The 112,557-nt window shown below is 72.4% G+C and carries 103 protein-coding genes, 2 pseudogenes and 1 riboswitch (1 of these 106 only partly in view); of the genes and pseudogenes, 48 read left to right on the top strand and 57 right to left on the bottom strand.

The window, feature by feature from the left end:
• Window positions 1-100: pseudogene (locus tag ABZ887_RS13430) on the bottom strand (ABC transporter permease); the annotation flags it as partial.
• A 156-nt stretch (window positions 101-256) separates the two neighbouring features.
• Between ABZ887_RS13430 and ABZ887_RS13435 the strand changes: the two are divergent.
• From ABZ887_RS13435 to ABZ887_RS13445, 3 genes are all read left to right on the top strand, one after another.
• Window positions 257-1,573 carry a lipase family protein gene (locus ABZ887_RS13435; protein WP_361287392.1) on the top strand — a complete coding sequence of 439 codons (1,317 nt, stop codon included), beginning with the start codon at window positions 257-259 and terminating at the stop codon, window positions 1,571-1,573.
• Between the two features lie 634 nt (window positions 1,574-2,207).
• Window positions 2,208-4,340: a hypothetical protein gene (locus ABZ887_RS13440; RefSeq protein WP_361287395.1), complete on the top strand. Its 2,133-nt coding sequence runs from the start codon at window positions 2,208-2,210 to the stop codon at window positions 4,338-4,340.
• A 27-nt stretch (window positions 4,341-4,367) separates the two neighbouring features.
• Complete coding sequence (locus ABZ887_RS13445; RefSeq protein ID WP_361287398.1) at window positions 4,368-4,619, top strand: hypothetical protein; 252 nt, start codon at window positions 4,368-4,370, stop codon at window positions 4,617-4,619.
• A 209-nt stretch (window positions 4,620-4,828) separates the two neighbouring features.
• On the opposite strand, the gene ABZ887_RS13450 is transcribed toward ABZ887_RS13445, so the two are convergent.
• The gene (locus ABZ887_RS13450; protein ID WP_361287401.1) at window positions 4,829-5,506 is read right to left on the bottom strand and encodes an ATP-binding protein; all 678 of its coding nucleotides are present in this window, start codon (window positions 5,504-5,506) and stop codon (window positions 4,829-4,831) included.
• Window positions 5,507-5,834: 328 nt separating this feature from the next.
• Here ABZ887_RS13450 and ABZ887_RS13455 point away from each other — a divergent pair, with 328 nt between their 5' ends.
• From ABZ887_RS13455 to ABZ887_RS13465, 3 genes are all read left to right on the top strand, one after another.
• Complete coding sequence (locus ABZ887_RS13455; RefSeq protein WP_361287404.1) at window positions 5,835-6,710, top strand: helix-turn-helix transcriptional regulator; 876 nt, start codon at window positions 5,835-5,837, stop codon at window positions 6,708-6,710.
• Between the two features lies 1 nt (window position 6,711).
• Window positions 6,712-6,948 carry a DUF397 domain-containing protein gene (locus ABZ887_RS13460; RefSeq protein ID WP_174856016.1) on the top strand — a complete coding sequence of 79 codons (237 nt, stop codon included), beginning with the start codon at window positions 6,712-6,714 and terminating at the stop codon, window positions 6,946-6,948.
• Between the two features lie 119 nt (window positions 6,949-7,067).
• Window positions 7,068-7,883, top strand: a complete 816-nt coding sequence (locus tag ABZ887_RS13465) for an SAM-dependent methyltransferase (RefSeq protein WP_361287407.1) — start codon at window positions 7,068-7,070, stop codon at window positions 7,881-7,883.
• A gap of 65 nt (window positions 7,884-7,948) precedes the next feature.
• Here ABZ887_RS13465 and ABZ887_RS13470 read toward each other — a convergent pair whose 3' ends face one another.
• Window positions 7,949-8,734 (bottom strand): NPP1 family protein, encoded by a 786-nt coding sequence (locus tag ABZ887_RS13470; RefSeq protein ID WP_361287410.1) that lies wholly within the window; start codon window positions 8,732-8,734, stop codon window positions 7,949-7,951.
• Between the two features lie 232 nt (window positions 8,735-8,966).
• Between ABZ887_RS13470 and ABZ887_RS13475 the strand changes: the two genes are divergently transcribed.
• The gene (locus ABZ887_RS13475; protein ID WP_361287413.1) at window positions 8,967-10,616 is read left to right on the top strand and encodes a carboxylesterase family protein; all 1,650 of its coding nucleotides are present in this window, start codon (window positions 8,967-8,969) and stop codon (window positions 10,614-10,616) included.
• Window positions 10,617-10,642: 26 nt separating this feature from the next.
• Here the strand turns inward: ABZ887_RS13475 and ABZ887_RS13480 are convergent, their stop codons facing one another.
• Together ABZ887_RS13480 and ABZ887_RS13485 are read right to left on the bottom strand one after the other, a co-directional pair.
• The gene (locus ABZ887_RS13480; protein WP_361287416.1) at window positions 10,643-11,815 is read right to left on the bottom strand and encodes a PP2C family protein-serine/threonine phosphatase; all 1,173 of its coding nucleotides are present in this window, start codon (window positions 11,813-11,815) and stop codon (window positions 10,643-10,645) included.
• 54 nt (window positions 11,816-11,869) lie between these two features.
• Window positions 11,870-12,859 carry an aldo/keto reductase gene (locus ABZ887_RS13485; RefSeq protein ID WP_361287419.1) on the bottom strand — a complete coding sequence of 330 codons (990 nt, stop codon included), beginning with the start codon at window positions 12,857-12,859 and terminating at the stop codon, window positions 11,870-11,872.
• 148 nt (window positions 12,860-13,007) lie between these two features.
• On the opposite strand from ABZ887_RS13485, the gene ABZ887_RS13490 reads away from it, so the two are divergent.
• Together ABZ887_RS13490 and ABZ887_RS13495 are read left to right on the top strand one after the other, a co-directional pair.
• Window positions 13,008-13,943: a LysR substrate-binding domain-containing protein gene (locus tag ABZ887_RS13490; RefSeq protein ID WP_361287422.1), complete on the top strand. Its 936-nt coding sequence runs from the start codon at window positions 13,008-13,010 to the stop codon at window positions 13,941-13,943.
• 105 nt (window positions 13,944-14,048) lie between these two features.
• Entirely contained in the window at window positions 14,049-15,212 is a 1,164-nt protein-coding gene (locus ABZ887_RS13495) for an NAD-dependent formate dehydrogenase (RefSeq protein WP_361287426.1), read from the top strand.
• A 111-nt stretch (window positions 15,213-15,323) separates the two neighbouring features.
• On the opposite strand, the gene ABZ887_RS13500 is transcribed toward ABZ887_RS13495, so the two are convergent.
• From ABZ887_RS13500 to ABZ887_RS13530, 7 genes are all read right to left on the bottom strand, one after another.
• Window positions 15,324-16,550 (bottom strand): cytochrome P450, encoded by a 1,227-nt coding sequence (locus ABZ887_RS13500; RefSeq protein WP_361287429.1) that lies wholly within the window; start codon window positions 16,548-16,550, stop codon window positions 15,324-15,326.
• A 79-nt stretch (window positions 16,551-16,629) separates the two neighbouring features.
• Window positions 16,630-17,838 (bottom strand): cytochrome P450, encoded by a 1,209-nt coding sequence (locus tag ABZ887_RS13505; RefSeq protein WP_361287432.1) that lies wholly within the window; start codon window positions 17,836-17,838, stop codon window positions 16,630-16,632.
• Window positions 17,835-18,428, bottom strand: coding sequence for an ATP/GTP-binding protein (locus ABZ887_RS13510; protein ID WP_361288016.1), 594 nt, complete (start codon window positions 18,426-18,428; stop codon window positions 17,835-17,837). The genes ABZ887_RS13505 and ABZ887_RS13510 overlap by 4 nt, the downstream gene beginning before the upstream one ends.
• Before the next feature lie 13 nt (window positions 18,429-18,441).
• On the bottom strand, window positions 18,442-18,789 hold the full coding sequence (locus ABZ887_RS13515) for a DUF742 domain-containing protein (RefSeq protein WP_361287435.1): 348 nt from the start codon (window positions 18,787-18,789) through the stop codon (window positions 18,442-18,444).
• A complete protein-coding gene (locus ABZ887_RS13520; RefSeq protein WP_089103557.1) occupies window positions 18,786-19,193 on the bottom strand; it encodes a roadblock/LC7 domain-containing protein in 408 nt (135 codons plus the stop codon). Before ABZ887_RS13520 ends, ABZ887_RS13515 begins: the two co-directional genes overlap by 4 nt.
• Entirely contained in the window at window positions 19,190-20,800 is a 1,611-nt protein-coding gene (locus ABZ887_RS13525; protein WP_361287439.1) for an ATP-binding protein, read from the bottom strand. The genes ABZ887_RS13520 and ABZ887_RS13525 overlap by 4 nt, the downstream gene beginning before the upstream one ends.
• Window positions 20,801-20,939: 139 nt before the next feature.
• Window positions 20,940-21,212, bottom strand: coding sequence for a hypothetical protein (locus ABZ887_RS13530; protein WP_361287442.1), 273 nt, complete (start codon window positions 21,210-21,212; stop codon window positions 20,940-20,942).
• A gap of 290 nt (window positions 21,213-21,502) precedes the next feature.
• On the opposite strand from ABZ887_RS13530, the gene ABZ887_RS13535 reads away from it, so the two are divergent.
• Window positions 21,503-22,312 carry a hypothetical protein gene (locus ABZ887_RS13535; protein WP_361287445.1) on the top strand — a complete coding sequence of 270 codons (810 nt, stop codon included), beginning with the start codon at window positions 21,503-21,505 and terminating at the stop codon, window positions 22,310-22,312.
• 193 nt (window positions 22,313-22,505) lie between these two features.
• Complete coding sequence (locus ABZ887_RS13540; RefSeq protein ID WP_361287448.1) at window positions 22,506-25,880, top strand: pyruvate carboxylase; 3,375 nt, start codon at window positions 22,506-22,508, stop codon at window positions 25,878-25,880.
• 55 nt (window positions 25,881-25,935) lie between these two features.
• On the opposite strand, the gene ABZ887_RS13545 is transcribed toward ABZ887_RS13540, so the two are convergent.
• The 7 genes from ABZ887_RS13545 to ABZ887_RS13575 form a co-directional block, all read right to left on the bottom strand.
• Window positions 25,936-26,910 (bottom strand): hypothetical protein, encoded by a 975-nt coding sequence (locus tag ABZ887_RS13545; RefSeq protein ID WP_361287451.1) that lies wholly within the window; start codon window positions 26,908-26,910, stop codon window positions 25,936-25,938.
• A 154-nt stretch (window positions 26,911-27,064) separates the two neighbouring features.
• Window positions 27,065-27,520: a hypothetical protein gene (locus ABZ887_RS13550; protein WP_361287454.1), complete on the bottom strand. Its 456-nt coding sequence runs from the start codon at window positions 27,518-27,520 to the stop codon at window positions 27,065-27,067.
• Window positions 27,521-27,561: 41 nt separating this feature from the next.
• Window positions 27,562-28,359 (bottom strand): DUF4389 domain-containing protein, encoded by a 798-nt coding sequence (locus ABZ887_RS13555; RefSeq protein ID WP_361287457.1) that lies wholly within the window; start codon window positions 28,357-28,359, stop codon window positions 27,562-27,564.
• Between the two features lie 87 nt (window positions 28,360-28,446).
• The gene (locus tag ABZ887_RS13560; RefSeq protein WP_361287460.1) at window positions 28,447-29,223 is read right to left on the bottom strand and encodes a polysaccharide lyase family 7 protein; all 777 of its coding nucleotides are present in this window, start codon (window positions 29,221-29,223) and stop codon (window positions 28,447-28,449) included.
• A 141-nt stretch (window positions 29,224-29,364) separates the two neighbouring features.
• A complete protein-coding gene (locus ABZ887_RS13565) occupies window positions 29,365-30,579 on the bottom strand; it encodes a carbohydrate-binding protein (RefSeq protein WP_361287463.1) in 1,215 nt (404 codons plus the stop codon).
• A gap of 115 nt (window positions 30,580-30,694) precedes the next feature.
• Window positions 30,695-31,447 carry a DUF2071 domain-containing protein gene (locus ABZ887_RS13570; RefSeq protein WP_361287466.1) on the bottom strand — a complete coding sequence of 251 codons (753 nt, stop codon included), beginning with the start codon at window positions 31,445-31,447 and terminating at the stop codon, window positions 30,695-30,697.
• A 146-nt stretch (window positions 31,448-31,593) separates the two neighbouring features.
• Window positions 31,594-31,953, bottom strand: a complete 360-nt coding sequence (locus tag ABZ887_RS13575) for a hypothetical protein (RefSeq protein ID WP_361287469.1) — start codon at window positions 31,951-31,953, stop codon at window positions 31,594-31,596.
• A gap of 174 nt (window positions 31,954-32,127) precedes the next feature.
• On the opposite strand from ABZ887_RS13575, the gene ABZ887_RS13580 reads away from it, so the two are divergent.
• The 6 genes from ABZ887_RS13580 (at window position 32,128) to ABZ887_RS13605 (ending at window position 37,620) form a co-directional block, all read left to right on the top strand.
• The gene (locus ABZ887_RS13580; RefSeq protein WP_361287472.1) at window positions 32,128-32,805 is read left to right on the top strand and encodes a response regulator transcription factor; all 678 of its coding nucleotides are present in this window, start codon (window positions 32,128-32,130) and stop codon (window positions 32,803-32,805) included.
• Window positions 32,806-32,848: 43 nt separating this feature from the next.
• Window positions 32,849-34,132, top strand: a complete 1,284-nt coding sequence (locus tag ABZ887_RS13585; protein WP_361287475.1) for a HAMP domain-containing sensor histidine kinase — start codon at window positions 32,849-32,851, stop codon at window positions 34,130-34,132.
• 72 nt (window positions 34,133-34,204) lie between these two features.
• Window positions 34,205-35,074, top strand: coding sequence for an alpha/beta hydrolase (locus tag ABZ887_RS13590; RefSeq protein WP_361287478.1), 870 nt, complete (start codon window positions 34,205-34,207; stop codon window positions 35,072-35,074).
• A complete protein-coding gene (locus ABZ887_RS13595; RefSeq protein WP_361287481.1) occupies window positions 35,071-35,790 on the top strand; it encodes a hypothetical protein in 720 nt (239 codons plus the stop codon). Before ABZ887_RS13590 ends, ABZ887_RS13595 begins: the two co-directional genes overlap by 4 nt.
• A 46-nt stretch (window positions 35,791-35,836) precedes the next feature.
• Complete coding sequence (locus tag ABZ887_RS13600; protein ID WP_361287484.1) at window positions 35,837-36,814, top strand: MBL fold metallo-hydrolase; 978 nt, start codon at window positions 35,837-35,839, stop codon at window positions 36,812-36,814.
• A gap of 74 nt (window positions 36,815-36,888) precedes the next feature.
• Entirely contained in the window at window positions 36,889-37,620 is a 732-nt protein-coding gene (locus ABZ887_RS13605) for a GntR family transcriptional regulator (protein ID WP_361287487.1), read from the top strand.
• A gap of 106 nt (window positions 37,621-37,726) precedes the next feature.
• On the opposite strand, the gene ABZ887_RS13610 is transcribed toward ABZ887_RS13605, so the two are convergent.
• Genes ABZ887_RS13610 through ABZ887_RS13620 form a run of 3 tightly spaced genes read right to left on the bottom strand, consistent with a single transcriptional unit; the run spans window position 37,727 to window position 39,846 of the window.
• Window positions 37,727-38,020: a DUF1330 domain-containing protein gene (locus tag ABZ887_RS13610; protein ID WP_361287490.1), complete on the bottom strand. Its 294-nt coding sequence runs from the start codon at window positions 38,018-38,020 to the stop codon at window positions 37,727-37,729.
• 33 nt (window positions 38,021-38,053) lie between these two features.
• Window positions 38,054-39,487, bottom strand: a complete 1,434-nt coding sequence (locus tag ABZ887_RS13615) for an MFS transporter (RefSeq protein ID WP_361287493.1) — start codon at window positions 39,485-39,487, stop codon at window positions 38,054-38,056.
• Complete coding sequence (locus tag ABZ887_RS13620; protein WP_361288019.1) at window positions 39,484-39,846, bottom strand: MarR family transcriptional regulator; 363 nt, start codon at window positions 39,844-39,846, stop codon at window positions 39,484-39,486. Before ABZ887_RS13620 ends, ABZ887_RS13615 begins: the two co-directional genes overlap by 4 nt.
• Before the next feature lie 229 nt (window positions 39,847-40,075).
• Between ABZ887_RS13620 and ABZ887_RS13625 the strand changes: the two genes are divergently transcribed.
• On the top strand, window positions 40,076-40,828 hold the full coding sequence (locus tag ABZ887_RS13625) for a dienelactone hydrolase family protein (protein ID WP_361287496.1): 753 nt from the start codon (window positions 40,076-40,078) through the stop codon (window positions 40,826-40,828).
• Between the two features lie 103 nt (window positions 40,829-40,931).
• Here the strand turns inward: ABZ887_RS13625 and ABZ887_RS13630 are convergent, their stop codons facing one another.
• From ABZ887_RS13630 to ABZ887_RS13650, 5 genes are read right to left on the bottom strand one after another with little or no spacing between them, the layout of a single operon-like run.
• Entirely contained in the window at window positions 40,932-42,455 is a 1,524-nt protein-coding gene (locus tag ABZ887_RS13630; RefSeq protein ID WP_361287499.1) for a sugar ABC transporter ATP-binding protein, read from the bottom strand.
• Entirely contained in the window at window positions 42,452-43,489 is a 1,038-nt protein-coding gene (locus tag ABZ887_RS13635) for an ABC transporter permease (protein ID WP_361288022.1), read from the bottom strand. Before ABZ887_RS13635 ends, ABZ887_RS13630 begins: the two co-directional genes overlap by 4 nt.
• A 5-nt stretch (window positions 43,490-43,494) precedes the next feature.
• Window positions 43,495-44,559, bottom strand: a complete 1,065-nt coding sequence (locus ABZ887_RS13640) for an ABC transporter permease (protein WP_361287502.1) — start codon at window positions 44,557-44,559, stop codon at window positions 43,495-43,497.
• The gene (locus ABZ887_RS13645) at window positions 44,556-45,644 is read right to left on the bottom strand and encodes a mandelate racemase/muconate lactonizing enzyme family protein (RefSeq protein WP_361287505.1); all 1,089 of its coding nucleotides are present in this window, start codon (window positions 45,642-45,644) and stop codon (window positions 44,556-44,558) included. Before ABZ887_RS13645 ends, ABZ887_RS13640 begins: the two co-directional genes overlap by 4 nt.
• 53 nt (window positions 45,645-45,697) lie before the next feature.
• On the bottom strand, window positions 45,698-46,789 hold the full coding sequence (locus ABZ887_RS13650; RefSeq protein WP_361287508.1) for a substrate-binding domain-containing protein: 1,092 nt from the start codon (window positions 46,787-46,789) through the stop codon (window positions 45,698-45,700).
• 328 nt (window positions 46,790-47,117) lie between these two features.
• On the opposite strand from ABZ887_RS13650, the gene ABZ887_RS13655 reads away from it, so the two are divergent.
• From ABZ887_RS13655 to ABZ887_RS13670, 4 genes are all read left to right on the top strand, one after another.
• Window positions 47,118-48,929 (top strand): FAD-binding dehydrogenase, encoded by a 1,812-nt coding sequence (locus tag ABZ887_RS13655; RefSeq protein ID WP_361287511.1) that lies wholly within the window; start codon window positions 47,118-47,120, stop codon window positions 48,927-48,929.
• Window positions 48,930-49,245: 316 nt separating this feature from the next.
• Complete coding sequence (locus ABZ887_RS13660; protein ID WP_361287514.1) at window positions 49,246-50,349, top strand: GNAT family N-acetyltransferase; 1,104 nt, start codon at window positions 49,246-49,248, stop codon at window positions 50,347-50,349.
• Between the two features lie 155 nt (window positions 50,350-50,504).
• Window positions 50,505-51,332, top strand: coding sequence for a PP2C family protein-serine/threonine phosphatase (locus ABZ887_RS13665; RefSeq protein ID WP_361287517.1), 828 nt, complete (start codon window positions 50,505-50,507; stop codon window positions 51,330-51,332).
• Between the two features lie 79 nt (window positions 51,333-51,411).
• Window positions 51,412-52,425: an MASE1 domain-containing protein gene (locus ABZ887_RS13670; RefSeq protein WP_361287520.1), complete on the top strand. Its 1,014-nt coding sequence runs from the start codon at window positions 51,412-51,414 to the stop codon at window positions 52,423-52,425.
• 61 nt (window positions 52,426-52,486) lie between these two features.
• Here the strand turns inward: ABZ887_RS13670 and ABZ887_RS13675 are convergent, their stop codons facing one another.
• Together ABZ887_RS13675 and ABZ887_RS13680 are read right to left on the bottom strand one after the other, a co-directional pair.
• Window positions 52,487-52,978 (bottom strand): peptidylprolyl isomerase, encoded by a 492-nt coding sequence (locus ABZ887_RS13675; RefSeq protein WP_361287523.1) that lies wholly within the window; start codon window positions 52,976-52,978, stop codon window positions 52,487-52,489.
• Window positions 52,979-53,046: 68 nt separating this feature from the next.
• Window positions 53,047-53,616 (bottom strand): alpha/beta hydrolase, encoded by a 570-nt coding sequence (locus ABZ887_RS13680; RefSeq protein ID WP_361287526.1) that lies wholly within the window; start codon window positions 53,614-53,616, stop codon window positions 53,047-53,049.
• A gap of 123 nt (window positions 53,617-53,739) precedes the next feature.
• Between ABZ887_RS13680 and ABZ887_RS13685 the strand changes: the two genes are divergently transcribed.
• Window positions 53,740-54,183, top strand: coding sequence for an Lrp/AsnC family transcriptional regulator (locus ABZ887_RS13685; protein ID WP_361287529.1), 444 nt, complete (start codon window positions 53,740-53,742; stop codon window positions 54,181-54,183).
• On the opposite strand, the gene ABZ887_RS13690 is transcribed toward ABZ887_RS13685, so the two are convergent.
• A complete protein-coding gene (locus ABZ887_RS13690; protein ID WP_361287532.1) occupies window positions 54,180-55,100 on the bottom strand; it encodes an SGNH/GDSL hydrolase family protein in 921 nt (306 codons plus the stop codon). The genes ABZ887_RS13685 and ABZ887_RS13690 overlap by 4 nt on opposite strands.
• A 295-nt stretch (window positions 55,101-55,395) precedes the next feature.
• On the opposite strand from ABZ887_RS13690, the gene ABZ887_RS13695 reads away from it, so the two are divergent.
• A complete protein-coding gene (locus tag ABZ887_RS13695; RefSeq protein ID WP_361287535.1) occupies window positions 55,396-56,097 on the top strand; it encodes an SDR family oxidoreductase in 702 nt (233 codons plus the stop codon).
• Window positions 56,098-56,304: 207 nt separating this feature from the next.
• Complete coding sequence (locus ABZ887_RS13700; RefSeq protein ID WP_361287538.1) at window positions 56,305-58,437, top strand: discoidin domain-containing protein; 2,133 nt, start codon at window positions 56,305-56,307, stop codon at window positions 58,435-58,437.
• A gap of 19 nt (window positions 58,438-58,456) precedes the next feature.
• Here ABZ887_RS13700 and ABZ887_RS13705 read toward each other — a convergent pair whose 3' ends face one another.
• The 5 genes from ABZ887_RS13705 to ABZ887_RS13725 all read right to left on the bottom strand — a co-directional run bounded on the left by ABZ887_RS13705 (window position 58,457) and on the right by ABZ887_RS13725 (window position 61,899).
• Window positions 58,457-59,581: an acyltransferase gene (locus tag ABZ887_RS13705; RefSeq protein WP_361287541.1), complete on the bottom strand. Its 1,125-nt coding sequence runs from the start codon at window positions 59,579-59,581 to the stop codon at window positions 58,457-58,459.
• A 278-nt stretch (window positions 59,582-59,859) separates the two neighbouring features.
• Entirely contained in the window at window positions 59,860-60,330 is a 471-nt protein-coding gene (locus ABZ887_RS13710) for a hypothetical protein (protein WP_361287544.1), read from the bottom strand.
• Window positions 60,314-60,805, bottom strand: a complete 492-nt coding sequence (locus ABZ887_RS13715; protein WP_361287547.1) for an RNA polymerase sigma factor — start codon at window positions 60,803-60,805, stop codon at window positions 60,314-60,316. The genes ABZ887_RS13710 and ABZ887_RS13715 overlap by 17 nt, the downstream gene beginning before the upstream one ends.
• A 102-nt stretch (window positions 60,806-60,907) precedes the next feature.
• Entirely contained in the window at window positions 60,908-61,528 is a 621-nt protein-coding gene (locus ABZ887_RS13720; RefSeq protein ID WP_361287550.1) for a class F sortase, read from the bottom strand.
• Window positions 61,525-61,899, bottom strand: coding sequence for an LPXTG cell wall anchor domain-containing protein (locus ABZ887_RS13725; protein ID WP_361287553.1), 375 nt, complete (start codon window positions 61,897-61,899; stop codon window positions 61,525-61,527). Before ABZ887_RS13725 ends, ABZ887_RS13720 begins: the two co-directional genes overlap by 4 nt.
• 208 nt (window positions 61,900-62,107) lie before the next feature.
• On the opposite strand from ABZ887_RS13725, the gene ABZ887_RS13730 reads away from it, so the two are divergent.
• The 6 genes from ABZ887_RS13730 to ABZ887_RS13755 all read left to right on the top strand — a co-directional run bounded on the left by ABZ887_RS13730 (window position 62,108) and on the right by ABZ887_RS13755 (window position 70,225).
• Window positions 62,108-62,545, top strand: coding sequence for a Fur family transcriptional regulator (locus ABZ887_RS13730; RefSeq protein WP_089103592.1), 438 nt, complete (start codon window positions 62,108-62,110; stop codon window positions 62,543-62,545).
• Window positions 62,546-62,621: 76 nt separating this feature from the next.
• A complete protein-coding gene (katG, locus tag ABZ887_RS13735; RefSeq protein WP_361287556.1) occupies window positions 62,622-64,811 on the top strand; it encodes a catalase/peroxidase HPI in 2,190 nt (729 codons plus the stop codon).
• A 224-nt stretch (window positions 64,812-65,035) separates the two neighbouring features.
• A complete protein-coding gene (locus ABZ887_RS13740; RefSeq protein WP_361287559.1) occupies window positions 65,036-66,745 on the top strand; it encodes a PHP domain-containing protein in 1,710 nt (569 codons plus the stop codon).
• On the top strand, window positions 66,742-67,353 hold the full coding sequence (locus ABZ887_RS13745) for a hypothetical protein (RefSeq protein WP_361287562.1): 612 nt from the start codon (window positions 66,742-66,744) through the stop codon (window positions 67,351-67,353). The genes ABZ887_RS13740 and ABZ887_RS13745 overlap by 4 nt, the downstream gene beginning before the upstream one ends.
• 159 nt (window positions 67,354-67,512) lie before the next feature.
• Entirely contained in the window at window positions 67,513-69,351 is a 1,839-nt protein-coding gene (locus tag ABZ887_RS13750; protein ID WP_361287565.1) for a M1 family aminopeptidase, read from the top strand.
• 202 nt (window positions 69,352-69,553) lie between these two features.
• Window positions 69,554-70,225, top strand: coding sequence for a TMEM175 family protein (locus ABZ887_RS13755; protein ID WP_361287568.1), 672 nt, complete (start codon window positions 69,554-69,556; stop codon window positions 70,223-70,225).
• Window positions 70,226-70,258: 33 nt separating this feature from the next.
• Here ABZ887_RS13755 and ABZ887_RS13760 read toward each other — a convergent pair whose 3' ends face one another.
• From ABZ887_RS13760 to ABZ887_RS13785, 6 genes are all read right to left on the bottom strand, one after another.
• Complete coding sequence (locus ABZ887_RS13760) at window positions 70,259-71,830, bottom strand: helix-turn-helix transcriptional regulator (RefSeq protein WP_361287571.1); 1,572 nt, start codon at window positions 71,828-71,830, stop codon at window positions 70,259-70,261.
• A gap of 83 nt (window positions 71,831-71,913) precedes the next feature.
• Window positions 71,914-72,750, bottom strand: a complete 837-nt coding sequence (locus ABZ887_RS13765; RefSeq protein ID WP_361287574.1) for a thioesterase family protein — start codon at window positions 72,748-72,750, stop codon at window positions 71,914-71,916.
• 117 nt (window positions 72,751-72,867) lie between these two features.
• Window positions 72,868-75,240 carry a SpoIIE family protein phosphatase gene (locus tag ABZ887_RS13770; RefSeq protein WP_361287578.1) on the bottom strand — a complete coding sequence of 791 codons (2,373 nt, stop codon included), beginning with the start codon at window positions 75,238-75,240 and terminating at the stop codon, window positions 72,868-72,870.
• Window positions 75,241-75,764: 524 nt separating this feature from the next.
• A complete protein-coding gene (locus ABZ887_RS13775; RefSeq protein WP_361287581.1) occupies window positions 75,765-76,601 on the bottom strand; it encodes an ABC transporter permease in 837 nt (278 codons plus the stop codon).
• A complete protein-coding gene (locus tag ABZ887_RS13780) occupies window positions 76,598-78,160 on the bottom strand; it encodes a hypothetical protein (RefSeq protein WP_361287583.1) in 1,563 nt (520 codons plus the stop codon). The genes ABZ887_RS13775 and ABZ887_RS13780 overlap by 4 nt, the downstream gene beginning before the upstream one ends.
• Window positions 78,157-79,104 (bottom strand): ATP-binding cassette domain-containing protein, encoded by a 948-nt coding sequence (locus ABZ887_RS13785; protein WP_361287586.1) that lies wholly within the window; start codon window positions 79,102-79,104, stop codon window positions 78,157-78,159. Before ABZ887_RS13785 ends, ABZ887_RS13780 begins: the two co-directional genes overlap by 4 nt.
• Window positions 79,105-79,222: 118 nt before the next feature.
• Between ABZ887_RS13785 and ABZ887_RS13790 the strand changes: the two genes are divergently transcribed.
• Window positions 79,223-80,482, top strand: coding sequence for a HAMP domain-containing sensor histidine kinase (locus ABZ887_RS13790; RefSeq protein ID WP_361287589.1), 1,260 nt, complete (start codon window positions 79,223-79,225; stop codon window positions 80,480-80,482).
• Complete coding sequence (locus ABZ887_RS13795; RefSeq protein ID WP_361287592.1) at window positions 80,479-81,156, top strand: response regulator transcription factor; 678 nt, start codon at window positions 80,479-80,481, stop codon at window positions 81,154-81,156. Before ABZ887_RS13790 ends, ABZ887_RS13795 begins: the two co-directional genes overlap by 4 nt.
• A gap of 97 nt (window positions 81,157-81,253) precedes the next feature.
• On the opposite strand, the gene ABZ887_RS13800 is transcribed toward ABZ887_RS13795, so the two are convergent.
• The 5 genes from ABZ887_RS13800 to ABZ887_RS13820 form a co-directional block, all read right to left on the bottom strand.
• Entirely contained in the window at window positions 81,254-83,086 is a 1,833-nt protein-coding gene (locus ABZ887_RS13800) for an alkaline phosphatase family protein (protein ID WP_361287594.1), read from the bottom strand.
• Window positions 83,087-83,272: 186 nt separating this feature from the next.
• The gene (gene efeB, locus ABZ887_RS13805; RefSeq protein WP_361287597.1) at window positions 83,273-84,520 is read right to left on the bottom strand and encodes an iron uptake transporter deferrochelatase/peroxidase subunit; all 1,248 of its coding nucleotides are present in this window, start codon (window positions 84,518-84,520) and stop codon (window positions 83,273-83,275) included.
• Window positions 84,517-85,713, bottom strand: coding sequence for an EfeM/EfeO family lipoprotein (locus ABZ887_RS13810; protein WP_361287600.1), 1,197 nt, complete (start codon window positions 85,711-85,713; stop codon window positions 84,517-84,519). The genes efeB and ABZ887_RS13810 overlap by 4 nt, the downstream gene beginning before the upstream one ends.
• Window positions 85,714-85,844: 131 nt before the next feature.
• Entirely contained in the window at window positions 85,845-86,894 is a 1,050-nt protein-coding gene (locus ABZ887_RS13815) for an amidohydrolase family protein (protein WP_361287603.1), read from the bottom strand.
• A 298-nt stretch (window positions 86,895-87,192) separates the two neighbouring features.
• The gene (locus ABZ887_RS13820; RefSeq protein ID WP_361287606.1) at window positions 87,193-87,672 is read right to left on the bottom strand and encodes a MarR family transcriptional regulator; all 480 of its coding nucleotides are present in this window, start codon (window positions 87,670-87,672) and stop codon (window positions 87,193-87,195) included.
• A gap of 272 nt (window positions 87,673-87,944) precedes the next feature.
• Here ABZ887_RS13820 and ABZ887_RS13825 point away from each other — a divergent pair.
• The 6 genes and pseudogenes from ABZ887_RS13825 to pgm form a co-directional block, all read left to right on the top strand.
• A pseudogene (locus ABZ887_RS13825) lies at window positions 87,945-88,052 on the top strand (acyl-CoA dehydrogenase family protein); the annotation flags it as partial.
• Window positions 88,049-89,104 carry an enoyl-CoA hydratase/isomerase family protein gene (locus tag ABZ887_RS13830; protein ID WP_361287609.1) on the top strand — a complete coding sequence of 352 codons (1,056 nt, stop codon included), beginning with the start codon at window positions 88,049-88,051 and terminating at the stop codon, window positions 89,102-89,104. The pseudogene ABZ887_RS13825 and the gene ABZ887_RS13830, both read left to right, overlap by 4 nt.
• A 67-nt stretch (window positions 89,105-89,171) precedes the next feature.
• Window positions 89,172-89,313, top strand: a riboswitch (cobalamin riboswitch).
• Window positions 89,314-89,349: 36 nt separating this feature from the next.
• On the top strand, window positions 89,350-89,571 hold the full coding sequence (locus tag ABZ887_RS13835; RefSeq protein WP_351960613.1) for a CbtB-domain containing protein: 222 nt from the start codon (window positions 89,350-89,352) through the stop codon (window positions 89,569-89,571).
• A gap of 22 nt (window positions 89,572-89,593) precedes the next feature.
• Window positions 89,594-90,349, top strand: coding sequence for a CbtA family protein (locus ABZ887_RS13840; protein WP_361287612.1), 756 nt, complete (start codon window positions 89,594-89,596; stop codon window positions 90,347-90,349).
• Window positions 90,350-90,508: 159 nt separating this feature from the next.
• A complete protein-coding gene (locus ABZ887_RS13845) occupies window positions 90,509-90,895 on the top strand; it encodes a barstar family protein (protein WP_361287615.1) in 387 nt (128 codons plus the stop codon).
• A gap of 120 nt (window positions 90,896-91,015) precedes the next feature.
• Window positions 91,016-92,656 (top strand): phosphoglucomutase (alpha-D-glucose-1,6-bisphosphate-dependent), encoded by a 1,641-nt coding sequence (pgm, locus tag ABZ887_RS13850; RefSeq protein WP_361287618.1) that lies wholly within the window; start codon window positions 91,016-91,018, stop codon window positions 92,654-92,656.
• Window positions 92,657-92,673: 17 nt separating this feature from the next.
• Here pgm and ABZ887_RS13855 read toward each other — a convergent pair whose 3' ends face one another.
• Window positions 92,674-95,997, bottom strand: coding sequence for a BTAD domain-containing putative transcriptional regulator (locus ABZ887_RS13855; protein ID WP_361287621.1), 3,324 nt, complete (start codon window positions 95,995-95,997; stop codon window positions 92,674-92,676).
• A gap of 240 nt (window positions 95,998-96,237) precedes the next feature.
• Between ABZ887_RS13855 and ABZ887_RS13860 the strand changes: the two genes are divergently transcribed.
• The gene (locus ABZ887_RS13860; protein WP_361288025.1) at window positions 96,238-96,870 is read left to right on the top strand and encodes a hemerythrin domain-containing protein; all 633 of its coding nucleotides are present in this window, start codon (window positions 96,238-96,240) and stop codon (window positions 96,868-96,870) included.
• Between the two features lie 3 nt (window positions 96,871-96,873).
• Complete coding sequence (locus tag ABZ887_RS13865; protein ID WP_361287624.1) at window positions 96,874-97,797, top strand: pyridoxamine 5'-phosphate oxidase family protein; 924 nt, start codon at window positions 96,874-96,876, stop codon at window positions 97,795-97,797.
• A 67-nt stretch (window positions 97,798-97,864) separates the two neighbouring features.
• Here ABZ887_RS13865 and ABZ887_RS13870 read toward each other — a convergent pair whose 3' ends face one another.
• The 4 genes from ABZ887_RS13870 to ABZ887_RS13885 form a co-directional block, all read right to left on the bottom strand.
• On the bottom strand, window positions 97,865-99,124 hold the full coding sequence (locus ABZ887_RS13870) for an RNA polymerase sigma factor (protein WP_361287627.1): 1,260 nt from the start codon (window positions 99,122-99,124) through the stop codon (window positions 97,865-97,867).
• A 5-nt stretch (window positions 99,125-99,129) separates the two neighbouring features.
• Entirely contained in the window at window positions 99,130-99,474 is a 345-nt protein-coding gene (locus ABZ887_RS13875; protein ID WP_361287630.1) for a YciI family protein, read from the bottom strand.
• Entirely contained in the window at window positions 99,471-100,205 is a 735-nt protein-coding gene (locus ABZ887_RS13880) for a nuclear transport factor 2 family protein (protein ID WP_361287633.1), read from the bottom strand. Before ABZ887_RS13880 ends, ABZ887_RS13875 begins: the two co-directional genes overlap by 4 nt.
• Before the next feature lie 107 nt (window positions 100,206-100,312).
• Window positions 100,313-100,486, bottom strand: coding sequence for a hypothetical protein (locus tag ABZ887_RS13885; protein ID WP_361287636.1), 174 nt, complete (start codon window positions 100,484-100,486; stop codon window positions 100,313-100,315).
• A 196-nt stretch (window positions 100,487-100,682) separates the two neighbouring features.
• Between ABZ887_RS13885 and ABZ887_RS13890 the strand changes: the two genes are divergently transcribed.
• The 7 genes from ABZ887_RS13890 to hypE all read left to right on the top strand — a co-directional run bounded on the left by ABZ887_RS13890 (window position 100,683) and on the right by hypE (window position 108,783).
• Window positions 100,683-102,353 carry an enoyl-CoA hydratase-related protein gene (locus ABZ887_RS13890; protein ID WP_361287639.1) on the top strand — a complete coding sequence of 557 codons (1,671 nt, stop codon included), beginning with the start codon at window positions 100,683-100,685 and terminating at the stop codon, window positions 102,351-102,353.
• Between the two features lie 47 nt (window positions 102,354-102,400).
• Window positions 102,401-102,994, top strand: a complete 594-nt coding sequence (locus tag ABZ887_RS13895; protein WP_361288028.1) for a hydrogenase maturation protease — start codon at window positions 102,401-102,403, stop codon at window positions 102,992-102,994.
• A 186-nt stretch (window positions 102,995-103,180) separates the two neighbouring features.
• Window positions 103,181-103,903: a hydrogenase nickel incorporation protein HypB gene (gene hypB, locus ABZ887_RS13900; protein ID WP_361287642.1), complete on the top strand. Its 723-nt coding sequence runs from the start codon at window positions 103,181-103,183 to the stop codon at window positions 103,901-103,903.
• Window positions 103,900-106,296 carry a carbamoyltransferase HypF gene (hypF, locus tag ABZ887_RS13905; RefSeq protein WP_361287646.1) on the top strand — a complete coding sequence of 799 codons (2,397 nt, stop codon included), beginning with the start codon at window positions 103,900-103,902 and terminating at the stop codon, window positions 106,294-106,296. Before hypB ends, hypF begins: the two co-directional genes overlap by 4 nt.
• A gap of 3 nt (window positions 106,297-106,299) precedes the next feature.
• Window positions 106,300-106,602, top strand: coding sequence for a HypC/HybG/HupF family hydrogenase formation chaperone (locus ABZ887_RS13910; RefSeq protein ID WP_361287649.1), 303 nt, complete (start codon window positions 106,300-106,302; stop codon window positions 106,600-106,602).
• Window positions 106,599-107,726: a hydrogenase formation protein HypD gene (hypD, locus tag ABZ887_RS13915; RefSeq protein WP_361287652.1), complete on the top strand. Its 1,128-nt coding sequence runs from the start codon at window positions 106,599-106,601 to the stop codon at window positions 107,724-107,726. Before ABZ887_RS13910 ends, hypD begins: the two co-directional genes overlap by 4 nt.
• Before the next feature lie 67 nt (window positions 107,727-107,793).
• A complete protein-coding gene (gene hypE, locus ABZ887_RS13920) occupies window positions 107,794-108,783 on the top strand; it encodes a hydrogenase expression/formation protein HypE (protein WP_361288030.1) in 990 nt (329 codons plus the stop codon).
• Window positions 108,784-108,888: 105 nt separating this feature from the next.
• On the opposite strand, the gene hypA is transcribed toward hypE, so the two are convergent.
• The 6 genes in view from hypA to ABZ887_RS13950 are tightly spaced (at most 60 nt apart) and all read right to left on the bottom strand, a layout consistent with a single transcriptional unit that may run on beyond the window.
• Complete coding sequence (gene hypA / locus ABZ887_RS13925; protein ID WP_361287655.1) at window positions 108,889-109,227, bottom strand: hydrogenase maturation nickel metallochaperone HypA; 339 nt, start codon at window positions 109,225-109,227, stop codon at window positions 108,889-108,891.
• A gap of 7 nt (window positions 109,228-109,234) precedes the next feature.
• Window positions 109,235-109,411 (bottom strand): hypothetical protein, encoded by a 177-nt coding sequence (locus ABZ887_RS13930; protein WP_361287658.1) that lies wholly within the window; start codon window positions 109,409-109,411, stop codon window positions 109,235-109,237.
• 22 nt (window positions 109,412-109,433) lie between these two features.
• Window positions 109,434-109,640 (bottom strand): hypothetical protein, encoded by a 207-nt coding sequence (locus ABZ887_RS13935; RefSeq protein WP_089103625.1) that lies wholly within the window; start codon window positions 109,638-109,640, stop codon window positions 109,434-109,436.
• A gap of 60 nt (window positions 109,641-109,700) precedes the next feature.
• Window positions 109,701-110,321 carry a DUF5947 family protein gene (locus tag ABZ887_RS13940; protein WP_361287662.1) on the bottom strand — a complete coding sequence of 207 codons (621 nt, stop codon included), beginning with the start codon at window positions 110,319-110,321 and terminating at the stop codon, window positions 109,701-109,703.
• Entirely contained in the window at window positions 110,318-110,866 is a 549-nt protein-coding gene (locus tag ABZ887_RS13945) for a NifU family protein (RefSeq protein ID WP_361287665.1), read from the bottom strand. The genes ABZ887_RS13940 and ABZ887_RS13945 overlap by 4 nt, the downstream gene beginning before the upstream one ends.
• Window positions 110,859-112,557 carry the 3' portion of a nickel-dependent hydrogenase large subunit gene (locus ABZ887_RS13950; RefSeq protein ID WP_361287668.1) on the bottom strand. The gene runs 92 nt beyond the window's last position, so 1,699 of the gene's 1,791 nt are visible here — the last part of the coding sequence; the start codon falls outside the window, past its right edge — the gene reads right to left on this strand; the stop codon is at window positions 110,859-110,861. Before ABZ887_RS13950 ends, ABZ887_RS13945 begins: the two co-directional genes overlap by 8 nt.

The following is a 112,557-nucleotide window of genomic DNA, read 5'->3' on the forward strand; positions in this document are numbered from 1 at the left end:
TGATCAGGACCGAGTAGATCAGTGACGCCCACACCGGGTGCTGCATCGGCCAGGCGCCCGACAGGGACTGGCCGGGGTTGCCGAAGAGCACCCGGACCGCTGTTGACTGCGCGTCACATTACTGAACCGTAACCTGACGACTGCTACCGCCGGTAAGGCAATCCTCGTTACCGTCGGGTAAACCGCACCCGCCCCGTCGGCCGCTCCGGGGACGTCCTCCGCACCTCCCACGTCCAGCACGTCCAGGAGGTTCCCCATGCGCGTCCGCGTTCGACTGCTGGCCACCGCCCTCACCGCCGCGGCCTGTCTCTGCCTCCAGACCCTGCAGGCCACGGCCTCGCAGGCGGAGGTCTCCAGGGGCGTCACCATCCCCGCCTTCTACGACCCGCCGGCCACCCTGCCCACGGCCGACGGCGCCCTCGTCCGCACCGAACCTCTCCCGCTGGCCCTGAGCCTGCCGAGCCTGCCCGGTCCGCTGCCGGGCAGCGCGACCCGGCTGATGTACAAGTCCACCGACTCGGCGGGCGACCCCGTCGCCGTCACCGGCGCCTACATCGAGCCCACCCTGCCCTGGCTGGGCCCCGGCGCCCGTCCGCTGGTCGCGCTGGCCCCCGGCACCATGGGGCAGGGCGACCAGTGCGCCGCGTCCATGGGCCTGGAGCACCCGCTGGTCCTCAACGGCCAGACGGTGTCGGTGGGTTACGAGGACCTGTCGATCTACCGGCTGCTCGCCGAGGGCGTCGCGGTCGTCGTCACCGACTACGTCGGGCTCGGCGCCACGGACCGGCTGCACACCTACGTCAACCGGCTCGACGGCGCCCACGCCGTCCTGGACGCTGTACGCGCCGCCCGCAACCTCCCCGGTGCCTCGGTCACCGCCGCCTCGCGGGTGGGCCTGTTCGGCTACAGCCAGGGCGGTGGCGCGACCGCCGCGGCCGCCGAGCTCCAGCCCGCCTACGCCCCGGACATCACCCTCTCCGGCAGCTATGCCGGGGCGCCGCCCGCCGACCTCACCGCCGTCACCGCGGCCATCGACGGCAGCGACCTGGCCGGCGCCCTCGGCTGGGCGGTCAACGGCTTCGTCCAGTCCGACCCGGCCCTCAAGCCGATCGTCGATGCCCACCTGGGCGCGGCGGGCCGGGCCGCCCTCGCCGACCTGTCGACGATGTGCGTCGGCGACGCGCTCCTCGCCTACGGCTCGGTCCACAGCTCCGCCTGGACGGACGACGGCAGCTCCATCGCCGAGGTCGTCGCCGAGGAGCCCGCCCTCCAGGCCTTCCTCAAGGAACAGCGCATCGGTACGACGGCACCGGCGAGCCCGGTCCGGCTGGCCACCGGGGTCAGCGACGACCTCGTCCCGCACGCACAGGCGCGGCGCCTCGCCGTCGACTGGTGCGGCGAGGGAGCGAACGTCACCTACGTGCCGGTCCTCCTGCCGGACGCGGGCCGTGCCCTGCTGAACCACCTCGAACCCCTGCTCACCGACCAGGGTGACGCCATCGCCTGGCTCACGGCCCGGCTGTCCGGCGTACCGGCCGTCTCCAACTGCTGGAGCATGCCCGTACAGCCGTGAACGGAAAGCCCTGACGTGCGGTGCCCGCCGTCGTCGCAGTCGGCGCCCACCGCACGTCAGGGTACTGGTGTGACCTTGCTGGTCGTCCACCACACCGTTCCTGTGGACTGAGCAGGGGTGAGCCCGCTCAGCCGCACGCCCCAAACGGTCTTGGGCGCACTGGTCCCCGGCGTACTCGACCCCGGGGCAGCGACACGGATCCTGTCCGTGGTCCGATCCCGGGAGGCCGGTTCCCTCCGTGACCTGGGTGTATGACTGCGGCCAGAGGCGACGGGGAGGCCCCGAACCATCACTCCGGTGGAGCGGGGGCCCCGTACGCCGACGCCGTACCCGACGTCCCGGATCACGCCATCACCGTAGCCCGAATGGCCCAGGCAACCGCAAGGCTGGGAGCCAGTCATCACGCGATCGAGTTAAACCGTCCTCGTTTCCCTTCGGCGACCAATTGCGACTCCCTGCCCGGGCGGCACCAGCAGCAGCCCCGCCAGCGCCTACGCGCACGGGGTACTGGCCACCGGACCGGCACAGCACGGCCGTACCGGCGGACACGTCACCCGGACGGACGAAGGTGCGGGCACCGGATCCAGGGCACACGATGGGACCAGGCCATGTCGTCGATCCCAGGGAGCGCCGGATGGCAGCGCATCGCCGTGCCTCCGGGCCGCCCGCGGAGGAGCTGCTGCGGGACTGCGCCCGTGACGTGGTGGCCGTCGCCGAGGGCATCCGCGAGGTCTCCGCGCGGACCAGCTCCGTCCTGTTCTCCCCGGCGCTGACGGGTTCCGCGCGCCGCCGCCCGCGTACCGGCCTGGCCGCCCGCTGGGCGCTGCTGCGGACGCTCACCAACAAGCAGGGCCTCGGCGGCTCGGCGATCGTCGCCCCGGACGGCGTCGGCCATCTGCTCGGCGCGGCGGGGGAGGCGCTGGGCCGGGAGAGCCTGGCCGCGCAGGTGGCGGTGAGCTCGCTGCGGCTCAGGATCGCCGCCGTACTCCTCGACCACCCCGAGTTCGGCCACGACCCGGGCATGCGCCGGCTGACGGACGCCGTCAGCGCCGACCACGTCCCGGAGGCCGTCCGCGCGCTGCGGGCCCTCTTCAAGGACCAGGGCGCCCAGCGCTCGCTGTCCGCGCTCGCCCCGATCCTGGCCGAACTCCTCGCCATCCGGGGCCTGCTGGACGAGGATCCGCTGAGCGACGAGACCGCCTGGGCCCTGGCCGCGGGCCGGGAGCTGACGGCCGGCCCGGCCGGCGGCCTCGACGCCTCCCACCTCTCCCTACCGGCCAGGGGCGAGGGCGCCGCCCAGGCCGTCGAACCGACCGCCCAGGAGGCGCGGTACCTCGCCACCGAGGGCTCCTTCCTCGGCTTCCTGCGCAACATCGACGTGCTCGCCGGCGACGGCCGCGTCCTCGTCCAGGAGGTACGCGGCCCCGACGGCGTGCACCGGTACGTCGTCCAGGCACCCGGCGCTTCCCCCGGCCGGCCCCGCGACGACTCCCCGCAGGACTTCGCCGGCGCCTGGCGCAACCTGTTCCTGACCGACTCGCCGTACACCCGCTCGATCCTGCTGGCGATCCGGGACCACGGCATCCCGCGCGGCGCCGACCTCGCGCTGGTCGGGCACGGCGAGGGCGCGATCGCGCTGCTGAACCTCGCGCAGGACGACGAGTTCTGCCGCGCCTACCGGGTCACCCACGTGGTCGCCGTCGGCGCGCGGGTGGACGACCGCCGGCCCGCCGACCCGCGCACCTGGGTCGCCGGCATCACCAACCGGCACGACATCGTCCCGGCCCTGGACGGCCCCGGCGCCCCGCACCCCAACCGCTACCGGGTCGACTACACCGGGCCCACCCGCGAGTTCCCGCACTGCCACCTGCTCCGCGTCTACATCGACCACCTGGAGACGGTGATCCCGCAGGCCCGGGCCGACGTCGACCAGGCCCTCACCCCCTACCGGGGCCCGGTGGAACGCACCCGCGTCTACCGGCTAAGGGACCGCGCCCGCCCACCGGAGGGCTATCCCTTCCTGGCGGTCCCCACCACCAGCGTCGCCACCTCGGCGGGCCCGGTCGACGTCCCGGTGCGCTACTACGACTCCTCGGCCGCGCACCTGTGCTTCCCGGTCGACACGGACGTGGCCCGCAGCCTGCTGCCCGACGTCGCCTGGCTGGTCCCCGCCCGGCTCGGCCGCCGCGCCCTCGCCGTGCTCTCCCTCTACGAACACCGCTGCACCACCATCGGCCCCTACACCGAGCTCGGCCTGTCGGTGCTGGTCGACGACCTCTGGCGGCCGCGCGCCTACGACCTCGCCGCGGACCTGCTGCGCCGTGCCGACCTGCGCCGCACCGGACGGTACGTGGTCGCGCTCGCCGTAGGCACGGAGGAGGCGCGGGCGGTGGCCGAGGAGATCTGGGCCCAGCCGGCCGTGCGCGGCACCGCCGACGTCGATCTGCAGGGACGGGAACTGCGCGTGTACGCGCCCGAGTTGGGTGTCTCGGTGGAGGGCCGCCCGGGCCCCCACGCCCGCTGTCCCGAGGCGGACTGGGTGCTCTACGGGCGCCGGGGCGGGAGCACCGTACGCACCCTGGTCCGCGCGCACGGCAGGTCGCGCGTCCACGCCCGCCCCCGGCTGCGGCTGCGCCTCGACGGCGCCCACGGGCCGCTCGCCCGGTACCTGCAGATCCTCGAACTAGACGCCGTACGACCCGGGTTCGTGCTGTCCAGCCCCCGGTTCACGGCCCGCAGAAGCGCCGGCGCGGTGCTGCCGCGCTAGGCATCCCTCCGACGACAGGTGAGCCCCATGGCGACCCAGTCCCGTCCCGTCACCGCCGCCCCGGAACTCCTCGCGTACGTGGACGACCTGAGAGCCGACGCGGACCGGATGGACGGCTACGCCCAACGGCTGCGGGGCGCCGCCGAGACGCTGGGCAACCGTGCCGAGGCGCCGGAGTGGTCCCGCGCCGCCCTCGAGCGGCAGGCGACGGCCTGTGTGACCGCGGCGGTACAACTGCGGTCGGCCGCGACCGCGTTGCTGGCGCATGCGGCGGAGTGAGCCGTGCGGCCCCCGAACACGCGGTGTGGTGAACGCACGGCGCGGCGGACATGCGGCCCGTCGGACATGCGTCGCGGCCGGGACGGTCGCGTCCCGGCCGCGGTGTGGCCGTGCCTGCTCAGCGTGTGGCGGTGCCGGCCGGAGCGGTGTGGGGTTGTTCCGGGCCGGGCTTGGGGCGGGTGCGGGTCCAGGACGGGTCGGCGGCGGGGTCAGGAGTGGGGGGACGGTCCATGGGTCGGAGGGCCTCCTGAGACGTGGGGGGTGGTGAGCGGTGCGTCCGGTGCCGTCGACAGCTCGGCCCAGACGACGCGGGCGGAGGGCCGTCCCTCCGGCGCGGCCGTGACACCCCAGTCGACGCTGAGGGCGTCGACGAGGAACAGGCCGCGGCCGTTCTGCTCGTCGGGTCTGGCCCGCCGGGGCGCCGGGAGCACGATGCTCCCGTTGTTCTGGTCCTCGACCTCGATCCGGATCCGGTCGGCGTCGGCGTGCACCCGGCAGATGATCCGCCGGCCGGCCGAGTGCACGATCGCGTTGGTGACCAGTTCCGAGGTCACCAGGACCGCGTTGTCGCGGGCCTCCTCGCACACGCCCCACGAACCGAGCAGTTCGCCCACGCTCCGGCGGGCGTTGCCCACCGCGCGCGGCGTCGGCGCCAGGTCGAAGGCCCGGCTGAGCACGGCGGGACGGTCCCCGGAGGCGAACCGGTCGAGGCCTTGCGGCCCAGGGAGTCGACCGAGGCGTTCGCCTCCGGGTGGTCTGGGGATGCCCGTCGCGTCCGACGGGCGGTGCGGGCCCTCGGCCGCGGCCGCCAGGGCGGGCCGCGGCAGACCGGGTATGTGGTCCTCGGGCAGTCGGTCGAGTGGCTGGGGGAGAGAGGGCGGGGCCATCGCCGTGCGCCTTTCGTCCGGCTTCGCAGCGTGGGGGCTGAGCGTTCGCGTCCGCCCCGGGCCGCTCGGGGGCAGACGACGACCCGTGCCTGGGCGGCGCCGGGCCGCAGCTCAGTCTCCCCCAACTGGACTGCTTCGCCTGCTCCTTGGTCGGCCGGAGCAGTACCTCCACTCTGGCATCTGCCAACATCGCCTCGCAACCGGCAAGTTGAAAATTGCAAGAAGCGAAGTGCATGCTGCTCCCCGACAGGAAGTGATCGAACGAGTCCGTGAACGATCACAACCACATGAGACGGTGACCCTGAAACCTGGTGTGAGGGGGTAGGGCGTGACCTCGGAGACCGACTGGGGCGGAGCCCCTTCCGTCCTGCGCATGATCCTCGGCAGACAGCTGGAGGAGATGCGGACCCGGGCCGGACTGACCTATGAGCAGGCGGCCGCCGCGATCGGGGTGAGCCACTCCACGATCCGCCGGATGGAGGCCGCCAAGGTGGCCCGGCTCCGGCTGGCCGACGCCGAGAAGCTGCTGCAGGTCTACGGTGTGACGGACCGCCAGGAGGTCGACACCTTCCTGCAGTCGGTGCGCGAGGCCAACAAGCGCGGCTGGTGGCACACCTACCGCGATGTGATGCCGGACTGGTTCGCCGCGTATCTCAGCCTGGAACAGGCGGCGTTGCAGATCCGTGCCTACGAGAACCAGTTCGTGCACGGCCTGTTGCAGACCCGCCAGTACGCCGCAGCCCTGCTCGGCGCCGGCAACCCGCACGCGCCGGGCGAGGCGACCGAGCGCATGGTGGCGCTGCGCATGCGCCGCCAGGAACTGATCACCCGGGAGGCACCCCCGCGGCTGTGGGTCGTGATGGACGAGACGGTGCTGCGCTGGCCGGTCGGCGGGTCCGAGGTCATGCGCGCCCAGGTCGACCACCTGATCGAGATCAACCGGCTCCCCAACGTCACCTTGCAGATCATGCCGTTCGCCAACGGCCCGCACCCCGCCATGCGCGCGGGTGCGTACCACCTCTTCCGGTTCCGGGCCCCCGAACTGCCCGACATCGTCTATCTCAACGGCCTGGTGGGCGCCGTCTACCTGGACAAGAGCGACGACGTCGTGGTCTATCGCGAGGCCCTGGACCGGTTGGGCGCGCAGGCAGCGCCCGCCAGAAAGACCGAGGCCTTCCTCGGTGCGATTCGCAAGGAGCTCTGACGTGCACCACCCCATACACAACGGCATTCCGTCCCGGCAACTCGGCGCGCGCGGCTGGTCCAAGCCGTGGAGCGACGACGCCGGCGGCGCCTGCGTGGAAGTGAAGAAGCTCGCCGACGGCCGGGTCGCGGTACGCCAGTCGACCGACCCCGACGGTCCGGCGCTGGTCTTCACGCCCCGTGAGATGACGAGTTTCCTGTCCGGAGTGAAGGCGGGTGACGCCGACTTCCTGATGTGATCGGATTTCCCGGAACTTCCTTGCTATAGCTGATCGTTCAACCAACCCCTCACATCTGACGCACCACCCGCAGCCCCCCGAACACCCCCGCATCCCTCACCTGAATGGGAGACACGGCGTTGCCCGACAACGGATGGCCGGCCGACCGCATCGACACCGAGAACGCGCACTCCGCGCGGATCTACGACTACATCCTGGGTGGCAAGGACTACTACCCCGCCGACCAGGAGGCGGGTGACGCGATGTCCCGGGAGTGGCCCGCGCTCCCGATCCACATGCGCGCCAACCGCGACTGGATGAACCGCGCCGTGCGCTGGCTCGCCGAGGAGGCGGGGATGCGCCAGTTCCTGGACGTCGGGACCGGCATCCCCACCTCCCCGAACCTCCACGAGATAGCCCAGGCGGTGTCCCCCGACTCCCGGGTCGTCTACGTGGACAACGACCCCATCGTCCTCACCCTGTCCCAGGGCCTGCTCTCCAGCACGCCGGAGGGCCGGACGGCGTACATCGAGGCGGACTTCCGCGACCTGACGGACCTCTACGAGGCCCCCGAGCTGCGCGAGACCCTCGACCTGGACAAGCCGGTCGCGCTCACGGTGATCGCCATCGTCCACTTCATGCTCGACGCGGACGACGCGGTGGGCGTCGTACGGCGGCTGCTCGAACCGCTGCCGTCGGGCAGCTACCTGGCGATGTCCATCGGCACCGCCGAGTTCGCGCCCGACGAGGTGGGCCGGGTCGCCCGCGAGTACGCGGCCCGCAACATGCCGATGCGGCTGCGCACCATCGACGAGGCCCACGCGTTCTTCGACGGCCTGGAGCTGGTGGAGCCGGGCATCGTCCAGGTGCACAAGTGGCACCCGGACGGCACCGGCGAACAGGGCATCCGCGACGAGGACATCGCGATGTACGGAGCGGTCGCCCGCAAGCCGTGACATGACTCCGTGCCGGGGCCCGACTCACCTTCCCGGCCCCGGCACGGTCGTTCCACCTGGCCGGCTCAGGCGTTCGGGTCGAACGAGATCCCGGACGGCATGGAGTACCCCAGGTTGGCGTTGAACGAGCCGTCCTTGATCTTGATGGTGGCGTCGCCGAAGTCCGCGTTCATCAACTTGTCGCGGTAGCCCGCCGGGTAGCCGTCCCAGCCCACCAGCCGCGGGAAGAACCAGCCGCCGGTCACGTTCTCCGGCGGGTCGTCGTTGGAGTTGGCGAACCGGAAGTCGTGGGTGGACAGGCCGTCCTTGTGGTACACGATCTTCGGGTGGGTGCCGTCGAACCGGATCGCCGAGGCGGCCGCCACCTGGTAGCTGCTGTGCTGCGACACCGAGACGTACTGCACCTGGTTGTTCTGGATCCACACGATGACGTGTTCCCAGTCGTGCCGGTGACCGATGGCCAGCGGCCCGTACGTCGCCTGGTCCTTCTCGAAGTAGCTGGCGTACATCACCGCGCACCAGCCGTTGTTGCACTTCTCGCGCGAGTAGGTGTTGGCGTTGGCGAGCTGCGCGTAGTCGTGGCAGTGGCCGTTGACGTCACCGCCGAGCGAGAGACCGGGGTTGATGGTGCCGTCGGCGCCGATCGCGGCGGTGGCGTAGCAGCCGTCGCCGTCGTAGTCGTAGGCCGGGGAGAACGTCTGCTCCAGGCCGTCGGCGTTCTGCGGCAGCAGGGTCAGGACGTCGGCGTGCGCGGTGGCGGGCACGGCGACGACCAGCGCGAGCGCGCCGAGGGCAGCGGCGAGGGCCTTGCGCAGCGGCCGTCTGCGGGTGGGGGACTGCAGGTCGGGCATGTGGGCTCCCTGTCGGTGAAAGGCGATGCGGAGTCTGGCAGTCGGCTCCGGCCGGTGACCACCCTTACGACTTAACTTTGACCCAAAGACAATTGAACAGAAGGCCCAACTGCTTTGGTGTCAGAGGCTGTTGACCTGCTGTGAGTCCCCCGGTTGCGGTTGCCGTGCGCTCCGTCGGTGGTCAGGCTGCTCGTCGGTTCGTCCGCCCCCCACCGCCCGAAAGGGAACCCCAGTGAGCGACACAGACATGCCCTCCGCCCGGCTGAACCGGCGCGGCTTCCTAGGCGCCGCCGCCGCGGCCGGACTCCTCGGCACGCTGGCCACACCGGCCGAGGCGAAGACCACGGCCGCCACGGTGATATCGACGGAGTCCGGCCAGGTCACCGGAGTCCAGGGCAGCCTGCGGGGCGTCACCGTCTACAAGGGCATCCCGTACGCCGACACCACCGCCGGCGCCAACCGCTGGCGCCCGCCGCAGCCGGCCCCCTCCTGGGACGGGGTCCGGGCCGCCGACTCCTGGGGCCCCGCCTGCCCGCAGCCGGTCACGGGCATCCCGGCCGACCAGGTGCCCGAGCTGGGCGAGGACTGCCTGAACCTCAACATCTGGACGTCGGCCACCGGTTCGGGGAACAGCCGCCCCGTCCTCGTCTGGCTGTACGGCGGCGAGCAGGCCCTGTGGTCGGGCCAGGAGATCTACAACGGCTCCCTGCTGGCGTCCAAGGGCGTGGTCGTGGTGACCCTCGACCACCGGGTCGGCCCGCTCGGCGGTCTCGCCCACCCCGAGCTGACCGCGGAGTCCGCGTACGACGGCTCCGGCAACTGGGGGATCCTGGACGTCGTCGCCGCGCTGGAGTGGGTCCAGCGCAACATCGGCGCGTTCGGCGGCGACACGGACCGGGTCACCCTGGCGGGCTGGGCACAGGGCGCGTCCATCGTGAACATCCTGCTCGCGTCCCGGCGCGCCAAGGGCCTCTACCACCGCGCGCTGCTCTCCTCGGGCGTGCGGTACACGAAGGACCCGGGGCTCGCCCGGGGCACCGGCCGCTACCGGAGCCTCGCCGACGCCGAGGCCGACGGCACCGACTTCGCCGCCCGGTCGGGCGCCGCCGATCTCGCGGGCCTGCGCGCGCTGGACGCCGACGACATCGTCACCCTGGCCGCCGCCGACACCACCGCCGACTTCGGCCACGTCCTCGACGGATACGTCCTGCCCGACAGCTACACCGCCGTACTGAAGGCCTGCGCCGAGACCGACGTGCCCGTCCTCACCGGTGTCTGCAAGGACGCGAACGGCGCCTCGCCCGACCTGAAGCTGACGCTCGACGCGTTCAAGGCCTACGCCCGGTCCGAGTTCGGCCCGCTGGGTCTCGCGGACACCTTCCTCGGCCTGTACCCGGCGGACAGCGACACGGCGGCCGCCCAGCAGTACAGCGCCTACGCCCGGGACGAGGAGCGCGTCTCCGCCTTCCTGTGGGCGACCCAGTTCAAGGACACGGCCGCCAACTCCAGCGCCGTGCACACCTACTTCTGGACCCGCGTCCCGCCCGGGTACGACGACACGAACCCGGTCGTCGGCACCGGCGCGACCGGCGCCTTCGAGGGCTCCGACGTCTACTACCTGCTCGGCTACCTCTACAACACCGACCGCCCCTGGACCTCCAAGGACTACGACATCGCCGACACCACCGCCTCCTACGTCGCCCGCTTCGCGGCAGGCGGCGACCCGAACGGCTCCTCCCTGGCCAACTGGCCCGCCGTCGCCACCGACACCCCGCAGACCATGGAACTCGGCGCGAACTTCGGCACGCTCGCGGTGGCCGACAGCGACGCCAGACTCGCCTTCCTGAAGACGTACCTGCAGTCGCAGACCACGGAGTTCTGAGGCCGCGTTCCGAGGCCCGCGGCCCGCTACGCCCGGGCGGAGTCGTGGGCCGAGCCGTGGCCGAGGATGCCGTGGTGGTGACGGTGGTGCACGGTCGGGGTGCGCTGCAGGGCGATCAGGGCCGCGTCGTCGCCGAGGTGGCCGCCGGCGTGCGCCAGCAGGTCGCGCCGGATGTGGTGCATCAGCGCCTCCGGAGCGGCGTCGGTCCACTGCGCGACCCGCTCGGCGAGCGGGTAGAAGCGGCCCTGCGCGTCCCGGGCCTCGACGACACCGTCGGTGTAGAGCAGCAGGGTGTCGCCGGGCTCGAAGGAGAACACGTCCAGGGTGTGCTCGGCGCCGCCCGCCTCGGGTACGCCGAGCGGCGGCGACGGGTGCAGGCTCGGCACGGTGACCGCGTGCCCCGGGCTCAGCAGCAGGGGCGGCGGATGGCCGGAGCTGGTCATCCGGGTGACCGGGTCCTCGTCGGGGATCTCGACCAGCAGCGCGGTGGCGAACCGCTCGCCCGCCTCCTCCGGGGGCTCCAGGTCCGCCGCGTACCGCTGCACACTCTGCTCCAGGGCGGCGGCAAGGTCCGGCAGCGTGACGTGCCGGTGGGCGGACTCCCGGAAGGCGCCGAGCAGCAGGGCCGCCTCGCCGATCGCGGACAGCCCCTTGCCCCGCACGTCGCCGATCATGACCCGGACCTCGCCGTCGCAGCGGGTGGCCGCGTACAGGTCACCGCCGATCTGCGCCTCGTCCTCGGCGGCCAGGTAGAGCGAGGCGATCCGCAGCGGGCCGATGTGCTCGGGCAGCGGCCACATCAGGACGTGCTGCGCCGCCTCCGCGACCGTGCGCACCTGGGCCAGCTGGGCACGGCGCCGCTCGCGGACCGCGCTGTAGATCACCACCATCACCGAGAGGAGCGTCAGGGTGACGATCTGCACGATGTGGTTGGCGGTGGTCAGACCGCCGTGGAACACGGCGATCACCACCTGGGCGGCCACCGCCAGCGCCCCGACCAGCGCGGTCGACCGGGGACCGGCGAACGACGGGGTGAGCGCCGGGGCGATGACCAGGGCGGGGCCCAGATGGATGTCCTTCGGCGTGCGGAGGTCCGCCACCGTGATCACCAGGATGAGGATGATCGGGAGCAGCAGCAGCGCGTGCGACGACTGCCACGAGCGCCGCAGCCCCGTCGCACAGCTCTGCAGCTTGCCCATGCCACCAGCGTGCGCCACGGCCGGGGGACCGGCCACCGCGCGCCGGAGGGCGCCCTAGAGGTCCACGGAGCGCATCCCGGCCTCGTCGTAGCGCTCGCCCGCCGCCCGGGGCACCTCGGCCTCGATACGGGCCAGGTCCTCCTTGGTCAGCTCGACGTCGACGGCGCCCGCGTTCTGCTCCAGGTAGCCGACGCGCTTGGTACCCGGGATCGGGACGATGCCGTCGCCCTGCGCCAGCACCCAGGCGAGGGCCAGCTGCGCCGGGGTGACGTCCTTCTCGGCGGCGATCTCCTTCACCTTGGCGGCCAGCCGCAGGTTCGCGTCGAGGTTGTCGCCGGTGAAGCGGGGACCGGTGCGGCGCCAGTCGTTGGCGTCGAGGTCGTCGGGGGAGGAGAACCGGCCGGCGAGGAAGCCACGGCCCAGCGGCGAGTACGGGACGAACCCGATGCCCAGCTCCCGGCAGGTCGGCAGCACCCCGTCCTCGGGGTCGCGCGACCACAGCGAGTACTCGGTCTGCACGGCCGTGACCGGGTGGACCGCGTGGGCCCGCCGGATCGTCTCGGGACCGGCCTCGCTCAGCCCGATGTGCCGCACCTTCCCCTCGGCGACCAGCTCGCCCAGCGCGCCGACGGTCTCCTCGATCGGCACGTTCGGGTCGACGCGGTGCTGGTAGTAGAGGTCGATGTAGTCGGTGCCCAGGCGCTGCAGCGAGCCGTGCACCGAGCTGCGGACGTGCTCGGCCGAGCCGTCCTGCGGGCCGATGCTGCTCATGTCGCCGGGCACGGCGTGGTCCATCCGGTAGTTGAACTTGGTGGCGATCACGTACTCGTCCCGGTGCCCCCGGACCGCCTCGCCGACGAGCGACTCGTTGGTGAGCGGTCCGTAGAGCTGCGCGGTGTCGAGGAAGGTGACGCCGAGTTCCAGCGCGCGGTGGATGGTCCGCACGCCCTCGTCCTCGTCGGCGGTGCCGTAGAAGGCGGACATGCCCATGCACCCGAGGCCGATGCTGCTCACCTGAAGATCCCGCAGATTGCGCTGTCGCATGTGACTCCCAGCCTTTCCCGCTGACGCGTTCTCCTCATGGACGCTACGACTTGAAGAGCACTCGAAGTCAAACGGGCGGCGCCGATCCGGTACACCTGGACCCGGAGCCGTACCAGAACCCGTCGCCGAGCCCGCCCGCGGAGGCCGCATGCTGCTGCGCCAGCTCGAATACCTCGTCGCGCTCGCCCGGGAACGGCACTTCGGCCGGGCGGCCGCCGCCTGCCATGTCTCGCAGCCCTCCCTGTCCGCCGCGATACGGCGGCTCGAACACGAACTGGCGGTGCCGATCGTGCGCCGGGGCCGCCGCTACGAGGGCCTGACCCCCGAGGGCGAGGTCGTCCTCGCGTGGGCGCACCGCATCCTGGCCGAGGGCGACGCGCTCCGCCAGGAGCTGTCGGCGCTCCGGGACGGCCTCACCGGCACCCTGCGCCTCGGTGTCGTCCCCACCGCCGTCCCCGTCGCCTCGCTCCTCACCGGCCCCTTCTGCGACCGGCATCCGCACGCCCGGGTGGCCATGGAGTCCCTGTCGTCCGCCGACATCCGGCGCGGCCTCGCCGAGTTCGAGCTGGACGCGGCCATGACCTACCTGGACGACGACGAACTGCGCCACGTCCGCCGCTTCCCCCTCTACGAGGAGCGGTACGTCCTGCTCACCCCGGTCGGCGGCCCCCTCGGCGACGCGGTCACGGCCACCTGGTCCGAGGCCGCCGCCCTCCCGCTGTGCCTGCTCGGGCGGCGGATGCGCAACCGGCGGATCATCGACGACTGCTTCGCCGCCGACGGCGCCGCCCCCGTCCCGGCGATCGAGTCCGACAGCGTGGCCGGGCTGTACGCCCACCTCCCCGGCGGCCGCTGGTCCAGTGTGATCTCGCACGCCTGGCTGCACATGTTCGGCGTACCGGAGGGCATGCGCGTCGTCCCGCTGGATGGCCCCGCCCACGGCCCCCGGGTCGGACTCGTCGTCGCCCGCAGCGAACCCCAGTCCGTGCTCGCCCGCGCCCTGGTGAAGGTCGCCCGGGAGGCGGGGCTGAGAGACGCCCTCGACAGCCGCCTGCACGCGGTCCTGGACGGCCGCGCCCCATGATAGAAGCGGGCTATCAAGGCATAGCAACGTTCGCTTTGACCTGCGCAGTTGTCCCCGAGGATCGTGAAGGGCGCCCATCCGCAACGGAGTTGAGGAGCCGCCACCATGGCCAAGGTGCTCTGCGTCCTGTACGACGACCCGACCGACGGATACCCGAAGAGCTACGCCCGCGACGACATCCCCGTCATCGACCACTACCCGGGCGGCCAGACCACCCCGACCCCCGAGGCCGTCGACTTCACCCCTGGCCACCTGCTGGGCAGCGTCTCGGGCGAACTCGGCCTGCGCTCCTTCCTGGAGAAGGCCGGCCACACCCTCGTCGTCACCTCCGACAAGGACGGCGCGGGCTCGGTCTTCGACCGTGAGCTGGCCGACGCGGACGTCGTGATCTCGCAGCCGTTCTGGCCGGCGTACCTGACCCCCGAGCGCATCGCCGCCGCACCGAACCTCAAGCTGGCGGTCACCGCCGGCATCGGCTCCGACCACGTCGACCTGGACGCCGCGATCGCGCACGGGGTGACGGTCGCCGAGGTGACGTACTGCAACAGCATCAGCGTCGCCGAGCACGTGGTGATGATGATCCTGGGGCTGGTCCGCAACTACCTGCCCTCGCACCAGGTGGTGCTCGACGGCGGCTGGAACATCGCCGACTGCGTGAGCCGGTCCTACGACCTGGAGGGCATGCACGTCGGGACCGTCGCGGCCGGCCGGATCGGGCTCGCGGTGCTGCGCCGCCTCGCGCCCTTCGACGTCAAGCTGCACTACACCGACCGGACCCGGCTGCCCGAGTCCGTCGAGCGCGAACTGAACCTGACCTTCCACGAGAGCGCGGCCGCCATGGCCCCGCACTGCGACGTCGTCACCATCAACGCGCCCCTGCACCCGGAGACCGAGGGCCTGTTCGGCGACGAGCTGCTGGGCAGCATGAAGCGCGGCGCCTACCTCATCAACACCGCCCGGGCCCTGATCGTCGACCGGGACGCCGTCGACCGGGCGCTGCGCGGCGGGCAGCTGGCCGGCTACGCGGGCGACGTCTGGTACCCGCAGCCCGCGCCCGCCGACCACCCCTGGCGCACCATGCCGCACCAGGGGATGACCCCGCACATCTCCGGCTCCAGCCTCTCCGCGCAGGCCCGCTACGCGGCCGGCACCCGGGAGATCCTGGAGTCCTGGCTGGCCGGCCGGCCGATCCGCGACGAGTACCTGATCGTCGACGGCGGCCGACTGGCCGGCACGGGAGCCAAGTCGTACTCCGTGCACTCCCGCTGAGCGGGTCCTGCGGTTCGGCAGCGCCCCGTAAGGGGCGCGGGGAACTGCGCGACCAGCCACGACGGCGCCGCAGTCGGCTGACGGCCTATCGCGGCACTTCGGGCGAAGCGCTCAGGGATTCAGCCGCACCGGCAGCTCGAACAGGTCGTTCTGGGTGACCACCGGCTTGTTGCGCAGCTCGGACGCCGGTACCGCCAGGTCCAGGCCGGGGAAGCGGTCGTACAGCGCGGGCAGCGCGACGCCCGCTTCCAGGCGGGAGAGCGCCGCACCCGGGCAGACGTGCGGGCCGTGCCCGAAGGAGATGTGCCGGTTCTGCGTCTCCCGGGTGACGTCGAACTCCCCGGCGCTCGGCCCGTGCGCGTTCTCGTCGCGGCCGATCGCGGCGTACGACACGATCAGCGCGTCGCCCGCCGGGAGCACCTTGTCGCCGACCGGCACGTCCTCGGTGGCGAACCGGATCAGGACGTGCGAGGTCGGGGTGGACCAGCGCAGGGTCTCCTCGACCACCGCCGACCAGTCCACCTCCCCGGCAAGCACCTTGGCCCGCTGGCCGGGGTGGGTGGAGAGGTTGACCACCGCGTTGACGATCAGGGAGATCGTCGTCTCGTGCCCGGCCGCCACCATCAGCTGGAGGGTGGAGACGATCTCCGCGTCGGTGAGGTGGTCGCCGTCCTCGGAGGCCAGGATCAGCGCGCTGGTGAGGTCGTCGCCGGGCTCGGCCCGCTTGGCGGCGACCGTCGCCGCCATGATCCCCGCCAGCTCGGTGAGGGTCGCTATGACCTCCGCGGGCGGGGTCTGCGTCGAGAAGAACTTCTCGAACAGTACCTTCAGCCGGGGCAGTTCGGCCTCGTCGATGCCCATCAGGTCGGCGACCACGAACATCGGCAGCGGGTAGGCGAAGGCCGCCTTGAGGTCGACCGTCTCCTCGTCCGCCGGGAGCCCGTCGAGCAGGTCCTGGGTGAGCTTCTCGATCCGCTCCCGCATCTGCTCCACCCGGCGCGGGGTGAGCGCCTGTGCGACCAGCGTGCGCATCCTGCGATGGTCGGCGCCGTCCACGGTCAGCATCGAACGGCCGGGGTTGGCGAGGCCGATCAGCGGCCAGTCCGGCGCGATCTCCCCGCGCTGCCAGGCACCCCACACGTTGATGTCCTTGACCAGGCGCGGGTCGTTGAGCAGCGCCTTGGCCTCGGCATGGTGCGTGACGGCCCAGACGGGAACCCCGCCGGGCAGTTCCACGGCCGCGAGCGGGCCGGCGGCGCGCAGCCGCGCGCTCTCGCCTTCGAGGTCGGTGACGAAGGGGTCGAGGGCGATCCGGGCTTGTTCGGTACCGGTCGTCATCGTGGCATGCCTCCCAGGGCAGGGTCGGATAACTGCGCCATTCGGTGTGCTGCGCCTGTCTGTCGGTGCGAGGTATGGATCAGAGGGTGGGTACGGGCGTGAACCGGACGGGCAGTTCGGTCAGCCCCCGCAGCCAGGGCGAGGGCCGACGGGTGAGGGACTCGGCCGGAACCGCCAGGTCGATGTCCGGGAGCCGGTCGAGGACGACCTCGATGCCGGTCCTGGCGACCACCTCGGCGACCTCCTGGGCCGGGAACGGGCAGCGGTGCTCGCCGTGCCCGAAGGAGAAGTGCGCGTTGTTGCCGCCGGTCAGCGCGGAGGCGTCGGTGCGGACCTGCGGATCGGAGTTGGCGCCCTGCAGGCCGAGGATCAGCAGGTCGCCGGCGCGGATCCGGCGGCCGCCCAGCTGGGTGTCGCGGGAGGCCCAGCGGCCGGCGATGTTCTGGCTGGGGGTGTCCTCCCACAGCACCTCGTTCATCGCCTCGGCGACACTGTTGCGGCCGCCGAACAGGGAGGCGGCGAACCGGTCGTCGGTGAGCATCAGGCGCAGCGAGTTGCCGATCCAGTCGGCGGTCGGCTGGTGCCCGGCCGCCATCATGACCATCAGGTCCTGCATGATCTCTTCGTCGGTGAACCCGCTCTTGTCCTGGAGCATCCGCGACACCACGTCGTCGGCCGGGTCCGCCTTCCGGTCGGCCAGCAACTGCGCCATGGACGTGGCCAGATGCATCTGCCCGGCGAGCGCCCGCTCACGCCCGTCGATCATGTCGTTGAGCGCGGTGACCAGGCCGGGGCCCTCTTCGTCGGGGAAGCCGTACAGCCGGGCGAGGACCCGCACCGGCAGCAGCATCGCGTACTGGCCGATCAGGTCGGCCTCGCCGCTGGTGCACAGCCCGTCGATCAGCTCGTCCGCGAACCGCTCGGCGTGGCCGCGCAGTTCGAACGGGTCGACGGCCTCCAGCGCGTCGCTGATCATCCCGGCCCGCTCGCGGTGCCGTTCGCCGACGGTGTAGAGGATCGACGGCTGCTTGCGGCCGATCATCGGCAGCAGCGGCCAGTCGTCGGGGATCATGTCCCACTGGTTCCACAGGTCCGAGTCCCGGCTGAACAGCACCGGGTCCCCGGTCACCTGGTGCAGCTCGCGGTAGCCGACGACCAGCCAGGCGGGCACGTCACCGTCGAGCACGACGGGGGTGACGGCGCCGTGGTCGCGCCGCATCTCGCGGTACAGACGCGCCGGTTCGGTCTGGAACCGGGGGCCGCCGAGCGGCACGGCTTCGGGGGTCACACGAACTCCTGTCGGGGCAGGTCCGCCGGTGCGGACGGGCCGGCGTACCGGTTCTTGACGTGCTGGACGAGCGTGATCAGCACCTGCTTGCCGGACTCCCGGGAGCGGGCGTCGCAGTCGACCAGCGGGACGTGCGGATCCAGGTCGAGGGCGTGCCGGACGTCCTCGGGGCTGTGCACGGGCCCGCCGAAGTGGTTGCAGGCCACGATGAACGGCGTGCCGTGCTTCTCCAGCCGGTCGATGGCGTACCAGGAGTCGCCGATCCGCCGGGTGTCGACGAGGACGACCGCGCCGAGGGTGCCGGAGAACAGCCGGTCCCACAGGAACCAGAACCGCTCCTGGCCCGGCGCCCCGAACAGGTACAGCACGTTGCGGGCGTCCAGGGTGATCCGGCCGAAGTCGAAGGCGACGGTGGTCGCGGACTTGCCGCGCACCTCCCGGATGTCGTCGACCTCCTCACCGGCCTGGGTCATCGTCTCCTCGGTGTTGAGGGGACGTATCTCGCTGACCGAGCGGACCAGGGTGGTCTTGCCGACGCCGAAGCCGCCCACGACCACGATCTTGAAGCCGTTGTCGGCGGAGGCACCCAACGGGGTGCGCACGTCAGAGATTGCGGAGTCCAACGAGCACCTGCTCCAGGATGTCGGGGTCGGTGATGGCCGGCCGGTAGGGATGGCGGGCGCTGACCCGGCCGGCCGCCTGCAGGTCGCCCAGCAGGACCTTGGTGATGCTCACCGGCAGCTTCAGCTCCGCGGCGATCTCCACCACGGAGGTCGGGAACTCGGCCAGGCGCAGGATCGCCGCGTGCTCCGACTGCATGCCGGCAGCCGGCGCCGACTCCGCGACGACCAGGGTGACCAGGTCGAAGGGGCTGTCGGGACCGGTGCTGCTGCGGCCGCCGGTGATGGTGTACAGACGGTCGGGCGCGTCGTCCCTGCCGGGGCGGCTCATGACGTGCGGGGCTGCGCGGTCAGGTGTTCGCCGAGCTGCTCGACCAGTTCGCTCATGTTGTGCCCGACCAGCCCGGGTTCGGCGTCCTCGCTGGTCACCACGGCCAGGTGGGCACCCTCGCCGGCCTCCACGATGAACAGCACGCCCCCGTAGAACTCGGTCATCGCCGACCGCACGCCGCCGCTGCCGTCGCCGAACTCCACGGACGCCCCGTGCGACAGCGACTGGATGCCGGCGGCGATCGCCGCGAGCTGGTCGGCCTGGTCGACGGAGAGCTCCGGGGTACGGCAGAGCTTCAGCCCGTCGCGGGAGAGCACCAGGGCGTGCCGCGCGCCGGGGGTGCGCTCCAGGAGGCCCTCGATGAGCCAGGTGAGCTTGTCGTCGGCGGTGGTCCTGCCGGTCATGAAGTGGTGTCGCCTTCCGGGTACGCGTGCGGGTGGGAGGTGTGCTCGGGCTCGGACTCCGGCTGGAGAGCGGGGACCGGGTCGTGTACGGGGGTGGGCGCGTACGGCGCTGCTTCGACGGCCGGGCCCGAGGCGTCGGCGGAGGTCTCGGTGAAGGGGTCCGCGAGGCTCTCCGCGAGGGGTTCCGCGCTGTCGGGCGCGGCCGGGCGGACGGCCTGCCGGAAGCTGTTGAAGCGGGCGGCACGGACCTGGGCGTCCGCGGCGCCGGGCGCGGGGCGCGGCTCCGCGGGCTGCGGCGCCGACCGGCGCTCGGCCTCGGCGAGGGTCCGGCCGCGGCGCCGCCTGGGCAGCCCGGTGGGCCCTTCCTCGTCCTCGTCCGGCTCGGCGGACTCGTGCACGGGCACGGGGTCGAGCGGGGCCGGTACCGGTGCGGTCGGCTCCGTCTCCTTCGCCGCCGCGGGTTCGTCGGCGACCGGGCGGGTCAGCAGGTCCTGCGGGACCAGCATCAGCACCCCGGTGCCACCGCGCGCCGACGGCCGGAACGACACCTTCAGACCGTGCTTGCGGGCCAGCCGGCCCACCACCGCGAGCCCGAGCCGGGTGCCGGAGAGACCGCCCAGCTCGGTGCTGTCACCGGTGACCGCCCGCTCGGCGCGGCGCAGTTGCACATCGCCCATCACCAGCCCGCTGTCCTCCACGGACACGATGACCCCGGCCGGCACCTCCTCCACGTACACATGGACCTCGGCCGTGGGGGGCGAGAAGTTGGCCGCGTTGTCGAGGAGTTCGGCCAGCGCGTGCATGACACCCTCGGCGGCGTGTCCGGCGACGGCCGTCTCGCTCACCGAGTGCACCCGCACCCGGCGGTAGCCGCTGATGCGTCCCATCGCACCGCGCAGGATGGACTCCATGCTGATCGGACGCGCCCAGCGGCGGCCGGAACGCGCTCCGGTGAGCACGGCGATGGAGTCGGCGAGCCGGCCCGCCTGGGCCGTGCGGTGGTCGAGGTGCAGCAGGTCGGCGAGCACGTCCTCGTCGGTGTGCCGGTCCTCCATGGCCCGCAGGTCGGCGAGGGTGGCGGTGGCGAGGGCCTGCATCCGCCCGGCCGCGTTGCTCGCGGCGGCGATCGCGGCGGCCCGTTCCCGGGAGGCCCGCTCCAGTTCGTCGGTGAGCCGGGCGTGCTCCTGCTGGTACCAGTCCAGTTCCTGGCCGCTGTCCTGGTGGATCCGCGCCCGCTCCTGCTCGAAGGAGTCGGCGAACTCGCTGCGCTGGTGGGCCAGTTCGTCGATCAGCCGCTGCTGCTCCTGGCGGGCCTCCTCGGTGGTCCGGGCCTGCTGCTGGAGCAACCGGCCGATGTCCTGACTCACCGCCTCCAGCCGGCGCCGGGCGCCGCGGGCGGCCCGTGCCGCGTGCGCGGCCCAGGCCACCGCCGCGCACAGCAGCAGTGCGGCGGCACTCGCGCCGAGGGCGAGAGGGGTGCGTACCGAGGCCGGCGCGGCGGTCACCGCGGCGAAGACCGCGAGGCCCGACACCACGCCGGTCAGCGCGAAGGCCGGAAGGAGCGTTCGGAGGGAAGGGCGGTCGCCGGGATGCATGGGCGCGGTCATCGGTCCGGTCAGGTCCTCGGAGCAGGTAGGGATGTGTGTCCGGTAAAGGAGTTGTGACGCTCGGTGCTGAAACTGCGCGTCACTATACGAGAGTTCGTGATCGAAACAGAACGGTTCCGGTCTCATTGCAGAAAACCGGCTACGGAGAAGGCGACTTGCTGTGTCCCGGCTGTGAACGATCTTGTTCAACGTGGCGTCCGAAGATGTCCGCCACCACCGTCGCGGTCGCTCTGACCAGGGGAGAGCCGGCCTCGGCGGCGGCGTCGGCGGGAGTGGAGAGGGCGGCGACCGCGACATCGTCGGCGGTGTCATGGCCGCCCGTTCCGGTCCTGGCGCCGACCGTGGCGGTGACCCGTCCCGGTTCCGCCGAGTCGAGCTCCGGCGCACCGGTCCCGCCCGGTTGCTCCAGCAACAGGTTCACCGCGGTGTTGCCGCGGTGCGGGACCGTCGCCGCGCACGACTCCGCGACCTCGTTCCGGATGACTGATCCTCTGCCGGGACGGCGGTGAGGGGGACGCGAACGCGGCCGAGCGGGTTCAGCCGTGGACGGGTGATAAATCCGACGTTGCTGTCCGACCGACCGTAGCTCCCGCATCGTCGCAAATGATCCAAACGTCTATACGATGGCGCGTGGAACGGCCTGGGCGCGGAGAACCTCTTGGGGGGCGCAGGCCGATGACGGGGGCGGTGTCGATGGGGGCGATGCCTTTCATGGAAGGCGACTGGAGCCAGGTGGCCGCGCGGGCGGTCCGCTTCGTGCGGCGCGCACTGCGCGACGAATGGCACGCGATCGTGGTGGAGCCGGTACGGCAGCTGGTGCGGCGCGGACTCTCCGGGCTGGTGCTGGCGTTCGTGGCCGCGTTCGGCGTCATCTTCTTCCACGCCGTCGCCCAGCACCCCTTCGGCAGAAGGACGGTGTGGCACCTCGGCGGCGTCACCGCCGACCTGCCCCTGTGGCTCTCCCTGCTCCGCACCCCGGTGTCGCTCTACGTCCCGGCGCTCGACCTGCCGGTCTGGGCCGGCATCACCCAGCTGTTCCTCGCCTTCGCGCTCGCCGAGCTCACCCTCGGCCGCGGCCGCACCCTCGCCGTCGCGTACCTCACCACCCTCGCCGGCACGATGACCGCCCGGGTGATGGTCGCGCTCGGCCCCGGCTGGTGGGGTTTCGGGCTGCCCCCGGAGGCCGGCCGGATCCTCGACACGGGGCCGTCCGCCGCCGTGGTGGGCCTCTTCACCTACCTGGCGGTGGTCCGGCGCGCCCCCGTCGTCTTCCTCCTCACCGGCGGCTCGATGGTGTGGGAGTCCGTCGCCGTACCGAACCTCGCCGGCCGCGAGCACCTGATCGCCGTGGCCTCCGCGATCGTCCTCGGCCTGCTGCACGGCCGCCGACTCCCGCTCCCCGCCCGCCTCGTGGAACACCTCGGCACCACACCGTCGCCGCCCCGGTCGGACCCGCCGCTGCCCCGCCCGGGCCCCCCGCGCCACCCCGTGCCGTCCTTCCGGTTGCCCTGAGGACTCCCCGACCCACCAGGCCACCCCGAAACCCCATATGTCACGCGGCCGACCCGCCCAAGTGCTCAACGACGTCAATGTGATGGTTTTCGCACTTCAGCCGGTTCGGGCAACCCCTAATGTTGCGGCGAGCTACGGACGGGCGCGGCTGACACCATGGTGTTCGTCGCCGGCAGGCTGAAGGGATCCAGGGATGTTCCGCAAGGTGCTGGTCGCCAACCGTGGAGAGATCGCCATCCGCGCATTCCGCGCGGGCTATGAATTGGGTGCGCGCACGGTCGCCGTGTTCCCGCACGAGGACCGCAACTCGCTGCACCGGCTGAAGGCCGACGAGGCCTACGAGATCGGGGAACCCGGGCACCCGGTGCGCGCCTACCTGTCCGTCGAGGAGATCGTGCGCGCCGCCCGCCGGGCCGGGGCCGACGCCGTCTACCCCGGCTACGGGTTCCTCTCCGAGAACCCCGAACTCGCCCGCGCCTGCGAGGAAGCGGGCATCACCTTCGTCGGGCCCAGCGCCCAGACGCTGGAGCTGACCGGCAACAAGGCCCGCGCGGTCGCCGCCGCCCGCGCCGCCGGGGTACCGGTCCTCGGCTCCTCCCAGCCCTCCAACGACATCGACGAACTCGTCCGCGCCGCCGACGAGGTCGGCTTCCCGGTGTTCGTGAAGGCCGTCGCCGGCGGCGGCGGCCGCGGCATGCGCCGGGTCGAGGACCCCGCCGCCCTGCGCGAGTCCATCGAGCAGGCCTCCCGGGAGGCGGCCTCCGCGTTCGGCGACCCGACCGTCTTCCTGGAGAAGGCCGTCGTCGACCCCCGCCACATCGAGGTGCAGATCCTCGCCGACGGCGAGGGCAACGTCATCCACCTCTTCGAGCGGGACTGCTCGCTGCAGCGCCGCCACCAGAAGGTCATCGAGCTGGCCCCCGCGCCCAACCTCGACCCGGAGCTGCGCGACCGGATCTGCGCCGACGCCGTCCGCTTCGCCCGCGAGATCGGCTACCGCAACGCCGGCACCGTCGAGTTCCTCCTCGACCCGGACGGCAACCACGTCTTCATCGAGATGAACCCGCGCATCCAGGTCGAGCACACGGTCACCGAAGAGGTCACCGACGTCGACCTGGTCCAGGCCCAGATGCGCATCGCCTCCGGCGAGACCCTCGCCGACCTGGGCCTCTCCCAGGAGACGGTGAAGCTGCACGGCGCCGCCCTCCAGTGCCGTATCACCACCGAGGACCCCGCCAACGGCTTCCGCCCCGACACCGGCCGCATCAGCGCCTACCGCTCCCCGGGCGGCTCCGGCATCCGGCTCGACGGCGGAACCACCCACGCGGGCACGGAGATCAGCGCGCACTTCGACTCGATGCTGGTCAAGCTCACCTGCCGGGGCCGGGACTTCAAGTCCGCCATCGGCCGCGCCCGGCGAGCCGTCGCCGAGTTCCGCATTCGCGGTGTCGCCACCAACATCCCCTTCCTGCAGGCGGTCCTGGACGACCCGGACTTCCAGGCCGGCCGGATCACCACGTCGTTCATCGAGCAGCGCCCGCACCTGCTCACCGCCCGCACCTCCGCCGACCGCGGCACCAAGCTGCTCACCTACCTGGCCGACGTCACCGTCAACAAGCCGCACGGCGAGCGTCCCCACCTGATCGAGTCGACCACCAAGCTGCCCCCGCTGCCGGACGGCGAGCCCCCGGCCGGGTCCCGCCAGCGGCTGGTCGAACTCGGGCCGGAGGGCTTCGCCCGCCGGCTCCGCGAGTCGCCCACCGTCGGCATCACCGACACCACCTTCCGCGACGCCCACCAGTCCCTGCTCGCCACCCGCGTGCGCACCAAGGACCTCCTCGCCGTCGCCCCGGTCGTCGCCCGCACCCTGCCCGAGCTGCTCTCCCTGGAGTGCTGGGGCGGCGCCACCTACGACGTGGCGCTGCGCTTCCTCGCCGAGGACCCGTGGGAGCGGCTCGCCGCCCTGCGCGAGGCCGTCCCCAACATCTGCCTCCAGATGCTGCTGCGCGGCCGCAACACCGTCGGCTACACCCCTTACCCGACCGAGGTGACCGACGCCTTCGTCCACGAGGCCGCCGCCACCGGCATCGACATCTTCCGCATCTTCGACGCCCTCAACGACGTCGGCCAGATGCGCCCCGCCATCCAGGCCGTACGCGAGACGGGCACCGCGGTCGCCGAGGTCGCCCTCTGCTACACCGCCGACCTGTCCAACCCGAACGAGCGCCTCTACACCCTCGACTACTACCTCCGTCTCGCCGAGCAGATCGTCGAGGCGGGCGCGCACATCCTCGCCGTCAAGGACATGGCCGGCCTGCTGCGCGCCCCGGCCGCCGCCAAGCTGGTCTCGGCGCTGCGCAGCGAGTTCGACCTTCCGGTCCACCTGCACACCCACGACACCGCGGGCGGCCAGCTGGCCACCTACCTCGCCGCCATCCAGGCGGGCGCCGACGCGGTGGACGGCGCGGTCGCCTCCATGGCCGGTACGACCTCGCAGCCCTCGCTGTCGGCGATCGTGGCCGCGACCGACTACTCGGAGCGTCCCACGGGACTCGACCTGCGCGCGATCGAGGACCTGGAGCCGTACTGGGAGAGCGTCCGCAAGGTCTACGCCCCCTTCGAGGCCGGCCTCGCCTCCCCGACCGGCCGCGTCTACCACCACGAGATCCCCGGCGGCCAGCTCTCCAACCTGCGCACCCAGGCCGTCGCGCTCGGTCTTGGCGACCGCTTCGAGGAGATCGAGGCGATGTACGAGGCCGCCGACCGGATCCTCGGCCGGCTGGTCAAGGTCACCCCGTCCTCCAAGGTGGTCGGCGACCTCGCCCTGCACCTGGTCGGCGCCGGGGTACGGCCGGTGGACTTCGAGGCCACCCCCGACAAGTTCGACATCCCCGACTCGGTCATCGGCTTCCTCCGCGGCGAACTGGGCACCCCGCCCGGCGGCTGGCCCGAGCCGTTCCGCACCAAGGCCCTCCAGGGCCGCGCCCCCGCCAAGCCCGCCCCGGAGCTCACCGCCGAGGACCGCGAGGGCCTGGCCAAGGAGCCCCGCACGACCCTCAACCGGCTGCTGTTCCCGGCCCCGACCCGCGAGTTCGACACCCACCGCCAGACCTACGGCGACACCAGCGTCCTCGACAGCAAGGACTTCTTCTACGGGCTGCGCCCGGGCAAGGAGTACTCGGTCGACCTGGAGCCCGGCGTCCGGCTGCTGATCGAGCTCCAGGCCGTCGGCGAGGCCGACGAGCGCGGCATGCGCACGGTGATGTCCAGCCTCAACGGACAGCTGCGGCCGATCCAGATCCGCGACCGGGCGGCGGCCTCCGACATCCCGGCCACCGAGAAGGCCGACCGCGCCAACCCCGGCCATGTCGCGGCCCCGTTCGCCGGAGTCGTCACCCTCGCGGTGGCCGAAGGCGCGGAGATCGAGGCGGGCGCCACGGTCGCCACGATCGAGGCCATGAAGATGGAGGCCACCATCACCGCCCCGAAGGCCGGCCGGATCTCCCGGCTCGCCATCAACCGCATTCAGCAGGTGGAGGGCGGCGACCTGCTGGTCGAGATCGCCTGAGGCAGGGCGGCCCCTGGGGACGGGGAGGACCGGGTGGACCGGCCCTCCCCTCCGGCTACGAGCGGGAGAAGTGCGCGCCCAGCCGGGCCTTCACCAGGTTCGGGTCGCGCTGGGTGAGGTAGCCGGCGCTCGCCACGAACACGTCGCGGTCGCGTACCGCCAGCGAGGTCGGGTTGGACAGCCCCTCCTGCACGGAAAGGACGGTGCTGTGGCTGCCGTCCGGGCCGACCAGCACGACCTCGTTGGACGGGTTCAGCGCGGCGAGCACCAGGTCCGAGCGCCCGGGGAAGACGAAGTCGTCGACCCCGGTGAGGCCGGTCGCCCGCGTCTCGGCCGGCCCCGCCGAGCCGTCCGCGCCCACCGGGATGCGCAGCAGCGTGCCCCGGTCGGTGTTGGTCACCCACACCGCGTCCTGGTGGACCTTGATCCCGTTCACGCCGAAGCCGGTGGCCGACGGGAGCCCGGTGAGCGCGGTGCCCGTGGCCCAGGCCGTGGCCGTACCGCCCGACGCCGGGATGCGCCACACCGTGCCCAGCGCCGAGTCGGCGGCGTAGAGCACGCCGTGCTTCTCGTCGAGGGCCAGTCCGTCGGGCAGGCCGTCCGCCGGCAGCCGGCCGATCTGCTCGGGCGTGCCGCCGCCCGCCGGGATGCGCCAGACGCCGGTCCTGCCGGTGCCGGTGGCGTAGTTGACGTACAGCGTGCCGTCCTGCGCGCGGGCCAGGCCGTGCGTGACCGCACTGCCCACGAGGGGCGTGCGGGGGTTGTTCTCGTCGGGCAGGGTCGCGAGGACCCGGACCCGGCGCTCCCGGGTGACCTTGACGACCTGCCGGGCGTACGCGAAGGAGACGTCGACCGTGCCGCCCCGCTCGGCGACGACGCTCTCGGGCGTCTGCCCGCGGGCCAGGTCGAAATGGGCGACGGTGTGGGGACGGGAGAGGACCGGCTCGTCACTCGCGGCCGGAACCGCCGCGAGCAGGCCGATCGCGACCGCGGCCGGGGCGGCGACGGCCCGGCGGGGGAATCGGGGCATGTGACCTCTTTCGACGGGAGCGCGGAGCTCCGGCGTACCGGTCACACCAACATGAGGCTTCGCCGTCCCCGGGCCGCGGCAGCCGTGGCCGCGACGTCGCCCGCCCGGCGCACGGCCGGGCCCCGCGTGCCGCCCAGCCGGGTGACGGCCCCGCTCAGTTCCACATCGGGTAGTTCATGACCTGCGTGTATCCCTCGGGCCTGGCACCGGAGTAGGTCAGGTTCATCCGCGTGAAGTGCTGTACGTTCGGGTGCTTCGTCCAGGCCGTCGGGCGGTCGAGCCGTACGGTCACCGGATACTTGTGGAACTTGCCGGCCGCGCAGTACGGCTTGCAGTCGTTCACCACGTTCACGCCCTGGGCGACCGCCGTCCTGTCGTTCCACTGGGTCCAGTGCATGCCGGTGAGGATGCTGTTGCCGTCGCCGCAGGCCAGCAGGAAGTCGGTCGGCCGGAACCGCTGGTGCCAGAGGCAGTCCACGAGCACCGGGTGCTGGACCGACGCCGGCGACGCGGACGGTGTCGGCGGCGTCGCGGAAGCAGTCGTCATGCCTGCCGTGAGCAGCAGGGCCGCCCCGAGTCCGATCGCCGTTCCCACCACTGGTCTGCGCATGGTCGCTCCCGCCCGTTCGGCCGTACTTGTTCTCTTCGACGCTACGACCGTCCAGCGGGATGTACCACTTGCGGCGTATTCGCCAGTCCGTTCATGTCGTGGTCGCCGGTGGAGCGGGAGCCGATCTGGGTGATCAGGCCGAGGACCAGGAAAACCCAGATCAGGACCTTCGCGGCGGTGTCCAGGACCAGCGGCCGGGTGGCGGAGCGGGCCTCCTCCTTCGCGACGGGCGGGTCGCCGAGCAGTCCCTTCGGGTAGACGGGCGACAGCATGCTGAGGTAGGCGCCGAACCGCATCCGGTAGCGGGCGACCGCGGCCGTCGCCCCGAAGACCGGACCGGGCAGCCGGCCCAGCACGATCCCGATGATCCAGAAGATCCAGCCGATCGCGAACCAGCCCGTCGTCACCAGGTTCGCGATGATCGCCGCCGGGATCATCAGGATCAGCCGGAACAACACCGCCGGCCGGTTCAGGGTGGTGGGCCGCAGCTCGATCTGCACGGGGTAGTCGGGCGCGGTGAGGGCGAACGGCGGATACCGGTCGACCAGGAGCATGGAGCTGGCCGCGATCCGGGTCTCGTAGGCGAGGTACTTGCCGAGGAACGAGGCGATGGAGTCGGGCAGCCGGCCCAGCACGAGCGCCGCGAACCAGCCGGCCACCGTCACGAAGAACGCCGCGATGCCGAGCAGGCAGAGCACGACGAACTGCGGTACCAGCAGCAGCCAGCGCAGCAGCACCGTCCAGCGGCGCTGCTGCCCCGGCCCCGGGATGTCCAGCTCCGGCCGCCACTCGGGGCCGTCAGCCGTGGCGGGAGGGCGTGGCCCCCAGCTCTGCGTCATGAGTCCTCCCGTCGTCCGGCCGCGGCGCGGACGGCCTCTCCATCGTGCGGCGGAACGACGGCCCCCGCCAGGGTGGACGAGCCGAACTCAGCCGTGTGTGACGGTCAGACCGTAGAACGCGACGCGGGCACCGTTGGTCGTGCTGTCGGAGGACGACTGGTTGTACGAGCCCGCCTTGAAGTACTGCTTGTACGGATTGAAGGAGGACGGAATGGCGTAGTGGGTCGTAGTGCCGTTGACGGTCAGGTTGATGGTGTTCCCGCCGGAGACGGAGATGGTGTACGACCAGGTCTTGCCGACCGACACGTTGCCCACGCTGTGCGTGGTCTGGCCGCCGTCCGGGGAGTTCTCGGTGCCGAGCACGATGTCGCCGTTCGAGCGGTAGTACAGCTCCAGCAGCGGCTTGGTGGACGAGCCGCCGGTGCCGAGGTGGATCTGGCCCACGCACACGTTCTTGGTCACCGAGACCACCCGCAGGGTCGCGCTCATCTTGTGGCTGCCGCTCAGCGACCAGTTGGCGGCGCTGCCGTCCCGGTTCATCTCGCGCAGCTCGGAGCGGGCGTAGTTGGAGTTCGGGGTGGTGACGCCCTTCTCGGGCGCCCAGAAGGTCATCGCGCCGTCGCGGGTGTCGGTGTAGAAGTACGCGTCCTGGTAGCCGTTGGCGCCCTGGAGCCGGGACGAGGAGATGGTGGTCGGCGAGCCGGGGGAGCCGACCGGCTCCTGGAGCTGCCATATCGACAGGTCGAAGTTGCCGCCGGGCGCGACGTTCGGGTTCGCCGCGTCCGCGCTGCCGCCGAACAGGACGGTGAGGGCGAGGGCGAGGCCCGCGGCGGTCGGCGCCGCGAGCAGCCGGGATCGGTTCACGTGGGGGGTCCTTTCGTCGGAGGGATGCGTCCGGAGTCCGCTGCACGAGATCCGGAGAGGTTCATGTGCATGAACTCCGGCCGCATCCGTAACCCTCAATGACCCGCGAAGGTAAAGGTCCGGACCAATCCCGTCAAGGGGTCAGCAGGCGCCCTCGTCCTGCCAGGGACCCCACTCGGAGGCGCCGGGCACCTCGTTCTGGGTCCACCACTTGGCTTTCCAGTTGTGGCTGTTGTACGAGACCTCGTTCCCGGCCGTGTACACCGCCGACGCACTCCAGGCGGTCTTGCAGGAGGTGGGAGTGGGTGTCGGGGTGGGCGTGGGAGTGGGGGTGGTGGTCGGCGGGGTGACCCCCGCGAACTTCACCGAGTACGTCGCGAAGTCCCAGGCGCTCTGCGCCACGCTGGAGCAGGTTCCGGACGTGGTTCCGTTGTTGTCGACCGGGGAGCACTGGCGGTCGCGGTTCAGGGACCAGAACGTGAAGCGGTCCATGTTGTGGCTCGTCGCGTAGTCGAGCACGGTCTGGAAGTCGGCCTGGGTGAAGTACTCGCCGGTGTCGCTGCGCCCGTTCATCCCGGAGAAACCCTCGTGGGCGTAGGCGGTCGCCTGGTCCCAGCCGAAGGTCGACTGCAGGATCGAGTTGAAGTTGGTGAGCGCGCTGGTCTGCGAGGCCGCCCCGCTGAAACCGCCGTCGAACGGCATGATGGAGAAGTTGTTGGGCGTGAACCCCTGCGACTTCGCCTCCAGCAGCATCTGCTTGCCGAACCAGCCGGTCCCGTCCGCCGTGCCGGCCGTCGTCACCGACACGTACAGGCCCGGGTTGTTCTGCTGGAGGATCTTCGCGGCGCCGATCTCGTTCCTGATCGCCGCGGTGTTCTCGTACTCCGGCTCCTCCAGGTCGAAGTCGATCGCGTGCAGCCCGTACTTGGTGATGACCTGCTGGTAGGCCGCCGCCGTGGAGGCCGCGTCCGCGCAGGTCTGCCCCAGCTTGGTGCCGCCGTAGCCGCCGATGGAGACGGAGACGTCGCCGCCCTTGGCCCGGATGGTGTTGATCACCGACTGGACCGCGGTGTCCGAGGAGACCGCCGCCGTGCCGCCCCAGGTGGGCGAGCAGCCGCCACCGTTGGGGGCCAGGACGAACGCCAGCTGGAAGGCCTTGAGGCCGCTGGCGTCCATGATGGCGGCCGCGTCCGGCGGGTTGTTGTCCAGGGGCATCAGGTAGGGGGCGGCCGCATACCACCGGTTGCTCAGCGCGGTGGTCGCGCCCGAGGCGTTGCTCGCGACGAGCGCGGTGGTGCCGGCGGCGGCGAGGGTGACGGCGGCCGCCGCGCCCAGACATGCGCGAAGGGGTCTCACTGGTGCCTCCAGGGGGCCGGGGAGGTGGGGTGGTCCCAGCTTCCGGAGGTGTCGCGGTCACGTCAATAAATTGGACTGGACCAAAGCTCCCTTTGGACTAGACCATACGAACACTTTACCTGGCGTGGCGCAGCAGTTCCATCGTCCCGAACCGCACCTTCACGCCGGGCGACCAGAGCACGCTGACCGGCGGCCCGGACAGTGCGGGCAGGCCGGCCGCCGCCACCAACTCGTCGTCCAGATCCAGCAGTTCGGCCCGGTGCAGCGGCCAGGGCGCATGTTCGTTCGGCAGGTGCGCGGTACGGCCGTGCCAGGTCACGTGCAGCCCCCAGCGCGCGGTCAGGAACTGCTCCAGCGGTGAGGGCTCGGCGATCGGCGCCCCGATCCGGACGACCGCCCGGCTCGCGGCCGCCGGGCGCCGCCGCCGGCAGGTGTACGTGATCACATCGCCCTCTCGGCGCAGCCGCATCGCGGACCAGATGTACGGCAGCCGGAACCCCAGCCGGCCCATCAGCACCGGGAGCAGCCGGGTCGCGTCCAGGGACCTGAACACCACCCCGCGCCGGCCGTGCCCGTCCACCGAGTACAGCCGTACGTTCGTCTCGCAGAAGGTGCCCAGATACGGCAGCCCCGGCCCCGGCCCGAAGCCCGTGCCCCGCATCAGGAACGGGACGAGACCGACGTACGTGACCCCGTCCAGCGTGTCCGGCCGGGTGCCGGCGGGCAGCAGCCCCGCCACCCGCTCCGGCTCCACCGGCCAGTGCAGGAAGGTCAGTTCGTGCCACCCCTGCACCATCGTCGGCCACCGTACGGGCCGCGGGGTGGACGGGGTGATCGGCTCGGTCGGCACAGTCGGCACGGTCTCCATGGAACATCGGTGATAGCACGCCAGTACGAGGGGGTGGTGGGCGGGGGCGGCCTGGGGGAGCCGACGGCGATCGCCGCGCGGGAGCGCACGAGGCGCCCGGCCGGGAGGGCCCGGCCGGGCGCCTGCGACAGGGTCCCGCCCGGCACCTACCGCGTGTGGCCCGGGAGCGTCACGCCGTCCCCGCCGTCCCCGACAACGACGGGCTGGTGCGGCAGGGCGGTGGCGTGGCCCGGCTGCACGTCGGTGGGCTTCACGCCCGGCACCTCGGTGAGCGTGATGCCGGGGTCCTCGGTGAGAGTGGCGCCGTCCACCGGGGTGAGAGTCGCCGGCGTCCAGTCGGTCGGCACCGCGCCGGGCACCTCGGTGAGCGTGATGCCGGGGTCGTCGGTCGTGCCGTCGTCGCCGGAGGCCGCCGCGGCGACCCCGCCCGAGGCGAGGAGCGCGACGGCGACGCCGGTGATCAGCAGGCCTCGGCGGCGGGAGACGCCGCGCCAACGTGTCTTCATGGGATCAGCTCCTTCTGGGGTGACGGGACGTGGGGACACCGGACCCGGTGCGGCCTCCGGTCCCGTCGGGAACGAGTACGTCCCCGACTCTCGCCGCCGTCCGCTGAAGATCCGCTGAACGTCCTGAAGATCCCCTTCAGCACCGCGCGTCACCGGTGAGGCAAGGTGTACGACATGCGTGTGCTGGTGATGGACGACGACGCCCGGCTCGTGGAGCTGCTCCAACAGGGCCTGCGGGCAGAGGGGTTCGCGGTGGACGCCGTGGGCGACGGCCTCGACGGCCTCGCCAGGGCGGCCGCCGACAGCTACGACGTGATCATCCTCGACGTGATGATGCCCGGGCTCAACGGCTACAAGGTCTGCGCCCACCTCCGTGCGGCCGGCGACAACACCCCGATCCTGATGCTGACCGCGAAGGACGGCGAGTACGACGAGGCGGAGGGCCTGGAGACCGGCGCCGACGACTACCTCACCAAGCCCTTCTCCTTCGTCGTCCTCATCGCCCGGCTGCACGCCCTGATGCGCCGCGCACGCCCCGAACGGCAGATCGTCCGGCACTTCGGGGACCTGGAGATCGACACCGGCGCCCGCCGCTGCCGCCGCGCCGGTACGGACATCGCCCTCACGCCCCGTGAGTTCGACGTCCTGGTACTGCTTGCGGCATCCCCGGACGTCGCCATCACCAAGGCCGCCATCCTCGAACACGTCTGGGACAGCGCGTACGAGGGCGGTCCGAACATCGTGGAGGTCAACGTCAGTGCGCTACGCCGAAAAATCGACCGGCCCTTCGGCCGGGCCAGCATCGAAACCGTACCCGGCGGAGCCTACCGACTCCGCTCCGACGGATCCTGACCGCAGCAGGCGACGGCGACGCCCGCGGCTGTGGCCCCGCACGGTGCGGGGCCGTGCCACCCTGGCCGTCGCCCTCGTCGCCGGTATCGCCCTCGCCGCCAGCTCGGCGGTCCTGCTCTACGCCGTCCACACCCACCTGGTCGGCTCCGCCCGGACCGCGGCCCGCGACCACGTCGAGCAGGCCGCCCGCCGACTCGACGCGGGCGCCCCCGTGGCTGAGGTGCTTACCGCTCTGCCGGACGTCACCGTGGTCACCGGGGACGACTCCCAGGGCACGCAGACCGGTGAGCCGGACGACGGCGAGGCGACCGCCTCCGTCGACACCGCCGCCGGGCTGATGCTGGTGCAGGCGTACCCCGACCTGGCTCCCGCCCGCACCGCCGTCGTCATCCTGACCTGGGCCCTGGTCCCCGGCGCCGCCCTGATGGTCCTCCTGGTGGCCGGGCTGAACTGGTACGCCATGGGCCGGGCGCTGCGGCCGGTGGAGGACATCCGTGCCGAGTTCGCCGACATCACGGCCCACAGTCTCCACAACCGGGTCCCGGTGCCCGGCTCCGAGGACGAGGTCGCCTCGCTGGCCGAGACGATGAACGGCACCCTCGACCAGCTCCAGCGCGCCGTCGAGCGGCTGCGCACCTTCACCTCGGACGCCTCGCACGAACTGCGCGGCCCCCTCACCACCCTGAAGGCCCGTCTCGAACTGGCCCTGGCCCGCCCCGACCGTGCCGAGTGGCCCGCCGTCGGCCGCGAGGCGCTGCGCGACACCGTCCGCCTGGAGGAGATCGTCGACGAGCTGCTGCTCCTCGCCCGCCTGGACGCGCACCGACCGCTGAAACTCCAACCGCTCGGCGTGACCGACCTCCTGCGCCGGACCATAGCCGAGCGCTACCCCCACCGGCCCGTCGTCCTCGTCGCGCCCGCGGAGCCCGACGAGCCGGTCCTCGGCAGCCGCACCGCACTCGCCCGCCTCTTCTCGAACCTCCTGGACAACGGCCTGCGGCACGCGCACCACACCGTGACCGTCGAGATGCGCCACACCGAGGGCGAAGCGGTCGTCGAGGTCCGCGACGACGGGCCGGGCATCCCCGAACCCGACCGCGAACGGGTCTTCCACCGCTTCACCCGGCTGGACAACGCCCGTACCCGCGACGCGGGCGGCACCGGCCTCGGGCTCGCCATCGCCCGCGACATCGCGACCGCCCACGGCGGGACGCTCACCGCCCAGCCACCTCGCGCCGCCGACCCCGGCGCCCGCCTGGTCCTGACCCTGCCCCGGCCGGCCGCCGCCCTCACCCGTTCATGTGAGGGACAGGCCGCCCACGGCTGATCGACCCTGGTGCGGAGCCGGCCGGGAAGCCCTTTTGAGGCCGGTCGCAGACTCCGGGGAGAGGTGGATCCGATGGTGCAGAGCTACACCGAGGCGCCGATCAGCAAGGTGACGGCCGCGGGCGGCGTGGAGTACGCGTACCGCGAGGTCGGCGAGGGCGGTGTGCCCTTGGTCCTGCTGGTGCACTTCCGCGGCAACCTCGACAACTGGGACCCCGCGCTGGTGGACGCCCTGGCCCGGGGCCGGCGCGTCATCGCCTTCGACAACACCGGCGTCGGCGGATCCGGCGGCACCACGCCGGGCACGGTGGCGCAGATGGCGGTGGACGCCATCGCCTTCATCGACGCGCTGGAACTGGGCCAGGTCGACGTCCTCGGGTTCTCCCTCGGGTCCTTCGTGGCCCAGGAGATCACGCTGATCCGGCCGGCGCTGGTACGGCGTCTCGTGCTGGCCTCGTCCGCACCCCAGGGGGCGCCCGGCATGCACGGGTGGGCGCAGTGGGTCATCGATTCGGTCGGACAGGTCAGGACCGACCCCGCGAAGATGCTCGACGTCTTCTACACCCGGTCCGCCGAGAGCCGGAAGTCGGGCGAGGCCGCGCTCGGCCGCATGTTCACCCGGGGCGAGCTGGACACGCCGACGACGTGGCAGACGCGTCAGGCGCAGTACGACGCGGTGTGCGCCTGGGGCATCCCCAATGTCGGGCTCCTGGAGCGGGTGACCGCGATCCAGGTGCCGGTGTTCGTCGCCAACGGCGACAGCGACCCGATGATCCTGCCGCGCTACTCCCACCTGCTGGCCGGGCTGATCCCCGGCGCGGAGCTGCGGATCTACCCGGACGCGGCGCACGGGTTCCTCTTCCAGCACCACGAGGAGTTCGCCGCCGACGTCACCCGGTTCCTGGCCCGGCCGCAGGCCGCCGAAGGGAACGACGCCGCGTGAGCGACCTGCTGGATCTCGTCCTGCACGCCCACGGGGGCCTCCCGCGGTGGCGAGAGGCGGAGACCATTCACGCCACGGGGTCCCTGGGCGGGGTCCTGTGGTCCCAGGTCGGTCAGGACGGCATCCTCGCCGACGCCGACATGAGCGTCGACGTGCAGCGCCAGCGACTGGTCTTCGAGCGCTTCACCGGCGCCGAGCTGCGGGGTGTGTTCACGCCGGAGCGGGTCGCGGTCGAGCGGCGGGACGGCGACGTCGTCGCCGAACGGGCCGCTCCGCGCGAGGCCCTCGTCGGCCACGACCCGGACACCCCGTGGGACCGGCTCGACGTGCTGTACTTCGCGGGCTACGCCATGTGGAACTACCTCACGGCCCCCTACCTGCTGACCCGGCCCGGCGTGGTCGTCGAGGAGACGGAGTCGTGGCGGGAGGCCGGCGCGGAGTGGCGCCGGCTGCGGGCCCGGTTCCCGCACGACATGGCCACCCACTGCACGGAGCAGGTCCTCCATTACGACCACTCCGGTCTGCTGCGGCGCCACGACTACGCGCCCGACGTCCTCGGCGGCACCCCCGCCGCACACTTCGCCGAACAACACGTGCAGGTGTCGGGACTGGTCTTCCCCACCCACCGGTACATCGTGCCCGTGCAGGACGACGGGCACGCGCTGCCCGAACCATGCCTGATCACCATCGATCTCGACGAGATCTCCGTCGTCTGACTCCGTTGTCCGAGTCCGTCGTCCGACGACGGGAGAGGTTGAGAGCATGACCGAAATCCGTACGTTCCCCTCGACCACCGGCGGACGGTCCGTCGCTCCCTCGAAGGACCTCGTCCTCCCGGTGGGCGCCCACGTCGACCAGCTCTTCCGGCGGGCCATGACCGAGCCGTTCGTCCTGCAGAGGCTGTCGGAGCGCTCGTACTGGGTCGAGGTCGGGGTCTTCGCCACGCTGTTCCACGTGGGGGAGGAGTCCGTCCTCCTGATGGACCCCATCGAGCACTGCTACGACGGCGTCGTCGCGGCGATCGCGTCGGTGACGCCCAAGCCCGTCTCCACCGTCGTCTACACCCACTTCCACGCGGACCACATCGGTGACGCCCCCAGGTACGTCGAGGCGGCACGGCACGACGGCCGCGCGCTGCGGATCGTGGCCAGTGAGAAGACGGCCCGGAAACTCGGGGCCGTGGACAGCGTGCTGCCGCGTCCGACCGAGACGGTCGCGTGGCCGGAGGGGAGTTTCACCTTCGAGGACCTGACGGTCCGGATGCACGGTTTCGAGTGGGCGGCGCACACCGACGACCACTCGGCATGGCTGCTGGCCGGCGAGAACATCGTGCACTGTCCCGACCTGATGGGCCCGGACCAGCCGCCCTTCTGGCACTTCACCGGCAACGAGCGGTTCCTGTTCGCGGACCGCAACCTGACCGAAGTCCGGGACATGACCTGGGACTTCCTCTCCGCGGGCCACGGAAACGTCGGCTCCCGCGCCGACGTCGAGTTCGAACTCGGCTACTACCGGGACATGCGGGACGCGGTCACCCAGGCCTTCAAGGCACATCCCATCAGCGACTTCATCGACCCCTCCCAGGGCGCCCACTCGGCCTGGTTCCCGGCGCAGCTCGCGGCCGTGGCGCGGGACGCGGTGGACCTGCTGCGACCGAAGTACGGCGAGTACTACGGCTTCGAGGCGAGCGCGCCGGCCAATGCGGAGATGGCGGCCTTCACCGTCTTCTCCTTCCGCTGACGCAACCGGCCCCCCACCCCGCCCACCTGGGTAAACTGGGGGTGCCACGCAGGTCTTGAGGAGGAGGGTCCGGGATGCCGCCGCACACCTCTTCCGCGGCCGGGCTTCCGGGCGAGGGCGACGAGCAGAGCGGTCCCCCCGTCCGGCAGGCGCTGTCGGACAGCGTGTACGAGAGCATCAAGGCGATGGTCATGGACCACGAGATCGCCCCCGGCGCCCGCGTCGGCATCGACGCGCTGTCCCGCGCCCTCAAGGTCTCGCCCACCCCGGTCCGGGAGGCGCTGGCCCGGCTGGAGTCCGACGGACTGGTGGTCAAGCGCGCCCTGTCCGGATACCGGGCCACGGAGCTGCTGACCCGTCAGGGCCTCGCGGAGCTCTTCGAGATGCGGCTGCTGCTGGAGCCGAGGGCCGCCGCCCTGGCCGCCGGCAACGCCACCGAGGAACAGCTGGACGGCCTGGAGCGGATCCTCGAGGAGATGCAGGTCCAGCCCAGCCCGAACGGCCGGTACGCGTCCTACCGCGACTTCGCCGGACTCGACCAGCGCTTCCACGAGGCGATCGGACAGGCCGCGCACCGGCCGCTGCTGGCCGACGCCGTGCAGCGCCTCCACGCGCACCTGCACATCTTCCGGCTCGGCGACGTCGTCGGGGCCGGCGGCCCGACCGTCGCCGAGCACGAGCGGATCGTACGGGCCGTGCTGCGCCGCAACCCCGAGCGGGCGGCCGAGGCGATGACCGAGCACCTCACCCGCAGCATGGAGCGCCAGCTCGAGGACGACGGCGGCGCCGAGCCGCCTACTCCATGAGGAAGACCTGTTCCGCCGTGGCCCACCACTCACCCGGGGTAGTCGGGGTGTGCCGCTTCGCCGGCGGGTGACCGCGGCGACCGACAAGGTCGAGTCGTTCGACCGGTCAGTCGATGCCTTCGACGATGCGGAAGTCGCGCTCGACGCCGTCGGAGAGGGCGACCAGCGCCTCCTGGTAGGCCGCACTCTCGTGCGCCGCGACGGCCTGCTCGAAGCTGTCGAACTCGATCAGGACGGTGCGCTCGGCGATGCCGGCGTCATGCGCCACGACCCGGCCGCCCCGGACGAGGACCCGGCCGCCCCCGGCCTTGACGGCCAGAGGGGCCAGCTTGTTGTAGGCAGCCAGCTTCTCAGGGTCTGAAATGGTGCGGTAGACGCTGACCCAGTAGCCCTTGGGCATGGAACCTCCAGTGTCGGGACGAGTGCATCTGACTTACGGGTTGGTCTCGGACGAGCGTCGGCGGGCGAGAGCGAGGCCTGTCAGTGTCGTGATCGCCATGGCGCCGATGCCGACCAGCGCCGCGGTGGTGTAGGCGCTGTCGTCGGGGAAGAGGTGGCCGGGGCCGGTGCCCGCGGTGAGGATCAGGCCGCCGAGGGCGCTGCCCAGGGAGTACCCGACGCTGCGGACGACGTAGTTGAAGCTCATGGCGCTCGACGTCTCGCTCCTGGGGGTGACGGCCAGGATGACGCCGGGCATCGCGGCCGAGAAGCCGCCGACGCCGAAGCCGAGCACGCCCATCGCCGTGAACAGTTCGGCCAGGTCCGACCGGGCCGCCGCGAACAGGGCGAACCCGCCGCCGACCACGACGGCGCTGCCGGCCAGGAGCAGGGGGTCGGCGACCCGCGTCCGGACCCGCGGCGTGAGCTTGCCGGCGACGAACCCCAGCACCGAGAACGGGATGAGGACCAGCCCGGCGACGAAGGTTGTCAGCCCGAAGCCGTAGCCGGCGCCGTGCGGCGTCTGGGCGTACCGGGTGATGAGCGTGAGCAGGAGGTACATGCCGATCCCGCCGACGAACATGGCGAGGTTCGCCCCGGCGACCGCCGGGTGCCGCACCGCCCGAACGTCGACCAGGGGCGTCGTGCTGCGCAGCTCGACGACGGCCCAGACGCAGAGCAGCACCACCGCGACGACGGCGAGGCCCGCCGCCACGGCGAGGTGCCGGCTCCACAGATTCCGCTCGCCGGCGAGGAACAGCACCAGGAGCAGCGCAGCGGCCAGGACGACCGCGCCTGCCACGTCCACGTGAGCGGAGCGGCCTTCGGGGGCTTCGGGCATGGAGCGCCACGCGGCCAGGAGGGCGGCGGCGGTGACGGCCAGGCCGAGGCCGTAGGCGGCCCGTACCCCGCCGAGCTCGGAGAGCAGTGCGGCCACCGGGTAGCCGACGCCGGCCCCGATGATCGAGACCACCGAGATCAGGGCGATCACGGCCGCGCCGCGCTCCTCGGGGAGGTGGTCCCGGGCCACGCCCATCATCAGCGCCGTCAGCCCGAGCCCGACGCCCTGGGCCGCCCGGCCGGCCAGCAGCCACGCGAAAGGCAGCGGCAGCACGGTGAGCGCGCTGCCGGCGACGACGACCGCCAGCGTGGCGAGGATCGTGGCCCGCCGGTGCCGGCCGGCACCGAGCCGGCCCAGGACCGGCGTGGCGACGGCGCCGCTGAGCAGCGCGACGGTCAGCGTCCACTGCGCGCTGCCGAGCGAGACGTGGAACGAGGTCGCCACGCTGGTGATGAGCGGCGTCCCGAGGCTGGCGACCGCCGCCACGACCAGAGCGATGAACATCAGGGCGGGGACCAGCAGCCGCGCCTCGGAACGCGCCACCGGGAACGCCTTCGCCGCGACCCCGCCGTCGGGTTGCCCGGTCACTGCTTCGGCCCTTCGCGGTCCTGGCTTTCGAGCTCTGCCAGATGCTTCAGCGCCGGAAGGGCCGCCACCAGCGCCTCGACCTCGTCGCCGGTGAGCTCGCCGATCAACCGCTCGAACGCGTGGACGCCCGCCCGGTGCCGCGTCCGGACATAGGAGGCGCCGGCCTCGGTCAGGCACACCAGCGTGACCCGCTTGTCGGACGCGTCGCCCCGCCGCTCGACCAGGCCGGACCCCTCCATCACCCGGACCAGGGCGGTCATCGCGGGCTGGGTGACGCCCTCGACCGCGGCCAGATCGGTGATGCGCCGCGGCCCGGTCCGGTCCAGGGTGGCCAGAGTGGCGGCGGACGTCAGGCTCATGTCCCGGGGCAGACGTCTCGCGGCCCTGGTGGCCAGGGAGTAGAGGGCTGCCCCGATGGCGGCGGACGCGCCAGGAGCGGTGTCTTGACGACTCACGCTGGAAGCATAGCATTTTTATATTCATAGTTTATGCAAATGGGATCCGACAGCGCAGAGGGATACCCGCGCTGTTCTGCCGGCGGCAGAACACCGGCCGGACCGGGCTCGACGATCACTACGGTCCAGTCTCATGACGACGATGACGACGCGTACGGTCGAGTATCCGGCCGACGGTCTGACGATGATCGGGCACCTCGCGCTCCCGGCCGGTGTCGACCGCCGGCCCGCGGTGCTGCTCGGACCGGAGGGCATGGGGCTCAGCGACGTCGAGCGCCGTCGGGCCGATGCTCTCGCCGAGCTGGGATACACAGCGCTGGCCTTCGACCTTCATGGCGGGCGCTATCTGGGCGACCCCGAGGAGATGCTGGCCCGCTGCCTGCCGCTGCTCGCCGATCCCGAGCGGATGCGGGATATCGGCCACGCGGCGCTCGACGTGCTGCGCGCCGAACCGCGGACCGACCCCGACCGGATCGCCGCCGTCGGCTACGGCACGGGGGGCGCCATCGGGCTGGAACTCGGGCGCGACGGCGTCGACCTGCAGGCCATCGGGACAGTCAACGCACTGACCACGGGCCGACCGGGCGAGGCGGCGCGCATTCGCTGCCCGGTGTGGGCCGGGGTCGGTTCGGAAGACCCGATCATGCCGCCCGCGCAACGCAACGCGTTCACCGCCGAGATGCAGGCCGCGGGCGTCGACTGGCGCCTCACGGTCTACGGCGGCGCCTTGCACGCCTTCCACCACCCGACGGTCGGCCACCCCGTGGTCCCCGGCGTCGGCTACCACCCACGGCACGCGCAGCGAGCCTGGCACGACGTCGTCGACCTCCTCGCCGAGTGCCTGCCCGTGACCGAACCCGGGAGCGGGGGGCGTACTTCAATGTGACAGCGCCGGAGCCGGTCCGGCACCGGCTCCGGCACCTTGCGGTGCAACTCGCGGTACCTGTCGAGCTGTTCCGGTCGTACGGCGATGACCTGGGCGAGCCGCCTCAGGAGCGCACCGCGTCGCGGTCGTGGATCAGGCGGATGATCCGGCCGCTCATCCGGTCGTAGTCCCGGTCGTTGTCGACCTCGCCGCGGACGCGGTGGTCGGTCATGACGACGATCCGGTCGGCGAGGGTGACCATCTCCGCGAGGTCGCTGCTGATCAGCAGGATCGGCAGGCCGTCACGGGCCAGGTCCCAGAGGAGTTCGTGGAAGGCGCGTTTGGTGCGCACGTCGACGCCCACCGTCGGTTCGTCGACCACGAGCAACCGGGTGTCGGCCGCCAGCCACTTGGCGAGGCTGACCTTCTGCTGGTTGCCGCCGGAGAGTTCGCCGGCGTTCTGCGCGAGGCCGGTGATCCGGATGCCGAGCCGGTCGACGAGGTCCTGGGCGACGGCGCGTTGCTCGCCCGCCGGGACGAACCCGAGCGCCCTGGCCAGCCTCTTCCACACCGTCACCGTGATGTTGCGGACGATGGGCTGTTCCAGGAAGACGCCCTCCTCCTTGCGGTTCTCGGTCACGTACCCGATGCCGAACTCGTGCAGGGCCTGGCGGGGCGAGCTGATCCGCACCGGCCTGCCGTGCACCCGGACCTCGCCGGCGGTGATGCGGTCGAGGCCGAGCACCGCCTTGACCAGCTCGCTCCGGCCCGCGCCGACCAGCCCGTACAGGCCGAGGATCTCCCCGGGCCGCACCGCCAGGCTGATGTCCCGGTGCCCGCCGGCCGTCGCGACCGCGTCCAGCTCCAGGACCGGCGCGGCGGACCGGTCGACCGTGCGCGGGCGCATCTCGGCCGCCGCGTGGGCGCGGCCCACCATCAGGCTCACGATGTCGTCGTGGGAGTGGTCGGCCAGCGGCGCCGACTCCAGCACCGACTTCCCGTCCCGCAGCACGGTGACCGTGTCGCAGAGGGCGAAGACCTCCTCCAGTTTGTGACTGACGAAGACGACACAGGCACCGCGCTCGGCCAGCCGCCGGACCACCGCGAACAGCCGCTCCGTCTCCTCGGGGGAGAGGGAGGCGGTGGGCTCGTCCAGGAGCAGCACCCGGCTCTCGGTGTACAGGGCCTTGGCGATCTCCACCAACTGCTGCTGGGCGACGGACAGTTCGCGCACCGGCCGGTCCGGGTCGAGGTCGACGCCCAGCTCCGTGAGGCAGGCGACGGCCGGTTCGGTCATGGCCGCGTAGTCGACCAGACCGCGGCGCGCGGGCGGCTTCTGCAGGGTGATGTTCTCGGCCACCGAGAAGCCGGGGATGAGGTTGCGTTCCTGGTGGACGACGCCGATGCCGGTCCGGGTCGCCTCAAGGGGAGAGCGCAGCTGGACCCGTTCACCGCACCAGGCGAGGGTGCCGCCGTCGGGGGAGTGCACCCCGGTCAGGACCTTGATGAGGGTGGACTTGCCGGCGCCGTTCTCACCGAGGAGCGCGTGCACGGAGCCGGCGGCGAGCCGCAGCCCCACGCCGTCCAGGGCGCGGACGCCGGGGAAGACCTTCACGAGGTCGTGGCATTCGAGGAGGACCGTACTCATCGGGCGCCTCCCGGCTGCGGTGACGGCGGCAGTGATGACGGCATGGCGGCCTTCGCCAGCCGCGTCTGGTGCAGGTGCCCGCCGGCCACCGTGCCGAGCACCACCAGGCCGATCAGCAGGTTGACCCAGCTCGGGTCCAGCGAGAACTGGGCGCGGGCCGCGTCGATGAGCCGGGTCACGAAGGCCGCGAGGACGGTCCCGAACACCGCGATGGAACCGCCGGTCAGCGCGACCCCGCCGATGATCGGCGCGGCGAAGCTGGGCAGCAGCCAGTCGCCGCCGACGCTGCGGTTGACGCCCGGCAGCGAGGCGGTCGCGGTGACGGCGGCCACGCCGACGAGCAGCCCGGACAGGGTGTGCGCGGCCACGATCTGCCGGTCGGTGGAGATGCCCGAAAGGCGGGCGGCCAGCGGGTTGCCGCCGGCCGCGAGCAGCCGCCGCCCCGCGACCGTGCGGTACATGAACGCACCCAGCAGGACGGCCGCGACGATCGCCGTGACGAAGACGAGCGGGATGTCCAGCGGCGCCGCCGTGCCCAGGTCGCGCAGCGTGGCGGAGTAGCCGTCGACGGTCCGGGTGCCGACCAGCCGGTACTGCGCTCCCAGCAGGATCGTCATCGTGGCGAGGGTGACGATGAACCCGTTGATCCGCGTGGCCACGATGGCGACACCGGTCACCAGGCCGACGGCGGTCGCCGTCAGCAGCCCCACGAGCACGGCGACCCCCGCGGGTACTCCGTGGTCGGCCATCAGGACGCCCGTCAGGCAGGCGGTGAAACCGCCCAGGGCGCCGACGGCGAGATTGAGCTGGCCCACGCACAGCGCCACCATCTGGGCGAGGCCGATCAGGATGGGTGTGGCGAGGTACTGGAGGAAGACCCGTACCGAGGGGCCCTCGAAGAAGGAGCCCGACGACGCCACCTCCAGTGCCACCGCCCCTGCCACGACGACCAGCAGCAGCATGGCCGTCGTCGTACGGGAGAACCGGTGCAGCGCCGCGGCTGCCCGGCTCTGCCGGTCGCGGATCGTGCTCATGCGGCTCATGTGGAGCGCACCACCTTGCGATAGGACACCACGGTGCGGATCCGGTCGGCCGACAGGGCCAGGAGCAGGATGCAGCCGAGGTAGATGTTGAGGCTTTCCAGGCCGACGCCGAGCAGGTCGAGCCCCTTGCGGATCACGCCGACCAGCGCGGTGCCGAGCAGCGTGCCCAGCACGGACACCACCCCACCGGTGAGCAGGGTGCCGCCGAGTACCGCGCCCAGGAAGGACGGCAGCATGAAGTCGTCGCCGATGGAGGCGCGGAACGTGCCCGTCCCGGCGGCGGCCATGAACCCGGCGAGCGCCGCGAGGAGCCCGGAGAGGGTGTGGGCGAGCAGCACCCGGCGTCCGGTGGGGACGCCGGACAGTTCGGCGGCGGCCGGGTTCGCCCCGGTCAGCAGCAGCTCCCGGCCGATGCGGGTGCAGCCGTACAGGAAGCCGAGACCGGCCATGGCGAACACGGTGAACTGGGCCAGTTGCGGGATCGCCGGGGAGCCGCAGACCGGGCCCACGCAGATGTCCGCCAGCGAGTAGGACCGCAGTGCATCGATGCCGGCCGGGCGGGTGGTGAAGGCGGCGTCCTCGGTGAGCGCCGAGTACATCAGGGACACCAGGCCCAGCAGGGCGAAGTCCATCGCCAGCGTGACGACGAAGGAGCTCACCCCGGTACGGTCGATCAGCCAGCCGGTGACCGCGCCGATCGCCGCGCCCGCGACCAGGCACAGCAACAGGCCCACCTGCATGGGCAGATGGAGCTTGTCGTAGCCGAGGCCCGCGAACATGGCGCCGAAGGCCGCCATCCGCCCGACCGCGAGGTTCATGTGCCCCACGGACAGGGCGACCATCTGGGCGAGCGCGACGACGGTCAGCGTGGCGACGTCCCGCAGCAGCGGGAAGAGCACCAGGCGCTGGTCGAGGAAGGCGGGCCGGAGCGCGCCGAACAGGATGCCCAGCGCGATGACCAGCACCAGCAGACCGAGCCGCTGGTTGACCCAGAACGGTATCCGGTGGGCGGCCGCCCGCTGCTCCGGGACGGACTCCGGCGGGCTGACGGACGTCGTCATGCCACCCTCCGGTCGTCGAGGGCGTCCAGGTCCCAGTCGATGCCGATCCCCGGCACGTCCGGGGCCACCGCCAGGCCGTCGCGGATGGCCAGCTCGGTCCGGGTCACGGCCCGCAGCTGCGGGATGTACTCGACGAAGCTGCCGTTGGGCACCGCGGCGGCCAGGCTGACGTGCAGCTCCATCAGGAAGTGCGGGCAGACCGTCACGTTGTGGCTCTCCGCCAGGTGCGCGACCTTCAGCCACGGGGTGATGCCGCCGATCCGGGCCGCGTCGACCTGCACGACGGACGCGGCGCCCGTCTCCAGGTAGCTGCGGAACTGCATGAGCGAGTACATGGACTCGCCGACGGCCACCGGGATCCGGGTCGCCCGCGCGAGCCGGGCATGGCCGCTGATGTCGTCCGCGGGCAGCGGCTCCTCCAGCCAGTACGGGTCGTACGGCTCCAGCGCGGCCGCCAGCCGGAGTGCCGAGGACGCCGTCTGGGACTGGTTGGCGTCGGTCATGACGTGCAGCGTGGGACCGACCGCCTCGCGCACGGCGCGCAGCCGCTCCGCGTCCTCGGCGGGATGCGGCCTGCCCACCTTGACCTTGACGCCCGCCCAGCCCGCCTCCTGGGCCCGCAGGGCGCCCTTGACCAGTTCCTCGGTGCTCAGATGGAGCCAGCCGCCCTCGGTGTCGTAGACCGGCACCTCCTGGCGGTGTCCGCCGGCCAGCCGCCACAGCGGCTCCCCGGCCCGCCTGCACCGCACGTCCCACAGGGCGGTGTCCACGGCGGCGAGGGCGAGGGAGGTGATGGCGCCGGTGGTGGTGGCCCGGGTCAGGGCGAACAGCCGCTGCCACAGCGCCTCGACGTTGCGGGCGTCCTGTCCGACGAGGGCGGGCAGCAGATGGTCCTGCAGCAGGGCCAGTACGGAGGTGCCGCCGGTGCCGATCGTGTACGCGTAGCCGGTGCCCGCGAGACCGTCCGCCGTCGCCAGGTCGACCAGGACCGTCTCCTGTTTGACGAAGGACTGCACCGCGTCGGTGCGGTCCGTCTCGACGGCGATGTCGACCAGCCGGGCGGTCGCGGTCGTGATGATGCTCATCGATGTCCGTTCTCTCTCGCGCTCTTCGGGCTCATCGGGCTCTTTGGAGGCGGTCAGCCGCACGAGAGGTACTTGTCGGCGAACTCCGTCTTCAGCTGCCTGGTCTTCTCCTGCCGGGCCTTGTCGTAGTCGCCGACGTTCGCCTTGGTGACGACGAACGAACCCGAGTCGACCTTCACCCCGGGGTCGCGCATGGTGCACTGCTTCGTCTGGAGCAGTGCGAGCGCCCAGGTGCCGATCTCGGCCTGGCCGGTGGGGTTCTGTACGACGGTCGCCGTGACCGTGCCCGCCCGGATGCCGCTGAGGATCTTGGCGTCGTCGTCGATGGCGATGACCTTCGCCCTGGAGCCGGACGACCTGACGGCGTCGGCGGCGGCGACGGCCGGGTTGTAGGCGGTGGCGACGATGCCCGTGATCCGGTCGCCCTTGGCCGCCATCAGGTCGGAGACGGCCTTCTGCGCGGTCTGCAGGTCGGTGTCGATGTCGGTGACGGTCTGCAGGAGCTTCACCTTGCCGCCGGACTCCTTGACGGCCCGGGCCACGCCCTTGATCCGCAACTGGGTGTTGGCGTCCACGTTGTTGCCGGTCAGATGGACCAGGGTGCCCTTGCCGCCCATCGCCTCGATGGCCGCCTTCGCGGCTTTGTAGGCGGCGAGTTCGACGTCCGTGGAGAGGCAGAAGTCGGCCTTGTCCGTGTCGCTGGCCGGGCAGGAGCCCAGGGAAGCCACCGGGAAGCCCTGCGACGTGAGGTCGGCGAAGGTGGTGTTGATGTCGGTGGGGGAGACGCCGAACACCCCGAAGGCGTTGTAGCCGCGGGCGGCGAGCGTGGACAGCAGGTTGTTCTGCTTCTGCTGGTCCCACTCGGCCGTCTCGTCGAAGGTGACGTCCCCGAGGCCGTAGGTCTTCTTGGCGGCGGCCCCCGCCGTCTTCCACGGCTGGAAGTACGGATGGGCGCCGCCGGGCACGAGGGCCACCTTGGTCCCCGACCCGTCGGCCAGGTCGGCGCCGTCGCCGGTGCGTCCGGCGGTCGAGGCCTGTCCGGTGGCGGTGGTGGGTGCGTTGCGGTAGGTGCAGGCCGCGGTCCCCGTGGCGAGCAGTGCCGCCGTGAGAACCCCGGACAGGACGGATCTGGTCGGGAAGTACATCTCCCACCCCTGCAGGATCAGATAGGAAATCGATGCGGTGATCGTGGGGCAGGGGGAGGTGTGCGTCAAGGTCTTGGACGGAAACCGTTTCAAGCAGGGGGGATTCAATGAACGGTGCAGTCGATGTCGTCGAGAGGGTCGACAGATCCTATAGGAAAGGCGGAAATGCAACTCGGCTTGCCTGTAAGGCAGTTCGGCCGCGATCCGGTCGCGCACGACTCTGGTCCACGGCTCCCACCATGGGCTACCGTCGGTAACACCTGGCCGTCCCGGCAGTCCCAGTCATGTCTCCCGCACCGCCCGCGTCCGTACGGAAGGCACCCCCGCCATGGAGAATCCCAGCGCAGGCACCGGCGCGACCGAAGGCTCCGAGCAGTCGTCCCGGTTCACCCGCCGTCAGGTGCTGACGGTGGCCGGCGGCGCGCTCGCCGGTATGACCCTCGGCCAGGCCGGTGCGTTGGCCGCCGAGTCGCAGGACGCGGACGCGATCGTCGTCGGCCACGGCCTCGCCGGTCTGGTCGCGACCGCCGAACTCGCCGCCGCCGGCCGCAAGGTGCTGCTGCTCGACCAGGAGCCGGAGGCTAGTCTCGGCGGCCAGGCGTTCTGGTCCTTCGGCGGTCTGTTCTTCGTCGACTCCGACGAACAGCGGCTGATGGGCGTCAAGGACTCGCACGACCTCGCCTGGCAGGACTGGCTCGGCACGGCCGGCTTCGACCGGGGCGTGGGCGACCCGAGCGGCCAGGACTACTGGGCCTACAAGTGGGCCGAGTCGTATGTGAACTTCGCCTCCGGCGAGAAGCGGTCCTGGCTCTCCGGGCTGGGCGTGCAGTGGTTCCCGATCGTTGGCTGGGCCGAGCGCGGCGGCGGCCTCGCCGACGGGCACGGCAACTCCGTGCCCCGCTTCCACGTGACCTGGGGCACCGGTCCGGCCGTCGTCGAACCCTTCGAGAAGAAGGTCCGCGCGGCGGTCGCCGCCGGGAAGGTGACCTTCAAGTTCCGCTACCGGGTCGACGAGCTGGTGACCACGGGCGGGGCGGTGACCGGTGTCCGGGGCGCGGTCCTGGAGCCCAGCAGCGCGGCCCGCGGCACCCCCAGCAGCCGTACCGTGGTCGGCGACTTCGAGCTGCGGGCCCCGGTCGTGGTGGTCACCTCGGGCGGCATCGGCGCCAACCACGACCTCGTACGGCAGAACTGGCCGGCCCGGCTCGGCACCCCGCCCAAGTTCATGGTCACCGGCGTGCCCGCGCACGTGGACGGCCGGATGCTCGGCATCACCGCCCAGGCGGGCGGCCGGATCGTCAACCCCGACCGGATGTGGCACTACACCGAGGGCCTGCGCAACTACGCCCCGATCTGGCCGAACCACGGCATCCGCATCCTGCCCGGCCCGTCCTCCATGTGGTTCGACGCCAAGGGCCGCCGCTTCAACACGCCGGACATCCCCGGCTACGACACCCTGCACACCCTCGGGTCGATCACCGCCTCCGGCTACGACTACTCCTGGTTCGTCACCACCCAGAAGATCATCGCCAAGGAGTTCGCGCTCTCCGGCTCCGAACAGAACCCCGACCTCACCAACAAGAACGTCTGGCAGCTGCTCTCCCGGATCTGGCAGACCCCGGAGCCCATCGAGAAGTTCAAGAACAACGGCGCGGACTTCGTGGTCGCCGACAACCTCACCGATCTGGTCACCGGCATGAACAAGCTGACCGGCGACAACCTCATCGACCTCGCCGACCTCAAACGGCAGATCGAGGCCCGCGACCGCGAGATCGACAACCCGTACACCAAGGACGTCCAGGTCCAGGGCATCCGCAACGCCCTCAGCTACATCGGCGACTCCCTCAGCCGTACCGCCTCGATCCACCGGATCCTGGACTCCAGCGCAGGGCCGCTGATCGCCGTCCGGCTGAACATCCTCACCCGCAAGACCCTCGGCGGCCTCCAGACCGACCTCTCCGGGCGCGTCCTGAACAGCAGCGGCTCGCTGGTGCCCGGGCTGTACGCCGCCGGTGAGGTCGCGGGCTTCGGCGGCGGCGGGGTGCACGGCTACCGCTCGCTGGAGGGCACCTTCCTCGGCGGCTGCCTCTTCTCCGGCCGGCAGGCGGGGCGTGCGGCGGCCGCAGCGACGGCGACCTGACGGAGGCGGCCCTGACGGCGGCCTGGCAGAAAGGACCGAGATAGTCCGACTTACCCACCCCCAACCCGCCCCGACAGTGGCACCCTTGACAGCGTGCGTACTGTTTCGCGACGTTTGAGCGACACCTCCGGACCGGCGACCCCGTCGCCGGTCGCGGAACGACGGTGTACAGCGGGGAACAGGAGCTGTTCGTAGACACGGCAGAACGGCAGAACGCGGCATACGCGTTATGGGGGGGAGCGGTCGCCCATGCGATCCCAAGGTCAGTGCAGTCATGCGCCACACACCTCGTCAGCCGAAGGGCGGTTGATCTGAGGTGGACGTAACGATCCACAGACCCGGCGAGCTGACCCAGTCGCTCTGCCGGGCCTGGCACCGCGCGATGGACGAGTCGCCGGAGTACGCCAACCCTTTTCTGGCCCCGGAGTTCACGATCGGCGTCGGCAAACACCGCGCCGGCGTGCGGGTGGCGGTCCTGCGCGAGGGCGGTGAACCCGTCGGCTTCCTCCCGTACGAGCGCAACGCCCTCGGTGTCGGCCGGGCCGTCGGCCTCGGTCTCTCCGACTGCCAGGCGCTGGTGCACCGGCCCGGAGTCGCCTGGGACGCCCAGGAACTGCTGAGCGCCTGCGGGATGTCCATCTTCGAGTTCGACCACCTGGTGGCCGAGCAGAGACCTTTCGCCCCACACGTCACCGGCACCTTCGCCTCCCCGGTGATCGACGTGAAGCCCGGCGACGCCGGCTACCCCGAGTGGCTGCGGGCCACCTATCCGGGCCTGGCGAAGACCACACTGAAGAAGGAACGGCGCCTCGGCCGCGACATCGGCGACCTGCGCTTCGAGTTCGACGAGCGCGACCCCGCGGCCCTGCGCACGCTGATGCGCTGGAAGTCCGCCCAGTACCGGCGGACCGGACGCATGGACCGCTTCGCCCGTCCCTGGATCGTCGACCTCGTGGACCACCTCTTCCACGTCCGCGAGGAGCACTTCACCGGCGTGCTGTCCGTGCTCTACGCCGGCGACCGGCCGGTCGCCGCGCACTTCGGCCCGCGCTCAAGCACCGTACTGGCCGCCTGGTTCACCGCCTACGACCCCGAACTGCACTACTACTCACCGGGGTTGATGATGCATCTGCGCACCGCCGAGGCCGCGGCGCGCGGCGGGGTCACCCTCGTCGACCTGGGGCGCGGCGACAAGGAGTACAAGGACTGGCTGAAGACCCGCGAACTGCGGGTGGGCGAGGGGTTCGCCACCCGCACCCACCCGGTGGCCGCGGCGCACCGCCTGTGGCGCCGGCCGGTCCGCGGGCTGCGCAACACCGTCCTCGCCCATCCCCGGCTGCGCGACCCGGCGGACCGGCTGCTGAAGACGGTCGGCACACTGCGCGCGTCCCGCCGCCCGGACGGCCTGGACAAGGGGTGAACCGAGCCGCCCGGCGACGGCCTGCCGCACCCGGCCGTCGCCGCCGCGGCCACCCGCCCAGCCACCCGCCCGCCCACCGTTCGCACTATGATCCTGTAAAGGTGAAAATCTAGGGGTTTGCCCTGGTAAGGACGGAGCCTCGGCCGGAGTGAACCATGCCCCGCAAGCGCTCAACGGACGACGACGAGCTGCTGGCCAGACTCAGGTCGCTCACCGCCCAGGCACGCGAGCGGGCCGAGTACCAGCGTTCGCAGGTGGAGCTGGCCATCGCCCTCCAGCGCGGCATGCTGCCCCGGGACCTGCCCGACACCCCCCGCTTCCACCTGGCCGTCCGGTACGCGCCCGCCTGCTTCGGGCTCAACGTGGGCGGCGACTGGTACGACGCCTTCACCCTGCCGGACGGGCACATCGGCCTGTCCATAGGCGACGTCCAGGGCCACAACATCGAGGCGGCCGCCTTCATGGGCCAGGTCCGCGCGGCCCTGCGGGCACTCGCCTCGGTGACCGGCGATCCGGGCGAGCTGCTCGCCCGCACCAACGACCTGCTGGTGTCCCTGGGCAGCGACCTCTTCGCGACCTGCACCTTCATGCGCCTCGACCCGGAGACCGGGGTGCTGGAGAGCGCCCGGGCCGGCCACGTCCCGTTCGTCTGGGCCACCGCCGACGGAAAGTCCGGGCTCGGGGAGGACGAGGGCGGACCGCCGATGGGCATCGAGCCCGGCACCGACTACCCGGTGGCCCGGTACCGGCTCACCACCGGCGGCATGGTCGTGCTGCTCACCGACGGGGTGGTGGAGGGGCCGTCGATGCCCATCGAGGAGGGACTCGACCAGGTGGTACGGCTCGCCGGTGTCGCCGCCGTCGCCGGACTCGAGGCACAGTCCCTGGCCGCCGCCGTGATCAAGGGCGCGGAACGCGTCGGCCACGAGGACGACGCGGCCGTCCTGGTCATGGGCCACGACGGCCTGGACACCACACCGTAGCCCCGGGGCACCGGTACCGGCCACGTCGCGTCGGCCGCGGGCGGCGCCCGCCTCGCCGACCCGGCCGCCGCGGTGTCTGATGGCTGGTGTGGTGGGTAACCAGGAGCTGCGCCGGCCGGCCGTCCTCGCTCTCCGGACGCTGGCCGTCGCCACCTGCTACTACGCGGCAGGACGGCTCGGCCTGCTGCGCCGGCTCACCGTCGAGGGCGCCGTCTTCACCCCCGTCTACCCGCCGACCGGTGTGGCGCTGGCCTGTCTGCTGGTCTTCGGACTGGGCTGCTGGCCGGGCGTCACGCTCGGCGCCCTCTTCCTCGTGCTGTCGCTCGGCACACCCGGGCCCGACGTCCTGGGCATCCTCGTCGGCAACACGGCCGGGCCGGTGTGCGCGTACCTGATGCTGCGCCGGGTCGGCTTCCGCACCCAACTGAGCCGGCTGCGGGACGGCGTCGCCCTGGTGTTCCTCGGAGCGTTCACCGCCATGGCGATCAGCTCCGGCATCGACGTGGCCACCCTCGTCCTGGCCGGCAAGCTCGACACGACCCATTTCTGGCCGATCTGGCTGGCGTGGTGGGTGGGCGACGCGATGGGCGTCCTGATCGTCACCCCGGTCCTGCTGGTGCTGTTCGAGACCCGGGGGCCGCCGTCCCTGGCCCGCTGGAAGGAGGTCCTGGCCCTCGCGGCCGTCGCGGCGGTCCTGGTCCCGGTGGCCACGCACAGCTCCCTGAGCGCGCTGTTCCTCGTCTACCCGCTGCTGATCTGGGCCGCGCTGCGGTTCCGGCTGGCGGGCAGCATGCTCTGCGCCCTGTTCACGTCGGTGATGGCGACGGTCGCCGCGACGGACGGCACCGGCGCGTTCGCCCGGCTGTCCCCCGTGGAGGTGATGGTGAAGCTGCAGCTGTTCAACGGCTCCATGGCGCTGACCGCGCTGCTGCTGTCGGCCGTCATCACCGAGCAGCGCAACACCCGGCTCTCCGTCGCGGAGGCCTGCAAGGAACTGGCCGAGGTCCTGGAACACCTCACCGCGCACGACTCCCCGGCCGGGCGCACCCCGCCGCAGGGGGCGGAACCGCGGCGCGAGCGCGACGCCCGGTGACCGACGCCGCGGGGGACCGGGCCAGCCGCCCGGTCCCCCGCGGAAAGACGATGTCGGGAGATCAGACGGTGCCGCTCGCCGTGATCTCGACCTTGGCCTTCGGGGCACCGCTCTGGGAGCCGTAGCCCTCGATCCTGTCGACGATGTCCTGGCCCTCCACGACCTCACCGAAGACCACGTGCTTGCCGTCCAGCCAGGACGTCACGACGGTGGTGACGAAGAACTGCGAGCCGTTGGTGTTCTTGCCCGCGTTGGCCATGCTCAGCAGGTACGGACGGTCGTGCTTGAGCTTGAAGTTCTCGTCCTTGAACTTCTCGCCGTAGATGCTCTTGCCGCCGGTGCCGTCACCGCGGGTGAAGTCACCGCCCTGGAGCATGAACTGCGGGATGATCCGGTGGAAGCCGGAACCGGCGTACCCGAAACCGTTCTGCCCGGTGGCGAGCTCGCGGAAGTTGCGGGCCGTGTCGGGCACCACGTCGTCGAACAGGCTGAACACGATCCGGCCGGCCGGCTCGTTGTTGATCGAAATGTCGAAGTAAACGTTGTCGCTCATGCAGGTCAACCTATCGCGAACCGTCCCACGGGGCCGCACGGCCCGGGGTGTCGGGGCGCCCGGGCCGCTCAGGAACCCACCAGGGTGTCGAGCAGCTCCCGGCCGACGGGCCAGTCACCGAGACCGCTCGCGGAGTTGAGATGCCCGTGCGCGCCGACGGAGTGCCACGGCGCCCGCCAGCCCGATGCCAGCGCGGCGGAGGCCGTGGGGTCGGCGTAGGGGTCGTCCTCGCTCGCCACCACCAGGGCCGGGCCGGGCAGCGGGCGGGCGGACAGCTCCAGGAACGTCGGCGCGGCCGTGCCCGGGAACGCCGGTCCCCGGGGGTCGGGCGGTGCGGCCAGGAACGCCGTGACCTCCGCGGGCCGCGCCCACGCCAGCCACTCGGCCGCCGCCCAGCAGCCGAGACTGTGCGTCACCAGTGCCACCCTGCCGTCCGCCCCGCCTTCCGCCCGGCCGCCCCGTGCGACGGCGACGTCGTAGGCGGTCTGCACCGCGGCCACCCAGTCCCGCAGCTCGGGCCGGGTCCACGACCCGGGAGCGATCCGCACCGCCGCCTCGCCCCAGGCCCGCTCCCACCGGCTCTGCCAGTGCCTGTCGTCCGACCCGTCGATCCCGGGGATGATGACGTACGCGACCACCGCCGACCGCCCTTTCCGTCGTGACCCGGCCCCTGCCGGGCCCGTCCTGCGGGCGATTCTGGACGGACCAGTGGCGGCGGCGCGGCCCGGCAAGTGATCCAGAGGAAAGTGGGGACGAGGACGATGGAATCACTCGACGACATCGACCGGGCCATCCTGGAGCTGCTCCAGACCGAGGGCCGACTCACCGGAGCCGAGGTCGGACGGCGTGTCGGACTCTCCCAGCCGGCGGCGGGCGCCCGCATCCAGCGGCTGGAGAAGAGCGGTGTCATCACCGGCTACCGCGCCGTCGTCGCCCCCGCCGCGCTCGGGCTCAACATCCACGCCGTGGTCCGGCTGCGCACCACGCACGCCCAGCTGCCGACGGCGCTCGCCCTCGCCGCCCGGACCCCGGAGGTCGTCTCGACGCTCCGGGTGACCGGCGAGGACTGCCTGCTCTTCGACGTGCACTGCAGCCACGCCGAACGCCTCGAGGAGGTCGTGGACTCCCTGGCCCGCCACGGCCCGGTCACCACGTCCCTCGTCCTGCGCGGCTATCCCCCCAAGCCGCTGCCCACGAACCCCTAGTAGCGCCGCTCCAGCCGGTTCAGCACCGCCCCGGCCATGGCTGCCTCGCCCTTGGCGTTGGGGTGGGCCGGGGCCGCCGGCGAGGTCGGCTGGAGGGGCTCGATCCAGCGGTCGGCAGGCGCCTTGCACATGTCGTGGCCGACGGTCGGGCCGTACGTGTCCACGTACCGGGCGCCGTTCCAGGCGGCGACCATGCGCAGCATGAGGTTGAGCCGCTTCCCGGTGTCCCGGAGGTAGGGGAAGTCCTTGGCGGCGAACGGGACCGTCGGATAGCAGCCGCTGCCGTCGTCGGGCAGCAGGTCGGGGTAGCCGACGACCAGGATCCGGGCGTGCGGGGCCCGGGCGCGGATCGCCCGCAGCACCTTGTCGACCTTGGGCGCGGCCTGCGCGATCCTGAGCGTCAGTTCATCGGTGCCGGACGCGTTGTAGTACTGCTGGCAGGGGTTGCCCGTCAGGTCCTTCGAGCTCAGCGCCGCGCAGGTGCCGATGATCGAGCTGAACCCGATGTCGTTGCCGCCGATCTGGACGGTCACCAGGTCGGTGCTCCGCTGCACGGCGTCGAGCTGGGGCCCGTTGGTGCCCTGGGCCTTCCACATCTCGGCGGTCGTCGCCCCGGAACAGCTCACGTCCTTGAACGCGCTCACATGCCGGGCCGCCGCCACCAGCGAGGGGTAGTTGTGGTCGGAGCGGGCGCAGTTCGCGTCGACCTGCGTCGGGATGACCGGGCCCGAGGTGTAGGAGTCGCCGAGCGCCACGTAGCTCGTGCCGCGGTCGTGACCGGGACCGGGGCCGCCGCCGTGCGCCGCGGCCGGTGTCGTGGACGCGGCCACCAGGGCGCAGCCGCCCAGCGCCGCCGCCACGGTGGCCTTCCGCCGGTGCCGTCTCGCCGAACCGTCGGACGGGATGCCGTACGCCATGGAGATCCCCCCAGGAACCAGGACGCGTACGGAACCGGTCCCGACGGGCGGCCCGCACGCGTGTGTCGGGGGTCTGTATACCGCCCGGTAGGAGTCCGAAGCCAGAGGTCGGACGCAAGGAACTGGATCGAGTAACCCGCCCTGCCCGTAAGGGCATCCGGTCCTGCCCGCGATCACGTCGCGCCGATCCCCGCCCTCCGCGATTGAACCTGGAAACCGATCGGTTTACGATGGGCGGGACCCGATGGAAACCGATCGGTTTCCCATCTCTTCGCATGTCTGGAGCGTGAGTGTCATGACCGCGATCAAGGATTCCGTCGTCCTCGTCACCGGCGGCAGCCGAGGCGTCGGAAAGGCGCTGGTGGAAGAGCTGTACGCGCGCGGCGCCGGCAAGGTCTACGCCACCGCCCGCGACCCGCGCACCGTCACCCACCCCGACGCCGTGGCGCTGGCCCTGGAGGTGACCGACCCCGACTCCGTGGCCGCGGTCGCCGAGCAGGCCCAGGACGTCACCATCCTGGTCAACAACGCCGGGGTCGCCACCGGCACCCGCTTCCTGACCTCCTCGGTGGACGACATCCGCCAGGAGTTCGAGACCAACTTCTACGGCCCCCTGCTGCTCACCCGTGCCGTCGTCCCGGTCATCGAGCGCAACGGCGGCGGTCACATCCTGAACGTGCACTCGGTCCTGTCCTGGCTCGCCGAGGGCGGCGCCTACAGTGCGTCCAAGGCGGCGCTGTGGTCGCAGACCAACAGCCTGCGCCTGGCGCTCCAGCCGCGCGGCATCGGCGTCACCGGCCTGCACATGGGCTACGTCGACACCGACATGGCGGCCCATGCCGACGGCCCCAAGGCGAAGCCCGAGGACATCGCGGCGGCCGCCCTCGACGGCATCGAGTCGGACGCCTGGGAGGTGCTCGGCGACGACCTCACCCGCTGGGCCAAGGGCGCCCTGTCGGGCGACCTCGCCGCCATGTACCAGCAGCTCGCCCGGTGAGGGGGACCCGGCATCCGAACGGCACCGCCCCCTTCCGTCCCGGTGTCCGGGTGGGCGGCCCGTTCGGCGGGTGTGCGGGGCCGGTCGTTGAAAAATCCGCTGCCGAAGGGTTGTCGCCGGGTTGCCTCATCACTTAAATCAAATCCTGAACTAAGCAGTGGGGTGCGTCGGTTGGACGTACCCCCTGCCCACCTCAGGGAGCCGCTGATGAGACTGAGATCCTTGGGCGTCGCGCTCGCCGCCATGGCAGCGTTGCTGGCCCTCCCCGTCGCGCACGCGCCGGCGGCGCAGGCCGCTGACACCCCGTTGTCCCAGGGCAGGACCGCCACCGCGTCCTCCGAGGAGAACGCCGGGACCGCCGCCGGGAACGCGGTGGACGGCAACACCGGCACCCGCTGGTCGTCCGCCTTCACCGACGACCAGTGGCTCCAGGTCGACCTCGGCGCCACCGCCCAGGTCAACCAGGTGGTCCTCAACTGGGAGACCGCCTACGGCAAGGACTACAAGGTCCAGATCTCCGCGGACGGCAGCAACTGGACCGACCTGCAGTCCGTGACCGGCGGCGACGGCGGCACCGACACCCTCACCGTCTCCGGGCAGGGCCGCTACGTCCGGATGCTGGGTGTGCACCGCGCCACCCAGTGGGGCTACTCGCTCTGGGAGTTCCAGGTCTACGGCACCACCACCGGCACGCCCCCGGTCCAGGGCGGCGGCGACCTCGGCCCCAACGTGATCGTCGTCGACCCGTCCACGCCGAACCTCCAGGCGACGTTCGACTCCGTCTTCGCCCAGCAGGAGTCGGCCCAGTTCGGCACCGGCCGCTACCAGTTCCTGCTCAAGCCGGGCACCTACAACGGCATCAACGCCCAGATCGGCTTCTACACCTCGATCTCCGGGCTCGGCCTCAACCCCGACGACACCCAGATCAACGGTGACGTCACGGTCGACGCCGGCTGGTTCAACGGCAACGCCACCCAGAACTTCTGGCGCTCGGCGGAGAACTTCGCCATCACGCCGTCCAACGGCACCGACCGGTGGGCCGTGGCTCAGGCGGCCCCCTTCCGCCGTATCCACGTCAAGGGCGGCCTCAACCTCGCCCCGAACGGCTACGGCTGGGCCTCCGGCGGCTACATCGCCGACTCGAAGATCGACGGCACGGTGGGCCCGTACTCCCAGCAGCAGTGGTACACCCGCGACAGTTCCGTCGGCGGCTGGACCAACGGCGTCTGGAACATGACCTTCTCCGGAGTCGAGGGCGCACCCGCGACCGACTTCGCCACCGGCTCCTACACCACGCTGGACAACACCCCGGTCTCGCGTGAGAAGCCGTTCCTCTACCTGGACGGCAGTGCCTACAAGGTCTTCGTCCCGGCCAAGCGCACCAATGCGCGGGGCGTGTCCTGGCCGGCCAACGCGGGCACCTCCATCCCGCTGGACCAGTTCTACGTCGTCAAGCCCGGCGCCACCGCCGCCACCATCAACCAGGCCCTCGCCCAGGGCCTCAACCTCCTCTTCACCCCGGGCGTCTACCACCTCGACCAGACCATCAACGTCACCCGCGCGGGCACCGTGGTCCTCGGCCTGGGCCTCGCCACTCTGGTGCCGGACAACGGCGTCGACGCCATGCACGTCGCCGACGTCGACGGCGTCAAGCTCGCCGGGTTCCTCATCGACGCGGGCACCGTCAACTCCGACACCCTGCTGCGGATCGGCGACCCCGGCTCCACCGCCGACCACTCCGCCAACCCCACCTCCATGCAGGACGTGTTCGTCCGCATCGGCGGCGCCGGACCCGGCCTCGCCACCAACTCCGTGGTCGTCAACAGCAACAACGTGATCATCGACCACACCTGGCTCTGGCGCGCCGACCACGGCAGCGGCGTCGGCTGGGACACCAACCGCGCCGACTACGGCCTCAGAGTCAACGGCAACGACGTCCTCGCCACCGGCCTGTTCGTCGAGCACTTCAACAAGTACGACGTCTACTGGAACGGCGAACGCGGCCGCACGATCTTCTTCCAGAACGAGAAGGCGTACGACGCCCCGAACGCCGCCGCCATCACCCACGACGGCGTCGTCGGCTACGCGGCCTACAAGGTCGCCGACACCGTGACCACCCACGAGGCCTGGGGCCTGGGCAGTTACTGCAACTACACGGCCGATCCGACGATCGTGCAGTCCAACGGCTTCCAGGTGCCGACCGGTTCGGGCATCAAGATGCACGACCTGCTGGTGATCTCCCTCGGCGGCATGGGCCAGTACGCCCACGTCGTCAACACCACGGGGTCGCCGACCTCGGGGACCAGTACCACCCCGTCCAAGGTGGTCCAGTTCCCGTAGCCGGCCGGGCCCGGCCGGACTAGGCCGTCCGCCGCCGTGCCGGACGCCGCCGCAGCAGCAGCCGTCGCGCGGGACGCTCCACGCCCTCGTAGAGGAGCCAGGACAGGCCCAGCGACACGGTGAACGCGACGGCGGCGACGACCGTGCCGGTGAACAGGTCGAAACGCGGGCGGGTGCCGAGCAGGTGGGTGCCCGCCCGCAGCACCAGCAGATGGACCATGTAGAACGCGAACGACAGTTCGCCGAGGCGGACCAGCCACCGGCGCCGCCACAGCGAGGGCAGGCCGTGCAGGTCCGCGACGGCCGCCGCCGGGATGAGCAGCGCGAAGCCCGTGATGGTGCAGGCGGTCGCCGCGTACTCGGCGGTGACCTGCGGGACCAGGAAGTAGCCGATGACCGCCAGCGCCAGCGAGGCCTCCAGACCGGGTCCGCGCCACCGGCCGAGCAGCACCAGACGCGCGGTGGCCGCGCCCAGCACGAACTCCGGCAGCCGGGCGGCCGGGAAGGAACTGATCGGCTGCGTCCACCAGTGGTGCGCGTCCGTCCAGGCCAGCGCCAGCACCGTCAGCAGGGCCAGCGCGGCCAGCGCCGTGGCGCCCCGCCCGCCCAGCCGGCGCAGCAGCAGCGCCAGCAGCGGGAACGCGGCGTAGAAGAACGCCTCGCAGGCCAGCGACCAGCTGACCGGGTCCAGCGTCTGCCACCACGGCCGCCACCAGGAGTGCACAAGGAACACGTCGGCGAGGCCCTGCAGCGGGGTCGGCCTCGGCTGGCGGGGCAGCGTGCACACCATGACCAGCGCGACGGCGACGGTGACCAGGTGCACCGGGTAGACCCGGGCGACGCGCCGCCACCAGAAGCGCGTCGCCCGGTCGCCCGGCCGCGCGGACCACATCAGGACGAACCCGGAGAGGACGAAGAAGAACGACACCCCCGAGGCCCCGGCCTCGAACCCCCAGGACACGATGCGGCCACCGGTGCCGCCGAAGTAGCGGAAGTTGTGCACGTGCAGCCCGAAGACCAGCAGTGCGGCCATCCATCTCAGTCCGGTCAGGGAGGGCAGCGAAGGGGCGGAGGCGGACGGCAGGGTGCGGGCGGGTGGCGCGGCGGCCGGAGCGGTCGGAGGGGCCTGGGTCGCCGTCGTCATCGAGTCACCTGCCGGAGGGTTCGCGCGTGGAGCATGAAACGGAGCGTTGCCCGTTCCATGCCTTTCATTCCGGCTTTGTACAAAACATCACACCAACGCCGAGGCGCAGCCTCCGCCATCCGGGCCGTGGCCCCCGCCGCGCTCCGCACGCACCGGAGTGGCGCCTTGACCCGCGCCTTTGGGGCGCGGGCGGTGCGTCGCAAGACGGGGGCACGGACGGATGACGCCGGCCGCCGCCGCGTTGACGGTGCGGCAGTGCCCCACTTCGAAAGGAGCGCTCATCGCGTGGCCGCCGTGGCGACGGCGCTCGGCCGGTACTCGGACGGAGTGCCCCGGACCGCCGACGGGACCGTGGACGCGGCCGCCGACGGCCCCCGGGCGGGAGCCTGTGTGGTCCCCCGTTGCGTGGGCGCGACACTCGGGCGCGGGCTGGGGGTGGCGGGAGCCGGGGATCCCGACGGGTGGTGCGGGGCGGTGGGGCTGACGGTCGGCGGCGCGAGGGGGACCTGGGGGGAGTGCGGCGCGGCAGGCGCCGTCAGATGCAGCGACAGGGCGACGCCGACGGCGACGGCACAGGTCACCCCGGCTCCGGCCACGGTGCGGACGAGCCGGCGGCGGCCCGCGGACCGGCGGATCTCCTCGTAGCGGCCCGGCGGCGGACCGAGGTGCGCGGCCGGCGGCCGCAGGATGACCGCGAGGGGGTCGTCGGGGCCGTCGAACTCGGGTTCGTCGTCAAAGCGTGTGGTCAAGGCTTCTCCTCAGTTGGCCGCGGAGCAGTTCTCGGGCCGCGTGCAGATCGGCCTTGACGGTTCCTTCCTTGCGCCCGGTCAGCTCGGACACCTCCCGGATCGGCATGTCAGCGTAGTAGTGCAGCAGGATCGGCACCCGCAGCCGCTCGGGCAGCGACTGCACCAGCAGCCGTACCGAGGGGTCCGACGGCTCGGTGTGCGGGCGGATCGCGGCCTCCGAGCCGGCGCGGCGCACGGCACGGCGCTCGCGCTCCAGCTTGCGCCAGTGGTCCCGGACGAGGTTGGCCGCGGTGACGTAGAGGAAGCCGCGCGGCTCCTCCACCTTCGTCCACCGGGCCCACAGCCGGGTGAAGGCCTCCGAGGCGATCTCGTGCGCCGTCTCGTCGTCGTCGACCAGGCGGCGGCACCAGCCGGCCAGGCGCGGGTACAGGGCGGCGAAGAGCTCGGAGGCCGCCGTGTCACGGGACCGTTTCAACGTTCTCCAGGGTCGAAGGGGGCGAGCGAAGGTGCTCGCTCGCCGGGGAGGATGCGGGACCGGTGGCGTACGTTCCACCGGTCCCGCATCCGATCCGGCGGGTCAGGGTGTCGTGCCGGTCAGCGTGGCGAAGACGATGACGTTGTCGAGGTAGCCGTCGCCGCCGCGCGGACCGCCGCAGGTGATCAGCCGCAGCTCCGGGCGGTCCACGTCCCCGTACACGTCCTGCGTCGGGAACGCGGCCTTGGCGACCGTACGTACCTCGTCGACGGTGAACACCGCGGACCTGCGGTTCTCCAGGCGCACCGCGACCTGCTCGCCCCGGCGCAGCTCCGCGAGCCGGCGGAACACCCCGTCCCCGTAGGCGCCGACCGTGACATGGCCGAGGATCACCGACGGGCCGGTCTGCCCCGGGGTGGGGGAGTGGCGGTACCAGCCCGCCCGGTCGTGCGCCGTGATCGGCGGCACCTGCACCGTGCCGTCGGCCGCGAGGCCCAGCCGCAGCAGCGGGGTGTCCACCCCGATCGCCGGGATGCGCAGCCGGACCGGCACGGAACGCCCGAGCGCGGCGGGGGTACCGGAGGCGGCCGTCTCCGGGGACGGCGAGGTCGCCGTCCGCCGGTGGGCGGCCGGGGCGGTCCGGTCCGGTGCCCGGCCCGCGCAGCCCGCCAACAGCGAAGCCGTCGCGGCGGTGGCGAAGGCGCGCCTGGAGAGCGGGGTCATGCCCCGGTCGCCCGGCGGCGGCGGACGGCGAACACCGTCGCGCCCGCGGCGAGCAGGGCCGCCGCACCCCCGCCGATCAGCGCGCTCTCGGAGCCGGAGCCCGTGGACGGCTCCGCCACCCCGGTGTCGGGGGCGCCCGCCGGCACCGCCGCGACCTGGTGCGCGTCCCGCGTCGGCGCGGGGGCCGCGGTCCGGCTGGGCACGGCGGACGGCGCCTCGGACGGGACGGCGGACGGTTCCGCGGACTGGGCGGGGGACGGCGCCACGGTGGCGACCGGGCTGGGGGTGGTGCCGTCGGCGAACGCGGGCACGGTGCCCGCCAGGACGGCGGTGCAGGCGAGTGCCGTGGCGCTCAGGACAGTTCGGCGCATGAGGACGCTCTCTTTCGTCGGCCCGCGGTGGTCGGGGCGGGCTGAGTTACGGATCGAGCGGAGAGACGACCCGGCACCCGGACAGGTTGTAAAGGAATGGCAAAGTCGTGCGGCGGTGACGCCCGGGGCGGACGTTGTCCGGATCGCCACCAGACTTGAGTGGTTTGTTTTCTTGAATCACTCGTGTTTAAGGCGATAGGTTGACGTCATGACCGCATCCCAGCCCCCGACGACCGCCGCTGAGCTGCGTGGCGCCGGCCTGCGGGTGACGGCCGCCCGCGTCGCGCTGCTGGAGACCGTCCGCCACGGCGACCACCTCGACGTCGAGGCGATCGCCTCGGGCGTCCGGGAGCGCGTAGGCCACATATCACTTCAAGCCGTGTACGACGCGCTGCACGCGCTCACCACGGCAGGACTCATACGCCGCATCGAACCGGCCGGCAGCCCGGCCCGGTTCGAGGGACGCGTCGGCGACAACCACCACCACGTCCTGTGCCGGTCGTGCGGTGCCGTCGCCGACGTCGACTGTGCGGTCGGAGACGCCCCGTGCCTGACCGCCTCGGAGGACCACGGCTTCGCGATCGACGAGGCCGAGGTCATCTACTGGGGCCTGTGCCCCGCCTGTTCCACCGTCAGCAGTTCCTGAGTACGTCCAGCAGTTCCTGAATACGTCCAGCAGTTCCTGAGTACGTCGATCCGCCCATTCCGGAAGGATTTCCCCCATGTCCGAGACCCAGGAGAACGCCGCGGGCCAGTGCCCGGTCGCGCACGACCGCGCACCGCACCCCACCCAGGGCGGCGGCAACCGCCAGTGGTGGCCCGACGGGCTCAACCTGAAGATCCTTGCCAAGAACCCCGCCGTCGCCAACCCGCTCGACGAGGGTTTCGACTACGCCGAGGCGTTCCAGAGCCTCGACCTCGCGGCCGTGAAACGTGACATCGCGGAAGTGCTCACCACCTCGCAGAACTGGTGGCCGGCCGACTTCGGCAACTACGGCCCCCTGATGATCCGCATGGCCTGGCACAGTGCGGGCACCTACCGCATCTCCGACGGCCGCGGCGGCGCCGGCGCCGGCCAGCAGCGCTTCGCCCCGCTCAACAGCTGGCCGGACAACGGCAACCTCGACAAGGCGCGCCGTCTGCTGTGGCCGGTCAAGAAGAAGTACGGCCAGGCCATCTCCTGGGCCGACCTCATGATCCTCACCGGCAACGTGGCCCTGGAGTCGATGGGCTTCGAGACCTTCGGCTTCGGCGGCGGCCGCGTGGACGTCTGGGAGCCGGAGGACGACGTCTACTGGGGTCCCGAGAAGGTCTGGCTCGACGACCAGCGCTACACCGGCGACCGTGACCTGGAGAACCCGCTCGGCGCCGTCCAGATGGGCCTCATCTACGTCAACCCGGAGGGCCCCAACGGCAACCCGGACCCGATCGCCGCGGCCCGCGACATCCGCGAGACCTTCCGCCGGATGGCGATGAACGACGAGGAGACCGTCGCCCTCATCGCCGGCGGCCACACCTTCGGCAAGACCCACGGCGCCGGCCCTGCGGAGAGCGTGGGCGCCGAGCCCGAGGGCGCCCCGATGGAGCAGCAGGGCCTCGGCTGGAAGAGCACCTACGGCAGCGGCAAGGCCGGAGACGCGATCACCAGCGGTCTGGAGGTCACCTGGACCACCAAGCCCACCCAGTGGAGCAACGACTTCTTCAGCATCCTCTTCGGCTACGAGTGGGAGCTGACCCAGAGCCCCGCCGGCGCCAACCAGTGGGTGGCCAAGGACGCCGAGGCGATCATCCCCGACGCGCACGACTCGTCGAAGAAGCGCCTGCCCACCATGCTCACCACCGACCTGTCGCTGCGCTTCGACCCGATCTACGAGCCGATCGCGCGCCGCTTCCACGAGAACCCCGGCCAGTTCGCGGACGCCTTCGCCCGGGCCTGGTACAAGCTGACCCACCGTGACATGGGCCCGAAGTCCCTGTACCTCGGCCCGGAGGTCCCGGCGGAGACGCTGATCTGGCAGGACCCGCTGCCCGCGGCCGAGGGCGAGGCCATCGACGCCGCCGACGTGACGGCGCTGAAGGCCAAGCTCCTCGACTCGGGCCTGACGGTCTCGCAGCTGGTCTCCGCCGCCTGGGCGTCGGCCTCGACGTTCCGCGGCAGCGACAAGCGCGGCGGTGCCAACGGCGCCCGGATCCGCCTGGAGCCGCAGCGCGGCTGGGAGGTCAACGACCCGGACGAGCTCGCCCAGGTGCTGCGCGTCCTGGAGGGTGTCCAGCGGGACTTCAACACCGGTGCCAAGCAGGTCTCCCTGGCCGACCTGATCGTCCTCGGCGGTGCCGCGGCGGTGGAGAAGGCCGCCAAGGACGCCGGTGTCGACATCGAGGTGCCGTTCGCCCCGGGCCGGGTCGACGCGACCGACGAGCACACGGACGCCGAGTCCTTCGCGGCCCTGGAGCCGACCTCGGACGGCTTCCGCAACTACGTCGGCAAGGGCAACCGCCTGCCCGCCGAGTACCTGCTCCTCGACCGCGCCAACCTGCTCGGCCTCAGCGCCCCCGAGCTGACCGTCCTCGTCGGCGGTCTGCGTGTCCTCGGTGCCAACCAGGGCGGCTCGAAGCACGGCGTCCTCACCGAGACGCCGGGCGTGCTGACCAACGACTTCTTCGTCAACCTGCTCGACATGGGCACGACCTGGAAGTCCACCTCCGAGGACCAGTCCACCTTCGAGGGCCGCGACGACAGCGGCGCGGTCAAGTGGACCGGCACCCGTGCCGACCTGGTCTTCGGCTCCAACTCCGAGCTGCGCGCCGTCGCCGAGGTCTACGCGAGCGACGACGCCAAGGAGAAGTTCGTGAAGGACTTCGTCGCCGCCTGGACGAAGGTCGCCGACGCGGACCGCTTCGACCTGGTCTGACCTTCCGGCACCTGATGCCCGGGCCGGCTCCCCGTGAGCCGGCCCGGGCGCTGTCGTCTTTACGGCTCCTTGGTCAACTCCCCACCGGGGCAGGTGCGTAGCGCGCTGCACATGAGTCGTTCTTTACCCCACCATGACCTCGACGCCCGTTGTTCACGCGACCTTCGCAGACTCTGCACGTCCTGAACCACCCCCCGTACCGGCCGCCCACGGGAGTTCCGAGCATGAGTCACGGACACAGCCACGACCACGGTCACCCGCACCACCATCACCACCACGGGGACGGCGACGCCGCCTCGTCGCTGCCGCCCGCCCTCGATCTGTCCGTCCCCGACGAGGAGCTGACGCCCGGTCAGCTCTCCCGCCGCTCGATGCTGCGCCGCACCGGCCTGCTGGGCGCCGGTCTCGCGGCGGGCAGTGTCCTCGCCGGTGCGGGCCAGGCCGCCGCCTCGGTCGCCTCCGCCCACTCCCAGAACAGCCGCTCCGGCGGCTACCTGTGGCTGGCCGGCGACCACCACATCCACACCCAGCACAGCTCCGACGCCAAGTACCGGGTCATCGACCACGTCCGGCAGGCCAACGCGCACGGCCTGGACTGGATGGTCATCACCGACCACGGCAGCGAGACCCACGCCAAGATCGGTGTCGAGAAGGTCAACCCGGACATCGTCGCCGCCCGTGACGAGATCGACGACACGCTGGTCTTCCAGGGCCTCGAGTGGAACATCCCGGCCGCCGAGCACGGCACGGTCTTCGTCCACCCCGGCAAGAACGAGGTCGCCGTCCTCAAGGAGTTCGAGAACTCCTTCGACGGCTCGGTGAAGGGCGCCTCCGCGGGCACCCCCGCCAACGAGGCGCTGGCCATCTCCGGCCTCAACTTCCTCGCCGAGCAGGTGCAGCGCCGCACGGTCAGGGACGCGCTGTTCCTCGCCAACCACCCGGCGCGCAAGGGCATCGACTCCCCGCACGAGATACGCGCCTGGCGCGACGCCCAGCCGTCGATCGCCGTCGGCTTCGAGGGCGCCCCCGGCCACCAGGCGGGCGGCCTGCCCAAGCCGAACGGCCCCGGTTCGGCCCGTGGCATCTACGACAACAGCCCGAGCGCCGACTCCTTCGCCGGCTACCCGCTGGAGAGCTACCGCACCTGGGGCGGCTTCGACTGGATGACCGCCACCGTCGGCGGCCTGTGGGACAGCCTGCTCGCCGAGGGCAAGCCCTGGTGGATCACCGCCAACTCCGACTCCCACAACGTCTACGCCGACACCGCGGTACGCGGCCCGAACAGCGACTTCAACGCCAACGGCCGCTACAACGACCCGGTCTACGGCACCGGCATCAGCCTCACCGACACCGACTTCTGGCCCGGCCAGTACTCCCGCACCCACGTCGGCGCCGCCTCCTTCTCCTACAAGTCGGTCATGGACGGCATCCGCGCGGGCCGGGTCTGGGTGGACCACGGCGGTCTGATCAGCGGCCTCGACGTCAAGCTGGGCTCGGGCTCCCGCGCGGTGACCCTGGGCGGAGTGCTCCAGGTCCGCAAGGGCAGCCGGGTGGACCTCGTCATCGAGATCAGCCTCGCGGGCGGCCCCAACTGGGCGCAGTTCGTGCCGTCGCTGGCCCGCGTCGACGTCATCCAGGGCGATGTCACCGGTGCCGTCTCCGACAAGGACACCTTCGCCACGCCCACCACCAAGGTCGTGAAGTCCTTCGAGGTCAACCAGGCGACCGGCTCGGTCAAGCTGACCTACTCCCTCGGCCGCCTCGACAAGCCGGTCTACGTCCGGCTGCGCGGCACCGACGGCAACCGCTCCGCGGTCGGCATCAACGGTGCCGCCGTGGACCCGGCCGGCCCGGCCATCGACGTCCTCGGCGACGCCGACCCGTGGAAGGACCTGTGGTTCTACTCCAACCCGATGTGGGTCCTGCCCGCATGACCTCCCCGCACCACGCGTCCGGCGTCCACTCCGTCATCGGGGTGGACGCCGGTACGGCGACCCTGCGCGAGGCCGACCACCTGATCCACCGGGTGCTCGGCCAACTGGCACTCACCGAGGGCGTGTTCGCCTGCACCCACCTGTACCGCACCGGTGAACGCCGGGGCACGGCGGTGTCGCTGGCCGTCCCGGAAGCGGACGTGGACGTGGACGCGCTCTGGCCGGAGCTGCTCGGCATGCTCCCGGAAGGCGCCGGCCTCGCCCTGGCCGGCCGCAGCCACGGCCCGGACGACGCGGTGGACACCGCCCGCCTGGCGGCCGCCGCACCCCCCGCCTCCGGCCGGGCCGTGGCCTACCCCGGCGTGGCCCACCTGACCGGCACCGTCACCGTCGCGGACCTGCTCGACCGCACCGCCATCGAGCAACTGGTGGTCCTCGGCGCACCCGCCGCCGAACTCCCGCCCGCCACCCGGGTCCTGACCCAGGACCACGTACGCCCGGAGTGGCGCGACGGCGTCCTCACCCTCACCCTGGTCCCGGCGGCGGGCGGCCTGCTGGCTCCCTTCGAGGTCCCCAACCCCACCCCGTGCTGCGCGGACCACATCTGACCCGAGGGTAACCCCTTAGTGACATGCCCTGGTCAATTCTGTCAGGCTTCGAACTCGCACCTTCGTAACGCGTGACCTGTGGCCGCTCTCCGGCACACCCCTGCCGGACGGGCGGTCTCCGAGCAGGCCGGAATCCCGGCCGGCGTAAAGGAGTTTCGTGTGAGATCGACCCCCCACAAGGCCTTCGCCACCAGCGCGTTGGCCATCGCGGCGCTCGCCGCGGCCCTGCTCCCCGGCAGTACGGCATCGGCCGCCGAGCAGGCGGCCTGCACCCCGGCCCAGGTGGTCACCAACGGCGGCTTCGAGAGCGGCACCTCACCCTGGACCCAGTCCTCGACCAGCGTGATCACCAGCCGTTCCGGCCAGACCGCCCACGGCGGCTCCAGTTTCGCCTGGCTGGACGGCACCGGCGGCACCCACACCGACTCGCTCTCGCAGAGCGTCAGCATCCCCTCCGGATGCGCCGCGACGCTCAGCTTCTGGCTGCACATCGACACCGCCGAGACGACCTCGTCCACGGCGTACGACAAGCTCACGGCGAAGATCGGCAGCACCACCCTGGCGACCTACTCCAACCTGGACAAGGCCACCGGGTACGTGAAGAAGTCATTCGACGTGTCCGCGTTCGCGGGCCAGACCGTGACCGTCGCCTTCAGCGGCGCCGAGGACTCCAGCCTCCAGACCAGCTTCGTCCTGGACGACGTCGCCCTCGACACCTCGGCCGCCACCACCCCGGGCGACAGCACCCGTACCCCGGCCGCGCCGTCCTACACCGTCAGCCTGACCAGCAACTCCACCGGCACCGGCTGGACCGGCCACGAGAGCGTGACCTTCACCAACGCCTCCTCGACCGCGCTCAGCGAGATCTACCTGAGGCTGTGGGACAACTACCACGGCACCTGCTCGGCCCCGCCGATCACCGTCAGCAACGTCACCGGCGGCACCGCGGGCGCCCTCTCGGTCGCCTGCACGGCCCTGCAGATCGCCCTGCCGACCCCGCTGGCCCAGGGCCAGAGCACCACGGTCGGCTTCGACCTGGGCATCACCGTCCCCAGCGGCGCCGACCGCTTCGGCTACGACGGCTCCTTCAGCATGATCGGCAACGCGCTGCCCGTCCTCGCGGTCCAGGACGGCTCCGGCTGGCACCTTGACCCGTACACCAACAACGGCGAGTCCTTCTACTCCCTGGCCGCCGACTTCAAGGTGACCCTGGACCACCCCACCAGCATCCTGGTCCCGGCCACCGGCACCTCCGTCGACACCGCCGGCTCCAGCGGCCGTACCATCACGACCGCCACCGCCACCAAGGTCCGTGACTTCGCCTGGGCGGCCGGGCCGTTCACCAAGATCTCCGGCACCTCCCCGGGCGGGGTCCCGATCAACATCTACTCGGTGTCGGGCATCAGCTCCTCCAGTGCCCAGTCGATGCTCACCACCGCCAAGTCGGCTGTGGACGCGCACGCCGGACGCTTCGGGGCCTACCCGTACGGCGAGCTGGACGCGGTCATCGACAACAACTTCTGGTTCGGCGGCATGGAGTACCCCGGCTTCGTCCTCGACCTCGTCAGCACCACCGCGCTCACCCACGAGATCGGCCACCAGTGGTGGTACGGCATCGTCGGCGACGACGAGTACAACAGCCCCTGGCTGGACGAGGCGTTCACCGACTACGCCACCGACCTGGCGCTGGGCAGCACCGGGACGAACTGCTGGAACAGCGTCTCCTGGGCCTCCTCGGCGGAGAACATCACCAACTCGATGGCGTACTGGGACGCCCACTCCTCCCGCTACTCCACCGTCGTCTACGGCTACGGCAAGTGCGCCCTGCACGACCTGCGCCGCCTGATCGGCGACACCGCCATGACCAACCTCCTCAAGAGCTACGCCAGTGCGCACTGGTACGGCGTCTCGACCACCGCCGAGTTCAAGGCGGCGGCCCAGGCGGCCACCAGCACCGACCTGACGTCGTTCTGGACCACCCACCGCATCGTCGGCTGACACCCCCGGCCCCGCAGGGCCGGACAGGCGCGGGACGGCCGCAGGCCAGGGCCGTCCCGCGCGCGTCGATGCCCGGAAGGGACCGGGAATCTCCTCAACGGGCAGGTGTGCGCACCGGGCGAACTCTCCCGCCCCGTGCGGACACCGCCGTGTGGTACCTCTTGCGTCGTCCGCACGCCGACGAGCACCTGGTGTCCTTCACATGAGCAACTCCCGCCCCTTCGTACTGCGTCGCAGCGAGATCGTCGTGAGCCCCGAGCGGCTGTCGATGCTCGGCGACGCCATCTTCGCCATCGCCATCACCCTGCTCGCCCTCGACATCACCGTCCCCGAGGGCCTGCGCGACGCGGAGGTCCCGCACGCAGTGCGGGAGCTGCTGCCCGCGATCGGCGCGTATCTGCTGAGCTTCGTCGTCATCGGCATCCTCTGGCTGACCCAGCACGCTCTGTTCCAGCGGATCGCGACCGTCGACCGCTCGCTGCTCTACCTGTACTTCGCCCTGCTCGCGGTCGTCGCGGCGCTGCCCTTCCCGACCAAGCTGCTCAGCGAGTACGGGGAGACGGCGACGGCGACGGCCTGCTACTCGGGCGCGATCGCGCTGTCCCTCGGATTCCTCTGCGCGATGTACGTGCGCCTGCTGGCCGCCCCCGCGTTGGCCGTCCCGGACACGGACCCCGAGGAACTGAGGAGGACGGTCCGCCGCAACGTCCTGCACATCCTGGTCTTCGTCACCGCGATCCCGCTGGCGTTCTGGTCTCCCGACCTCGCCAAGTACTGGTGGGTGCTGGTGATCCCGATCCGCGCCGTCCACCGCACGCCCGCCCCGGCCGTACCGTCCGCACCGGCGTCGGCCGGGGAACAGCCGGGGAACTGAGGACAGCGGGAGGCCGCGGCCCGGTTCGCGGACCTAGGACTGGCCGGAGACGGCTTCGGCGGCCTCGGCGATGACAGCCGCCACCGAGGCCGGGCGGGACGACCCGTGCACCCACCGGTCGGAGAACCAGTGCATCGACTCCGCGCAGTCGAGGACCGCCTCGTCCTGTCCGCTGCCCGCCGCATGACGCAACGCGCCGAGCCAGTTGTCGACATTGACGCGCAGCCACGCCTCTGCCTCCGCCAAGGAGGACAGGGCGACGAGGCCGGACTCGTCGACGCCCGGGCGGCCGTACGCGGGCTCGAACCACCGCCCGGCGGTCGTGGCCGTACGCAGCAGCCACGACGTCGTCCGGTCGACCAGCGCGGCCCGCCGCGCCGCGGTCTCCTCCTGCTGCAACCGGTCCCGGGCGAAGAGCCTGACCAGGTCGTGGAAGCGGTACCGGCCCGCGGCGCCGTCCAGCAGCAGACCGAGGTCGACGAGGTCGTCGAGCGCGTCCCAGGCCTCCTCGACCGACGTACCCCCGGCCATGGCGGCGAGAGTGGCGTCGAAGTCCCGGCCGGGCACGACGGCCAGCCTGCGGAAGATCCGCCGCGCGGCGGGCGCAAGCTGCTCGTACGACATCCCGAACGCATTGGCGATCTTGAGGTCGCCGGCCTTGAACTGCTCCAGACGGCGCTCCTCGTCGGTCAGCCGCCGGGCGAGCTCGTCCGCGCCCCAGTCGGGCCGGCTCACCAGGCGGTTGCCGATGATCCGCAGCGCCAGCGGCAGTCCGCCGCGCAACTGGGCGAGCCGGGTGAGCGCCGGCTCTCCGTCGGTTTCGGACCGGTCGCCGAGGATGCCGGTCAGCAGCTCCGTGGCCTCGGGCAGCTGCAGCGGGCCGAGGACGAGTCTGCGCACGCCCTCCAGGCCGGACAGCAGCCGCCGGCTGGTGACCAGCACCCTGGCCGCGCCGCCGCCCGGCAGGAGCGGTCGCACCTGCTCCTCGGAGGCGGCGTTGTCGAGCACGACGAGGGCCCGCCGCTCCCGCAGCAGTGAGCGGTACAGGGAGGCACGCCCCTGGATGTCCGCGGGCAGCTGCTGATCGGCGACCCCGAGCGCTCCGAGCAGCAGCCCCAGGGCGTCGTCGACGGCCAGCGGCCGCTGGGACATGCCGAACAGGTCGAGGAAGAACACCCCGTCCGGAAACCGCGCCCGCACCGCGTGGGCGGCCCGGACGGCGAATGTGGTCTTCCCCAGCCCGGCCGACCCGGTGATGAGCCCCACCACGGCGACCCCGGGCGCGAGTTCGTTCCGGACCAGGTTGTCGATCCACCCCAGTTCGGCCGCACGACCGGTGAAGTCGTCGACGGACCGGGGGAGTTCGCACAGCCCGGTCGGACGTGTCCAGTGGTCCCGCAGGCGGGCGTCCCGCGCCAGTTCCAGGAGCTGCTGACGGGCGTCGTGCGCCAGGGAGAGCGCGTCCGCGACGGCGACGACCGTCCGGTGCTGGGGCCCCTTGCTCCGGCCGCGCTCGATGTCCGACAGGGTCCGGGCGCTGACGCCCGATGCCTCGGCGAGCTGTTCCAGGGTCAGCCGGGCCGCACGGCGATGGTGCCGCAGCAACTGCGCGAAGGTCGGACGCTCGTCGATCGGGCTGCTCCTTCTCGGTCATGTCGGCACGTGACCTGCTTCGCTCGGCCGCAAGCCTACTCGGGCCCCGAACTCCCCCCTGCGCCCTTGGTCCCTGTCAGGGGGCGGACCGTGAGGATCTGCGACGCGTGTCCGACCGGGCCGTCCAGGTCGTGCAGGACCGTGCTGGTCAGCCCCTGTCCGGTGGGGCCGAAGGCGACCTTCGTGTCCAACCCCGTCCAGGGGCCCCGCGGTTGGCGGTGGAGGTGGATGGTGAGGTCGACGTTGGGGAACATCCACTCGGTGGGCGGCTGCCGGACGGCGATGCCGTTGGCGGTGTCGACCAGGGTGAGGAACGAGGCGACGGGGCTGACCGGAACACCGGCGACCAGCTCCAGGGGAGTGGAGAGCCAGGCGGCCGTACGGCCGGGGCGCGGTGGTGCGATCGGGCGGATCTCCACGGAGTTGATGTAGCCGCCGGGCCAGAGTTCGCTCGCCCGCCACGGGGTGAGGGAATCCGGTGGGGCGAGGCGGACGTCGGGGCCGCCCGCGACCGCGGTGGTGTCGAGCCCGGCCAGGTACCAGGCGCGGGCTCGCAGCACCGGGCGGCCGGCGATGCGTACGACCGCTTCGAGGAGTTCGATGGTGCGCCCGGGACGGATGGTCTCCACCTCGATCTCGCACTCGTCGAGGGCGAGGCGGCCGAGGATGTCGTAGCTGATCCGGGACAGCAGGAGACCGGTGTCCGGACCGGCCGCCCGGTACCGGTCGAGGGCGTGGACGACGAGCCCGGCCAGCGGGCTGACGTGCTGCTCCTCCGCGGCCCAGGCCCCGCCCGTGTGGGGCGTCGGCTTGTAGCGGCGGTCGCCGACGGCCTCGAAGAAACTGTCGTGGGACACGGACGGGATGGACAACGGACATGTCTCCTTCGGGGCGGCCACTACGGACGCTACCGGGATCCGCACGTCTCGCCGCGTGAGAAAGTGCACAGTGCAATTATCGTGCGGCCGCCGGTCGGGCCACGACCTCCGTTAGGGAATGGCCAGTTCGGCCCAGATGGTCTTCCCGGACCCGGTGTAGCGGGTGCCCCAGCGCTGGGACATCTGGGCGACGAGGAACAGGCCGCGGCCGCCCTCGTCGTCCCGGCGGGCCCGCCGCAGGTGCGGTGCCGTGTGCGCGTTGTCGGAGACCTCGCACAGCAGGCTGCGGTCCTTGATCAGTCTCAGCAGCACGGGCCCGGTGGCGTACCGGATGCTGTTGGTGACCAGCTCGCTCACCACCAGCTCCGCGGTGAACGCCAGCTCGGACAGGCCCCACGTCTCCAGCTGGCGCTCGGTGTCCGTGCGGGCGCGGGCCACCATCGCCGGGTCCGGCGGCAGCTCCAGGTCCGCGACCTGCCCGGGGCCCAGCCGCCGGGTGCGGACCAGCAGCAGCGTGGCGTCGTCCGCCTGCGGCCCCGGCGGCAGGGTCGACAGCGCCCGGTCGCACAGCTCCTCCAGCGGACACCGCTGCCAGGTGAGCACATGGGCGAGGCGGTCGATCCCGCTGTCGATGTCGGTGCGCCGGTCCTCCACGACGCCGTCGGTGAAGAACGCCACCACGCTGCCGCTGGACAGGCTCAGCTCCACGTTCTCGTAGGGCAGGCTGCCCAGGCCCAGGGGCGGCCCCGGCGCCAGCGCGGACAGCGCCACCGAGCCGCTCGCGTCGGCCACGATCGGCGGGGGGTGGCCCGCGCTCGCCCAGACACAGCGGCCGCTGACCGGGTCGTAGATCGCGTACAGGCAGGTCACCCCGAGCGCCTCGTCGCCCAGCCCGTCGTCCGCGTGGGGCTCGGAGTCCTGCGCGACCAGGCCGTCGAGGCGGGTGAGCAGCTCGGCCGGGTCCAGGTCCAGCAGGGCCAGGGTCCGCACGGTGGCACGCAGCCGGCCCATGGTCGCGGCCGCGTGCACACCGTGGCCGACCACGTCGCCCACGGTCAGCCCCACCCGGGCACCGGACAGCGGGATCAGGTCGAACCAGTCGCCGCCCACCCCCACCCGGCTGTCGGCCGGCAGATAGCGGTACGCCACGTCGACCGCGCTCTGCTCGGGCAGGTGCTGCGGCAGCAGGCTCCGCTGCAGCACCAGGGCCGCCGCGTGCTGGCTGGTGTAGCGGCGGGCGTTGTCGATGCCGACGGCGGCGCGCTCGGTCAGCTCCACCGCAAGGGTCTGCTCCTCGGGCCCGAAGGGGTCGGGGTTGCTGCTGCGCAGAAAGGTGGCGAGGCCGAGGACCGCGTCCCGGGCGACCAGCGGGACGAACAGGCTGGAGCGCCGGTCGGCCGGAGCCGGCCCGCCCGCCGGGCCGTGCGGGGCGGCGTCGACGACGGGGCGGCTGGTGGCCAGGCTCAGCGCCTGCGGCGACGACGCCGGGTAGGAGACGGGAGTGGTCCGGAACTCCTCCGGGGTGCGGCCGTGCATCCGCAGCAGGCTGTGCCCCGGCGCCGAACCCGTCGCCGGCTGCCGGCCCTCGATGACCGCGGGCGGCAGGTCCACCAGCACCTCGTCGGCCAGCTGCGGCACCGCCACGTCGGCGAGCTCCGCGGCCGTGCGGCGTACGTCCAGCGAGGCGCCGATGCGCTTCCCCGCCCGCACCAGCAGGGACAGCCGCTCCTGGGCGCGGTAGCGGTCGGTGATGTCCAGGGACTCCTCGAACAGCCCCAGCGGCTCGCCCCGGGCGTCCACCAGCCGGTGGTACGAGCAGGACCAGACGTGCTCGCGTACCGGGTCGGCGGGGGCCCGCCCGCGATAGTGCATGCCCATGATCGGCTCGCCCGTCGTGAGCACGTGCTCCATGATCTGGTCCTCGTCCGGAGGATGGTGGCGGGAGATGAACTCCCCCTCCGGAAAGAGGTCCGCGGCCGGGCGGCCGATGTACTGGGCGATCCCCGCGAGCTCCAGATCGGTGGAGACGTTCCCCCACACGACGCGCATGTCCGTGTCGAAGATCGTCAGCCCCACGGAGGACTCCGTGGCCAGCCCCTGCAACATGGCCAGCTGTGCCTCCCAGCCGCGCAGCGCCGCCAGGTCGGCCGCGACCACGACGGTCGCGGCCGCGCCCTGGGGCGCGAGCGGGCTGAAGGTCACGGCCGCGCGCAGGGTGCGCCCGTCCTTGCAGGACAGGTCGAGGACCGTGCTGCGGGGCCGGTGCGCCGTGCAGAGCGCGGAGAGCCGCTGTCCCGGATCCGCCGCCAGCAGGCGGGCCGCGGACCGGCCGAGCACGTCCTCGGGCGGATGTCCGAGGAGGCGCTGGGCCGAGGGGCCCCATCCCGAGATGCGGCCTTCGGCGTCCAGCACCGCGGCCGCGGCCTTGGTGAGGTCCAGAGGACTGTGGAAGTCGACGTTGGCCGCGTTCGGAAAACGATCCATGGGCACCGCTTCCCTCCGTGCCCCCTCAGCATCCCGTGCCACAGGACGGACGACAACCGCACGCACGGCCGCCGCCCCGGCAGCCGCCGCGTCCCGGGGCGCGCCGGGAGGAGGCCGCCCTCCTCGATGGTCGGCTCCGAGCGCCGCGTCCGTCCGGCGCGGGGCCGCGGTCCGGACGGCGGACACCTCCACCTGCCGGATCGGGCCGGACACCGCCCCGCAGACCCGCCCGCTCCGCAGCCCGCCCGCTGTCGCAGGCCCGCCCGGCGGCGAGGGCCGCGACGGCGGCGCGCTGATCGCTGTGAGGCTGCCGAACGGCTGCCGACTCCTGCGCGCCAGCCGGTGTGCCCCTCGCCATGTCCGCCATGTCTGCCATGTCCGTCGTGGGCCGTGCCGTGGTCGAACTTCATCACCTCGTCGGGAGCGGTGCAGGGAGCCGGGGTGGCCGTCGCATGCCTGCTATCGGTCCGTTCCCGGAGTCGTCGGGGCCCGAAGCCACCGCTCTCGCGGTCGACCCGATTCGGCTACGCGTCGCGCCTGTGCAGCAGCAGGCCGCCGACCAGCAGCGCGGCCGCGGCCCACGTGGCCGGCACGCCCAGGCCGGCCCATGGTCCGATGGGCAGCTCGTGCAGATGGACGGTGGCCTGGACCGCGAGCCCGGCGGTCATGGGCGAGATCTGCTGGAGGTGGCGCTGCCACTCCGGGTCGTTGACCACCCGGGTGACGACCGGGAAGAGGTAGAGCAGACCGAGGACGATCCCGATGCCGGTCGCCGCCTCCCGCACCGCCGTCGCCACGCCGAGGCCGATCAGGGCGATCAGGGCGAGGTAGAGGACCGAGCCCACGGCCGCGCGCAGGGTCGGGCCGTCGGCCAGGGACAGCGGGGCATAGCCGTGCGCCTGGGTGAATCCGTTGCCGGGCAGGATGCAGCGGCCGACGAGGAGGGAGGCCAGGACGGCAGCAGCCCCGGATGCCAGGACGACCGTGGTGAGGACCGTCGCCTTGGCGGTGAGGACGATGAGCCGGTTCGGCACCGCCGTGAACGTGGTGCGGATCATCCCGGTGCCGTACTCGCCGCTGACGGCCAGCACCGCGAAGACGGCGATGACCGCCTGCCCGACGGTGACGCCGGTCAGGGCGAGCTTGACGGCGTCCTGGCCGCACCCCGCGTCCGGGCACTCCACGGCCTTGGCGGTACCGCAGCCGACGGCCACGGTCAGCGCGACGGCGAGCAGGAGCAACCTGCCCATCTCTCCTGCGGTGCGCAGCTTCGTCCACTCCGCGCGCAGGGCGCGGCCGAAGTCCCCTCGCCACGCGCCGTCCGCCGTGCTCGTGAGTCGTGCACCGCTCAGGAGACTCATACGTCCCTCCCGCGCAGCCGCACCACGGCCAGGCAGAAGGCGAGCGCGGCGTATCCGCACAGCACGGCGAGACCGGCCCAGGGGGCCAGCGGGTAGTAGCCGGTCGACGGCTCGTACACGCTGAGTACCTGCGCGTACCGCGGCAGGGTCTGCTGGATGGCGAAGCCCGCAGCCGGGGTCACCCGCAGCAGCCACTCCGAGACGCCCGGGGGCAGTACGCCGGACGTGGCAAGCAGGAAGGGCAGCACGATCGACGCGATGACCAGGGCGACCGCCGTGCCGCTGCGCCGCAGCAGGGCACCGACGCCGAGAGCGAGCACGGCGGCGGCCGCGCAGAGCAGGCCGGTGCCGACCACGACGCGCACTTCGGTCGCCGACGCGGCGGGGAAGACACGGAAGCCTCTGCCACGCGCGCTGCGTTCCCCGATGGGAACGGTGATCGCGGCGGCCACCAGGCCGATGGCGGACGCAACGCCCCCGACCACCAGCGCCTTGGCAGCAAGCACCAGGCCCCGCAGGGGAGTTGCCGCCATGGTCGTACGCAGCAGACCACGCCGGTACTCGCCGGTGATGAACACCGTGCCCACGGCGATCACCACGATCAGCCCGGCGAAGGTGCCGACGAGGAAGTTCTCGACGGAGAAGCCGACACCCATGACGGGCCCGCCGACGACCGGTGCGATGTCACCGGCCCCGGTCACGGTTAACCCGCCGCCGTCGGCCTGGGTGAAGCCGCCCTTGGTGGTGTTCGTGTAGCTGCCGGAGGTGCCCGCGTCGCCGCCCACCTGTGTGCCGCTCCACGCCCCCTGGGACCAGCCGCCGGTGAGTGCCGGGCGGCCGAAGGTGCCGGTGGCCACGGCGGGGCTGAAGCCCGTGCCCGCCGCCGTGTCCTGCCTCGCCTCCGGTGACGACACGAAGAGCCCGGCCTGCACGGTGCGCGCAAGCCCCGGCAGCTTCGCATGGCCGACCTCGGTCCAGCGGGAGCCGTCGGTGGAGGTGAACCCGGTGAGACTGTCACCGGAGCGGACCAGGCGCAGCCGGCGCGGGGACTCCTGGGAGACCTCGCCGGAGGGGCCCGCCGTGTCGTGGGTGTAGTCGTACTGCATGCGCACGCCGTGACCGCCGGTGGCCATGACCGCCGCGTACGAGGATCCCTGGGTGAGGCTTTCCTTCACGATGACCCCGGCCTTCGCCCAGGGCTGGGCGCCCTGGGCCGTCCTGCCGGTCCCGGTGTCGGCCGCACCGGTCAGTGACCGCAGGGGAACGGTGAGGGTGCCGTCGCCGGTGAGCGTCTTGTGGACGAAGTAGAAGCTGTCGTTGACGGCCTCGCCACCGGGGCCCTTCGGATACGAGGCGGAGTCGGCGCCGCCCCCGCCGGGGGCGGGGGCGGCCGTGCCGAGCAGGCCGACCACGATCGTCACCAGGAGCGCCCCCGCCATGGCGAGGACCCAGCCGCGTACCGTACGGAACTTCGTCCACTCGGCGTGCAGTGTCCTGAGGAACCCGCCCCGCTCAGCGCGCCTCGTGGCCGGGGGGCGGGGGGTGAGGCCGACGGTCATCGCGTGGCCTCCCCCGCCGGGGTGCCCCGGTATTCCACCGCGTCCCGGGTGAGCTCCATGTACGCCTCTTCGAGCGTCGCCCGGTCCCTGGACACCTCCGAGAACGGCACCCCGTTCCGGGCGAGCAGGGCCACGATCTCCACGTCGGGCAGGCCCGTGACGCCGAGGGCGCCGGGGCCGGTCGCGAAAACGGTGGCGCCCGCACCTTGCAGGACCTGGGCGGCGCGCGCAGTCGCGGAGGTACGCAGGGTGACCCGGCCGCCGGCCGCCTCGGCGAGCAGCTCGGAGACGCTGGTGTCCGCGACGACGCGGCCGCGGCCGATCACCACCAGATGGTCCGCGGTGTCTTCGAGTTCGTTCATCAAGTGACTGGAGACCAGGACGGCGCGGCCCTGCCGGGCCAGCGACGACAGGAAGCCGCGCATCCACACGATGCCGTCGGGGTCGAGGCCGTTGAACGGCTCGTCCAGCATGACGACCGGCGGGTCGCCGAGCAGCGCCGCCGCGATCCCCAGGCGCTGGCGCATGCCCAGCGAGAAGCCGCCGGCCTTGCGCCGGGCGGCCGTGCCCAGGCCGACCTGTTCGATGACCTCGTCCACCCGCCGGGGCGGCACGCCCTGTGAGTGGGCCAGCCACAGCAGGTGGTTACGGGCGGTGCGGCTCGGCTGGAGCGCGGAGGCGTCGAGCAGTGCCCCCAGATGCCGGAGCGGGCGACGCAGGGTGTGGTACGGCACCCCGCCGACCAGGGCCTTTCCCTCCTCAGCCGCGTCCAGGCCCAGGATCACGCGCATGGTGGTGGACTTGCCCGCGCCGTTCGGGCCGACGAAGCCGGTCACCCGTCCGGGCCGCACGGTGAACGTCATCCCGTCCAGAGCCAGTTGTGGCCCGAAGCGTTTACGCAGACCGATGACCTCGATCGTCGCCTTCGTACTCTCGTCGCTCATGGCCCCACCCTGTGACGGAGCGGGTTACAGGGGCCGAACGGCCACTGTCATCTCGCTGTTAGGCGCCTCGGCTTAGCCTGGCCCGGTACGTGTCCTGGTGCCGTGGCGGGAGGGGAGCATGCGGATGGAATGGGGTCCGGCCCGACGGCTCGTGGGCCTGACTACCCGGCTCGGCCTGCGCCGTGGCACTGCCCGCACCCGCTTCACCGCCTTGTACGTGACTCTGTTCCTGCTGTCGGGAACGGCGTTGCTGGCCATCGCGGCCGTGGTGGCATCCGGCGGATCGCGCTTCAGCCAGACCGCCCCCGACGGCGGCACCGATCAGCCCGCCACGGCGGCACAGTCCCAGGGCCGCATCGACGCGCTGGAGCAGCAGCTGGCCCAGGCGCACGACACCCAGTCCCGGCAGATCCTGCTCGGCTCCGCCATCGCGCTCGGCGTCATGGCGGTGCTCTCGGTCGGGCTCGGCTGGTTCGTCGCCGGCCGGGTGCTGCGCCCGCTGCGCGTGATGACAGCGGCCACCCGCCGGATCACCGCCGACAGCCTGCACGAACGCCTGGCCATCGGCGGCCCGGGCGACGAGGTGAAGGACCTCGCCGATACCATCGACGACCTCCTCGGCCGCCTGGAGGGCTCCTTCGACGCCCAGCGCCTCTTCGTCGCCAACGCCTCCCACGAGCTGCGCACCCCGCTCACCACGATGCGGGCCTCCCTGGACGTGGCCCTCGCCAAGCCGGGCCCGGTACCCGAGACCACGGCGACGCTGGCCGCCCGGATGCGCGCCGAACTCGACCGGGTGGACCGGCTGCTGGAGGGTTTCCTCGTCCTGGCTCGCACCCAGCACGGCGAGTTCACGGACTCGGCGCGCCTCACCCTCGGCCAACTCGCGCTGACCGCTCTGACCGGACGGGCAAAGGACAGTGCGGCCAAGGGCCTGACCGTGCGTGAAAACCGGATCGACGACTCCGCGTGGGTGTGGGGCAGCCAGACGCTGCTGCGGCGCGCGGTCGACAACGTGGTCGACAACGCGATCGCGCACAACGACCCCGGGGGCTGGATCAGTGTCGCGGTACGGACCGAAGGAGACGACCCTGACGCAGTGTCCCTCGTCGTCGAGTCCAGCGGACCGGTCCTCGACCAGCGGCGGGTGGCGGACCTCTCGCAGCCCTTCCGCCGCCTTGGCGCCGACCGGACCGGCACCGGCCAGGGCAGCGGCCTCGGCCTCTCCATCGTCGCGGCCATCACTCAGGCCCACCACGGCACCCTGGACCTGCGCGCCCGCCCCGACGGCGGCCTGCGCGTCACCATCACCCTCCCACGTTCGGACGGCAGGGCGACGGCGAAAGCTCCCGACAATGAGACGGACGGGGCGCGTTGAGAGTACTGGTGGTCGAGGACGCCCGCTCCCTCGCCGAAGTGATTGCCGAGGGACTGCGCGACCAGGGCATGGCCGTGGACGTGGCCCACGACGGGCTCGACGCCGCGGCCAAGCTGGACGTCAACGCGTACGACGTCGTCGTGCTCGACCGCGACCTGCCGGGCATCCACGGCGACACCCTCTGCCAGATGATCACCGAGCGGGACGGCCGCGTGATGGTCCTGATGCTGACCGCGGCCGACTCACCCGGCGACCGCGTCAGCGGCCTGACCCTGGGCGCCGACGACTACCTCGCCAAGCCCTTCCACTTTCCCGAACTCGTCCTGCGCATCCGCGCCCTGGCCCGCCGCCGCCCAGCCGCCCGGTCCCGCACCCTGAGCACGGCGGGCATCGAACTCGACCCGATGCGCCGCACCGTCAGCCGCGACGGCCATCAACTCGACCTCTCCGTCAAGGAGTTCGCGGTACTCGAAGCCCTCCTGGACGCGAGCCCCGCCTTCCTCAGCACGGAGAACCTCCTCGAACAGGTCTGGGACGAACACGCCGACCCGTTCACCAACACCGTCACGGTGACCATCAGCCGCCTGCGCCGCAAACTCGGTGACCCCCCGGTCATCGCCACCACACCCGGCGTGGGGTACCGGATCATCGACCCAGCCGTCCCACCCGACTGACTGATCATTTCCGGCCGGCTGTGTTCCTGCGCCGGAACGCCGATCGGCACGGTCCGGGGAGGAGGACCGTGCCGATCGGGTCGGGGCGGGGGAGGGGTCAGGCGGCCGTCCGCTGCCTGCCGCGCAGCGTCAGGTACGTGCCGGTGGCGCCGGCGGCCAGCAGGGCGCCCGCGCCGAGGCCGACCGGAAGGGCCGGGAACTGGCCGGAGCCGGTCGTGGCGGCCGTGTTCACCATCGCCGGGCCCGGGGTGATGCTGGTGCTCACCGCGGAGACGTGGCGGATCGGGCCGATGTGCTTGACGGAGCCGTCCGCGTTCAGCAGCACCTGCTTGTCGTTGGGGTGCTTGAAGTCGAACATGTTGGTCAGCGAGCCCGCGGTGGCGTCGAAGGAGTGGTCGCCGACGCGGCCGGTGCGCCAGTTGTCCTCGATGAAGCGGGTGATCGAGGACTGGTCGGTCTGGGTGTGGTCGACCTTGTTCACCTTGCTGTACGGCGAGATGACCAGCAGCGGCTGCCGGGTGCCGGGGCCGCAGCGGTCGGCGTAGCCGCCGGTCGCGGCCGGGCCCGCCTGGCAGGCCGCGCTGTCCAGGGCCTTGCCGTTGGAGCCGACCGTGGAGTCCGTGGAGCCGTTGCGCGGCTTGGCGTAGGCGTGGTCGTACCAGCCGTCGGAGTCGTCGTACGCGATGACGATCGCGGTGGACTTCCACTGCGGCGAGCTCTGCACGGCGTTGATCTCGTTGACGAGGAAGTGCTGCTCGTCGGTCGGGTCCGAGTAGCCGGCGTGGCCGTCCTGGTACTCACCGGCCTTCAGGAAGCTGACGGCGGGCAGCTTGCCCGCCTTGGCCGCCGCGGTGAAGTCGGTCAGGTCGTAGTTGTGGTTCGCCTGGCCGTTGTGACCGATCTCGTTCACGTTCTTCGGCGCCACGTGGTGCGGGTTGGACGTCGACTTGTAGTACGAGAACGGGTTGTGGTGCGGGCTGTAGTCGACCACCGAGGCGCCGCCGACGTTGGTGTGCGTGGTGTCGCACTTGGCGTAGGAGCCGGACGTGCCGCTGTACGCCGTGGACGGGCGGAAGCCGCCCTGGAACCAACCCCAGGTCACGTGCTTGGAGTTGAGCAGGTCACCGATGTTCCTGCCCTGCAGCGAGGCCAGCGCGCTGGTGCTGGTGTGGTCCTTGTCGGAGCAGTCGTCGTAGGCCGGGTCGGGGTCGTTGATGACCGTGCCGACGCCCTTGGCGTTCGGCGACGCGATGGCGTACGAGTCGGGCGTCGACGTCTGCTTGCCGGTGACCGAGTCCACCGAGATCGCTCCGTGCGTCTGACCCGAGATCAGGTTGAGCGCGCCGGGCGTGGACGGGCCGTAGACCGAGCTGTAGGAACGGTCGTTGAGGGCGTACTGCTGGGCGTAGTTCCACAGGCCGGTGACGGTGTTGCCGTCGTAGTAGTCCATCACCAGGCCCGGCTCGCCGAACAGGCCGCCCGAGCACTTGTCGACCTCGGTGTTCTGCACGAACTGGTCGGCCTTGCCGCCGTCGTAGGCCAGCTGCTCGGGCCCGTAGGAGTGGTTCTGGTCGCAGGTCATCGCCTGTGACGAGGAGAGCCGCTTGGGCGTGTACTGGTTCGGGTTCTTCGTCAGCAGCCCGGCGTGCGCGACGGTGTCGACGTCCTTCGGGGTCTTCTTGGACGCCGTGAACTTCGTGCCGTCGGTGTTCGCGGCCTTCGGGTAGGTCGCGAAGTAGTGGTCGAAGGAGATGTTCTCGTCGAACAGCACGACCACGTGCTTGATCGGGGTCGCGGTCGACGAGCCGCCGCCGTGCCCGGCGGGTACGGCGGCCCAACTGGGCGCGGTGCCCCCGAGGACCGTGAGTGCGGCGGCCCCCGCGAGAGCGCCGAGGCTCCTGATCGCCGTTCGTCTTCCTGTGCTGGCCATGCTGGTTCCCCTCCGGGCATGAACGTCACTGCGTCGTACAGGCAGGGATGCTTCGCCCGCTTGCGGGCGCTGCGGCGGAGCCATGATGGCGGGTGAATGAACACCGGGTCAGGGATGCTGGGGCAAATCTTGACGGTGTATTGACCGTTCGGGCTACGGATTCGCCAGGGAGTTGTTCGAACAAGCTCACGTGAGGAGAGCGCGTCCGAACCAGTCGTTCCGGTCCCGTACCCCGGGCAGGGCGAAGAAGTAGCCGCCGCCGAACGGCGAGATGTAGTCGACCAGCGGCTCCCCGGCCAGCCGCTTCTGCACGGTCTCGAACTGCCGGGCCAGGTCCTGCTGGTAGCAGCTGAACAGCAGGCCCATGTCGAGGTTGCCGTTGCTGTCCATGCCCCGGTCGTAGTTGTAGGCGCGGCGCAGGATCCGCTGGTCGGCGGTGGCCGTGGTGCGCGGGTTGGCCAGCCGGATGTGCGCGTCCAGCGGGATGACGTCACCCTTGGGGTCGTCGGCGTAGTCGGGCGTGTCGTGCTCGGCGTTCCCGTCCAGGGGCGCCCCGGACTCGCGGGAACGGCCGAACATCCGCTCCTGCTCGCTGAGCGAGACCCGGTCCCAGAACTCCACCAGCATCCGGATCAGCCGTACCACCTGGTAGCTGCCGCCGACCGCCCACTCCGGTTCGCCGGAGTCCTTGCCGACCCACACCAGCCGGTCCATCTCCCGGGCGCTGCCGGTCTCCGGGTTGGCGGTGCCGTCCTTGAACCCCAGCAGGTTGCGCGGGGTGCCGGACGGGCGGGGCGGACTGGTGAAGCCGTCCAGCCGCCAGCGGACCTGCATGCCGCCCCGGGTGTGCCGGGCGATGTCGCGCAGTGCGTGCAGCACGGTGTCGGTGTCGTCCGCGTGCAACTGCAAACTGAGGTCGCCGTGACACCACTCGGGCCGCAGGTCGTCGTCCGGGAAGGCGGGCATCGTCGTCAGCCGACGCGGCCTCAGTTTCCCGAGCCCGTACCGGTCGTCGAAAAGCGAGCCGCCGACGCCGACGGTCACCGCCAGCGCACCGGAGGGCAGTTGCTCGCCGAGGACGCCCGAGTCGGCGGGCGGGCCGGTGACCCCGACCGGGTCCGGGGTGCCGCCCGAGGTCAGGAAGCGGGCGCGGTCGGTGAGCGTGTGCAGCAGCTCGGTCAGCTCGGCGCGGCTCCCGGCGGTGACGTCGAGGGACGTGAACACGGTCGTCCGGCGGGGCGCGGCGATCGCGGACTGCTGGCGGGCGCCGTGGAAGGGAGCGATCGCGCCAGGGGTGGTGGCGCCGAGGGTGGCGGTGCCCGTGCCGGGGGCGGCCGCACCGCCCGCGGCCAGCCCGGCGCCCGCGAGGGCCGCGCCGCGCAGGAACCCGCGGCGGCCCACTCCGCCGCTGCCGGCCGTCTCGTTCGTGCTCATACCGTCCTCCGCGGATCGCACAGGGTCGCCACCGACGCCAGCCGCTCCACCAGGTCGCCGAGGACCGCGTCGACGTCCTCGCGCTGCCGGTGGCCGAGCTTCCCCGGCGGGGTCCAGGTGCCGCCGTGCCCGAAGCCGTCGAGGATCTCGCCGGCCTGCTTCAACTCGCTCTCCAGACCGGCCAGACCCGTGTACCGGGTGGCCAGCAGCGGGTGCAGCCGGGACATGACCTCCACCGTGCCGTCCAGGTTGGCGCGGGCGGTGGCGAGGTTGCTGCCGCTGCCGTAGTCGGTACGGCCGGTCAGCTCGAACTGCACCGTGTTCTCCAGGATCTCGTGCGCCCGCAGCCCCAGCTGGGCGGGGTCCATCCGGGTCTGCGCCCAGTCGTCGCGCAGCGCGGTGACCGCCTTGACCAGGTCCGCCGCCGGGCCCCGCAGGCCGGTCGCGGACTCGCCGTGCCACAGGCCGTACTCGATCCGGTGGAAGCCGGTGAAGTCCTTGTCGTGCACCCCGCCGCCCAGCCCCGCGTCGGTGCCGTTGATCGCGCCGTCGGCGTCCCCGAAGGCGTCGTACGCCGCGCCCAGCCGCTCGTACTCCAGGTGCGCCGGCAGCCAGGCGGTGCGGGCGGCGGCGAGATCACCACGGTCGATCGCGTCCCGCAGGGCGGTCGTCAGCCGTACGACGTCGGACAGGCCGCCGCCGACCCACTTCTGGTAGGCGAGCGCGGGCGGGATCAGGTCGTGCTCGGTGACCGGGGCCGCGGCAGGCCCGCTGCTGCCCCTGCCGATGCGGACCGTGGGCCCGGTGACGGCGTCGGCGTCGTCGGGCACGCACTTGAAGGCGTAGGCGCCCTTGCCGAGCCGGACGGTCAGCTCCCGGGTGGTGCCGGGCCCGATGTCCTCCACCTCGCCGTACACGGCCTCGCTCGTCGGGTCCTCCAGGAGGGCCTCGGCGGCCCCGTCGGTCGGGTTGTGCAGGTCGAAGACCTGGACGCCGGACACCGGGGTGCTCCATCCCCGGCCGCAGCGGCTGGCGGACACCTCCACGGTGGTGTGCGGCAGCGCGGCCGGGTCGGCGTGTGCGGGGCGTGAGTCGTGCGTGAGGGCCAGAAATCCGGCCACCAGGCATACGACGGCGACACCGACGACCGCCCAGGGACGCAACGACCTCCAGCCGAGGCCGGACAACACCATCCCGAGCTCCCGGGGGTTCGTACCGTTCGTGATCGCCTCATGTTAGGCAGCCCTTTGTTCTCGAACGGCCGTCCAGGGAAACCCATGACCAAGAGTTCCCTGCCGGTTCACCGGACCTCCGGGGAAGCCGCTCAGTCGGTACCGGGCTGGACCATCCGGAAGAAGGCGCGGGCACCGGCGCGCCGCACGGACTGCCGCAGCCGCGCGGGAAGCGGACGGGCGGGAGCCGGGGCGGGGGCGCCGGTCGCCAGGCGTGGGAAGAGCGCCTCGGCGTTGCCGCGGTCGACGGCCGCGAGGGTGCCGGGGTCGACCCCGCCGTCCAGCCCGTTGGCGAAGTACTGGCCCGCCGCGGCCGGCGCGAACGGCCAGTCGCTGCCGAACAGGACGTGCCCGGGCCGGGCGAAGGCGAGCAGCGTGGGCAGGGCGGCCGGGCTGGAGGACAGCGCCGTGTCGAAGTAGAAGCCGCGGAGGTCGTCCAGGATGTCCAGGGGGCTGCGCCCGGTGTCGGCCGCGAGGGCGACGGCCATGCGGTGGGAGGCGTACGGCACGAAACCGCCCGCGTGGCTGAGGACGAACCGGATGTGCGGGTACCGGCGCACGACACCGTTGCGGACCAGGAGGTAGGCGGCACGGGTGGTGTCGAGGAGGAAGTCGGCGGCGAACGGCGGGATCCCGTCCACCGCGGGTCCGGGCAGCTCGGCCGGGTGGACGAACGCGACGGCCCCGTGCTCGTCCAGGACCCGCCACAGGGCGTCCTGGCCGGCGGCCCCGAGGTAGTCGCCGCCGGTGTTGGCGAGCAGGGTGACGCCGTCGGCGCCGAGCTCGGCGAGCGTGCGCTCGGCCTCCTCGGCGGCAGCGGCGGCGTCCGGCAGGGGCAGGGTGGCGAACCAGCCGAAGCGGCCCGGGTGCGCGGCGGCGAGCGCGGCGGAGAAGTCGTTCAGCCGCCGGGCCAGGGCGGCGGCCTCGCCGGGGTCGGCGAGGAAGCCGGTGCCCGGGGTGGAGACCGACAGGATCGCCGTCTCGGTGCCGAGCAGATCCATCAGCTCCAGCGCCGCCTCGGGACTCCACGCGGGCAGCGCCCGGCCGCCCGCCTCGATGATCCCGCGCCCGGCCAGGGCGTCCCGGTAGAAGGGCGGGACCAGGTGCTGGTGGACGTCGATCCGGCGCGAGGCACTGGTCATGGGGCTGCTCTTCCCGTCGTGACGGCACGGGGCCGCCTACTGACGGCCTACTTACCGTAGCGCTGATTACAATTGGAGTAAACGCTACAGCAATGAGCTCACGAGGGCGTGGTGGCTGTGGGCCCCTGGGAGGGTGAGGGGTGGATTCCTCGCTCGCGCAAGCGCCCCGAAGGGGCGCGGGGCTGCATGGCATGTGCGGCTCACTCAAGCGCCCCAAAGGGGCGCGGGGAACTGCGCGACCAGCCCCCACGGCGCCGCAGGCGAACGACGGCGCATCGCGGCGATACCGGCGGAGCCCCTAGCTCAACGGCCTGCCCGCGTCGTCCGTCGCCGCGAGGATGCGGCGGCCGATCTCGTGCAACTGCCGGACCTGGGACCGGGTCAGCGGGTCGAGGACCGTCCGCCGTACGGTCGCCACGTGCCCGGGCGCCGAGTCGACGACCTTCTCCCAGCCGGCGTCCGTCAGCGTCGCCACGGTGAAGCGGACGTTGTCCGGGTCCGGCTCCCGGCGCAGCCAGCCCCGGTCCTCGAGCCGCTTGGCGACGTGGGAGAGCCGGGACAGCGAGCCGTTCGCGAACATCGCCAGCTCGCTCATCCGCAGGGTGCGGCCGGGTGCCTCGGAGAGTCCCGACAGCACCTGGTACTCGAAGTGACTGATCCCCGCGTCCCGCTGCAACTGCGCGTCCAGCTCCGCCGGCAGCCGGACCAGCACCCCGGCAGGGACGAGCCAGCACTGCGTCTCGTCATCCGTCAGCCAGCGAGGCTCGGGAGTCTCCATGGGAAGAGGCTGGCTTGACGGCTCAACTGTCCATACCCATGGGTAGGTTATCGCTCAAGGGTCTGACCAGCCCGGCTTGCCTTGCGAAGGACCTTCACGTCCCGGCCGGTCACTGCCTGTTCAGCCACGTCGTGGACGGACGGGCAGTTATTGAGGGGCGAACGGCCGCGGTCCGGGCGGATCGCGGGGTCCGGCACCGCCGAAGGTGTTACCGATGGTTACGTCGTACCTGGCGGCGGCGGGTGCGAGGGTCGGCGTGCCGTGGGCGGATCGGGCAGGAGAAGATCGTCCGTGACCCACGTGTCCACCCGATCCCGGAAGGAACCGACGAGATCATGCGCCTCATCGTGGCCCGCGGCCCGGCGGAGGTGTCCGGATGACCGGCGCCGAGCAACACGTCCTGCTGCACGTCGACGGACGGGCCGCGCACATCACGCTCAACCGGCCGCAGGCCATCAACGCGCTGACGCACGCGATGGTGCGCCGCATCGACGAGGCGCTCACCGCCTGGGAGCACGACCCGGCCGTCGAGACCGTCGTCATCACCGGCGCGGGGGAGCGCGGCCTCTGCGCGGGCGGCGACATCCGCGCTGTCCACGACGACGCCCGCGACGGCGACGGGTCGGCCGCGGCCGCGTTCTGGCGGGACGAGTACCACCTCAACGCCCGCATCGCCCGGTACCCGAAGCCGTACGTCGCCCTGATGGACGGCATCGTGATGGGCGGCGGGGTCGGTGTCTCGGCCCACGGCAGCGTCCGGATCGCCACCGAGCGGTCCCGGATCGCCATGCCCGAGACCGGGATCGGCTTCGTGCCCGACGTCGGCGGCACCTACCTGCTCGGCCGCGCGCCCGGCGAACTCGGCACCCATCTCGCCCTGACCGGCGCCCAGATCGGCGCCGCCGACGCGATGCTGTGCGGACTCGCCGACCACTACATGCCCTCCGGCTCGCTCCGGGCGTTCGTCGCCGACCTCGCCACCCTGCCCGTGCCCGAGGCGCTCGCCCGGCAGGTCCGGCAGGCGCCGGACGGGGAGTTGGCCGGGCACCGGGCGTGGATCGACGCCTGCTACCCGGCCGACACGGTCGAGGAGATCGTCCAGCGGCTGTTCGCGCACGGCGACCCGGCGGCGAAGGAGGCCGCGGACACCCTGCTCACCCGGTCGCCCACCTCGCTGAAGGTCACGCTGCAGGCGCTGCGCCGGGCCCGGCAACTCGGCTCCCTGGAACGGGTCCTGGACCAGGAGTACCGCGTCTCCTGCGCGACCCTCGCGAGCCCCGACCTGGTGGAGGGCATCCGCGCCCAGGTCGTCGACAAGGACCGCGCCCCGCACTGGTCCCCGGCGACCCTCGCCGAGGTCACCGACGCCGACGTCGACCGCTTCTTCGCCCCGCTCGGCGACCGCGAACTGGGCCTCGCCCCACCCGCCTGAACCGTCCCACCAGCCGCCCACCAGGCGCGAGATGAAGATCACGCCTGGTGACGCGGTCTTGGCCGTGCCCCTGACACGCGGTACGGTCTGTCCGATATCGACGACGGCGAGACGGAAGCCGGTGGAAATCCGGCACGGTCGCGCCACTGTATGCAAGAGCTCCAGGGCTGTTTGTGAGTCAGACCCGTGGCCGTCGTCCTGTGCACCACCGAGATGGGACGCGAACTCCCAGAGGAGGTCCTGCCATGGCGCAGACCGTCGCTCCGCCGACAGCCAACACCCCCGCCGTTCCCGCCAAGCTGCCGCTGTCCGCGATAGCTCCCTGGGCGGTCTTCTTCGGCATCCTGATGCTGGTCCTGCTCTACTTCGTCGGCGCCGAACAGGGCGCCACCTCCGTGTTCAGCGGCACGGACGTCCACGAGTGGGTGCACGACGCCCGCCACCTGCTCGGCTTCCCCTGCCACTGACGCGAGGGACGCCGTACCACCCATGAACTCCGCAACGGTCCGTAACCTCCTGGTGCGGGGCATGCTCGCCGGCCTGGCCGCCGGTCTGCTCGCCCTCGTCGTCGCCTACCTGCTCGGTGAGCCGAACGTCGACAAGGCGATCGGCTTCGAGGACGCCCACTCGCACGAGCACGAGATGGCGGTCGTCTCCCGCTCCCTGCAGTCCACCGCCGGCCTGGCCACCGGTGTCCTGGTCTACGGGGTCGCCTTCGGCGGCATCGCCGCCCTGGCCTACTCCTTCGCCCTCGGCCGTGTCGGCCGCTTCTCGCCGCGGGCGACGGCACTGCTGCTGTCCGGCTGCGCACTTGCGGTCGTCTACGTGGTGCCGTTCCTGAAGTACCCGGCCAACCCGCCGTCGGTGGGCGACCCGGACACCATCGGCAAGCGGACCACGCTGTACTTCCTGATGATGGTGCTCAGCGTGCTCCTCGCGGTCGCCGCCACCATCCTCGGCAAGCGGCTCCGGCCGCGGCTGGGCAGCTGGTGGGCGACCGTCCTCGCGGTGGTCGCGTTCGGTGTCCTCGTCGGGCTGGCGTACCAGTTCCTGCCGGTCGTCAACGAGGTGCCGAACGACTTCCCGGCCACCCTGCTGTGGCGGTTCCGGCTCTCGGCGCTCGCCATCCAGGTGGTGCTGTGGGGCGGATTCGGCCTGCTGTTCGGCGAGTTGGCCGACCGTGTCCTCAACCCGAGGCCGGCGAAGGCGCCGGCCGCCGCCCGCACGGTGCCCGCTCCGCACTGACCCGCGGTGCGGCACACCGAACGACACGAGAGGGCCCCCGGAACCGTCCGGGGGCCCTCCCGCGTTTTCCGGATCGGAAACCGTCGACCGGTGTCCGTGGACCCGTGCGTGTGCTGCCGTGCGCGATCAATGCCCGCGGACCGCCGTATCCTGCGGGCCGTGACGGTGACTTATGTACTGGACGGCAGCGGGATCAGGACCCTGGAGGACTTCTGGCGGGTGATCGGCGAGGCGGTCAACGGGCCCGGCGGCTACTTCGGCCGCAACCTCGACGCGTTCGTCGACTGTCTCCGGGGCGGCTTCGGCACGCCCGAGGACGGCGACTTCGTCTTCGAGTGGCGCGACCACGAGACGTCCCGTGCGCACCTGGGCCATGCGGAGACCGCCCGCCAGCTGGAGCTCCGGCTCGCCCGCTGCCACCCGACCAACCGTGCCGACGTCGCGGCGAAGCTGGCCGAGGCCCGCGCCGGACGCGGGGCCACCGTCTTCGACTGGCTGGTCGAGATCTTCGAGGAGCGGGCCCCGGACACGGTACGTCTGCTGTGAACCCGCCGTGAACCCGCCGTGTCTTCGGCGCGCGGCCGGTGCCGCACTCGCGCCCGCGGCCGCTGACAAGGAAAGATGGGCGGCGAGCGATCGATCAACGACTGCGGAGGAAGTGGACTCATGCCGCATGAGCGAGCGGGCCGGCCGGCGGCTCCGGAGGACCTCGTCGACGTGGCCCGGCTGGTCACGGCCTACTACGCACTGCACCCCGACCCGTCCGACCCGGGCCAGCGGGTGGCGTTCGGCACCTCGGGCCACCGCGGATCGTCGCTGACGACCGCCTTCAACGAGGACCACATCGCCGCCACCAGCCAGGCCATCTGCGAGTACCGCGGCGGCCAGGGCACCGACGGCCCCCTCTTCCTCGGAGCCGACACCCACGCCCTGTCCGAGCCCGCCAAGGTCACCGCCCTGGAGGTCTTCGCGGCCAACGGCGTGACCGTCCTGATCGACAGCGCCGACGGCTACACCCCCACCCCCGCCGTCTCGCACGCCATCCTCACCCACAACCGGGGCCGTACGACCGGCCTCGCGGACGGCGTCGTGGTGACCCCCTCGCACAACCCGCCCGCCGACGGCGGCTTCAAGTACAACCCGCCCAGCGGCGGCCCCGCCGCCTCCGACGCCACCTCCTGGATCCAGGACCGCGCCAACCAGATCATCGCGGACGGGATGAAGGACGTACAGCGGATCCCGTACGAGCACGCGCTCGCCGCGCCTGCCACCGGCCGGTACGACTTCATGGGCACCTACGTCGACGACCTGCCCAGCGTCCTCGACCTCGACGCGGTCCGGGCCTCCGGACTGCGCATCGGCGCCGACCCGCTCGGCGGCGCCTCCGTCGCCTACTGGGGCCGGATCGCCGAACGGCACGGGCTCGACCTGACCGTGGTCAACCCGTACACCGACCCCACCTGGCGGTTCATGACGCTGGACTGGGACGGCAAGATCCGCATGGACTGCTCGTCGCCGTACGCGATGGCCTCGCTCATCGAGAAGCGGGAGGAGTTCAGGGTCGCCACCGGCAACGACGCCGACGCCGACCGGCACGGCATCGTCACCCGCGACGCCGGCCTGATGAACCCCAACCACTACCTTGCCGTCGCCATCTCCTACCTCTACCGCCACCGCGAGCAGTGGGCGGCGAGCGCCGGCATCGGCAAGACCCTCGTCTCGTCCTCGATGATCGACCGGGTCGCCGCCGACCTCGGCCGCCAACTGGTCGAGGTCCCCGTCGGGTTCAAGTGGTTCGTGGACGGACTGGTCAGCGGGGCGATCGGGTTCGGCGGCGAGGAGTCCGCCGGTGCCTCCTTCCTGCGCCGGGACGGCTCGGTGTGGACCACCGACAAGGACGGCATCCTGCTCGCCCTGCTCGCCTCCGAGATCACGGCCGTGACGGACAGGACCCCGTCCGAGCACTACGCCGACCTCACCGCCCGCTTCGGCGAGCCCGCCTACGCCCGCATCGACGCCCCGGCGACCCGCGAGGAGAAGGCCCTCCTGGCCAAGCTCTCCCCGGCCCAGGTCACCGCCGAGACCCTGGCGGGGGAGCCGGTCACCGCCGTCCTCACCGAGGCCCCGGGCAACGGCGCGGCGATCGGCGGCATCAAGGTGACGACGGAGAACGCCTGGTTCGCGGCCCGCCCGTCCGGCACCGAGGACGTCTACAAGATCTACGCCGAGTCCTTCCAGGGCCCCGACCACCTGGCCCGGGTCCAGGAGGAGGCCAAGGCGGTGGTGATGGCCGCGCTCGGCAGCTGACGCCCCGGGCGGCGCGGTCAGGTCGCGAGGGTGCGGCGGCGTGCCCTGGCCTCGGCCAGGTCCGCCGCCGCCCGGCGGGCGTCCGCCGCGAGGTGGGCCGATCCCCAGGCGTGCGCGGTGCGTTCGGCCAGCGCGTAGCCCTCGGCCGCCGCCCGGTCCTCACCGAGGAGCCGGTGCAGGTCGGCGAGGGCGTGCGCGAGCGGACGGCTCGCGTACACCGCGCCCGCCGCGCCCGCCAGCTGGTCCCGCAGCGGGAGCAGGTGCCCGAGCAGGGCGGCCGCCGAGTCGTGGTCCCGGTGGAGCACGGCGAGCTGGGCACGGAAGTCGAGCTCCAGGCCGTAGAGATGGTCCTGCAGCGGCTCCGGGGCCACGGGCACGGCCAGGGCCTCGTCGAGTCGGCCCAGCCGGGCCAGGACCAGCGCCTGCGCCACCGCGACCGGGGCACCCGCGGACTCGTACACGGCACGGACCACCGGTTCGATCTCGGCCACCCGGCCCTGGACGAACCGCATGGTGATCACCGCCAGCGTGCGCAACCCGGTCGCGTGATGGGCGCCCACCCGCTGCAACAGGGTGTCCGCCTCCGCGTAGGCGGCCTCCGCCGCCTCGAAGCGCCCGGCCACGGTGGCCAGCATCGCGGAGGTCGCGGCGCTGAGCCCCTGCGCCCACACCATGCGGTAACGGCGGGCGAGGACCAGCCCCTCCGCGGTGTGCCGCTGCACGGCCGCCGGGTCGTTGCGGGCGGCGGCGGTCATCGAGTCCAGGTTCTCGCAGATCCACCGGTAGGCGGGCAGGTCGTGGGCGTGGGCGAGGTCGCGCAGTTCGGCGGTGAGCTGCGATCGGGTGGCGGCCCGGGTCTCGTGCGGCAGCAACCGCGCCGAGGTCATCAACGCGGCCGCCATCAGCGGGGCTTCGCCGTCGGCACGGGCGAGCGCCAGCTGGACGTGGGACGCCTGCAGGGCCCGCGGCGGATCCTCGGCGGCGACCGCGTCGACGAGGGCCTGCAGCACCCGGGCCCGGGTCGGGCCGTCGAGGCCGGGATCGGCCGCGAGCCGTTCCAGGCGGGCCAACGCGGTCCGGTCGTACGGTCCTTCGAGCCGGCTGCGCCAGGCCGCGGGCTCGGTCCACGCCCCGTACACGGCCGCGACCAGGTCGCCCCGGTCGGCCTGTTCGGCGAGTTCCACCGCACGCTGCCGGGTGCGCCGGGCCGCGTCCGTGGCGCCGGTCCGCACCTGCGCGCCCAGCAGCCGTACCAGCAGCTCGATCAGCCGGTCGGGCGGGGCGTCGTCGCCGGTGGTCGCGGTATGGGTGTCGATCGCCTGCTGGATCAGGGTGACGGCGACGTCGTGGGCGTAGCGCCGCTCGGCGGCCTCGGCGGCCCGCAGCGCGTAGTCGACGGCGAGCGGCGCGTCGGCCGCGCTGCCGGAACGGGCGAAGTGGTGGGCCAGAGCCGCGAGTTCGGCGGGGTGGTGGTGGCGCAGGAGGCGCGCGACGCGGGCGTGCAGCCGGGAGCGTCGGGCGCCGGACAGGTCGGCGTAGACGGTGTCGCGGACCAGGGCGTGCACGAACCGGACACGGCCCGGCCCGGGTTCGGCGAGCAGCCCGGCGGCCAGCGCCGCGTCCAGGCCCTCCAGCACCTGCTCCTCGTCCGCCTCGGCGGCGTCGACGAGCAGCGCCACCTCGGCCTCCAGTCCCAGTACGGCGGTGAGCTGTACGACGGACCGGGCGGCGGCGGGCAGCAGGGCCAGGCGACGGCGCAGCACGTCACGCACGCCCTGGGGGACCTCGGAGACCGCGACCAGGGCGCCTTCGTCGGCGAGGAGACGGGCGCTCTCCAGCACGTAGAACGGATTGCCGCCGGTGCGCTCGGCCAGCGCCGCCACGGTCGCCGGATCCACGGGCTCCCCGCAGACGGCGTCGACGAGGGTGGCGGTGTCCTCCGGGGTCAGGCCGCCCAGCGCGATCCGGTGCGGGGCGGCCGGGGCGAGCTGGGCGAGGGTCTTGAGGAGGTGCTCGTCGACCTCGGTGGGCCGGTAACCGGCGACCGTGAGCAGGGGCACCCCGGTGACGGCGGCCGCCGCCTCGACCAGCGCGAGGGTCTCGGCATCCGCCCGGTGCAGATCCTCCAGCAGGACGGCGAGGGGCGCCCGGGAGGCCGCGTCGCGCAGCCAGGCGGCGAAGGCGCGGTGCATGCGGAAGCGGCCGGCGGTGGCCTCGTCCTGGGCCGGGGCGGCCGTGCTCTCCGGCTCCCGCAGCAGCACCGCCAGCTCCTCCGGGCGGGCCGGGGGCACCTCGCGGGCGAGCGCGCCGAGCGCCTCCACCCAGGCCCAGGCGGGCGGTGCGCCCTCGTATTCGGGGCAGCGCCCGATCACGACCCGCCAGCCCGCCTCCCGCAGCCGGGCGGCGGCCCGGTCGAGGAACGCGGTCTTGCCCGCCCCGGCCGCACCCGTGACCAGCACGAGGCCGCCCGCCCGGTGAGCGGCCCGGGCGGCTCCGTCCAGGCTCCGCAGTTCCGGGTCCCGGCCGACGAACAGACCGCGCCCGGTGCGTGTGGAGAGTTCGGCGGCGGGCTCGGGCACCGCCGCACGCAGCACGTCGAGCCGCCCGTTGAGCACGGCATGCTCCAGCTCCCGCAGGGCGGGCCCCGGATCGCAGCCGAGCTCGGCGCGCAGGACGTCGGTGGCGCGGCGCAGCGCGGCGAGGGCGTCCGCCCGCCGGTTGCAGGCCCAGTGGGCGAGGGCGAGCAGCCGCCAGCCCTCCTCGCGCAGCGGGCTGTCCCGGACGAGCGCCCCGGCGTCGGCGGCGGCCTGTGCCGCCCGGCCGGTGCGCAGGTCCGCGGCCACGGCGAGCTCCCGGGCCTCCGCGCGCAGCCCGGCCAGCCGGGCCACCTCGACGCCGGCCCACTCCTCGTCCGCGTGCTCGGCGAAGGCCGGTCCCCGCCACCAGCCCAGCGCCTCGGCGAGCAGCCGCCGGGCCTCCTCGGGCGGGGCGGTGCGGGCACGGCCGACCCAGGTCTCGAACCGCCAGGCGTCCACCGCGTCCCCGGCCAGCCGCAGGGCGTACCCGGGCGCCGCGGTGACCAGGACGGTGGCCGGGGCCCGCGGCGGCCGCCCCGGTTCCAGCGTCCGGCGCAGGTTGGACAGATAGGCGTGCAGCGACACGGCGGCCTTGGCCGGCGGCTCGCCCCGCCACAGGGCGTCCGTCATCCGGTCGACGGGTACGACACCGCCGCGGGCGGCGATCAGCAGCGCCAGCACAGCACGCTGCCGGGGAGCACCCAACTCGACGGGTGTCCCGGCGACTTCGGCACCCAGCGGACCCAGGACTCGCAAACACAGCACGGCGCGGGAATCTACCCGAGAGCTGCGTCGATCCTGTCAACAGACGTTGAACGCGCACTGGACGCGCCCGCCGGCCCGGCTGCCGGCCCACCGCCAAGCCGGTCGCCAAGCGGACGCCAAGAGGGGTGGGGAACGGTCGGCGGCTGACGTGCACATATCGGATCGTTGGAGCAGGAAAGCGTGTCCCTCAACAGCAGTAACGGCGCCTCCGCCACGGCGGAGCGTCCTCATACCCACGAAATGGTCGTGGTCCACCGGGTTTTCCGCCGCGAGTCGGCGCTGCTGCCCCGGCTGGTGCGCGCCGTGCCCGACGGCGACCCGGCCCGTGCGGCGCAGGTCGCCGCGGCCCTGCGCGACTACACCCTCGGCCTGCACCACCATCACCACGCCGAGGACGAGCTGATCTGGCCGCTGCTGCGGGCCAGGGCCGCGCACGACGAGGCGCTGGTGGCGCGGATGGCGGAGCAGCACGAGGCGATCGACCGCACCCTGGCGGCGGTCACCGAGTGGCTGCCCCTGTGGGAGCGGGCCGGAGACCGCATCACCGGCGAGGAGTTGGCGCTGGCGCTGGACGCGCACCGCGTCGCGCTCCTGGAGCACCTCGACGAGGAGGAGCGCTCGGTGCTGCCGCTGATCGCCGAGCACCTGACCGTCCCGGAATGGGAACTGGTCGGGCAGCGCGGCCTGGAAGGGCTCCCCAAGAACAAACGCCTGCTGGCCCTCGGCGCGATCCTGGAGGAGGCCACCCCCGAGGAGAGCGCCTTCTTCCTGGGCAAGGCCCCGCTGCTCGGCCGCCTGCTCTGGCAGGTCGTCGGCCGCCGCCAGTACGCTGCCTACTGCCGGACCATGCGCGCCCCGCTGGACGGAGAGTAGACCATGGCCCTCCTCGACTCCGCCCCGCTCGACGTCCTGGACGCCTACCGGACCTGCGAGTTCGCCACCCTGGGCCGGGACGGCACCCCGCTCGCCTGGCCGACGGCCGTGCGCCGCCGCCCGGACGGGACGCTGCTGCTCAGCACCTCCCTCGCGTTCGCGCAGAAGGCGCTGAACATCCGCCGGGACGGCCGCGTCGCCCTGCTCTTCTCCGACCCCACCGGCAGCGGCCTGGAGAAGGCCCCGCAGATATTCGTCGGCGGTCACGCCGACTGCCCCGACGAGATCATGACCGGGCCGCAGGGCGCCGAGGACTACTGGCGGATGCTGTTCGAACGGCAGCCGCACAGCAGGTCGTACGTCACGGCACCGATGCGGCTGATGATGGACTGGTACTATCTGCGGCTGCTGATCACCGTGACCCCCGACCAGGTTGTCGTACGGTCGCCGCTGCCCGCGTCCGAAGCACCCGCGGCGGCGGCCGGTGACCTGGTCGGCGCCGCGCAGCTCGCCCGTTTCCCGACGGCGGTGCTTGCCGCGCGCGACGCAACCGGGGCGCCGGTGCTGGCCCGGACCCGGCCGGTGCCCACCGGCGAGGGGTTCGCCGTGGATGCCCCGGCCGACTGCCCGGCCGTTCCGGGTCCCGCCGCCCTGCTGGTGCACCGGCACGACGAGCGCCTCAACCACATGCACAACGCGCTCGTGCGCGGCGAACTGCGCGAGAGCGGATCCGGGCTTGTGCTGGTCCCCGCCAAGGTGGTGGAGCCGATGGGATCAGGCCGGGTGAGCGACGCGGTGAGCGTGCTCCGCACCACGAAGCGGGCCACCGACCGCTACCTGCACCGGCGCGGCCTGCCCCGGCCACGCGTGCAGTGGTCGGAGTTCAGGACGCTGGCACAGGAGGCGCGGCGGGGCGTCCGTACCTGATCCCGGTGCGCTGCTCCGGGCCGTCTCCGTCGGGACGGCCCGGAGATGTCATGGCTCCCCCCGCCGCCTACACCGACCGGCACTCCGCGAGCCGCTTCTCCAGGAACCTGCGCTCCGCCGCGTTCTCCACCAGGTCCAGGGCCCGCTCGTACGATTCGGCCGCCTCCGGCAGGCGCCCCATGCGGCGCAGCAGGTCGGCGCGGGTCGCGGGCAGCAGGTGGTAGCCGGCCAGGTCGTCCTCCGCCTCCAGCTCCGCCACCAGGGCGAGCCCCGCCTCCCCGCCCTCGGCCATGCCCACGGCGACCGCGCGGTTCAGCCGGACCACCGCCGAGGGGACGTACCGCTGGAGTTCGCCGTAGAGGCCGGCGATGTCGGCCCAGTCGGTGTCGGCGGCGGTCGGCGCGGTGGTGTGGCAGGCTGCGATGGCGGCCTGGACCTGGTACGGGCCGGGGCGGCCCCGGCGCAGCGCCGCGTCCAGGAGCGCGGTGCCCTCGTCGATCTCGGCGCGGTCCCAGGCCGTGCGGTCCTGGTCCTCCAGGGTCACCAGGTCACCGGCCGCGTCCACCCGGGTGTCCCGGCGGGCGTCGTGCAGCAGCAGAAGCGCGAGAAGCCCGACGACCTCCGGTTCGTCGGGCATCAGCCCGGCGAGCAGCCGGGCCAGCCGGATCGCCTCGGCGCACAGGCCGGTCCGGAGCAGGCCGGCACCGGCCGTGGCCGCGTACCCCTCGTTGAACAGCAGGTAGAGCACGCCGAGGACGCCCGTGGTGCGTTCGGGAAGCAGATGTGCGGGCGGCACCCGGTACGGGATGCCGGCGTTGCGGATCTTCCGTTTGGCCCGCACCAGACGCTGCGCCATCGTCGCCTCCGGGACGAGGAAGGCGCGCGCGATCTCGGGCGTGGTCAGCCCGGCGACGGTGCGCAGCGTCAGTGCGACCCGCGCCTCGATGGGCAGCGCCGGGTGGCAGCAGGTGAAGACCAGCCGCAGCCGGTCGTCCGCCACCCCGCTGCCGTCGTCCTCGCCGAAGGGGTCGTACGGGTCGTACGGTCCCTCGTCCCGTGCCGGCACCGCCGCCTCCCGCAGCTTCCGGGCCCCCACCGCCTCCCTGCGCAGCACGTCCAGGGCGCGGTTGCGGGCGGTCGTGGTCAGCCAGGCGCCGGGGCGGTCCGGCACGCCGTCGCGCCGCCATCGCTCCAGCGCCTGGGCGAAGGCGTCCTGCGCGCACTCCTCGGCGAGGTCCCAGTCGCCGGTCACCCGGATCAGGGTGGCGACGACCTGGGCCCACTCCGCGCGGAAGGCGGCGGCGACGGCCTCCTCGACCTCGTCCATGGTGCTCACTCCCAGACCGGCCGGACCTCTACCGAGCCGCCGGCGAGCGCCGCGGGGTGCCGTGCGGCCAGCGCGATCGCCTCGTCGAGGTCGGCGACCTCGACGACGTCGAAGCCCGCGATGTACTCCTTGGTCTCGGCGAACGGCCCGTCGCTCAGCAGCACTTCGTCGCCCTGGACGCGCACGGTGGTCGCGTCGGCGCCGGGCCGCAGCCGGGCACCGCCCCTGACGACGTCCCCGGCACGGACCTCGTGGAGGTACGAGGCGAGGCGCGGGTCCCCGGCGAGCTCGGCGGGGCCGAGCTCCGCACCGCCGCCCACGGGCGCGCAGACGAACAGGACGTACTTCACGACGGCTTCGCCTCCAGGGGCACCGAGACGTGTTCATGGGCGATCACCCAGCTGAAACCGGTGTCCCGGTAGCCGGTGGTCACCCGCACCACCTGGTCCAGGGGCTCCCCGGTCACCCGGGTGCCGTGGAGCCGGACGAGGGCATGGCTGAAGGTGCTGCCCTCCCCGGGACGCACGCGCAGTTCCAGCACCTCGCGGTGCACGGGCCCGCGCAGCGTCGCGAACCACGCCTCGACCGCCTTGCGCAGCGCGCCGATCCCCGCCTGCGCCTCCGCCCCGGCGGGCCCGAAGACCTCCACGTCGGGTGCGTAGCAGGCCGTCATCCGGTCGATGTCCCGGTCGCGGGCGGCCGCCGTCAGCTCGGCGTCGATCCGGCGGACGGCCGTCCCGGCGTCCTCCATGAGCCCCTCGTCCCAGAACGGGCGCACCTCCATGGCGCCGATGGTGGCCACCGGGTGCCCGGCGGCGATCCGCACGGCCTCCTCCAGGCTGTCGCAGTCGACGACGTCGAACCCGGCCACGTACTCCTTCGTCTCCGCGAACGGCCCGTCGGTCCGCAGCACCTCCCCGTCCCGCACCCGCACGGTGACGGCCTGGTCCGGCAGTTGCAGCCGGTGGCCGTACAACCGGGTCCCGCGCCGGACGCCGTGCTCCTCCACCCAGGGTTCGACCGGCGCCATCCCGGACGCGTCGGCAGTGTCGTCGCCGCAGACCAGCAACATGTACTTCATGGTTCCTCCCGGACCTCAAGAGCTTCCTGCACCCCACCGACGAACGGAGCCGGCCGGAATCGACACACCCACGGAACCGGATGCCGACGTTCCCGTCCGCTCCCGCCTCACGACGATTCCCACCGGCCGTGCCCCCGGCCCAGGATGCCGTGCGGGTCGAGGACGATCCCGTCACGGGCCTGCCCCTGGCCGTACATCGAATGACCGCCGGCCCGCGCGGTCTCCGGACGGGTGTCCGGCAGTTCCACGAATCGTGCGGAGACACGGTCCGACGACGTCACGCGGCACGCTCCCAAGAGGCATCGGTCGACACGGGCGGAACCATTTTCGTGCCCCGGCGCACCGGACGGAGTGGGCTTTCCGGGCGGGGGAGGGGCGTCCGGAACGGGCGGGGGCGGGTGGTCCGGCGCAGGACGGTCGGCGAAACGCCGCACGGGTCCTTTCCGGGAGCCGCTGAAGCGGCAAATATGCCGCACCATGGACATTCTGCTCGTCGCAAGCGCGTTCAACAGCCTGTCCCAGCGGGTCTACGCCGAACTGTCCGACCTCGGCCACCGGGTGGACGTCGTCCTCGCCGGCCACGGCCCCGACGCCGTCCGCCGCGCCGTACGGGACCGGCGCCCGGAGCTGATCATCGCGCCGATGCTGAAGACGGCACTCCCCGAGGACGTCTGGCAGCGGCACACCTGCCTGATCGTCCATCCGGGACCGCTCGGCGACCGGGGCCCCTCGTCCCTCGACTGGGCCATCGCCGACGGTGCCGACCGGTGGGGGGTGACCGTGCTGCAGGCCGAGGCGGCCATGGACGCGGGCCCGGTCTGGGCCAGCGAGCCGTTCCCGGTGGCGCCGGTCGGCAAGAGCGACCTCTACCGCAACGAGGCCGCCGACGCCGCCCTCACCGCCGTCCACCGCGCCGTACGCCGGTACGCGGACGGCGCGTACAAACCGCGACCGCAGAGCGACCCCGCCATCCACGGTCAGGTCGTCTGGCGGGACGTCTTCCGGCAGGAGCGGCGGCGGATCGACTGGGCGGCCGACGACACCGCGACGGTGCTGCGCAAGCTGCGCGGAGCCGACTCGCAGCCCGGGGTGCTGGACGAACTCCTCGGCCGGGAGGTGTTCCTGCACGGCGGTCACCCCGAGGACCAACTGCGCGGAGCACCCGGTGAGCTGCTCGCTTCCCGGGCGGGCGCGGTCTGCCGGGCCACCCGCGACGGCGCCGTCTGGATCCCCGAACTGCGCCCCCGCAAGAGCTCCGGCGACCCGGCACCCTTCCGCCGCCCCGCCACCGACGTCCTCGCCGGCCCGGCCCTCCCCGAGAGCCCCGTCCCGCTCGAACTGCCCGCGGACCGCCGCACCTGGACCGACATCCGCTACCGGCGGCACGGCGACGTCGGCCTCGTCACCTTCTCCTTCCCCGGCGGCGCGATGAGCACCGACCACTGCCGGCGCCTGCTCGCCGCCTACCGGTACGCCCTCGACCGGCCCACCCGGGTCCTGGTGCTCGGCGGCCGGCGCGACTTCTTCTCCAACGGCATCCATCTCAACGTCATCGAGGCCGCCCCGGACCCCGCCGAGGAGTCCCGGACCAACCTCGACGCCATGGACGACCTGGTCGAGGCCGTGCTGCGGACCACCGACCGGCTCGTCGTGGCCGCGCTCGGCGGGAACGCGGCGGCCGGCGGCGCCATGCTCGCCCTCGCCGCCGACGAGGTCTGGTGCAGGGCCGGCGCCGTCCTCAACCCGCACTACCGGCGGATGGGCCTGTACGGCTCGGAGTTCTGGACGTACTCGCTGCCGCGCCGCGCCGGCGCGGAGACCGCCCGGCGGCTGACGGAGGAGGCCCGGCCGGTGAGTGCCGCGACGGCCGCCGGGACCGGGCTCGTCGACCGGCTGGTACGGGTGCCCGCGCAGGGGTTCACCGCCGAGGTCGGGCGACTGGCCGCCGAGCTCGCGGGCGCTCCGGATCTCGACCGCCGGATCGCCGCCAAGGCCGCGGCGCGCCGGGCCGACGAGGAGGAACGGCCGCTCGCCGAGTACCGGCGGGACGAACTCGCCCGGATGCACGCCGTGTTCTCCGACCCGGGCGCCGCCTACCACGCGCTGCGCGCCGACTTCGTCCGCAAGGTCCCGGGCGGTGCCCGGTGACGCGGCTGCCGGTGGAGGGCAGGCGGTTGGCGGTGGAGGGCGCGCGGCTGCCGGTGGAGGGCGCGCGGCTGCTGGTTGCGGGCGTGGGCAACATCTTCCTCGGCGACGACGCGTTCGGCCCGGAGGTGATCCGCGCCCTGGAGGAGTGCCCGCTGCCGCCCGGGGTGCGGGTCCGGGACTTCGGCATCCGGGGCATGGACCTGGCCTACACGCTGCTCGACGGCTGGTCGGTGGTCCTGCTCGTGGACGCGGCCGCACGCGGCGAACGCCCGGGCACGCTGTCCCTCGTCGAACCCGAACTCCCCGACGGCCGCGCGGCGGCCCCGCCCGAGGCGCACGGCATGGATCCGGCGAAGGTGCTCGCCCTCGCCGCCCACCTGGGCGAGGAGGCCCTGCCCCGCGTCCTCGTGCTCGCCTGCGAACCCGGGGAGCTGCCGCGCGGCGACGAGGACATCGCGCCCGGGCTCAGCGCACCCGTCCGGGACGCCGTCGAGCAGGCTGTCGCGGCCCTGCACATCCTGGTCCCGGCGTTGCTGGCCGATCACCTGGTCACGCCCGCGTTGGCCCGCCCGGAGGAATCCACGGCCCCCGCCGCGGCCGGTCGCCCGCCGACAGCCGCCACCGGCGCGGAGGATCGCTGAGTGGACGCGCCCGTAAGGGCGCGGGGCTGAGCCGGTGTGCGGCTACCGCCGCGTGGGCGCGACCAGCCCCCACCGGCCCGCAGCGAACGAACGGCACGACCAGCGAAGCGCTTGACGGACCAGGACGCGGACCCACCCCGCTCCGAAGGTCCGTCCCGAACCCAGCGACCGAGGAGCGGAGCACCCATGTGTCAGTCGGAGGAGGTCACCCGGGCCGTCCTGGCCAGGAACGACGGCCTGGCCGCGAGCCTGCGCAGCGATCTGGCGGCGCGCGGGGTGAGTGTGGTGAACCTGCTCTCCAGCCCCGGCAGCGGCAAGACCGAACTGCTCGGCCGGGTGCTGGCCCGCGCGGGGGAGCAGGGCGTCCCCGTCGCCGCCTTCACCGCCGACCTCGCCACCGAGAACGACGCGCGACGTCTGGCCCGCTCGGGGGCGCCGGTCAAGCAGCTGCTCACCGACGGGCTGTGCCACCTGGAGGCCCGGCAGGTCCGCGGCCACCTGGAGGGCTGGCTGCCGCCGGAGACCGCGCTGCTGTTCGTGGAGAACGTCGGCAACCTGGTCTGCCCGGCCTCCTACGACCTCGGCGAGCACCTGCGGATCGTGCTCATGGCGGTGACCGAGGGCGAGGACAAGCCCTCGAAGTACCCCACCGCCTTCGGCTCCGCGCACCTGGTCGTGCTGACGAAGACCGACCTCGCCGGGCCGGCCGGCTTCGACGAGAACGCCTTCGCCGAGCACGTGCGGCGGGTCAACCCCGGGGTGGAGATCGTCCGCTCCTGCGCCCGCACCGGTGAGGGCGTCGACACCGTCCTCGACCGGGTGCTCGCCGCACGGGACGGCGCCCCCGTGCACACGCCGCCGCTCGCCCCGCACCCGCACGGTCACGTCCACGCCCCGACCGCCTCGTGACGGCGCCCACCACGACGGCTGCCGTCCGCCGGCGCATCACGGTGCGCGGGACCGTACAGGGCGTGGGTTTCCGCCCGTACGTCCACCGCCTGGCCGCCGAACTCGCGCTCACCGGGTTCGTCGGCAACACGGCGAGCGGGGTGCTCATCGAGGTCGAGGGGGCGGCGGCCGGCGTCGCACGGTTCTGCGAGCGGCTGGCCGGCGAGCCGCCACCACTGGCCACCGTCACCGCTGTGCGCGTCGAGGAGGTAGCGGTCACCGGGGCGGACCCCGGCTTCACCATCCGCGCCACCGAGCAGTCGGCCCCGGGCCGCACCCTCCTCCCGCCCGACACCGCCACCTGCCCCGAGTGCCTGCGCGAGCTGGCCGATCCGGCCGACCGCCGGCACTGCCACCCCTTCATCACCTGCACCCACTGCGGGCCCCGCTTCACCATCGCCACCGGCATGCCGTACGACCGCGCGGTCACCACCATGTCCGGCTTCCCGATGTGCCCCGGCTGCGCCGGCGAGTACGAGGCCCCGGCCGACCGGCGCTTCCACGCCCAGCCCGTGGCCTGCCGGGAGTGCGGTCCCCGGCTGCGGCTGGTGCCCGCCGCGGGCAGCGGAGTGAGAGCCGCTCGCGACAGTGACGCCCTCTCACGGGCACGAGAACTTCTCGCCGCCGGGCAGATCGTCGCCGTGAAGGGCATCGGCGGCTACCACCTGGCCTGCGACGCCTCCGACGCCCGGGCCGTCGACACCCTGCGCGCCCGCAAGGCGCGCGGCGACAAACCGTTCGCGGTGATGTGCGCGGACGTCGGCGAGGCGGAACGGATCGCCGAGGTCGGGACGGCCGAGCGGGCCGCGCTCACCAGCCCCCGGCGCCCTATCGTCCTCCTCCGCCCCCGCCCCGCCGCCCGGCTCGCGCCCGGCGTCTGTCCCGGCAGCCCGCACCTCGGCGTGCTGCTGCCCTACACCCCCGTCCACACCCTCCTCTTCGGGCTCCCCGGCGACCCGCCCGGCCCCCGCATCCTGGTCATGACCAGCGGCAACCGCTCGGGCGAGCCGATCGTCACGGACGACGACGAGGCGCAGACCCGGCTGTTCGGACTGGCCGACGCCTGGCTGGCCCACGACCGGCCCATCGCCTCGCCGTGCGACGACTCCCTGCTGCGGGTCCGCGCCGACGGCACCGAGCAGGTCCTGCGCCGCTCCCGCGGCTACGTGCCGCGCCCGCTGCGTCTGCCGGTCCCGGTGCGGCCCGCGCTCGCGGTGGGCGGCGACCTCAAGAACGCGCTGTGCGTCGGCGAGGGCGACCTGGCCTGGTTCGGGCCGCACATCGGCGACATGGGCGACCTGGCCACCCTGGAGGCGGCCGTCCGGGCGGAACGGCACGTGTACCGGCTGACCGGGGTGCGCCCCGAACTCGTCGCCGCCGACCGTCACCCGGGCTACCACTCGGCCGCCTGGGCCCGCCGCCGGGCCACCCGACTCGCCCTGGGCAAGCCGGTGTTCGTCCAACACCACCACGCCCACATCGCCTCGGCCATGGCCGAGGCAGGCCTCGACGGCACCACACCCGTCATCGGCGTCGCCTTCGACGGCACCGGCTACGGCGACGACGCCACGGTCTGGGGCGGCGAGCTGCTCGTCGCCGACTACACCGGCTACCGGCGCCTCGCCCACCTCGCCCCGGCCCCGCTGCCCGGCGGCGACGCGGGCGTCGCCAACCCGTGCCGCACCGCACTGGCCCGGCTGTGGGCGGCCGGACTCCCCTGGGACCCCGACCTGCCCAGTGTCGCCGCCTGCTCCCGCGAGGAACTCCGGCTGCTTGCAAGGCAGTTGCCGAGCCAGGTCGGCTGCGTGGCCACCTCCAGCATGGGGCGCCTCTTCGACGCCGTGTCCTCCCTCGCGGGCGTGTGCCACCGTGCCGGGTACGAGGCCCAGGCCGCCCTGGAACTGGAGGCCCAGGCCTGCGCGGCCTGGGGCGAGGAGACGGCCGGATACCTCTTCGGCGACCGCTTCGACCCGGCCCCCGCGCTGCGCGCGATCATCGCCGACCTGCGGCGCGGCACCCCGGTGCCGGTGATCGCGGCCCGCTTCCACCGCGGGGTCGCCCGGGCCGTCCTGGACCTCTGCCACGGCGCACGCCGGGCCACCGGACTGACCACCGTCGCGCTCACCGGAGGCGTGTTCGCCAACGCGCTCCTGGAGGACGCGAGCACGGACCTGCTGCGCGGCGCCGGATTCACGGTCCTGCGGCACGGCGAAGTCCCGCCGAACGACGGCGGACTGGCCCTCGGGCAACTGGTGGTCGCGGCCCACGGACGACGACCGGACAGCGACCGGACAGCGACCCGACGACGACCCGACGACGACCGACGTAGGGCAGTCAGCGACGAGACGGAGTGACCCATGTGTTTGGCAGTGCCCGGCAGAGTCGTGAGCATCGACCGCGCCGCCGATCCGCTCACCGGCCTGGTCGATTTCGGCGGGGTGCAGAAGCAGGCGTGCCTGGAGTACGTCTCGGACGTCGAGGTCGGCGAGTACGTCATCGTCCATGTGGGCTTCGCCCTGCAGCGACTTGACGAGGAGTCGGCCCTGGCCTCCCTGAAGCTCTTCGAGGAACTGGGGCTCCTGGAGGAGGAGTTCGGCGACGCCTGGCAGCAGGCGGCCCGGCAGTCCGAGTCCGAGTCCGAGGGGAGCGAAACCCGGTGAAGTACCTCGACGAGTTCAACGACCCCCAGCTGGCCCGCCGGCTGTTGGACGAGATCCGGGCCACCGTCACCCGGCCCTGGGCCCTGATGGAGGTGTGCGGCGGCCAGACCCACTCGATCATCCGGCACGGCATCGACCAACTCCTCCCAGAGGAGGTCGAGTTGATCCACGGGCCGGGCTGCCCGGTCTGTGTCACCCCGCTGGAGTGCATCGACAAGGCGCTGGAGATCGCCGCCCGCCCCGACGTGATCTTCTGCTCGTTCGGCGACATGCTCCGTGTCCCCGGCACCGACCGGGACCTGTTCCGGGTCAAGGGCGCCGGCGGAGACGTCCGCGTGGTCTACTCACCGCTCGACGCGCTCCAACTGGCCCGGCGCCACCCGGAGAAGCAGGTGGTGTTCTTCGCGATCGGCTTCGAGACCACCGCCCCCGCCAACGCCATGGCCGTCCACCAGGCCAAGCGCCTCGGCCTGGCCAACTTCACCCTTCTGGTCTCCCATGTCCGGGTCCCCCCGGCGATCGAGGCGATCATGACCGCCCCCGCCTGCCGGGTGCAGGGCTTCCTGGCCGCCGGGCACGTGTGCAGCGTGATGGGCATGGCCGAGTACCCCGAACTCGCCGAACGGCACCGGGTCCCCGTCGTCGTCACCGGCTTCGAACCGCTCGACATCCTGGAGGGCATCCGCCGCACGGTCGGGCAGCTGGAGCGCGGCGAGCACCGGGTGGAGAACGCCTACGCCCGTGCCGTGCGTGCCGACGGCAACCCGGCCGCCATCCGCATGATCGAGGAGGTCTTCGAGGTCACCGACCGGAACTGGCGCGGCATCGGCCGCATCCCCGGCAGCGGCTGGCGGCTGAGCGAGGTCTACCGCGACTTCGACGCCGAGCACCGCTTCGACGTCACCGGCATCCGCACCGAGGAACCAGCCGAGTGCCGAGCCGGCGAAGTCCTCCAAGGACTCATCAAACCCACCGACTGCGCGGCCTTCGGCACCACCTGCACCCCGCGCACCCCGCTCGGCGCCACCATGGTCTCCAGCGAGGGTGCCTGCGCCGCCTACTACCTGTACCGCCGGATGTCCGAACCGGCGCTCCCGCGCGAGGAGATGAACCCCGTTGGCTGAGCAGACCGTCGTCGACCCCGCGAACTGGAGCTGCCCGGCGCCGATCCGCGACCAGCCGGTCGTGGTCATGGGCCACGGCGGGGGCGGCGCCCTCTCCGCCGAACTGATCGAGCAGGTCTTCGCCCCCGCGTACGGCAACGCCCTCCTCGCCGGGATGACCGACTCCGCCGTCCTCCACCTCGGCGGCGCCCGGCTGGCCCTCTCCACCGACTCCTACGTCGTACGGCCGCTGTTCTTCCCCGGCGGCTGCCTCGGCGACCTGGCCGTCAACGGCACCGTCAACGACCTGGCGATGAGCGGCGCCCGGCCCGCCTACCTGTCCGCAGCCTTCGTCCTGGAGGAGGGCGTCGAGCTGACCGTCGTCGAACGCATCGCGCGCGCCATGGGCGCGGCCGCCGAGACGGCCGGTGTCACCATCGCCACCGGCGACACCAAGGTGGTCGAGAGCGGCCACGGGGACGGGGTGTACGTCACCACCGCCGGCGTCGGCCTGGTCCCCGAGCGCGTCGACATCCGGCCGCAGCGGGCCCGGCCCGGCGACGCCGTCATCGTCAGCGGGCCGATCGGGCTGCACGGCGTCGCCGTGCTCAGCGTGCGCGAGGGGCTGGAGTTCGGCGTCGAGATCGCCAGCGACACCGCACCGCTGGCCGACCTGGTCGCCACCATGCTGGACGTCACCCCCGACATCCACGTCCTGCGCGACCCGACCCGCGGCGGCCTGGCCGCGTCGCTCAACGAGATCGCCCGCGCCTCGGGAACCGGGGTCCGGCTGGCCGAGCGCGCCGTTCCGGTACCGGAGGCGGTCGCCAACGCCTGCGGTTTCCTCGGCCTTGACCCGCTGTACGTCGCCAACGAGGGGCGGCTCGTGGCCTTCGTCCCGCCGACGGAGGCCGAGGCCGTCCTCGCGGCGATGCACGCCCATCCGCAGGGCGCCTGCGCGGCGGTCATCGGCCAGTGCGTGACCGAGCACCCCGGCATGGTGGTGGTGGCGACGGGACTGGGCGGCACCCGGGTCGTCGATCTCCCGCTCGGGGAGCAACTGCCCCGCATCTGCTGACGGCGTCCGTCGGCGGCGAACGTCGACGACGTCTGTTGACGACGTCTGTTGACGACAGGGCGATGACCCCGCCCGTGCCCCGGATCGTCCCGGGCACCGGCGGGGTCATTCGACCGCGGTGATCTCCAGTTCCCGGCCGCAGCGCAGCTCGGTGGAGGGACGGTCGCAGTGCGGGCACCAGAAGAACGGTGGCATGCCCACCGCGAACTCCTCGGCGCACGGCTCGCACCAGGCCCGTGCGGTCACCTGCTCGACCACGAGCCGGGCGCCGGCGAGGGCGGTGCCGTCGCGGGCCATCTCGAAGGCGAAGTCCAGGGCGTCGGGGACGACCCCGGACAGTTCGCCGACCCGGACGGTCACCGCGGAGACGCTGTCCGCGCCGTCCGCCCGGGCCCACTCGTCGGCCTGCTCGACGATCGCGGTCGCGATCGACAGTTCGTGCACGTCCGGCTCACGGATACCGGTGACCGGCGCGCGGCCCGCCGACGATGCGCCAGATCTTCATCTCGCGCATCAGGGCGGGGATCTCGGTGACGAACAGCGCCAGGATCAGCGCGCCGACCACGGCGACCTCGGCGGTCAGCACGCGCTGGGCCGCCGTTCCGGTTCTGCTGCGTTGCGTCTTCATAGCGGGCACTCCCTGCTCTGTGTCACGCGGGCGGGATGTTCGGCATGACGTCCAGCAGGACGTCGTGCTGCTTCCAGTCGATGCCGGTCGAGCGCCGCGCGTCGGCGGTGCCGTCCCGGTGGTGTCCCCTCTGGGTGGTGTAGGGACCCTCGTTGCCCTGGTGGATGCCGGGCACGTGGGACGGGGTGTCGGGGCGGGCCTGGGCCCGGCCGACTCGGATGCTGCCCATGGGTTGCTCCTTCCTGTGCTGCCGTTCCTCGAAGCCGCTCGCCTCGCACGGGCGCCCGTCTCAGGGCCGCTCGGCGAGCTCCTCGAAGAAACGCTCCACGGCCGGCCACATCCGGCCGCCGCCGGACAGGCCGCGCCACTCCCGGCGGACCACGGCGAGCATGCGGAAGCAGTCGTCGACCGGGACGATCCAGTGGTGGTCCAGGCCGTGCACGGTGTTGACCAGCAGGGCCTCGACGTCGGGGGTCATGCCGGCCAGGGGCGGGCAGCCGGCGACCGCGCGCTGCCAGGCCGCCGCCGCCACCTCCCAGCGCATGGCCCCCGCCGGGCTCGGCCCCTCGGCGGTGACCGAGCCGTCGGCGCGCGGTACGAAGAAGACCAGGCCGACCGGGACCCCGAGGGCCGCCGTGTCGACCTTCGGGAGGCGGACCCGGCGGGTGGGGATCAGCCGGAACTGGCCGTCGCCCGCGCCGGTGCCCTGCCGGGTGTCGGCGAACAGCACCGAGCAGGCACGGCAGGCACAGCGGACCTCGGCCTGCCCGGTGTCGTACAGATGCGGATGCTCCTCGGCCAGCGGCTCGGCGCACAGGTCGCACACCTCCGCCCCGGCCGCCGGCTGCCGGTCGGCCGAGGAACGGATGAGGCGGGCCAGGGCGCCGCCTGCGGGTGTCCGGGTGGTCACCGGGCCTCCTGCGGCCGGCGCAGGGAGTCCAGGGGGACGAAGGCGGGCGCCGGGGCCTCGGGCACCGGCTGCACGTCGGCCAGCTCGGGGGCCGCGGCGAGCACCGCCTCCCGGACGGCGTCGGTCACCTCCGTGGTACCTCCGCCGCACCCCGAGCCGCAACCGCCGCCCGCGGCCAGCCGCACCCGGCCCACCTCGCCCTCCAGCCCGGCCCACTCGACGTCACCGCCGCGCTCCTGGACGGCGGGGCGCAGCCGCTCGACCGCGCGGGCGGCCCGGTGCTCGGGCGGGTCGGGGTGGATGTCGTGCAGGACCAGGAGGTGGTCGAGGAGCTCGTCGTCGGCGAGCTGCCGGACGGCCGCGGCGTCCGCGTGGTCGAGGACGCGGGCGAGTGCCTCGCCGTAGACCTCGGTCAGCAGCCGTACCGCCTCGACGGCCGAGCCGCCGGTCGGCCCCGGAGCGGATTCCAGGCTCTCCAACAGCGCGTCGAGCCGGGCCAGCCGGGCCTCGACCGCCGGGCCGTCGAGCCGTCCGGCGTCAGCCATGGTTCGCCCCGTACACCGGCGAGTGCGTGACGCTCAGCGTCTTGCCCTTGCCCGTGTACATGTGGACACCGCACGGCAGACAGGGGTCGAAGCTGCGGACCGTGCGCATGATGTCGACACCCTTGAAGTCGTCCGGGCCGTTCTCCTCGAAGATCGGCTGGCCCATGACGGCGTCCTCGTACGGGCCCGGGGTGCCGAACTTGTCGCGGGGGCTGGCGTTCCACGGGGTCGGCGGGTACGGGTGGTAGTTGGCGATCTTCTTGTCCTTGATCACCAGGTGGTGCGAGAGGACCCCGCGCACGGCCTCGTGGAAGCCGCAGCCGATCGCCTCGTCCGGCACCTCGAAGTCCTCGAACACCTTGGTGTCGCCGGACCTGACCAGACCCATCGCCTCGTCCAGGAACTGCAGGGCCATGGCGGCCGCGTAGGCCACGAAGTACGGCCGGGCGCGGTCCCGTTCGAGGGTGTTGGACCACTTCGGGATCTTCCACTCCAGCGTGGTCTCCGGCAGGCTCGCGCCCTTGGGCAGCGAGATCCGCACGCTGGTGCCGGTGGCCTTGATGTACGGCGTGTCGACGATGCCGCTCAGCGCGGTCGACCAGAGCCGGGCCAGCGGGCCGCCGCCGGTGTCCAGGGCGAGGTGGTCGCCGGTGCGCTGGTCGAACCAGCGCGGGCTCATCACCCAGCTGTAGTTGCCCTCGAAGTCCCGCTTCTGCGGCACCGGCAGGGTGGTCTGGTTCCACGGGTGGCGCATGTCGACGGGGTTGCCGAGCGGGTCGTGGGTGACGAACGGGTCCTCGTTGACCCAGTCCTCGTAGAACGAGGAACCCAGCATGATCCTGAGGCCCAGGTTGATGTCGACCAGGTTGTTGGTGACCAGCTCGCCGTCGACCACGATGCCCGGGGTGACGTACATCGCCTTGCCCCAGCGGTTCATGTTCTCGTACTTGTAGTCGACCACTTTCGGGTCCTGCCAGGCGCCCCAGCAGCCGAGCAGGATGCGGCGCTTGCCGACCTCCTCGTAGCCGGGCAGCGCCTCGTAGAAGAAGTCGAAGACGTCGTCGTTCATGGCGACGGCCTTCTTCACGAAGTCGATGACGTGCATCAGCCGGCTGAGGTAGTCGGTGAACGCGGTCGGTGACGGCATGGTGCCGACACCGCCCGGATAGAGGGTGGAGGGGTGCACGTGGCGGCCCTCCATCAGGCAGAACATCTCGCGGGTGGTCCGGGAGACCTTCAGGGCCTCCTTGTAGACCTCGCCCTCGAAGGGGTTGAAGGCCTTCATGATGTCCGCGATGGTCCGGTAGCCGTGGATGTCACCGCGCGGCGCGTTGGTCTTCTGGGCGCGGGCCAGGACGCTCGGGTTGGTGGCCTTGACCATCTGCTCGCAGAAGTCCACGAAGACCAGGTTGTCCTGGAAGATCGTGTGGTCGAACATGTACTCGGCCGCTTCGCCGAGGTTCACGATGTGCTCGGCCAGCGGGGGCGGCTTCACGCCGTACGCCATCTGCTGGGCGTAGTCGGAGCACGTGGTGTGGTTGTCGCCGCAGATGCCGCAGATCCGGGAGGTGATGAACCCGGCGTCGCGCGGGTCCTTCCCCTTCATGAAGACGGAGTAGCCGCGGAAGAGGGAGGAGGTGCTGTGACACTCCACCACCTCCTTGTTGGCGAAGTCGATCTTCGTGTAGATG

Source organism: Streptomyces sp. NPDC047061 (assembly GCF_040643955.1).
Taxonomy (GTDB): domain Bacteria; phylum Actinomycetota; class Actinomycetes; order Streptomycetales; family Streptomycetaceae; genus Streptomyces.

What these genes read in the sequence shown, in the direction of transcription:
- ABZ887_RS13435 (WP_361287392.1), top strand. Translation starts at nt 257, where the DNA reads ATGCGCGTCCGCGTTCGACTGCTGGCCACCGCCCTCACCGCCGCGGCC.
- ABZ887_RS13440 (WP_361287395.1), top strand. Translation starts at nt 2,208, where the DNA reads ATGGCAGCGCATCGCCGTGCCTCCGGGCCGCCCGCGGAGGAGCTGCTG.
- ABZ887_RS13445 (WP_361287398.1), top strand. Translation starts at nt 4,368, where the DNA reads ATGGCGACCCAGTCCCGTCCCGTCACCGCCGCCCCGGAACTCCTCGCG.
- ABZ887_RS13450 (WP_361287401.1), bottom strand. Translation starts at nt 5,506, where the DNA reads ATGGCCCCGCCCTCTCTCCCCCAGCCACTCGACCGACTGCCCGAGGAC.
- ABZ887_RS13470 (WP_361287410.1), bottom strand. Translation starts at nt 8,734, where the DNA reads ATGCCCGACCTGCAGTCCCCCACCCGCAGACGGCCGCTGCGCAAGGCC.
- ABZ887_RS13480 (WP_361287416.1), bottom strand. Translation starts at nt 11,815, where the DNA reads ATGGGCAAGCTGCAGAGCTGTGCGACGGGGCTGCGGCGCTCGTGGCAG.
- ABZ887_RS13485 (WP_361287419.1), bottom strand. Translation starts at nt 12,859, where the DNA reads ATGCGACAGCGCAATCTGCGGGATCTTCAGGTGAGCAGCATCGGCCTC.
- ABZ887_RS13490 (WP_361287422.1), top strand. Translation starts at nt 13,008, where the DNA reads ATGCTGCTGCGCCAGCTCGAATACCTCGTCGCGCTCGCCCGGGAACGG.
- ABZ887_RS13495 (WP_361287426.1), top strand. Translation starts at nt 14,049, where the DNA reads ATGGCCAAGGTGCTCTGCGTCCTGTACGACGACCCGACCGACGGATAC.
- ABZ887_RS13500 (WP_361287429.1), bottom strand. Translation starts at nt 16,550, where the DNA reads ATGACGACCGGTACCGAACAAGCCCGGATCGCCCTCGACCCCTTCGTC.
- ABZ887_RS13515 (WP_361287435.1), bottom strand. Translation starts at nt 18,789, where the DNA reads ATGAGCCGCCCCGGCAGGGACGACGCGCCCGACCGTCTGTACACCATC.
- ABZ887_RS13520 (WP_089103557.1), bottom strand. Translation starts at nt 19,193, where the DNA reads ATGACCGGCAGGACCACCGCCGACGACAAGCTCACCTGGCTCATCGAG.
- ABZ887_RS13525 (WP_361287439.1), bottom strand. Translation starts at nt 20,800, where the DNA reads ATGACCGCGCCCATGCATCCCGGCGACCGCCCTTCCCTCCGAACGCTC.
- ABZ887_RS13535 (WP_361287445.1), top strand. Translation starts at nt 21,503, where the DNA reads ATGCCTTTCATGGAAGGCGACTGGAGCCAGGTGGCCGCGCGGGCGGTC.
- ABZ887_RS13540 (WP_361287448.1), top strand. Translation starts at nt 22,506, where the DNA reads ATGTTCCGCAAGGTGCTGGTCGCCAACCGTGGAGAGATCGCCATCCGC.
- ABZ887_RS13545 (WP_361287451.1), bottom strand. Translation starts at nt 26,910, where the DNA reads ATGCCCCGATTCCCCCGCCGGGCCGTCGCCGCCCCGGCCGCGGTCGCG.
- ABZ887_RS13550 (WP_361287454.1), bottom strand. Translation starts at nt 27,520, where the DNA reads ATGCGCAGACCAGTGGTGGGAACGGCGATCGGACTCGGGGCGGCCCTG.
- ABZ887_RS13555 (WP_361287457.1), bottom strand. Translation starts at nt 28,359, where the DNA reads ATGACGCAGAGCTGGGGGCCACGCCCTCCCGCCACGGCTGACGGCCCC.
- ABZ887_RS13570 (WP_361287466.1), bottom strand. Translation starts at nt 31,447, where the DNA reads ATGGAGACCGTGCCGACTGTGCCGACCGAGCCGATCACCCCGTCCACC.
- ABZ887_RS13575 (WP_361287469.1), bottom strand. Translation starts at nt 31,953, where the DNA reads ATGAAGACACGTTGGCGCGGCGTCTCCCGCCGCCGAGGCCTGCTGATC.
- ABZ887_RS13580 (WP_361287472.1), top strand. Translation starts at nt 32,128, where the DNA reads ATGCGTGTGCTGGTGATGGACGACGACGCCCGGCTCGTGGAGCTGCTC.
- ABZ887_RS13590 (WP_361287478.1), top strand. Translation starts at nt 34,205, where the DNA reads ATGGTGCAGAGCTACACCGAGGCGCCGATCAGCAAGGTGACGGCCGCG.
- ABZ887_RS13600 (WP_361287484.1), top strand. Translation starts at nt 35,837, where the DNA reads ATGACCGAAATCCGTACGTTCCCCTCGACCACCGGCGGACGGTCCGTC.
- ABZ887_RS13605 (WP_361287487.1), top strand. Translation starts at nt 36,889, where the DNA reads ATGCCGCCGCACACCTCTTCCGCGGCCGGGCTTCCGGGCGAGGGCGAC.
- ABZ887_RS13610 (WP_361287490.1), bottom strand. Translation starts at nt 38,020, where the DNA reads ATGCCCAAGGGCTACTGGGTCAGCGTCTACCGCACCATTTCAGACCCT.
- ABZ887_RS13620 (WP_361288019.1), bottom strand. Translation starts at nt 39,846, where the DNA reads ATGAGCCTGACGTCCGCCGCCACTCTGGCCACCCTGGACCGGACCGGG.
- ABZ887_RS13625 (WP_361287496.1), top strand. Translation starts at nt 40,076, where the DNA reads ATGACGACGATGACGACGCGTACGGTCGAGTATCCGGCCGACGGTCTG.
- ABZ887_RS13630 (WP_361287499.1), bottom strand. Translation starts at nt 42,455, where the DNA reads ATGAGTACGGTCCTCCTCGAATGCCACGACCTCGTGAAGGTCTTCCCC.
- ABZ887_RS13635 (WP_361288022.1), bottom strand. Translation starts at nt 43,489, where the DNA reads ATGAGCACGATCCGCGACCGGCAGAGCCGGGCAGCCGCGGCGCTGCAC.
- ABZ887_RS13640 (WP_361287502.1), bottom strand. Translation starts at nt 44,559, where the DNA reads ATGACGACGTCCGTCAGCCCGCCGGAGTCCGTCCCGGAGCAGCGGGCG.
- ABZ887_RS13645 (WP_361287505.1), bottom strand. Translation starts at nt 45,644, where the DNA reads ATGAGCATCATCACGACCGCGACCGCCCGGCTGGTCGACATCGCCGTC.
- ABZ887_RS13650 (WP_361287508.1), bottom strand. Translation starts at nt 46,789, where the DNA reads ATGTACTTCCCGACCAGATCCGTCCTGTCCGGGGTTCTCACGGCGGCA.
- ABZ887_RS13655 (WP_361287511.1), top strand. Translation starts at nt 47,118, where the DNA reads ATGGAGAATCCCAGCGCAGGCACCGGCGCGACCGAAGGCTCCGAGCAG.
- ABZ887_RS13665 (WP_361287517.1), top strand. Translation starts at nt 50,505, where the DNA reads ATGCCCCGCAAGCGCTCAACGGACGACGACGAGCTGCTGGCCAGACTC.
- ABZ887_RS13670 (WP_361287520.1), top strand. Translation starts at nt 51,412, where the DNA reads ATGGCTGGTGTGGTGGGTAACCAGGAGCTGCGCCGGCCGGCCGTCCTC.
- ABZ887_RS13675 (WP_361287523.1), bottom strand. Translation starts at nt 52,978, where the DNA reads ATGAGCGACAACGTTTACTTCGACATTTCGATCAACAACGAGCCGGCC.
- ABZ887_RS13685 (WP_361287529.1), top strand. Translation starts at nt 53,740, where the DNA reads ATGGAATCACTCGACGACATCGACCGGGCCATCCTGGAGCTGCTCCAG.
- ABZ887_RS13690 (WP_361287532.1), bottom strand. Translation starts at nt 55,100, where the DNA reads ATGGCGTACGGCATCCCGTCCGACGGTTCGGCGAGACGGCACCGGCGG.
- ABZ887_RS13695 (WP_361287535.1), top strand. Translation starts at nt 55,396, where the DNA reads ATGACCGCGATCAAGGATTCCGTCGTCCTCGTCACCGGCGGCAGCCGA.
- ABZ887_RS13700 (WP_361287538.1), top strand. Translation starts at nt 56,305, where the DNA reads ATGAGACTGAGATCCTTGGGCGTCGCGCTCGCCGCCATGGCAGCGTTG.
- ABZ887_RS13705 (WP_361287541.1), bottom strand. Translation starts at nt 59,581, where the DNA reads ATGACGACGGCGACCCAGGCCCCTCCGACCGCTCCGGCCGCCGCGCCA.
- ABZ887_RS13720 (WP_361287550.1), bottom strand. Translation starts at nt 61,528, where the DNA reads ATGACCCCGCTCTCCAGGCGCGCCTTCGCCACCGCCGCGACGGCTTCG.
- ABZ887_RS13725 (WP_361287553.1), bottom strand. Translation starts at nt 61,899, where the DNA reads ATGCGCCGAACTGTCCTGAGCGCCACGGCACTCGCCTGCACCGCCGTC.
- ABZ887_RS13730 (WP_089103592.1), top strand. Translation starts at nt 62,108, where the DNA reads ATGACCGCATCCCAGCCCCCGACGACCGCCGCTGAGCTGCGTGGCGCC.
- katG (WP_361287556.1), top strand. Translation starts at nt 62,622, where the DNA reads ATGTCCGAGACCCAGGAGAACGCCGCGGGCCAGTGCCCGGTCGCGCAC.
- ABZ887_RS13740 (WP_361287559.1), top strand. Translation starts at nt 65,036, where the DNA reads ATGAGTCACGGACACAGCCACGACCACGGTCACCCGCACCACCATCAC.
- ABZ887_RS13745 (WP_361287562.1), top strand. Translation starts at nt 66,742, where the DNA reads ATGACCTCCCCGCACCACGCGTCCGGCGTCCACTCCGTCATCGGGGTG.
- ABZ887_RS13755 (WP_361287568.1), top strand. Translation starts at nt 69,554, where the DNA reads ATGAGCAACTCCCGCCCCTTCGTACTGCGTCGCAGCGAGATCGTCGTG.
- ABZ887_RS13770 (WP_361287578.1), bottom strand. Translation starts at nt 75,240, where the DNA reads ATGGATCGTTTTCCGAACGCGGCCAACGTCGACTTCCACAGTCCTCTG.
- ABZ887_RS13775 (WP_361287581.1), bottom strand. Translation starts at nt 76,601, where the DNA reads ATGAGTCTCCTGAGCGGTGCACGACTCACGAGCACGGCGGACGGCGCG.
- ABZ887_RS13780 (WP_361287583.1), bottom strand. Translation starts at nt 78,160, where the DNA reads ATGACCGTCGGCCTCACCCCCCGCCCCCCGGCCACGAGGCGCGCTGAG.
- ABZ887_RS13785 (WP_361287586.1), bottom strand. Translation starts at nt 79,104, where the DNA reads ATGAGCGACGAGAGTACGAAGGCGACGATCGAGGTCATCGGTCTGCGT.
- ABZ887_RS13790 (WP_361287589.1), top strand. Translation starts at nt 79,223, where the DNA reads ATGCGGATGGAATGGGGTCCGGCCCGACGGCTCGTGGGCCTGACTACC.
- ABZ887_RS13800 (WP_361287594.1), bottom strand. Translation starts at nt 83,086, where the DNA reads ATGGCCAGCACAGGAAGACGAACGGCGATCAGGAGCCTCGGCGCTCTC.
- efeB (WP_361287597.1), bottom strand. Translation starts at nt 84,520, where the DNA reads ATGAGCACGAACGAGACGGCCGGCAGCGGCGGAGTGGGCCGCCGCGGG.
- ABZ887_RS13810 (WP_361287600.1), bottom strand. Translation starts at nt 85,713, where the DNA reads ATGGTGTTGTCCGGCCTCGGCTGGAGGTCGTTGCGTCCCTGGGCGGTC.
- ABZ887_RS13815 (WP_361287603.1), bottom strand. Translation starts at nt 86,894, where the DNA reads ATGACCAGTGCCTCGCGCCGGATCGACGTCCACCAGCACCTGGTCCCG.
- ABZ887_RS13820 (WP_361287606.1), bottom strand. Translation starts at nt 87,672, where the DNA reads ATGGAGACTCCCGAGCCTCGCTGGCTGACGGATGACGAGACGCAGTGC.
- ABZ887_RS13830 (WP_361287609.1), top strand. Translation starts at nt 88,049, where the DNA reads ATGACCGGCGCCGAGCAACACGTCCTGCTGCACGTCGACGGACGGGCC.
- ABZ887_RS13835 (WP_351960613.1), top strand. Translation starts at nt 89,350, where the DNA reads ATGGCGCAGACCGTCGCTCCGCCGACAGCCAACACCCCCGCCGTTCCC.
- ABZ887_RS13840 (WP_361287612.1), top strand. Translation starts at nt 89,594, where the DNA reads ATGAACTCCGCAACGGTCCGTAACCTCCTGGTGCGGGGCATGCTCGCC.
- pgm (WP_361287618.1), top strand. Translation starts at nt 91,016, where the DNA reads ATGCCGCATGAGCGAGCGGGCCGGCCGGCGGCTCCGGAGGACCTCGTC.
- ABZ887_RS13860 (WP_361288025.1), top strand. Translation starts at nt 96,238, where the DNA reads ATGGTCGTGGTCCACCGGGTTTTCCGCCGCGAGTCGGCGCTGCTGCCC.
- ABZ887_RS13865 (WP_361287624.1), top strand. Translation starts at nt 96,874, where the DNA reads ATGGCCCTCCTCGACTCCGCCCCGCTCGACGTCCTGGACGCCTACCGG.
- ABZ887_RS13870 (WP_361287627.1), bottom strand. Translation starts at nt 99,124, where the DNA reads ATGGACGAGGTCGAGGAGGCCGTCGCCGCCGCCTTCCGCGCGGAGTGG.
- ABZ887_RS13880 (WP_361287633.1), bottom strand. Translation starts at nt 100,205, where the DNA reads ATGAAGTACATGTTGCTGGTCTGCGGCGACGACACTGCCGACGCGTCC.
- ABZ887_RS13890 (WP_361287639.1), top strand. Translation starts at nt 100,683, where the DNA reads ATGGACATTCTGCTCGTCGCAAGCGCGTTCAACAGCCTGTCCCAGCGG.
- hypB (WP_361287642.1), top strand. Translation starts at nt 103,181, where the DNA reads ATGTGTCAGTCGGAGGAGGTCACCCGGGCCGTCCTGGCCAGGAACGAC.
- ABZ887_RS13910 (WP_361287649.1), top strand. Translation starts at nt 106,300, where the DNA reads ATGTGTTTGGCAGTGCCCGGCAGAGTCGTGAGCATCGACCGCGCCGCC.
- hypE (WP_361288030.1), top strand. Translation starts at nt 107,794, where the DNA reads ATGGGCCACGGCGGGGGCGGCGCCCTCTCCGCCGAACTGATCGAGCAG.
- ABZ887_RS13930 (WP_361287658.1), bottom strand. Translation starts at nt 109,411, where the DNA reads ATGAAGACGCAACGCAGCAGAACCGGAACGGCGGCCCAGCGCGTGCTG.
- ABZ887_RS13935 (WP_089103625.1), bottom strand. Translation starts at nt 109,640, where the DNA reads ATGGGCAGCATCCGAGTCGGCCGGGCCCAGGCCCGCCCCGACACCCCG.
- ABZ887_RS13945 (WP_361287665.1), bottom strand. Translation starts at nt 110,866, where the DNA reads ATGGCTGACGCCGGACGGCTCGACGGCCCGGCGGTCGAGGCCCGGCTG.